108 protein-coding genes, 2 tRNA genes and 1 pseudogene (1 of these 111 running past the window's edge) are annotated in these 115,343 nt (G+C 33.5%); 56 read left to right on the forward strand and 55 right to left on the reverse strand.

The genetic code is table 11. The features are described 5' to 3' along the window. A pseudogene (locus AC4PRO_RS02680) lies at nt 1–600 on the forward strand (hypothetical protein); the annotation flags it as partial. 20 nt (nt 601–620) lie between these two features. Then, nucleotides 621–1,421 (forward strand): hypothetical protein, encoded by an 801-nt coding sequence (locus AC4PRO_RS02685; protein WP_492116207.1) that lies wholly within the window; start codon nt 621–623, stop codon nt 1,419–1,421. A 333-nt stretch (nt 1,422–1,754) separates the two neighbouring features. Here AC4PRO_RS02685 and dprA read toward each other — a convergent pair whose 3' ends face one another. After that, nucleotides 1,755–2,855 (reverse strand): DNA-processing protein DprA, encoded by a 1,101-nt coding sequence (gene dprA / locus AC4PRO_RS02690; RefSeq protein ID WP_492116208.1) that lies wholly within the window; start codon nt 2,853–2,855, stop codon nt 1,755–1,757. Nucleotides 2,856–2,958: 103 nt separating this feature from the next. Here dprA and AC4PRO_RS02695 point away from each other — a divergent pair, with 103 nt between their 5' ends. Next, nucleotides 2,959–3,894, forward strand: a complete 936-nt coding sequence (locus AC4PRO_RS02695; protein WP_492116209.1) for an HU domain-containing protein — start codon at nt 2,959–2,961, stop codon at nt 3,892–3,894. 536 nt (nt 3,895–4,430) lie between these two features. Here the strand turns inward: AC4PRO_RS02695 and AC4PRO_RS02700 are convergent. The 15 genes from AC4PRO_RS02700 to AC4PRO_RS02770 form a co-directional block, all read right to left on the reverse strand. Then, entirely contained in the window at nt 4,431–4,961 is a 531-nt protein-coding gene (locus AC4PRO_RS02700) for a DUF1572 family protein (RefSeq protein WP_492116210.1), read from the reverse strand. Nucleotides 4,962–5,176: 215 nt separating this feature from the next. After that, a complete protein-coding gene (locus AC4PRO_RS02705) occupies nt 5,177–5,485 on the reverse strand; it encodes an EthD family reductase (protein WP_492116211.1) in 309 nt (102 codons plus the stop codon). 185 nt (nt 5,486–5,670) lie between these two features. Further along, nucleotides 5,671–6,219, reverse strand: a complete 549-nt coding sequence (locus AC4PRO_RS02710; protein WP_492116212.1) for a carboxymuconolactone decarboxylase family protein — start codon at nt 6,217–6,219, stop codon at nt 5,671–5,673. A gap of 75 nt (nt 6,220–6,294) precedes the next feature. Then, the gene (locus AC4PRO_RS02715; protein ID WP_492116213.1) at nt 6,295–6,858 is read right to left on the reverse strand and encodes a TetR/AcrR family transcriptional regulator; all 564 of its coding nucleotides are present in this window, start codon (nt 6,856–6,858) and stop codon (nt 6,295–6,297) included. 194 nt (nt 6,859–7,052) lie between these two features. Continuing rightward, nucleotides 7,053–7,922, reverse strand: a complete 870-nt coding sequence (locus AC4PRO_RS02720) for a nuclear transport factor 2 family protein (RefSeq protein ID WP_492116214.1) — start codon at nt 7,920–7,922, stop codon at nt 7,053–7,055. Nucleotides 7,923–8,024: 102 nt separating this feature from the next. Further along, the gene (locus tag AC4PRO_RS02725) at nt 8,025–8,894 is read right to left on the reverse strand and encodes an AraC family transcriptional regulator (RefSeq protein WP_492116215.1); all 870 of its coding nucleotides are present in this window, start codon (nt 8,892–8,894) and stop codon (nt 8,025–8,027) included. 195 nt (nt 8,895–9,089) lie between these two features. Beyond that, on the reverse strand, nt 9,090–10,307 hold the full coding sequence (locus tag AC4PRO_RS02730) for a multidrug effflux MFS transporter (protein ID WP_492116216.1): 1,218 nt from the start codon (nt 10,305–10,307) through the stop codon (nt 9,090–9,092). Between the two features lie 126 nt (nt 10,308–10,433). Beyond that, the gene (locus AC4PRO_RS02735; protein WP_492116217.1) at nt 10,434–10,838 is read right to left on the reverse strand and encodes an OsmC family protein; all 405 of its coding nucleotides are present in this window, start codon (nt 10,836–10,838) and stop codon (nt 10,434–10,436) included. Between the two features lie 830 nt (nt 10,839–11,668). Beyond that, entirely contained in the window at nt 11,669–13,939 is a 2,271-nt protein-coding gene (locus AC4PRO_RS02740; RefSeq protein WP_492116218.1) for a helix-turn-helix domain-containing protein, read from the reverse strand. Nucleotides 13,940–14,092: 153 nt separating this feature from the next. Then, on the reverse strand, nt 14,093–14,668 hold the full coding sequence (locus AC4PRO_RS02745) for an OmpH/Skp family outer membrane protein (RefSeq protein ID WP_492116219.1): 576 nt from the start codon (nt 14,666–14,668) through the stop codon (nt 14,093–14,095). A gap of 243 nt (nt 14,669–14,911) precedes the next feature. Further along, nucleotides 14,912–15,760, reverse strand: coding sequence for a class I SAM-dependent methyltransferase (locus AC4PRO_RS02750; protein WP_492116220.1), 849 nt, complete (start codon nt 15,758–15,760; stop codon nt 14,912–14,914). Between the two features lie 90 nt (nt 15,761–15,850). Further along, the gene (locus AC4PRO_RS02755; RefSeq protein ID WP_492116221.1) at nt 15,851–16,315 is read right to left on the reverse strand and encodes a GNAT family N-acetyltransferase; all 465 of its coding nucleotides are present in this window, start codon (nt 16,313–16,315) and stop codon (nt 15,851–15,853) included. 248 nt (nt 16,316–16,563) lie between these two features. Further along, a complete protein-coding gene (gene mnmG, locus AC4PRO_RS02760) occupies nt 16,564–18,435 on the reverse strand; it encodes a tRNA uridine-5-carboxymethylaminomethyl(34) synthesis enzyme MnmG (RefSeq protein ID WP_492116222.1) in 1,872 nt (623 codons plus the stop codon). A gap of 232 nt (nt 18,436–18,667) precedes the next feature. After that, nucleotides 18,668–19,087, reverse strand: coding sequence for an rRNA maturation RNase YbeY (gene ybeY / locus AC4PRO_RS02765; RefSeq protein WP_074720319.1), 420 nt, complete (start codon nt 19,085–19,087; stop codon nt 18,668–18,670). Then, nucleotides 19,084–22,389, reverse strand: a complete 3,306-nt coding sequence (locus AC4PRO_RS02770) for a hypothetical protein (RefSeq protein WP_492116223.1) — start codon at nt 22,387–22,389, stop codon at nt 19,084–19,086. The genes ybeY and AC4PRO_RS02770 overlap by 4 nt, the downstream gene beginning before the upstream one ends. 132 nt (nt 22,390–22,521) lie before the next feature. Here AC4PRO_RS02770 and AC4PRO_RS02775 point away from each other — a divergent pair, with 132 nt between their 5' ends. From AC4PRO_RS02775 to AC4PRO_RS02785, 3 genes are all read left to right on the forward strand, one after another. Continuing rightward, nucleotides 22,522–23,550: an alkane 1-monooxygenase gene (locus AC4PRO_RS02775; protein ID WP_492116224.1), complete on the forward strand. Its 1,029-nt coding sequence runs from the start codon at nt 22,522–22,524 to the stop codon at nt 23,548–23,550. Between the two features lie 40 nt (nt 23,551–23,590). Continuing rightward, complete coding sequence (gene gltX, locus AC4PRO_RS02780; RefSeq protein WP_492116225.1) at nt 23,591–25,096, forward strand: glutamate--tRNA ligase; 1,506 nt, start codon at nt 23,591–23,593, stop codon at nt 25,094–25,096. 193 nt (nt 25,097–25,289) lie between these two features. After that, on the forward strand, nt 25,290–26,273 hold the full coding sequence (locus AC4PRO_RS02785; RefSeq protein ID WP_492116226.1) for an SPFH domain-containing protein: 984 nt from the start codon (nt 25,290–25,292) through the stop codon (nt 26,271–26,273). 30 nt (nt 26,274–26,303) lie between these two features. Here the strand turns inward: AC4PRO_RS02785 and AC4PRO_RS02790 are convergent, their stop codons facing one another. The 4 genes from AC4PRO_RS02790 to AC4PRO_RS02805 form a co-directional block, all read right to left on the reverse strand. Beyond that, entirely contained in the window at nt 26,304–26,555 is a 252-nt protein-coding gene (locus AC4PRO_RS02790) for a DUF6327 family protein (protein WP_492116227.1), read from the reverse strand. A gap of 8 nt (nt 26,556–26,563) precedes the next feature. After that, the gene (locus AC4PRO_RS02795) at nt 26,564–26,914 is read right to left on the reverse strand and encodes a competence protein (protein ID WP_492116228.1); all 351 of its coding nucleotides are present in this window, start codon (nt 26,912–26,914) and stop codon (nt 26,564–26,566) included. 37 nt (nt 26,915–26,951) lie between these two features. Then, a complete protein-coding gene (locus tag AC4PRO_RS02800; protein WP_492116229.1) occupies nt 26,952–27,281 on the reverse strand; it encodes a YtxH domain-containing protein in 330 nt (109 codons plus the stop codon). 308 nt (nt 27,282–27,589) lie between these two features. Further along, nucleotides 27,590–29,692, reverse strand: a complete 2,103-nt coding sequence (locus tag AC4PRO_RS02805) for a glutamine--tRNA ligase/YqeY domain fusion protein (RefSeq protein WP_492116230.1) — start codon at nt 29,690–29,692, stop codon at nt 27,590–27,592. A gap of 146 nt (nt 29,693–29,838) precedes the next feature. Here AC4PRO_RS02805 and folB point away from each other — a divergent pair, with 146 nt between their 5' ends. Together folB and AC4PRO_RS02815 are read left to right on the forward strand one after the other, a co-directional pair. Further along, nucleotides 29,839–30,198 carry a dihydroneopterin aldolase gene (folB, locus tag AC4PRO_RS02810; protein WP_074720337.1) on the forward strand — a complete coding sequence of 120 codons (360 nt, stop codon included), beginning with the start codon at nt 29,839–29,841 and terminating at the stop codon, nt 30,196–30,198. Between the two features lie 127 nt (nt 30,199–30,325). After that, a tRNA-Cys gene (locus AC4PRO_RS02815) sits at nt 30,326–30,396 on the forward strand. Nucleotides 30,397–30,810: 414 nt separating this feature from the next. Here AC4PRO_RS02815 and AC4PRO_RS02820 read toward each other — a convergent pair. From AC4PRO_RS02820 to rnr, 3 genes are read right to left on the reverse strand one after another with little or no spacing between them, the layout of a single operon-like run. After that, nucleotides 30,811–31,488: a LysE family translocator gene (locus tag AC4PRO_RS02820; protein ID WP_074720339.1), complete on the reverse strand. Its 678-nt coding sequence runs from the start codon at nt 31,486–31,488 to the stop codon at nt 30,811–30,813. A gap of 19 nt (nt 31,489–31,507) precedes the next feature. Further along, complete coding sequence (locus AC4PRO_RS02825; RefSeq protein ID WP_492116231.1) at nt 31,508–32,176, reverse strand: head GIN domain-containing protein; 669 nt, start codon at nt 32,174–32,176, stop codon at nt 31,508–31,510. A 5-nt stretch (nt 32,177–32,181) separates the two neighbouring features. Next, nucleotides 32,182–34,374, reverse strand: coding sequence for a ribonuclease R (gene rnr, locus AC4PRO_RS02830; protein ID WP_492116232.1), 2,193 nt, complete (start codon nt 34,372–34,374; stop codon nt 32,182–32,184). A gap of 103 nt (nt 34,375–34,477) precedes the next feature. Here rnr and AC4PRO_RS02835 point away from each other — a divergent pair, with 103 nt between their 5' ends. Together AC4PRO_RS02835 and rpiB are read left to right on the forward strand one after the other, a co-directional pair. Further along, complete coding sequence (locus AC4PRO_RS02835; RefSeq protein WP_245712011.1) at nt 34,478–34,732, forward strand: DUF2007 domain-containing protein; 255 nt, start codon at nt 34,478–34,480, stop codon at nt 34,730–34,732. Between the two features lie 694 nt (nt 34,733–35,426). Further along, the gene (gene rpiB, locus AC4PRO_RS02840; RefSeq protein WP_492116233.1) at nt 35,427–35,858 is read left to right on the forward strand and encodes a ribose 5-phosphate isomerase B; all 432 of its coding nucleotides are present in this window, start codon (nt 35,427–35,429) and stop codon (nt 35,856–35,858) included. A gap of 74 nt (nt 35,859–35,932) precedes the next feature. Here rpiB and AC4PRO_RS02845 read toward each other — a convergent pair whose 3' ends face one another. Continuing rightward, nucleotides 35,933–36,208 (reverse strand): DUF1294 domain-containing protein, encoded by a 276-nt coding sequence (locus tag AC4PRO_RS02845; RefSeq protein ID WP_492116234.1) that lies wholly within the window; start codon nt 36,206–36,208, stop codon nt 35,933–35,935. Between the two features lie 54 nt (nt 36,209–36,262). Between AC4PRO_RS02845 and AC4PRO_RS02850 the strand changes: the two genes are divergently transcribed. After that, the gene (locus tag AC4PRO_RS02850; protein WP_492116235.1) at nt 36,263–38,386 is read left to right on the forward strand and encodes a Tex family protein; all 2,124 of its coding nucleotides are present in this window, start codon (nt 36,263–36,265) and stop codon (nt 38,384–38,386) included. A 37-nt stretch (nt 38,387–38,423) separates the two neighbouring features. Here AC4PRO_RS02850 and tatA read toward each other — a convergent pair whose 3' ends face one another. Continuing rightward, entirely contained in the window at nt 38,424–38,606 is a 183-nt protein-coding gene (gene tatA, locus AC4PRO_RS02855) for a twin-arginine translocase TatA/TatE family subunit (RefSeq protein ID WP_074720351.1), read from the reverse strand. 212 nt (nt 38,607–38,818) lie between these two features. Between tatA and AC4PRO_RS02860 the strand changes: the two genes are divergently transcribed. From AC4PRO_RS02860 to AC4PRO_RS02895, 8 genes are all read left to right on the forward strand, one after another. Continuing rightward, nucleotides 38,819–39,331, forward strand: coding sequence for a peptidase (locus AC4PRO_RS02860; RefSeq protein ID WP_492116236.1), 513 nt, complete (start codon nt 38,819–38,821; stop codon nt 39,329–39,331). Nucleotides 39,332–39,378: 47 nt separating this feature from the next. Further along, entirely contained in the window at nt 39,379–40,866 is a 1,488-nt protein-coding gene (locus AC4PRO_RS02865; protein WP_492116237.1) for a GH3 family acyl-acid amido synthetase, read from the forward strand. Nucleotides 40,867–40,901: 35 nt separating this feature from the next. Further along, on the forward strand, nt 40,902–42,581 hold the full coding sequence (locus AC4PRO_RS02870) for a DUF6909 family protein (RefSeq protein WP_492116238.1): 1,680 nt from the start codon (nt 40,902–40,904) through the stop codon (nt 42,579–42,581). A 9-nt stretch (nt 42,582–42,590) separates the two neighbouring features. Then, complete coding sequence (locus AC4PRO_RS02875; RefSeq protein ID WP_492116239.1) at nt 42,591–43,568, forward strand: hypothetical protein; 978 nt, start codon at nt 42,591–42,593, stop codon at nt 43,566–43,568. Between the two features lie 78 nt (nt 43,569–43,646). Then, complete coding sequence (locus tag AC4PRO_RS02880; RefSeq protein WP_492116240.1) at nt 43,647–44,957, forward strand: MATE family efflux transporter; 1,311 nt, start codon at nt 43,647–43,649, stop codon at nt 44,955–44,957. 15 nt (nt 44,958–44,972) lie between these two features. Further along, complete coding sequence (locus AC4PRO_RS02885; protein ID WP_492116241.1) at nt 44,973–45,977, forward strand: glycosyltransferase family 2 protein; 1,005 nt, start codon at nt 44,973–44,975, stop codon at nt 45,975–45,977. Nucleotides 45,978–46,013: 36 nt separating this feature from the next. Then, entirely contained in the window at nt 46,014–47,078 is a 1,065-nt protein-coding gene (locus tag AC4PRO_RS02890; RefSeq protein WP_492116242.1) for a hypothetical protein, read from the forward strand. Beyond that, nucleotides 47,050–48,354, forward strand: coding sequence for an O-antigen ligase family protein (locus AC4PRO_RS02895; protein ID WP_492116243.1), 1,305 nt, complete (start codon nt 47,050–47,052; stop codon nt 48,352–48,354). Before AC4PRO_RS02890 ends, AC4PRO_RS02895 begins: the two co-directional genes overlap by 29 nt. Here the strand turns inward: AC4PRO_RS02895 and AC4PRO_RS02900 are convergent. After that, a complete protein-coding gene (locus tag AC4PRO_RS02900) occupies nt 48,323–49,399 on the reverse strand; it encodes a glycosyltransferase (RefSeq protein ID WP_492116244.1) in 1,077 nt (358 codons plus the stop codon). The genes AC4PRO_RS02895 and AC4PRO_RS02900 overlap by 32 nt on opposite strands. Nucleotides 49,400–49,555: 156 nt before the next feature. On the opposite strand from AC4PRO_RS02900, the gene AC4PRO_RS02905 reads away from it, so the two are divergent. The 3 genes from AC4PRO_RS02905 to AC4PRO_RS02915 are packed head-to-tail and all read left to right on the forward strand — an operon-like array spanning nt 49,556 to nt 52,676. After that, nucleotides 49,556–50,539, forward strand: coding sequence for a UDP-glucuronic acid decarboxylase family protein (locus AC4PRO_RS02905; RefSeq protein WP_492116245.1), 984 nt, complete (start codon nt 49,556–49,558; stop codon nt 50,537–50,539). After that, the gene (locus AC4PRO_RS02910; RefSeq protein ID WP_492116246.1) at nt 50,539–51,891 is read left to right on the forward strand and encodes an exopolysaccharide biosynthesis polyprenyl glycosylphosphotransferase; all 1,353 of its coding nucleotides are present in this window, start codon (nt 50,539–50,541) and stop codon (nt 51,889–51,891) included. Before AC4PRO_RS02905 ends, AC4PRO_RS02910 begins: the two co-directional genes overlap by 1 nt. A gap of 2 nt (nt 51,892–51,893) precedes the next feature. Continuing rightward, entirely contained in the window at nt 51,894–52,676 is a 783-nt protein-coding gene (locus AC4PRO_RS02915; RefSeq protein WP_492116247.1) for a glycosyltransferase family 2 protein, read from the forward strand. On the opposite strand, the gene AC4PRO_RS02920 is transcribed toward AC4PRO_RS02915, so the two are convergent. Next, nucleotides 52,660–53,970 (reverse strand): phenylacetate--CoA ligase family protein, encoded by a 1,311-nt coding sequence (locus AC4PRO_RS02920; protein WP_492116248.1) that lies wholly within the window; start codon nt 53,968–53,970, stop codon nt 52,660–52,662. The genes AC4PRO_RS02915 and AC4PRO_RS02920 overlap by 17 nt on opposite strands. 134 nt (nt 53,971–54,104) lie before the next feature. On the opposite strand from AC4PRO_RS02920, the gene purD reads away from it, so the two are divergent. Beyond that, entirely contained in the window at nt 54,105–55,379 is a 1,275-nt protein-coding gene (purD, locus tag AC4PRO_RS02925; RefSeq protein WP_492116249.1) for a phosphoribosylamine--glycine ligase, read from the forward strand. A gap of 49 nt (nt 55,380–55,428) precedes the next feature. On the opposite strand, the gene AC4PRO_RS02930 is transcribed toward purD, so the two are convergent. Beyond that, nucleotides 55,429–55,659, reverse strand: coding sequence for a DUF6341 family protein (locus tag AC4PRO_RS02930; RefSeq protein WP_074720379.1), 231 nt, complete (start codon nt 55,657–55,659; stop codon nt 55,429–55,431). 143 nt (nt 55,660–55,802) lie between these two features. On the opposite strand from AC4PRO_RS02930, the gene AC4PRO_RS02935 reads away from it, so the two are divergent. Next, the gene (locus AC4PRO_RS02935; RefSeq protein ID WP_492116250.1) at nt 55,803–56,732 is read left to right on the forward strand and encodes a DUF6427 family protein; all 930 of its coding nucleotides are present in this window, start codon (nt 55,803–55,805) and stop codon (nt 56,730–56,732) included. On the opposite strand, the gene upp is transcribed toward AC4PRO_RS02935, so the two are convergent. Continuing rightward, on the reverse strand, nt 56,727–57,380 hold the full coding sequence (upp, locus tag AC4PRO_RS02940; protein ID WP_074721118.1) for a uracil phosphoribosyltransferase: 654 nt from the start codon (nt 57,378–57,380) through the stop codon (nt 56,727–56,729). The genes AC4PRO_RS02935 and upp overlap by 6 nt on opposite strands. Before the next feature lie 133 nt (nt 57,381–57,513). Between upp and AC4PRO_RS02945 the strand changes: the two genes are divergently transcribed. Together AC4PRO_RS02945 and AC4PRO_RS02950 are read left to right on the forward strand one after the other, a co-directional pair. Then, entirely contained in the window at nt 57,514–58,119 is a 606-nt protein-coding gene (locus AC4PRO_RS02945) for a DUF4254 domain-containing protein (RefSeq protein WP_492116251.1), read from the forward strand. Between the two features lie 45 nt (nt 58,120–58,164). Then, nucleotides 58,165–59,178: a glycosyltransferase family 9 protein gene (locus AC4PRO_RS02950; protein WP_492116252.1), complete on the forward strand. Its 1,014-nt coding sequence runs from the start codon at nt 58,165–58,167 to the stop codon at nt 59,176–59,178. 77 nt (nt 59,179–59,255) lie between these two features. Here AC4PRO_RS02950 and AC4PRO_RS02955 read toward each other — a convergent pair whose 3' ends face one another. Next, nucleotides 59,256–60,305 carry a 2Fe-2S iron-sulfur cluster-binding protein gene (locus tag AC4PRO_RS02955; protein WP_492116253.1) on the reverse strand — a complete coding sequence of 350 codons (1,050 nt, stop codon included), beginning with the start codon at nt 60,303–60,305 and terminating at the stop codon, nt 59,256–59,258. Nucleotides 60,306–60,433: 128 nt separating this feature from the next. Here AC4PRO_RS02955 and AC4PRO_RS02960 point away from each other — a divergent pair, with 128 nt between their 5' ends. From AC4PRO_RS02960 to AC4PRO_RS03055, 20 genes are all read left to right on the forward strand, one after another. Further along, entirely contained in the window at nt 60,434–61,918 is a 1,485-nt protein-coding gene (locus tag AC4PRO_RS02960) for a DUF5687 family protein (RefSeq protein WP_492116254.1), read from the forward strand. Nucleotides 61,919–61,958: 40 nt separating this feature from the next. Then, entirely contained in the window at nt 61,959–62,654 is a 696-nt protein-coding gene (locus AC4PRO_RS02965) for an ABC transporter ATP-binding protein (RefSeq protein WP_074720402.1), read from the forward strand. An 87-nt stretch (nt 62,655–62,741) separates the two neighbouring features. Beyond that, entirely contained in the window at nt 62,742–65,375 is a 2,634-nt protein-coding gene (gene porW, locus AC4PRO_RS02970; protein WP_492116255.1) for a type IX secretion system periplasmic lipoprotein PorW/SprE, read from the forward strand. A gap of 2 nt (nt 65,376–65,377) precedes the next feature. Further along, a complete protein-coding gene (locus tag AC4PRO_RS02975; protein WP_074720406.1) occupies nt 65,378–65,785 on the forward strand; it encodes a bactofilin family protein in 408 nt (135 codons plus the stop codon). Beyond that, nucleotides 65,754–65,981 carry an AtpZ/AtpI family protein gene (locus AC4PRO_RS02980; protein ID WP_492116256.1) on the forward strand — a complete coding sequence of 76 codons (228 nt, stop codon included), beginning with the start codon at nt 65,754–65,756 and terminating at the stop codon, nt 65,979–65,981. Before AC4PRO_RS02975 ends, AC4PRO_RS02980 begins: the two co-directional genes overlap by 32 nt. A 66-nt stretch (nt 65,982–66,047) precedes the next feature. Further along, nucleotides 66,048–66,440 carry a DUF6168 family protein gene (locus tag AC4PRO_RS02985; RefSeq protein ID WP_492116257.1) on the forward strand — a complete coding sequence of 131 codons (393 nt, stop codon included), beginning with the start codon at nt 66,048–66,050 and terminating at the stop codon, nt 66,438–66,440. 119 nt (nt 66,441–66,559) lie between these two features. After that, nucleotides 66,560–67,714 (forward strand): F0F1 ATP synthase subunit A, encoded by a 1,155-nt coding sequence (atpB, locus tag AC4PRO_RS02990; RefSeq protein ID WP_492116391.1) that lies wholly within the window; start codon nt 66,560–66,562, stop codon nt 67,712–67,714. 34 nt (nt 67,715–67,748) lie between these two features. Continuing rightward, a complete protein-coding gene (gene atpE / locus AC4PRO_RS02995) occupies nt 67,749–67,940 on the forward strand; it encodes an ATP synthase F0 subunit C (RefSeq protein WP_074720412.1) in 192 nt (63 codons plus the stop codon). Nucleotides 67,941–68,025: 85 nt separating this feature from the next. After that, nucleotides 68,026–68,526: a F0F1 ATP synthase subunit B gene (locus AC4PRO_RS03000; protein ID WP_091085691.1), complete on the forward strand. Its 501-nt coding sequence runs from the start codon at nt 68,026–68,028 to the stop codon at nt 68,524–68,526. Nucleotides 68,527–68,530: 4 nt separating this feature from the next. Then, entirely contained in the window at nt 68,531–69,064 is a 534-nt protein-coding gene (gene atpH, locus AC4PRO_RS03005) for an ATP synthase F1 subunit delta (protein ID WP_074720416.1), read from the forward strand. A 36-nt stretch (nt 69,065–69,100) separates the two neighbouring features. After that, complete coding sequence (gene atpA / locus AC4PRO_RS03010) at nt 69,101–70,678, forward strand: F0F1 ATP synthase subunit alpha (RefSeq protein WP_074720418.1); 1,578 nt, start codon at nt 69,101–69,103, stop codon at nt 70,676–70,678. Nucleotides 70,679–70,763: 85 nt separating this feature from the next. Then, nucleotides 70,764–71,624, forward strand: coding sequence for an ATP synthase F1 subunit gamma (atpG, locus tag AC4PRO_RS03015; RefSeq protein WP_492116258.1), 861 nt, complete (start codon nt 70,764–70,766; stop codon nt 71,622–71,624). Between the two features lie 178 nt (nt 71,625–71,802). Continuing rightward, nucleotides 71,803–72,207, forward strand: a complete 405-nt coding sequence (locus tag AC4PRO_RS03020) for a GNAT family N-acetyltransferase (RefSeq protein ID WP_074721122.1) — start codon at nt 71,803–71,805, stop codon at nt 72,205–72,207. 11 nt (nt 72,208–72,218) lie between these two features. After that, nucleotides 72,219–72,716 carry a hypothetical protein gene (locus AC4PRO_RS03025; RefSeq protein ID WP_492116259.1) on the forward strand — a complete coding sequence of 166 codons (498 nt, stop codon included), beginning with the start codon at nt 72,219–72,221 and terminating at the stop codon, nt 72,714–72,716. Nucleotides 72,717–72,754: 38 nt separating this feature from the next. Continuing rightward, on the forward strand, nt 72,755–74,212 hold the full coding sequence (locus tag AC4PRO_RS03030) for a lipopolysaccharide biosynthesis protein (RefSeq protein WP_492116260.1): 1,458 nt from the start codon (nt 72,755–72,757) through the stop codon (nt 74,210–74,212). Nucleotides 74,213–74,355: 143 nt separating this feature from the next. Further along, entirely contained in the window at nt 74,356–74,790 is a 435-nt protein-coding gene (gene dut / locus AC4PRO_RS03035) for a dUTP diphosphatase (protein WP_492116261.1), read from the forward strand. Nucleotides 74,791–74,874: 84 nt separating this feature from the next. Then, nucleotides 74,875–75,891 (forward strand): sugar phosphate nucleotidyltransferase, encoded by a 1,017-nt coding sequence (locus AC4PRO_RS03040; protein ID WP_492116262.1) that lies wholly within the window; start codon nt 74,875–74,877, stop codon nt 75,889–75,891. Nucleotides 75,892–75,987: 96 nt separating this feature from the next. Then, entirely contained in the window at nt 75,988–77,331 is a 1,344-nt protein-coding gene (locus AC4PRO_RS03045) for a tetratricopeptide repeat protein (protein WP_492116263.1), read from the forward strand. A 6-nt stretch (nt 77,332–77,337) separates the two neighbouring features. Continuing rightward, complete coding sequence (gene lolB1, locus AC4PRO_RS03050; RefSeq protein ID WP_492116264.1) at nt 77,338–78,108, forward strand: lipoprotein insertase outer membrane protein LolB1; 771 nt, start codon at nt 77,338–77,340, stop codon at nt 78,106–78,108. 23 nt (nt 78,109–78,131) lie between these two features. Further along, on the forward strand, nt 78,132–79,421 hold the full coding sequence (locus AC4PRO_RS03055) for a murein hydrolase activator EnvC family protein (RefSeq protein WP_492116265.1): 1,290 nt from the start codon (nt 78,132–78,134) through the stop codon (nt 79,419–79,421). Between the two features lie 306 nt (nt 79,422–79,727). On the opposite strand, the gene AC4PRO_RS03060 is transcribed toward AC4PRO_RS03055, so the two are convergent. Continuing rightward, nucleotides 79,728–80,582 (reverse strand): polysaccharide deacetylase family protein, encoded by an 855-nt coding sequence (locus AC4PRO_RS03060; RefSeq protein ID WP_492116266.1) that lies wholly within the window; start codon nt 80,580–80,582, stop codon nt 79,728–79,730. 11 nt (nt 80,583–80,593) lie between these two features. Next, nucleotides 80,594–81,619: a hypothetical protein gene (locus AC4PRO_RS03065; protein ID WP_492116267.1), complete on the reverse strand. Its 1,026-nt coding sequence runs from the start codon at nt 81,617–81,619 to the stop codon at nt 80,594–80,596. Nucleotides 81,620–81,931: 312 nt separating this feature from the next. Here AC4PRO_RS03065 and AC4PRO_RS03070 point away from each other — a divergent pair, with 312 nt between their 5' ends. After that, nucleotides 81,932–84,013 (forward strand): TonB-dependent receptor family protein, encoded by a 2,082-nt coding sequence (locus tag AC4PRO_RS03070; protein WP_492116268.1) that lies wholly within the window; start codon nt 81,932–81,934, stop codon nt 84,011–84,013. 386 nt (nt 84,014–84,399) lie between these two features. Here the strand turns inward: AC4PRO_RS03070 and AC4PRO_RS03075 are convergent, their stop codons facing one another. The 5 genes from AC4PRO_RS03075 to AC4PRO_RS03095 form a co-directional block, all read right to left on the reverse strand. Beyond that, on the reverse strand, nt 84,400–84,855 hold the full coding sequence (locus AC4PRO_RS03075; RefSeq protein ID WP_492116269.1) for a c-type cytochrome: 456 nt from the start codon (nt 84,853–84,855) through the stop codon (nt 84,400–84,402). Nucleotides 84,856–84,997: 142 nt separating this feature from the next. Beyond that, nucleotides 84,998–86,113, reverse strand: coding sequence for a PQQ-dependent sugar dehydrogenase (locus AC4PRO_RS03080; RefSeq protein WP_492116270.1), 1,116 nt, complete (start codon nt 86,111–86,113; stop codon nt 84,998–85,000). A gap of 527 nt (nt 86,114–86,640) precedes the next feature. Beyond that, nucleotides 86,641–86,832: a hypothetical protein gene (locus tag AC4PRO_RS03085; protein WP_492116271.1), complete on the reverse strand. Its 192-nt coding sequence runs from the start codon at nt 86,830–86,832 to the stop codon at nt 86,641–86,643. Then, nucleotides 86,829–87,605, reverse strand: a complete 777-nt coding sequence (locus AC4PRO_RS03090; protein WP_492116272.1) for an HNH endonuclease — start codon at nt 87,603–87,605, stop codon at nt 86,829–86,831. The genes AC4PRO_RS03085 and AC4PRO_RS03090 overlap by 4 nt, the downstream gene beginning before the upstream one ends. Before the next feature lie 1,238 nt (nt 87,606–88,843). Further along, the gene (locus tag AC4PRO_RS03095) at nt 88,844–89,368 is read right to left on the reverse strand and encodes a hypothetical protein (RefSeq protein WP_492116273.1); all 525 of its coding nucleotides are present in this window, start codon (nt 89,366–89,368) and stop codon (nt 88,844–88,846) included. Between the two features lie 490 nt (nt 89,369–89,858). Between AC4PRO_RS03095 and AC4PRO_RS03100 the strand changes: the two genes are divergently transcribed. The 6 genes from AC4PRO_RS03100 to AC4PRO_RS03125 all read left to right on the forward strand — a co-directional run bounded on the left by AC4PRO_RS03100 (nt 89,859) and on the right by AC4PRO_RS03125 (nt 98,338). Further along, a complete protein-coding gene (locus tag AC4PRO_RS03100) occupies nt 89,859–90,257 on the forward strand; it encodes a DUF2452 domain-containing protein (protein ID WP_492116274.1) in 399 nt (132 codons plus the stop codon). 373 nt (nt 90,258–90,630) lie between these two features. Beyond that, entirely contained in the window at nt 90,631–91,662 is a 1,032-nt protein-coding gene (locus tag AC4PRO_RS03105; RefSeq protein WP_492116275.1) for an AAA family ATPase, read from the forward strand. 174 nt (nt 91,663–91,836) lie between these two features. After that, nucleotides 91,837–94,911 (forward strand): Eco57I restriction-modification methylase domain-containing protein, encoded by a 3,075-nt coding sequence (locus tag AC4PRO_RS03110; protein ID WP_492116276.1) that lies wholly within the window; start codon nt 91,837–91,839, stop codon nt 94,909–94,911. A gap of 11 nt (nt 94,912–94,922) precedes the next feature. After that, complete coding sequence (locus AC4PRO_RS03115; RefSeq protein WP_492116277.1) at nt 94,923–95,225, forward strand: hypothetical protein; 303 nt, start codon at nt 94,923–94,925, stop codon at nt 95,223–95,225. A 58-nt stretch (nt 95,226–95,283) separates the two neighbouring features. After that, nucleotides 95,284–96,567, forward strand: a complete 1,284-nt coding sequence (locus tag AC4PRO_RS03120; RefSeq protein ID WP_492116278.1) for an SIR2 family protein — start codon at nt 95,284–95,286, stop codon at nt 96,565–96,567. Further along, nucleotides 96,548–98,338: an ATP-binding protein gene (locus AC4PRO_RS03125; protein WP_492116279.1), complete on the forward strand. Its 1,791-nt coding sequence runs from the start codon at nt 96,548–96,550 to the stop codon at nt 98,336–98,338. The genes AC4PRO_RS03120 and AC4PRO_RS03125 overlap by 20 nt, the downstream gene beginning before the upstream one ends. Before the next feature lie 43 nt (nt 98,339–98,381). Here the strand turns inward: AC4PRO_RS03125 and AC4PRO_RS03130 are convergent, their stop codons facing one another. The 14 genes from AC4PRO_RS03130 to AC4PRO_RS03195 all read right to left on the reverse strand — a co-directional run bounded on the left by AC4PRO_RS03130 (nt 98,382) and on the right by AC4PRO_RS03195 (nt 109,538). Continuing rightward, nucleotides 98,382–99,038 carry an NUMOD1 domain-containing DNA-binding protein gene (locus AC4PRO_RS03130; protein WP_492116280.1) on the reverse strand — a complete coding sequence of 219 codons (657 nt, stop codon included), beginning with the start codon at nt 99,036–99,038 and terminating at the stop codon, nt 98,382–98,384. Further along, the gene (locus tag AC4PRO_RS03135) at nt 99,022–100,095 is read right to left on the reverse strand and encodes an AAA family ATPase (RefSeq protein WP_492116281.1); all 1,074 of its coding nucleotides are present in this window, start codon (nt 100,093–100,095) and stop codon (nt 99,022–99,024) included. Before AC4PRO_RS03135 ends, AC4PRO_RS03130 begins: the two co-directional genes overlap by 17 nt. Before the next feature lie 424 nt (nt 100,096–100,519). Next, nucleotides 100,520–100,768, reverse strand: coding sequence for a hypothetical protein (locus tag AC4PRO_RS03140; RefSeq protein WP_492116282.1), 249 nt, complete (start codon nt 100,766–100,768; stop codon nt 100,520–100,522). Nucleotides 100,769–100,840: 72 nt separating this feature from the next. Next, nucleotides 100,841–101,818, reverse strand: a complete 978-nt coding sequence (locus AC4PRO_RS03145; RefSeq protein WP_492116283.1) for a DUF3871 family protein — start codon at nt 101,816–101,818, stop codon at nt 100,841–100,843. Further along, nucleotides 101,799–102,692 (reverse strand): AAA family ATPase, encoded by an 894-nt coding sequence (locus AC4PRO_RS03150; protein ID WP_492116284.1) that lies wholly within the window; start codon nt 102,690–102,692, stop codon nt 101,799–101,801. The genes AC4PRO_RS03145 and AC4PRO_RS03150 overlap by 20 nt, the downstream gene beginning before the upstream one ends. A 95-nt stretch (nt 102,693–102,787) precedes the next feature. Further along, nucleotides 102,788–103,132: a hypothetical protein gene (locus tag AC4PRO_RS03155; protein WP_492116285.1), complete on the reverse strand. Its 345-nt coding sequence runs from the start codon at nt 103,130–103,132 to the stop codon at nt 102,788–102,790. Between the two features lie 783 nt (nt 103,133–103,915). Beyond that, nucleotides 103,916–105,913, reverse strand: a complete 1,998-nt coding sequence (locus AC4PRO_RS03160) for an ATP-dependent DNA helicase (protein ID WP_492116286.1) — start codon at nt 105,911–105,913, stop codon at nt 103,916–103,918. A 48-nt stretch (nt 105,914–105,961) separates the two neighbouring features. After that, nucleotides 105,962–106,279: a hypothetical protein gene (locus AC4PRO_RS03165; RefSeq protein WP_492116287.1), complete on the reverse strand. Its 318-nt coding sequence runs from the start codon at nt 106,277–106,279 to the stop codon at nt 105,962–105,964. A 153-nt stretch (nt 106,280–106,432) separates the two neighbouring features. After that, nucleotides 106,433–106,918, reverse strand: a complete 486-nt coding sequence (locus AC4PRO_RS03170) for a hypothetical protein (protein ID WP_492116288.1) — start codon at nt 106,916–106,918, stop codon at nt 106,433–106,435. Nucleotides 106,919–106,963: 45 nt separating this feature from the next. Beyond that, nucleotides 106,964–107,524: a J domain-containing protein gene (locus AC4PRO_RS03175; RefSeq protein ID WP_492116289.1), complete on the reverse strand. Its 561-nt coding sequence runs from the start codon at nt 107,522–107,524 to the stop codon at nt 106,964–106,966. Next, nucleotides 107,525–107,752, reverse strand: coding sequence for a hypothetical protein (locus tag AC4PRO_RS03180; protein WP_492116290.1), 228 nt, complete (start codon nt 107,750–107,752; stop codon nt 107,525–107,527). 72 nt (nt 107,753–107,824) lie between these two features. After that, nucleotides 107,825–108,217 carry a hypothetical protein gene (locus AC4PRO_RS03185; RefSeq protein ID WP_492116291.1) on the reverse strand — a complete coding sequence of 131 codons (393 nt, stop codon included), beginning with the start codon at nt 108,215–108,217 and terminating at the stop codon, nt 107,825–107,827. Between the two features lie 93 nt (nt 108,218–108,310). Continuing rightward, complete coding sequence (locus tag AC4PRO_RS03190) at nt 108,311–108,700, reverse strand: hypothetical protein (protein ID WP_492116292.1); 390 nt, start codon at nt 108,698–108,700, stop codon at nt 108,311–108,313. A gap of 124 nt (nt 108,701–108,824) precedes the next feature. Further along, on the reverse strand, nt 108,825–109,538 hold the full coding sequence (locus tag AC4PRO_RS03195) for a hypothetical protein (protein WP_492116293.1): 714 nt from the start codon (nt 109,536–109,538) through the stop codon (nt 108,825–108,827). A gap of 111 nt (nt 109,539–109,649) precedes the next feature. On the opposite strand from AC4PRO_RS03195, the gene AC4PRO_RS03200 reads away from it, so the two are divergent. Further along, on the forward strand, nt 109,650–109,895 hold the full coding sequence (locus AC4PRO_RS03200) for a helix-turn-helix domain-containing protein (RefSeq protein WP_492116294.1): 246 nt from the start codon (nt 109,650–109,652) through the stop codon (nt 109,893–109,895). Between the two features lie 340 nt (nt 109,896–110,235). Further along, nucleotides 110,236–110,850: a hypothetical protein gene (locus AC4PRO_RS03205; protein WP_492116295.1), complete on the forward strand. Its 615-nt coding sequence runs from the start codon at nt 110,236–110,238 to the stop codon at nt 110,848–110,850. Here AC4PRO_RS03205 and AC4PRO_RS03210 read toward each other — a convergent pair. From AC4PRO_RS03210 to rseP, 3 genes are all read right to left on the reverse strand, one after another. Further along, entirely contained in the window at nt 110,825–112,051 is a 1,227-nt protein-coding gene (locus tag AC4PRO_RS03210; protein ID WP_492116296.1) for a phage integrase SAM-like domain-containing protein, read from the reverse strand. The two genes, AC4PRO_RS03205 and AC4PRO_RS03210, sit on opposite strands and share 26 nt — an antisense overlap. 227 nt (nt 112,052–112,278) lie before the next feature. Next, nucleotides 112,279–112,352, reverse strand: a tRNA-Asn gene (locus AC4PRO_RS03215). 103 nt (nt 112,353–112,455) lie between these two features. Beyond that, on the reverse strand, nt 112,456–113,799 hold the full coding sequence (gene rseP, locus AC4PRO_RS03220) for an RIP metalloprotease RseP (RefSeq protein WP_074720452.1): 1,344 nt from the start codon (nt 113,797–113,799) through the stop codon (nt 112,456–112,458). Between the two features lie 202 nt (nt 113,800–114,001). Between rseP and AC4PRO_RS03225 the strand changes: the two genes are divergently transcribed. After that, complete coding sequence (locus AC4PRO_RS03225) at nt 114,002–115,072, forward strand: NADH:flavin oxidoreductase/NADH oxidase (protein ID WP_492116297.1); 1,071 nt, start codon at nt 114,002–114,004, stop codon at nt 115,070–115,072. Nucleotides 115,073–115,141: 69 nt separating this feature from the next. Here AC4PRO_RS03225 and AC4PRO_RS03230 read toward each other — a convergent pair whose 3' ends face one another. Then, a protein-coding gene (locus AC4PRO_RS03230) for a M1 family metallopeptidase (protein ID WP_492116298.1) crosses the window boundary here: on the reverse strand, nt 115,142–115,343 show its end. Its footprint extends 1,733 nt past the window's final position; 202 of the gene's 1,935 nt are visible here — the last part of the coding sequence; the start codon falls outside the window, past its right edge; the stop codon is at nt 115,142–115,144.

Below are 115,343 nucleotides of genomic sequence, written 5' to 3' on the forward strand. Positions count from 1 at the left end.
AATGGAGATTCTTTTGTCCAAAATTTATTGGCTAATTTCCAAGGTAGCTCTTCCTCTTTTGATATTAAAATTGTTTCTGTCGATAAAATAATGGTCAAAGATTCGAATGGTAATTTAATTGAATCAAATGGTGAAACTACATATAACAATCAAATCAATAAAACATTAATAAATATAGCAATTAGTACTTCTCGCTCAAATGAGCAATCAGTTCTTGATGCTGCGAGAACCATTTTACATGAATACATTCACGCAGATATAATTAGAAAACTATACAATGTTAATACAATACCAGGAACACTTGATTTTAAACAAGAATATAACAAATACGGAAACGACCACGGCACTATGGCTGGATTATATCTACAGAGTATGAAAGAAGCTCTTAAAGAATTTAATAAAACTGTACTTCCTAATGATTATAAAAATTATAAGGATTATTATGGAGAAGAACCGAGTGATGCTTTTTATGAGGCTTTGGCTTGGTCAGGCCTAAAGAACAACAATGTTAAAGCTTGGACAGATTTAACACCTCAACAGCAACAAGCAATAAACGATCTAGCTTCAAGAGTAACCAAAATGTCAAAAACTTGCCCATAATATTCTAAAACTATTTAATTATGAAAACACATATTTTTATTATTACGTTTTCTTTTTTTTTTATGAATCTTTTAAAAGCTCAGGAAAAAGATAAAGACACTCTCTTTTTTAACATAGACAAATATTACACCATATCGCCTACAATTTCTGCTAATAGTTTGCATCAAACTTATGAAAAGCAAGTAGAAGCTGAAAAGGAGCAAATGAGTCATACTAAAACCAATGGATATATATTTTTTGTTGGTAACGGATATTTAACTAAGGGTTTAAAACCTAAAAAAATTCTATCGATAAAGGATTACATTGAAAATAGAAAATTTTATTTTGACGGGATTCATAATAAAATAATAGACAAATGGAAATTGAAAGATTCATTAACTAATAAATACATAATATATTTTGTTTATGGTGATGAATTTATTCAACCTAGATATTTAGAATATAAATCATATTATCCATTACGTGACAAAAATTGGAATATAATTAATAACGAAGTAACAGATACTCTTTTTTTTAAATTTGATAGCAAATACATCAATACTTATGTTGAAATTCCAAATCATTTCTATCTGAATGATAGCAGCGGAAGTTCAAACGGGACTTTTTTCTTTCAAAAAGGTAAAAGCATAAGTGATTTAAAACCCAAAGAAGTATTATCCCTTAAAGGGTTTGTACGGTCTTCAAGATTTTATGAGGAAAACAAAAAACAAAAATTAAATGATTTAGAACTTTCGGAATTTCTCAACAATTACATAATCTTTTTAGTTAATGATAAGAAAAAGGAATATATACAAGTAAGTTGTGGTTATCAAATTGAATAAAGTATCTAATTCACATTGAAAAACTCATTTAACATCAAAAATCCTCAAGGATTTATAAACATTTGAGGATTTTTATTTAGCTGTAAGTATTTTACTTAAATTAATTATGAAAATACAAATTTTAATTATTATATTTCCAGCTCTGCGAAGTGTTCATAAAAACAAAATTAATAAAAATCTAAGGCTGCTGCGCAAATGTCTCCTGACTTTGCGCCCGCTGCTATACGCCAAACCATATTATCCTAAAACTAATTAACTATGGATTTATAGGTACTACTCATTCCACTCATCCCCTTCCCGATTTAAAACCCGGAAGGGGATCTTTATATAAAATCAAATCGCCTCAAACAATTTCCCCGGCAAGGGCCTAATCACGCCTTTCAATTCCATATTCAACAGCATACCTGAAATCCTGTAAATAGGAAAATCACATCGCAAAGCAATGATATCCATCACTTCTTTTCCTGTTTTTAATAGGTAATCATATACTTTTTGCTCGTCGTCGTCTAGCGAGACAAACAATTGTTTTTGTACGGGCTTCGATTCCTTCTGGATATCCCAGTTCAGGATATAGATAAGATCAGCGGCGCTGGTGAGTACGTTTGCTTTTTGAGTTTTGATAAGGTTGTTGCAGCCTTGGGAGTATTTATCCGTTACGCGACCGGGAACTGCAAAAACATCACGGTTATAATCGTTGGCCATGTTAGCCGTGATCAATGAACCGCCACGATCTGCTGATTCAATTACAATGGTTGCTTCGCTCATTCCCGCTACGATTCTATTTCTACGCACAAAGTTTTCCTTGTCAGGATTCGATGAACTCCAGAACTCCGTCATGAATCCGCCGTTCTGCTCGACCTTGGCGACATACTTTTTGTGGGTTTTGGGATAGATTTGGTTCAAGCCATGCGCCACCACGCCTATTGTCTGTAAATTGTGTTCTATCGCTAGCTGATGCGCCACGATATCTACACCATAGGCAAAACCACTCACAATCACAGGATCCAGCGGAGCCAAATCCTCTATCAGCTTCCTGCAGAATTCCGTGCCGTAAGACGTGATTTGCCGCGTTCCTACGATACTGATTATTTTGCGGTTCTTTAAATCAATAGCACCTGAGGTAAACAATAACAATGGGCCATCAATACAATGTTTTAACCGCTCCGGATAATTATCACCTTGAAAATGCGCCACATTAATCTCGTTCGTTCGTATGAATTCTAGTTCTGCATTGGCTTTGTCAAAAACAGCCTGGTTCTTTAGGTTTCTAAGTAACATAGACCCCACACCATCAATAGCGCCAAGTTGAGTGGTCTTGGTTTTAAAAACAGCCTCGGCACTGCCGCAATGAGTAAGCAGCTTTTTGGCCATAATATCGCCTACACCCTCCACTCTTTGCAAGGCCAATAGATAAAATAAATCTTGTTCTGTCATGCTAATTATTTGTAGCTGAAATGTATAAAAAAATTACGCAGATTGTTAATAAAAATTGTGAATAAAATTTTGATAACTATTTTCATTGTATAACTTTGTATGTATGAACATCGAACCTTACATCGCTCAGCTTTTATATCGTTATCAATGTGTTACCGTTCCTGGATTCGGTGCATTTTTGACTGAAATCCAATCGGCAAAGTGGGTTGAAAGCGCAAATTCATTTTTTCCTCCAAAAAAGATGATCTCTTTCAATGCCAATTTAAAAAATAACGATGGCCTTTTAGCCAACCATATTGCTCAAGCAGAGAAAACATCTTACGATTATGCCGTGAGTGCTATTCAATATGAAGTATTGAATTGGAAAAAAGCATTGGAGACAAACGGAAGTTTTTCGATAAAAAGCATTGGAGACATCAGCCTTAATGCAGATAAAAATATTGTTTTCAAACCTTTAGACCAAACTAATTATTTGACGAGTTCATTTGGTTTAAGCGCCTTTGTTTCGCCGGTTGTAAAAAGAGAAATTTTTGAACAAAAAATCGATGCACTAGAAGAAAATACCGTAATCACTTTAGATACAGAAGAAAAAAGCGGTCGTTCGTACTTACAATATGCCGCGATTTTTGTTTTAGGATTAGCATTAACCAGCACTGTTGGTTATTCTGTCTATCAAAACCAAATCAGTTCCCAAACGGTTTTAGTTGAAACAGCCGTTCAGAAACAAGTAAATAACAAAATTCAAGAAGCTACTTTCTTTATAAAAAGCCCTATACCTGCGGTAACCCTTTCCGTAAAAGAAAGTAAGATGTCGTATCATATTATGGCAGGCGCTTTTAGAGAAGAAGCAAATGCTGATAAAATATTCAAACGACTATCAAACAAAGGATACAAAGCAAAACGCATCGGTATTAATAAATATGGCCTATACCCTGTACTTTACGGTAGTTATGCCACTTTTGCCGAAGCAGACAAAGCGATGAAAGAAATTCAGAAAAACGACAATCCAGAAGCTTGGCTTTTGATCGAGTCCCTATAATCTAAAAACCCCTATGGTTTAGACTACCCCCAAAAAGCAGTTCGCTATGTGGGGGTGTTTTTTTAGGAGCAATCTCCAGCTATTCGCTATATCTCTTGTGGTCTCATAAAAATGAGACCACAAGAGGATGCCGCTTCTATCTGGGCTAAGCATTTGATTAACGATACGAATATCCTTCCAAATCTTAAATTTATAGACCAAAGTGGTTTATAACAAACACAGAATAGTACTTACAAATTATTATCACATCGTACGGACTAGACATGCAATAGTGGTTCTCGACTCCGCTAGATGTGCCAATTGGGCTGTTTTGTGGATAATAGGTATTAGTTCACAATCAACCGTATTATTTGTCAGCCTGCAAATGCTACAATATTTGAATGCTTAGAACGTCTTTTTACGCTTCGTTGCGCCTTCATAAAGGAAAACGCGTCAATTAACGCTGTTTTTACATGATTAGCCGCGCAAACTCTTATTTAAACACCTAATAGATAACAAAGGTTGAATTATTCTTTAAAAACCCCTTTTAGGCCCTGCTATTGTTTTGATTTAGTAAACATTTCTGCATTATGTGCCATAGAATGTCCCTTCGGGATTGTTAAAGCGCTCCAATTCTTGCTTGCCATTTTACCAATAAAAACAATTTGTCCAATGTGATACGGGTAATGTGCTAATTGTCTGTTAATTGCTTCTATAATAGAATGACCTTCATTTCTAATGTACACTGTTGTTGCATTTAAGTCTTCCTCTGTTATTGAATCTAATGCCGCAAAAAGACAGTCCCAACCTTGATTCCACTTAACTAACAATTCTACTTTTGTAGTAATAGCTATTTCAAATTCTTGGTCCCGATTTCTCCATTCTTTTTCTCCATCACTGGTAAGGAAATCAGTCCATCTAGACATCATATTACCCCAAATATGGTTTACAATTATGGCAACACTATTTGATTCTTCATTGAACTGCCAAAATAAATCTTCGTCTTTAAGTTGATCGAAAGTCTTTTCTCCAATTAATTTGTAATGTTTGAACTGTGCTTTAGCACTATCAAGATATGCTGTCGTCATATTTATCGTCTTTAAACTGGTTTTTATTTGCTGCTAAATTTCATAAAAGTACAACAAAAAAAGAGGCAACTGCTTAGAATACTACTACACATTACATCTCAAGAATCATATATTCGTAATACAAAAGCATAAAAAAAGCAACTCGTAAAAGAGTTGCTTTTTTTATAAAAACCGCGATGCGATTCCTTTATTGTAATGCTGTTTAATTTTGATCCTTACACAATCTCGCTAATTTGGAGCACGCCCATTGTATTGGTATAATTCGGTATATCAGCAGCAAAGGTAGCGGAATGCGGTATGAAATAAGCTTGAAAAGCCTCCACAGAATCAAATGTTAAATGTGCAATAGCCACATAAGGAGCTGGCTCGCCTGGAGCTCTACCGGCTAAACCAATATTTAATTCTAAACCTTTTAAGGCATCACCCAAGGCTTCCTTAATCATAGGAAGATGTTTGTTTTTGTAATATTCTACATCAAATGTGGTGTCTGGACCACTAGGATACATTACGCTTACTTTTATCATGATTCTCGTTTTTATATTTATAAGTTACTGCCCGTATTTTGTATTGGGAACATTATTTATGCACTTTCCCGCAGCCCGACGGGAGTGGAGCTCTTTTTTGTGCAGCGTAGCGGAACAAAAAAAGCGGGAACGGAGGGCGGAATTGCTGCCCAAAGATACAAAATACGGTAAGTTACTTAGATCGCTTATTTTGACCAAGCAAATTTTTGGAAAGGTGCATCTACCGGCGTATTTGCAATGTGGTTTGTGTAGTTACTAATCACTTTTTGAGATAATCCTAGGATAATATCTAGCACTTGTTGTTCCCCGTAACCTGCTGCGTAAAATGCAGCTAATTCTGCTTCAGAAACGTTTCCACGGTTGCGAACCATGCTTAAAGTAAAAGTACGCAAAGCTTCTAGTTTAGCATCAGCTAGTGGAGTTTCGTTACGTAACGACTCGATAATAGCGTTGTCTACTTTCATCATGTGAGCAATTCCAGTATGTGCTGGAACACAGTAATGACACTCGTGCTCTACGTTGATGGTTTGCCAAACTACAGTCAATTCTTCTTCGTTGAATGAAGAAGCCACGAACAATTCGTGCAAGGTTTGGTATGCATTTAACAAGCCTGCAGATCCTGCTAATACGCCGTGAAGCCCCGGAATCATTCCGTATGCTTTTTGAGAGTTTTCTAGTAAGGATTTACTTGCTTCTGGAGCAGACTCGATAGAGTGAATTTTTAAAGTTGTCATAATTTTGATTTTTAAATTGTTTTTATCTTTATTTAATATTTCTAAGCATTCGCTTAGTTTTAACGCAAAAAAAAGCTAGAGGTTTTTGAATGTTAATTCAATATAATCTGCTATTTCTTGTTTATCGTTGACTCTTGATGCGGCGGCGAGTCCGTGTTTTGCTAGTAGCAAATAATTGGCTTGCTTCAATACCGTTTGTTCGTCTTTACTTGTATCCGTTCGAATTTTTTCTATGAATAGCTGTTTGATGCCACCCATAAATTCAACCATTTGTGCATTAATAATTTGATCTTCTGCTTCGGCAAATTCGTTGTAGGTATTCGTCAAAAAACATCCTTTGTAGTTCCCTACCTCGATGGGAACTTGAACTGAATCATAGAAAAAATCTTTGATATCGTTGATTCCGTTTGCACTGTTTTTAAACTTTTCGAACATGCAGTTTACTTTGCTTTTGTAGCATTTTAAACTTTCTAAAAACAGCCCTTGCTTACTACCAAAACTAGCATAAATCGAAAATTGGTTGATACCCATTTCCTTTTCCAACATACGTACAGAGGTGTTTTCATACCCATTGCGCCAGAACAAAGCCATTGCTTTTTCTAGAACTTCCTGCTCGTTATATTGTTTGCTTCTTGCCATTACTATTTTAATACGGTACAAAACTAAGCAGATGCTTTGAAATAAAAAAATTATTTTGAAACTTTTAACGTTTGCTACTAAATACTTCCTATAAATCAGACCTTTAAATAACAAACACCCGATAGACTTTAGAAAGCTATCGGGTGCTGCTAACAAATAAATTGCTGTTGTTTATCTTTAAATGGTACTATTTATTAGAACTTACCGTTTGTGTTTTTCCAAGTATCTTGTGCTGCAATTTTCTCTACAACATCCCAGTGCTCAGCGATTTTGCCATTCTCCACTCTAAATAAATCATAAAATGAATTGTGGTCTGCGCCAAAGTACCCTTCGCTAACAACCAAAACAAAATTTCCTTGCCCCAATACTTTATGTATTGTATCATATTTCATAAAAATCCCTTGTTTTGCAAGTGCTCCCAATGCTCCACCTAAACCAGAAAGTTGGTCAGCAATATTTGGATTGTGCTGGATATAATCATCACCATTAAAGTAACTCGCTAACTTTTCCATTTTACCGTTTACTAAAATATCAGAAACGAAATTCTTTACTAATGCTTTGTTCACTGCTGTTTTATCAAGATCTTTAACTTCAGTAGCTCCGTCAATCATCGAGTGTCCGCTTGGGTTTGCACTTGCTGGAGTTTCTTGTAAGTTATCCCAATGTTCTACGATTTTTCCGTTTTCGAATCTAAAGATATCAAAACCAATTTTTGGCCCGAAGAAGTTATAATCTGTTTGTGTGAAAACAAAATCACCATCTTCAAAAGCACGAACTGTATTTACTTTCGCTGAATTAGGCGGCAATTGTTGCAAAAGTGCTCCAAAACCAGCTAATCCATCCGCTACTCCTAGATTGTGCTGAATGTATTTTTCAGGATTGATATAAGCAACTGGCTCGTGAGCTCCTGTTTCTATTGCTTTTATTAATCCGACTACTTTTTGTTTGTTTGACATTTCCATGGTGTTTTCTTTTTTACTTTTTGATTTTTTAGCTGTTTGACCGTAAGAAGTTGTTAGGCTTAGGCCAAGAATTAATGCTGCACTTGTTATTGATTTGATCATTTTTTTATTGTTATAAATTGATGATGCAAAGGTGCGACGGTAATCAAAAAGAAATGAGATACAAAAAGTCCTTTGGATGGTAAATTTGTGCCAAAATAGAAATTAACTCAAAAAGCCATCTCTAAATTCGAGTGGCGTGGAAAGATGGTTTTTTCGGAAATACTTAACAAAATTAGTAGGTTCCTCAAATCCCAAAGCAAAACTAATTTCCTTAACCGACTCGCTTGAATGTGCCAAAAGCCTTTTGGCTTCAAGCATAATGCGATCATCGATAATTTTTTTTGGCGTTAAGCCCAAGATTTTTGAAGTAGCGAGATTGAGTCTCTTTTTAGTAATATACATTTGAGTAGCATAACTATTGACTTGTTTATTATGGTGAAATTGATTCTCTAGCAATTCTTTAAAAACCATTACATAATCTAAATCGAGACCTTTTTTTACCTCTGTAAAATCTTGCGAGCGTCTTTCTCTTTCAAAAAGCAAAAGCAAGTTCCGCAGATAATTGCGCAATACATCTGCTTGAAATTGGTCTTTGGGTTTTGCTAATTCTACTTCGATTGCTGTAAAAAGTCCCACAAATAATGTTGTTACAGACGGAATTTCAATTTTTGGAATCGCAAATAAATCATGGAATAAGATACTGCTTTTTAAAAAAGCGATGTCTGACTCTTCCTTGCAGAAAAATTCTTTAGTAAATAACAGCACTTTACCATCGAAAGCGATTTTATTATCAAACTGTTGTACACTGTTTTTATTGATAAAAACCACCGTGTTCGGTGCAATTGAAATCGGATTAAAATCTACATGGTGAGTAGGATTCCCTTTTTGGAACCAAAGGATTTGATAGAATTCGGCGCGATGCGGTGCTGTTAGTTCTTGTTCAAATTCTTCATACAGTGCAACCATCTCTAGAATTTCAATTTCATGAGAGAGTCCTTCTTTAAAGTCGTATTTTAAAATATCTTGCGACATATATTTAGTTTCAGAGAGTAAAAATTGGCTAAATCAATTGAAAGATTACTAAAAACACATTGATACCACAAACGTATAAAAACCAAAGTAAAGTAAAAAAACGATTGCAAAGCATAGGTTAAAAGCATTCTAATTACTATTTGAACAAAAAAACATTCCAACTATTTACTTAAAAAGGATTTCAGGCAATACTAATTAACTTAAAGCTTTAATCGTTCGTTTCTGATCATTTTTCAGATAAAAAAGCAAACCGATTGCTAACGCGGCGCATAATGCAAACCCAATAAAAAGCGGCAAAGCAGTGTCAGCAATAAAGCGACCGATGAAGATGCTTATTGGCACCGCCATAATTGTAGAAATACAACCCGTAACCGCAGCGGCTGTCCCAGCAATATGTCCTACTGGTTCCATGGCCATGGCACGAATATTTCCGAAAAGGAAACCAATACTAAAAAATTGCAAGGCAAAAAATAATATCAAAATACGCACATCTGGATTCGGTGCGTTATAAAATAAAGCTACATAAATTGCCGAAACCACAAAGAAGGAAACTAATGCAACCGTAATTAATTTCTCCATTCCATACTTAATTACTAAAACACCATTTGAAAAAACAGCGGCACCAATTGCAATTGCCAATCCAGCGAAAATATATGGAAACTCTTCCTGAAGATGGTATTGATTCTGGAATATTTGCTGTGAACTACTTAAATAAACCATGAATGATCCCGTTACAAAACCTGAGATTACGGTATAGCCTATTGTTTTTTTAAATTTGAAAAGCTCTTTGAACTCGCTTATAAATCCTTGTAACGAAAATTCTTTTTTGTTGGCTATTGATAACGTTTCTGGTTGACGTTTCCAAAACCAGAAGGAAACTAGAAGGCTAATCACTACCTGAATATAAAAAATTCCATGCCAATTGTAGTAATCCAGCACAAATTTACCCAACGCTGGAGCAATTACAGGAACCAATATAAAAACAACCGTCACAAAAGACATAATACGCGCCATATAATCGCCACTGTACATATCGCGAATAATAGCAATACTAATCGTTCTAGGAGCAGATAAGCCTATTCCTTGCAATATTCTACCCACCACCATCATTTCTAAATTGGTGGCGTTTACACAAATAAAACTAGCGCCTATGAACAAGGCAAAACCCATGTAAACCACTGGTTTTCTTCCTAAACTATCAGATAGCGGACCAAAAACTAATGGGCCAAATCCAAGACCCAAAAAAATCATCGTGATGAGCAATTGATTATCCACAACTTCAGTAGTACCAATGGTTATTCCAATAATCTCCAGCGCTGGCAATAAAGCGTCAATCGCTAATGCTACCACCGACATTAGTGAGGCCATAAGTGCAACAAATTCAAATTGAGAAGTCTGGATATTTTTTTGCATCAGGCAAAAATACAGTATTGAATTGGTTTCGCCACTGTTTTATGGAATTCTAAGACTTTTAAGTTTTGCCTTTTTAGTAGCTAATAGTTAGTTAAAAACTGAATTTATAGTAGTTGGGTTCGATTTCTAATCGATTATTTTTTTAACGGTACCGCTGACTGAACAGCAGGCTTTAACCGTGTTGAAGATGGTTCCAAATTTTTCAATATTCTTTTGCAACAAATCAATATTTAAGCTTTCGTCTTGACTGTAGATGAGCAATTCATATTGTATTTCATCCATTCTTGGTGGCTTTTCTAGTCGGACCGCATTTACGGTTAATTCGGCGTTTGCATATTCAAAATTCATCATCACCGAAAAACGCGCTACATTTTTAAGAATACAAGCCGAAAAGGATCCTAGAAACAACTCTGCTGGATTGGGTAAACTCGCTTCTGTATCAGGAGAAATCCCAAAACTAATCTCGGATTCCTTGATATGTACAGCTGCATTTGTATTAGAGGAAATACTGGCTTTGACAGAATAGTTCATAGGGTGAATGGGTTTTAGTATTGAGCATGTGGATCAAACCACTTACTATCAAATATACAACAAATACGGTATTACTTTATGATTAATAACAACAGATCTCATTTATAAATCAACCACACGTTAGCACGAAATTGTATTACGTGACCGTAAAGAGAAGCCAAAAATTATAGTGGTTTAGCTAATGATGTAGAAGTAGTGTATTTTAGAGTTTTTCTTAAAAAAGGTAAGTGCATTGTAGATAAGGTTGACGGACTCTGATTATAGTCTTTAACGAACAGGATTGCGGAGCCGTTTGATGAGATTCCTCCTCTGTCGGAAAGACAAATTACTGGAGAATGGGTGGAAGAATAGCAACAACTAAACATAGTCAAAACAAGAATTCAAGCATTACTATCAGGTACTATTTGTCATCCCGACGAAGGATTTTTATTAGAGGAAATACTGGCTTTGACAGAATAGTTCATAGGGTGAATGGATTTAATATTGAAATTGTCACTTTCAAATATACGATTATTACATGATGAATGGTCACTAGAATATATGAACTAGATTGTTGAATATAATTGTGAGATTGCTTCGTTCCTCGCAATGACAAGCTATGTGTCATTGCGAGGAACTAAACAATCTCAGCGGCTACATCATAAAATTTAGATACAAAATCTTCTTTTGAAACAAGAACAAGTACAATTTTGAAAAGATACTATTCGTACATTCTAGCCCCGATAGCAGTGGAAATCCTTATCTTTTTTCCTTAAAAAAGAAAAGATTGCAACGAATAGCGGGAGGATTCGTTCTTAAAAACTGCTCTCCTACTGCTCCAAAAACTAAAACTAATTCAAGGTCGCTTTGTACATTCGGGCTTCATCCCAGGTAAATTTACCACTGTTTTTCTCCATTAATGCATTAAGCGATTCCTCCTTATAACCTTGGAAAGCTTGAGCTAAAGTCTGTATTTTATCCTCCGGTAAAACCTCCGTAATAGACACGGCTTTGGTTTGTATCAGTTGGACAAAATGCGAGTAAATAGTTTGTTTTGTAAGCACTCTGATAGTGGCAATAGCTGCAATTGAATTTTTTTCTACCCACAACTCATAGGTTTCCTGAACGGTCGATTTTTTGGGTGCTTTCTTGGTCGCTTTTTTAGAAGTATAGCGTTGCAAGTCGGCTTCATCCTCGATCAAGGTCACATTTTCTTTCTTGAATTGGTTCTGAATCGCTTCGGTCTTTCTAGTGATGTATCTCTTAATTTCGTCAGAGGTTAGTTTTTCCTTCGAAATGGGTTCTCCTGCAACGACAGTTTCAATTAAAAGCTTGGCTTTCATCAGCCGCAAAACGGCTTTGGTCTGTAATTCTTCGAGCACGATCAGTTCGTCATAATAGGCTTTGCTTTTCTTGACACGCTTCACTTCTTCCAACTTCCAGAGAATTTCAAAAACCAGTTCGTCCATGGGTTTTAAGAAATAACCAAAAGCGGCCTGAATCCGCTCGGAAACGTGGATTAAATCGACGGTCTCATTGTTGAAAATTTTGTTGAGCTGCCCCATGAATTTTTTGGATGGATCCAAAAGCGAATCGATGGTTTCCATTTGCTTTGTGGCCCAAAGTGCGTGTTTGGATTTAGACGAACTTTCTGATTTATCGCCATAACTATACTTGTGATTGCGCCATTCCTGAGCTAAATTAGCCCAGTCAAAACTGTGCATCAAATAATTATGAATAAAATTCTTGGTTTCAAAATGCAACGAATTTTTCAACAATTCTTCTGAAGCCTTGTTTAAAGAGTAATCCATCACATCCTGATCGTTAGAAATCCCATTCATGCGCAACGGAGATAGCAAAATAAGCCCTTCTAACGAGCGCAAACGTGATAATGCAACATATGCTTGACCCGGCATGAAAACTTGCGAAACATCGATTGCAGCTTTGTCAAAAGTCAAACCTTGGCTTTTATGCACCGTAATCGCCCATGCCAACTTGATCGGGTAATGTACAAAAGTCCCTAAAACCTCCTCCTCTATTTCTTTTGTCGCAGGATCAATTTTATAACGAATGTTTTGCCATTCGTATTTTTCGACTTCTATGGTTTTATCTTCTTCGGGAAAATGAACCAGAATTTCCTGGCTCGAAAGAGATTTTATAATTCCCATTTTCCCGTTGAAATAGTTTTTTTCGAAAGAAAGATCATTTTTCACGAACATCACTTGTGCACCTAGTTTTAACTGCAAGCGTTCTTCTATCGGGAAGATCTTCTCGGGAAAATCACCTACGATATCTGGTTTGTAGGTAATCAACTCCCCTTTTAAATCTTCCAAAGCTTGTGCATTCATAGCATCAGCCTTGTTGTTGTGGGTCGTAAGCGTGATATACCCTTTGTTATTTTTTAAATCAAAATCAGGTTTAACGTACTTGTTCAATGCCTCAACATCGGCAGCAGTGATTTGGTTGTTCCGTAAATTATTCAAAACCGAGATGAATTCGGTATCCGTTTGACGGTATATTTTTGATAACTCAATGTACAATGGCGGACTTTGCTGCACGGCATGCGAATGGAAAAAGAATTTCCCTTTGTAGTAGTTGCGCAGCGTACGCCATTCCTCATCCCGAATGACAGGCGGCAACTGTAGTAAATCTCCTATAAATAATACTTGAACCCCACCAAAAGGAGTCGCATTCTTGCGCACCGTTTGCATCATGTAATCCATCGCATCCAGCAAATCAGCACGGAGCATACTCACTTCATCAATCACCAGCAATTCCATATTACGAATCACCGATTTCTTCAATCCGCTCATTTTAAAATGCCGACGCAAGGTATCCTTAGATTCAAATTTTACGGTATCTGTAAACTGAGAATCGACGCCAAAAGCGGGAATAAATCCTCCAAAAGGCAACTGAAACATGGAATGAATCGTAACACCGCCTGCGTTCAAAGCGGCAATACCCGTAGGTGCTACTACCACAGTGTTCTTGTGCGTGGTTGCGATAATTTCCTTTAGAAGCGTAGTTTTTCCCGTACCTGCTTTTCCGGTTAGAAAAATAGAACGTTGCGTTTGGTTGATGAATTGTAAGGTGTAAGCGGCGGCTTCAGAAACGGTTTGCATCAGGCGTATAGATTAAAAAAAACAATTTGACAACACAAAAGTAAGCTATTTACAAGAGTATAATAACGACAATATGAATAAGTAAATAATCAAAAAAAAAACCTCCACTCTAATACAAGAATGGAGGCTATTGAATTTTATAAAAACAGAAGTTTATTTCTTTTCTTCTGTTTTATCTTCTACTTTTTCTTCTGTTTTAACAGCAGACTTGTATTTGTCGTTTAATGCTTTTACGATATCTTTTGTAATGTCGTATTTATCTTCAGCATATAAAACGGATGCTGCATCTCCTGTACCATAGATATAAGAATATCCTTTTTCTTTACCATATGCTTTAATGAATTTTTTCACTCCGCTTACTAAAGTATCCATTTCTGCACCACTTTCTTGTTGCAATTGTTGAGATAAAGCTTGTTGAGCATAACTCAATTGTTGCTCTCTTTTTTGTAATTCAGCACCTTTTTGTTGTGCCCATGCTTGACCGTTTGCTTGTGCTTGACTTTGAAAATTAGCAGCATCTTCTTTGAAACGTTTAATCTCTGCATCTAGCTGTCTTCCTTTTTCTTCAGACTGTGCTTTGTATTTTTCAGCAAGATCTTTCGCCTCTGTATATTCTTTCATTAATACCGAAGTGTCTACATAAGCTGTTTTTACTTCTTTAACGTCTGCGGTTTTGTTGCAAGCAACAACTGAAATAGAAATTGCGATAATTAATAATACTTTTTTCATTTTGGTTTATTTGTAATTTATGTATGTATAGCAAAAATATAAAAAAATAGAGACTATCCTAAAAAACTTTGAAAATTGGCAAAAATTTATAGTATCAGGTTTTGTTATTAAAAAACAGAAAATTATAATTTATATCTATAAAAAATGACTTTAACAGCGCTTAAATAAGCCTCAAAACCATAATAAGCAATCCCAACACTCATTTCTTTGTAAATCTAACTTTAAATTAGCCTTAAATTCGATTTAATTGTTTTTTAGAACGTAAATATGGGATGAATATTCCAAATTTTGCTTCGCTTTACTATTCGATTGCAATCCAACAAAAAAGGCTTTAACAAAATTCATTTTACCGTATTTGTATTTTTCAGACAACAGACTCACATAAAAAGAGTCAAATTTCATAGGAAGTACTTTTTCTAATTCCATACCTTCTTTTTCGAAAAGCATTTTTATCGCTTTTTTCGAAAAATGCCAAAAATGAATTGGCACATCATAAGCTGCCCAAAATGTTCCATAATGTTTTGCATCGAAAGATTTGAAATTTGGCACTGCAACAATTAAAGTTCCTGATGGTTTTAGCAATCGCTTTAATTCTTTGATTTGCTTATCTAAATTTGGAACATGTTCCAAAACATGCCACATCGTAATCACGTCAAAAGAATGACTTTCTAATCCCGAAGTGTCTTCAACAAAAGAAACTGCTTTTTTCAAAGCAATGGCTCGAGCTTTATCACTTGGCTCCACTCCTACTGTTTCCCAACCGTTTTCTTTGGCTACTGCTAAAAAATCTCCAGTTCCAGCCCCAATGTCTAAAATTCTACCTTTTTGAGGTTGTTGCAAATTTATTAGCTGCAATTTATTTTTCAAAGCAATACCTTTTATAAAATGATACGCTTTTTCAAATAACGAACGTTTTCCATCCGTATGTGAAATATAATCTTCACTTTCATAATACTTACCCAAGTTTTCTAAACTGGGTTGCGGATATGTAATTAACATGTCCAGTGTTTCATCGTGGTATAAGTCAAATGTTTCTTTGGAAACAGAATGGTCTTTTACAGTAAGAAAATGCTTTTTATTTAAAATGTCCATTTTATAATTATTAGTATTTTGGTTTGCTTTTATAGCAAACCCTAAAAATGAAATTATCACTTTTAGGGTTTGCTGCTTTTATATTTTTACTTAGTACTTCCAATTTATTTTGACCGCCGATATTTTCTGATTTTCCATTCTCACTTCTCGACAAATAACAAATCCGTTTTTGACATAAAACAACAAGGGAGATTTGTACTGCTCCTTATTTTGCTTTACATCATTTTCATGATCTACAACCCAGCCATTCAAACTATTTTTATTCTTTTTCAATTCTTCCATCAATAATGAACCTTTACCGCTGCCTTGACTATTCTTCTCTACAAGTATTGCAAACCAATCTTCCTCATCTCTACAAAAAGTAAATGCCCAACCTTTTATTTTGTTTGCTTCGTCAGTCAGTAAATAATGTTTTGTGTTTGATAAGCTAGTTAGATACAAATCGAAACCCTCTATTGTTTCATAACTTAATTTCTCTGGATATTCAGTATTCCAAAGTTGGCACAAAACTTCTTTCTCTTGCAATGACAAAACAACTTTCTGAACTATCCTCATATGTAAAAAAATAAAAAAAACAAATTTCTTAATAATATCAAGGCTTCGCGAAATAGTTTCACGTGGAACATTTTTTTAGTGTTCAGTATTCAGCTACCACTAATCAGGTAGTGGGTAACATAATCACAAAAATTATTATAGAAATTTGAATACGTGTTTATCAAAAAATTACACTTTCAGCAAAACTATAAACTATAACAAGCTACAAAACTAAACTGCTTACTAAAAACTGAACACTGCAAACTTTCTTATCTTCCCATATAAATCAACAGTACCGAAACATCACTAGGAGAAACTCCGCTGATTCTCGATGCCTGAGAAATAGTTACTGGTCGAATCTTACCCAGCTTCTGTCTAGCTTCAATAGACATTGATTTGATTTTATCGTAATCAAAGTCTTCTGGGATTTTCACATCTTCTAAACGAGTCAACTTATCCGCATTATTTCTTTCCTTGTCGATGTAACCAGAATACTTGACTTGAATTTCTGCTTGCTCTAAAATTTCCTGATCTAAATCATTCTCTTCGATATAGGTTATCACTTTATCAAATTTCATAATGTCGTCCATGTCAATTTGCGGACGAGAGAAAACCTTAAACAATTTATCGCCTTGAGTAATAAGCGCAGTATCCTTTGATTCTAATATTGGATTTGCTTCTGCAACACTAACACTAGTCTCTCTGAAAAATGATACCATTTTCTCCGACTCTTTCAATTTATGCTCCATACGACGCAAACGCTTTTCAGAAGCTAAACCTATTTCGTGTGCCATCGGAGTCAATCTAAAATCAGCATTATCTTGACGCAATAACGTTCTGTACTCCGCTCTCGATGTAAACATACGATAAGGTTCTTCTGTTCCTTTGGTAATCAAATCATCAATCAACACTCCAATATAGGCTTCGTCTCTTTTTAAGATTAAAGGCGCTTTTTCGTGGACTTTTAAATGCGCATTAATTCCAGCCATCAATCCTTGAGAAGCTGCTTCTTCATAACCCGTCGTTCCGTTAATCTGTCCGGCAAAATATAAACCTTCAACCAATTTCGTTTCTAAAGTATGTTTCAACTGCGTTGGCGGAAAATAATCGTATTCGATCGCATAACCCGCCCGTAGAAATTTCACTTTTTCAAAACCAGCCACAGATTGCATCGCCTTATATTGAATATCTGCTGGAAGTGAAGTAGAAAAACCATTCACATAAACCTCACAGGTTTTCCAACCTTCTGGCTCGATAAACAACTGGTGTCTTTCTTTATCAGCAAAACGATTAATTTTATCTTCAATCGACGGACAGTATCTTGGCCCTAGACTTTTTATTCTTCCGTTAAACATTGGAGAACGATCAAAACCTTCTCTTAAAATATCATGCACTTCTAACGAAGTATAAGTCATGTGACAAGATCTTTGATGAATTAAAGGCGAGGTCAAATCAGAATAAGAAAACTTATCTGGTTTAGCATCTCCTTTTTCTTCGTTCATTTTTGAATAATCCAAAGACCGTCCATCCACTCTTGGAGGTGTACCAGTTTTCATCCTTCCAGCTTCAAAGCCAGCATTAATTAAATCCTCAGTAATTCCATGAGAGGCACTTTCACCCGCTCTACCCCCACCAAAATTTTTATCGCCAATATGAATAATTCCATTCAGGAAAGTCCCATTGGTCAGCACTACAGACTTTGCTTTTATTTCGATTCCGAGTGCCGTGGTAATTCCTTTGATTTTTCCGTTTTCAATCCACAGCCCTTTCACCATCTCCTGATAGAAATCAAGATTCGGAGTTCCTTCTAACATCATTCTCCATTCCTCAGCAAATCGCATACGATCACTTTGAACTCGTGGCGACCACATCGCAGGTCCTTTTGATTTGTTCAACATCTTGAATTGGATTGCCGTTTTGTCTGAGACAATACCGGAATATCCGCCGAGCGCATCAATTTCCCGAACGATTTGCCCTTTCGCGATTCCTCCCATAGCGGGATTGCAAGACATCTGCGCAATGTTTTGCAGACTCATGGTCACCAATAAAGTTTTTGAACCCAAATTAGCAGCAGCAGCAGCAGCCTCAGAACCGGCATGTCCAGCACCCACAACAATCACATCATATTCTTCTTGAAACATCTTATTATATGAATTTGCCCCGATATTCGGGGGTGAGATTCCAATACAAAAAAAAATTATGTTTTTGAAACCTCAATTTATTTTATCACTTCCTGCACCACAACTCTTATCTGATTACCGAATCATTTAAAGTTGTTCCACGTGAAACATTTTCAAACCATCATGCCAATAGCTAATTTATTTTCCCTTTGTTCCACGTGAAACAAAAATCTAAATTAGTATAATCAGCAAACTATTGTTCCACGTGGAACAGCGCTAATTTTTCATTTTCTTTAGAGCGCATCAACAATTCATCATCTTCTCCTTTGTCCTTGTATCCACAATAATGCAGGATTCCGTGAACCATAACTCTTTTAAGTTCTTCTTCAAAACCTACTTTAAAATCAGCAGCGTTATCCTGAACACGTTCCACAGAAATAAATATGTCGCCGCTAATTTCATTCCCCATCGTGTAATCAAAACTGATAATATCCGTAAGCGTATCATGACTCAAATACTCAAGGTTAATTTTGTGTAAATATTCATCATCACAGAAGATGTAATTAATTTCTCCTTCTTTCTTGCCTTCAGACACAATCACTGCTGAAAGCCAGTTTGCAATAGCCTCTTCATTGTCTAGGTTGTATTCGTTTTCGTAATTAAAATCGATCATTTTTTATTAAAATATTCTTGAACCTTGCGGTTAAAATTCGAGCGCAAAGGTAACGATTGTCTATCTAATATCTCAATGCTATTTAAATAATCTAACAATACGTCTGGCAATGGTTTAGATTCATTATTAAACTCCCTTATATTACTCTCAGATTGACGCTTCTTTTCCTCTCCCTGCTGCTGAATAGCTGTGTTTAATTTTAACAATTCTTGCTTTACATTCCGTATCTTTTGCAATGTTTCGTTCTTAAATCCCTTATTCAACAACTGCTTTTCTATTTGTTTCATCTGCTCCAAAGCATTCTGACCGCTATCTCCCAAACCTTGTTTCTTTAGTTCGCTTTCTAATGCCTCTCGTAGTTGCTTTTGCTCTTTATATATTTCCAACAAAGCTTGCGCATCTCCTTCTCCCATTCCTCCATCTTGCGAACTGTCTTTCCCTGTCTTACTACCTTCTCCAAACTTCCCGTCTTTACCACTACCTGGCTTTTGCCCCTTCTCCATTCCATCTTTCATTTTGTCCGCCAGACCTTCCTGTTTTTTAATAATATCCGGAAGCTGCATTCCCTTCCCACCTCCTGGTTTTGGTTTCCCAGAACCCATGCCAGACAAAGACATTTGCATATTATTCAAAATATCACTCAAAAAATCACCCAATCTATTAGCAGACGATACTGCGTATTGTTGATGTGATAACCCTTTTGGCACCTGAGCATCTGATAAATCGACTAAAGATTTATCAATATTGTAATGAACATTCCCTATCTCTTTAGTAATACCTTCAGCTATTTTTGGGTTACGTAGCGACATTGCAAACAAGCTATCATCAACATGTTTAAACTGTAATTTTAAATCCTGCTGCAGTTTAATATTTTTATTATATGATGGAGAACCTCTTTTTAAATCTCTAAATTGCATCATAACATATTCCTGAGACAACGAAAAAGCTAAAAGATTATCCACTATTTGCCGAAGCATTTTCACATCTTCTTCAATCTGTTCCTTTTCACTACCCTCTAAACCTTTTGCCATTTTCATTGCCATGGACTTCATTTTACTAGCCGCCTTCTTCTGATTTGGCTTTGCCTTTGCTTTGTTTTCTTTTTGAAGCTCCTCACTTGCTTTCTTCAAATCATCAGTTATACTATTATCTACAGCATCATCATTAGGTAAGTCTATAGGAGATTTTAATTTTTGATTGTCTTTATCGAGGTCCTTTAATTCTTCTTGAATAGCATCAAACTCTGAGTTAATCTTCTTTTGCTTGTCGGCAGAATTTTCCTTTTCATCCTCTGCTAATTTATTCTGCTTATCGGCAAGTTTATCTAATTTATCAGCTAACTGTTCCGCCTTCTTTTCTACATAATACTTCTTAGTTAATTCTACTAACTGCTCCAAATTCTTCACTTGATTTTTACTATTCTGTTTGAATTGTTCTAATTTATTGAGTAACTCCTCGTTCTTAAGTTTATCGTTTAATTGCTTTAATTCCTCTAGCAATTTCTGATTCTTTTCTAAATCTTCATCTGCTTTGTCCAAACGCTTTTTTAACTCTTCTTTCAATTCATCTTTTGGAATCGTTTTCAATTGATCCAAATTGTCCTTCATTTTCTTTGCAAACTGCTTCATCATTTCATCCTGCTGCTGCTGCTGCTGAATAAAATCTTTTACATTTTGCTGGTCTTTAAATTCAAATTGGTCTTTCTCTTTACCCGACTTTTGTAACTTATCAATTTCAGATAATTGCTTATCTTGATTACTTAATGACTTTTGAAGACTATTAATATTGTCGTTTTGCTGTTGTATTAATTCACTTTTCTTTTCTTCATCAGTCACAATACGGTTACTGAACACAGAAGATTTTGAGCTTTTATAACCATGCAACACATCATTATCAAAAACCTCAAAATAATACTCATAAGAAACTCCCTGCTGAACTGCTAATCCACCAGGAAATGAAAACAAAAACTGTTCATATCCAGATGTCTTTATTGGTATGGTTCCACGTTTAGCAACCTCTGGTTTGTTCTTTGGATAATACACGATTTGCAATTTAGACAAACCATAATCATCACCTATTTGACCCAAAACAAAACTCCTATCTACCTTTAAACTATCCGGAGCATGGCTTGCATTGATAGATGGAAACTGATCTCTTATCACTGTAAGCTGATAATTCAATTTTTCGTGATCTTTTACATGCTTATTAGAAGTAACTATTTGGTAGTCTGAGTTTTGGGTTGCATTTTTAGACAATAAAAACGTATTATCATCCTTATGAAACAAAAAACGAGCTTTTCCATCCAACAAAGCAATATTTTCAGTCGCTAATGAATTAATTTTCCATGTTACTTTTGTCCCCTCCGGAATTACAGCATTCCCCGTTCCTTTAACTACTTCTGAATTTCTATTCAAATACGACGGGTAACTTAAATGCATATCAAAATTAGAAATCGTAGGAACAGAAATGACCTTCAAATGATACTCATCAGAAGAAATAGCATTGCCCTCTAAATGAAAGAATACATCCGTAACAGGTTTACTAATTTTAAATTGAAACTCTCCTGATTTGATATTCTCCATGAAATAACTTTCTCCATTAATGAAAATCATAGCATTCTCAGGAACCACATTACCAACTGTTTTAACCTTCAGCATAAAATCTTCGTTCTGCTCGCTTTGTAGATTACTATTCAGTAAAACAAATTTAAAAGGTGCTGGAGGTAAAAACGTCTCGTTAAAATGCACCACCCGATTCAGACTTTGAGAAATGACAGCATTGTTTCCGGAAAGATAAAAGACGAGAAACAACAAAATAGGAGCAACTGCCAAAGGAATATACCGCTTATTAGAACTATAATTTATAGCACTACCAAAAGGAATTGGTTGCAACGCATTTGCTTTTTGATCGATAGAAGCTAAAAGCAACTCAGAGGATTGCTCCTGTTTATCTGTATTCGATAATTGCAGAAAATTAGTCAGTGTATCATTGACATCAGTGAAGTGCTTACCTATAATCTTAGAAGATTGCTCGTAATCTATTCCTTTTTGGAATTTGAATAATTTAAATATCGGAAATAAAATAAAGCGACACAACAGCACTAACTCTACCGCAACGAAAGTCCAAAATAAAATCGATCTTCCCATTGGTTTGAGCCAAAGAAAATATTCAACACTAAGCGTAAATAAAAAATACAACAATCCTAAACCGATAAAGAGCACAATTCCCCTGATCAACTCATTGGTATAATACTTCCTAATAAATGCTTCTAACTTTTGATAAATATATTGCTCCGTTTCCAAAATTTGACATTTTTTTAATAACCAATAAATGTAGTAATTTATATTAAAGTATACTTGTTAAAAAAAATCTGTTGTAATTAATCCATATAATAAAAGGAACAATAATTTACTATATTTAATAAAAATTACACCATGAAATATTTATTCGCATTTAGTATTCCCATTGTAGCGATGATAGGAATTTATTTTGGTGGCTTCTGGTCCTATTCTGCTTTATTGTTTGCTTTTGTATTGATTCCAATATTAGAATCAATTTTGCCCATTGACACCAATAATTACGATAGTGACACCGTTGCAAACCGCCTAAATAATAAATTTTTTGATATATTACTAATACTAAACGTCCCTATAGTTTATGGAGGAATTCTATTTAGTTTGTATAGAATTACAAAATATGAACTGCCAATATATGAAATTATAGGAATGACGCTAAGCCTAGGAATTATTCTGGGAGCAAACGGGATAAATGTTGCGCACGAATTAGGACATAGAACAACAATCTTTGAAAAAGTAATGGGAAAAATACTTCTGATACCAAGTCATTATACCCACTTTTTCATAGAACACAATCATGGGCACCACTTACATGTTTCAACTCCGGCCGATCCGTCAACGGCAAGATACAATCAAAATTTATATTCGTTCTGGCTTCAAACTGTGACTGGAACATATTTGAAAGCATGGAAAATTCAAAAAAATTTAAATAAAATTGATAATCGATCATTCCTCTCCATAAAAAATGATATGTTTTGGTTTACCATTATTCAAGCGAGCTATTTAATAACAATCTATTACTTTTTTGGCTTCAAAGGATTACTATTAGCTATATTTTCGGGAATCGTTGGGTTTTTATTGCTGGAAACCATCAACTATATTGAGCATTATGGATTAAAACGAAAGCAGCTTGCATCTGGCAGATTTGAACGTGTAAACGAGAAACATTCCTGGAACTCCAATCATGTATTAGGAAGAATCATTTTGTATGAACTCACCAGACATAGTGATCACCATTATAAATCTCAAAAAAAATATCAATTTTTAGAATACCATGACCTGTCTCCACAGATGCCTTATGGGTATCCAACATCTATGGTCTTATCATTTTTTCCACCACTTTGGTTTGCTGTCATGAACAAACGAATACCTGTAAATATGAAGTAATGAATAGAAATAGAATTATATTTGCAAAAAATCAATTATAATGTCTAAACAAGTTCGGGTGCGTTTTGCACCAAGTCCAACTGGACCATTACATATTGGCGGAGTGCGTACCGCCCTATTCAATTATTTGTTTGCCAAGAAAAATAAGGGTATTTTCTTTTTACGTATTGAAGATACAGATCAAAACCGTTTTGTTCCAGGTGCTGAAGCGTATATTTTGGAAGCATTAGAATGGTTAGGAATTTCTCCTGATGAAACTATAGGAAAAAATGAAAAATTTGGTCCTTACCGTCAAAGCGAAAGAAAACCTTTGTACAGAGAATATGCTGATCAATTAATCGATACGGGTTGGGCATATTATGCTTTTGACTCCGCTGAAGCACTTGATGCAGCAAGAAAAGAACAAGAAGAAAAAGGGAACACCTTTATTTACAATCATACCAATAGAGAATTACTAGATACTTCTCTGGTAATTTCTGCAGAAGAAACGGCCAAAAGAATCGCGAACGGTGATGCTTATGTAATCCGTTTTAAAACTCCAGTGGGTGAAACATTGCATTTACAAGATATCATTCGTGGGGATGTGAAATTTGAAACCAGTTTACTAGACGACAAAGTATTGTTTAAAAGTGACGGAATGCCAACGTACCATCTAGCTAATATTGTCGATGATCATTTAATGGAAACATCGCATGTTATTCGTGGAGAAGAATGGTTGCCTTCTATGCCGCTACACGTTCTATTGTACAGAGCATTTGGTTGGGATGCACCAGAATTTGCACACCTACCCTTGATCTTGAAGCCAATTGGAAACGGAAAATTATCCAAACGAGATGGAGATAAACTAGGATTCCCTGTATTTCCTTTAGAATGGAAAACGGAAGAAGCAATTTCATCTGGCTATAGAGAAAAAGGATTTTTCCCGGAAGCAGTACTAAACTTCCTTGCTTTATTAGGGTGGAACGATGGAACAGACAAGGAGATATACACTTTGGAAGAACTAGTAGAAGCTTTTGATTTAAACCGTGTTCATAAAGCAGGCGCTAAATTTGATCCTGAAAAAAATAAATGGTTCAACCACCAATATCTAATCAAGCAAAAAGACGATGATTTGGCAAAAGCCTTCGCTCCTATTGTTGCTGAAAAAGATATTTCTACTTCTGAAAATCAATTGACAAAAATCGTTAGTCTAATAAAAGAAAGAGCTAATTTCATTTCAGAATTTTGGGATCTGAGTGATTTCTTTTTTGTTGCACCAATAGCATACGATGAAAAAGCAAGCAAAAACTGGAAAGCAGAAACGCCTGCATTAATGCAAGAACTGATTTCTGTGCTGGAAGAAATAACTGATTTCACTTCAACCAACATCGAAACTATAATAAAAGACTGGCTGGTGATAAACGAAATTGGAATGGGAAAAGTAATGCAACCTTTCCGCTTGAGTTTGGTTGGTGCTTTAAAAGGCCCGCACCTATTTGACATTGTGGAACTCATTGGGAAAAAAGAAACAATTACCAGAATTGAAAAAGCCATAATTACTTTATAAAAAAACAAGCCTCCGTCTAATACGGAGGCTTGTTTTATTTATCGGCAATCCTATTTCCTTTGCATTATGCGATGTATAATCAAAATTAAGTTTGATGTACAATAAAGCTTTTTAACATTATTTCATTAAACATTAATCAACCAAAGTTTTTTTGTAATTTAACGGTAATTTATTAACCTAAATAATAACACTTATGAATATTACCTTAATTATCCTTCTCGTTATTGGATTATTTATTTTCATGTCTTCTTTTTTTACTGTGAAGCAGCAAACCTCAGTTATCATCGAACGATTTGGTAAATTTCACAGCGTCAGACATTCAGGACTACAACTAAAAATTCCACTAATTGATAGAGTCGCAGGACGAGTAAATCTAAAGATCCAACAATTAGATGTAATTATAGAAACCAAAACTAAAGACAATGTTTTTGTTAAACTAAAAGTTTCTGTTCAATTTATGGTAGTCAAAGAAACGGTCTATGATGCCTTTTATAAACTGGAATATGCGCATGACCAAATTACTTCTTATGTATTTGATGTAGTACGCGCCGAAGTTCCAAAATTGAAATTAGATGATGTTTTTGAAAGAAAAGATGATATCGCCATTGCTGTAAAAAGAGAGTTGAACGAAGCGATGACCACTTACGGTTATACAATTATTAACACTTTGGTAACTGATATAGATCCAGATATTCAAGTCAAAAATGCCATGAATAGAATAAATGCTGCTGATCGAGAAAAAACCGTAGCAGAATTTGAAGCGGAAGCATCACGAATTAGAATTGTAGCTAAAGCGAAAGCAGAAGCAGAAAGCAAACGCTTACAAGGGCAAGGTATTGCAGATCAAAGAAGAGAGATTGCTAGAGGACTAGTAGAAAGTGTAGATGTACTGAATAGGGTTGGTATCAATTCTCAGGAAGCTTCAGCTTTAATTGTGGTTACACAACATTATGACACCTTACAAGCCATTGGTGCAGATACCAACTCTAACTTAATCTTATTACCTAATTCGCCACAAGCTGGTAGCGACATGTTAAATAATATGGTTGCCAGTTTTACCGCTAGTAACATGGTAGGAGAATCTATGAAAAAAGGAAGTCGAAAAGAGAAGACAAAAACTCAAAAAATTCTTCCCATAGAAGAAAAAGAGGAAGAAAGTCCTGAAACGGAAGAATAAAACTTATTATTATAACAAAAAAGAGGCTTTTCAGCCTCTTTTTTTATCGATTATCCATTTGATTATAAATGGAACTGCCACATTTAATATGGTTCCGTATGAACCGGTAAAGGCCGATTTAAAAGAGCCTAGGAAATTGTTTAACAAATGGTGCGGAGTTATACTTTCCTTCGTTTTATAGTAACCCAAAACGATTTTTTGATAACTAATTTCTTTTTCAATCTTTAAAATCTCCAGTTCCCTGTCAATTTGAGCGTACGATGAATATTTTTTAGTTCCCATAATCTAGTTTAGTCGTTAAAAAATATATCTGAAAATTTCTCTAATAAAGGTCCTTCCACTACCTTGTCTCTAACTAAAAATAAAAGTCCCGTAGCAAGAAGATAAAACACTCCAATAATTAGAAATCCAAAAGGATAACTATCAAAATAATTTCCAATAGCAAAAGCCAAAGCTAAAGAAAGGAATAACAAAACCATACTGAAACCTAAAAGTATCAAAGAAAACTTTAAAATCGTCGTCGTTGATTTCATCGCCATTTTGAAAGTTCGCAATTTATAATAGGCTAAATTATTTTCAATATACGCTTGCGCCTGTTCTTGAATATCTTCAACGTTCTCCTTTATTTCTTCAAATGCCATATACTATTTATTTATTTTAAAATTTAAATCTTCTTCATTATTTTTGAAGTTTTGCGTTTTTCTCTTTTAACTCTGCTAATTTAATTTCTAAGAAACTAATTACATCTTCGGTTTTATGACTCATACTTGAAAGTAAATCGTCATAACTTCCTTCAAAATCAAATTTTGTAGTAGAGAATTTTGTTTTTACTTCATCTGAAAGTTCTTCATACTTTTTTTGTAAATCCTTTTGAGCATCTTTGTAACCATCTTTAATTTTAACTCTTGTTCTTGAACCTTTATCTGGAGCAAATAAAATTCCAACACCAGCTCCAATAGCTGCTCCAGTTAAAATTGCTAAAATCGTATTTCCTGTATTCTTTGACATAACTAGTTATATTTAATTAATAATATCATAAAGGTACAAATTTTATTAACAAGGAGATGTTAATAAGCTATTAAAGTAGTTTAATTAAGCCTCAAAGTTTATATAAAGCTTACTACTTACTGAAAACAACACAGGTTATACTGCAGAATACTTAAAAAATAAAATTAGCTTAATCAAGCGCTATGCGAGCCATTTTTAATAAAAAAAAACAATTAAGATGTATTAATTAATAGATTTTAACAATAATAAAAAAAACACCTTAAGCAGGTGTTTTAGTATTGTTAAAATCTATTCTTTGAAGAATAAATTTATAGTTCCAAGTCATTTAATAAATATGAAATTTTTTCATTTTTCTCTGTATTTCTCAATTCTGTAAGTTGATCTTTAAATTCATCAAAATTAACAGCATCCGTACTTAAATTCTGAATTGCTACAATTCTAACGGCAGCCAATTGACTTTTTAAAGACATGGTATATAATTTTGTCAAAACCTCTTTTTCGATATCCTTTGGTTGCACTTTATCAGAGTGCAGTAAAATTAAATTAGCAAACAATAACGCGTTATTATCATTTTTTACATTTTTGACAACTGTTTGATTGATCAAACTAAAGTTATCAATACTTTTTATATTAGAAACGATATTTTCCAACATCAAATCAGCATTCTCAGCGTCTTTTTCTTTAACATATTTATTGATTTCCTTTTGTGTATTCATCAATAAATTACTTTCTTTCTTGCCTTTTTCTTCCCAAGCATCTTTAAGTCCAACTGTTTTATTGAAAACTAGTTTACCTTCTCTACTATCTTTATCTGTATTGAAATAACCCAAACGTTGGAATTGAAATTTATCTCCTGCGGTACTAGAAGCTAAACCTGGTTCTACAAAACCTTTTACTATTTCGAGAGAATTAGTATTCATAAATTCCAAAAAGTTCTTTTCTTTATGACTGTCTGGCGCTTCATCAATAAACAAACGATCGTACAAACGAACTTCTGCTTCAATGGCATGTTTTATGGAAACCCAATGCAAGGTTCCAGCTACTTTCCGTTGAGAAGCTTCACTCCCACTCCCGCTTCGGCTATCTTCATCATAAGTAACATGGATTTCAGTAATAGTACCTTCACTGTCTTTTACAACACTTTCACCTTTAATGATATATGCATTTTTAAGACGAACTTCATTCCCGATACTTAAACGGAAGAATTTAGCTGGAGCCACTTCAAGAAAATCTTCTCTTTCTATGTATAATTCACGCGAAAAAGGCAATTTTCTAAAACCTGCAGCATCATCTTCCTGGTTGTTTTCGGCATCTAATGACTCTTCTTTATCTTCAGGATAATTAGTAATTACTAATTTAACTGGGTCTAAAACTGCCATTACTCGAGGCGCTGTTTTATTTAAATCTTCACGAAGACAAAATTCTAAAAGCGATACATCAATTACATTTTCCCGTTTTGCAACACCTATGATATCACAAAATTTACGGATAGAAGCAGCAGTATACCCTCTTCTTCTTAAACCAGAAATCGTAGGCATTCTAGGATCATCCCATCCATTAACTATTTTTTCCTGAACCAATTGCAATAGCTTTCGCTTACTCATTACCGTGTAATTCAGGTTTAAACGAGCAAATTCATATTGATGTGGTCTTACCTTATTTTTATCATAAATTTGGTCTAAAAACCAATCGTATAACTCACGGTGCATCACAAATTCTAATGTACATATTGAATGCGAAATTTGCTCCACATAATCACTTTCGCCATGAGCGTAGTCATACATAGGATAAATTTTCCAATCATTTCCTGTTCTATGATGATGACGGTGTAAAACGCGGTACATTAAAGGGTCGCGCATCAACATATTTGTTGATGACATATCTATTTTGGCACGTAAAACATGGCTCCCTTCTGGGTAATCTCCATTTTTCATCGCTTCGAATAAAGCTAAATTATCAGCTACAGAACGGTTTCTATAAGGACCGTCTACTCCAGGTTGCGTAGGTGATCCTTTTTGAATAGCCATATCTTCAGAAGACTGACTGTCTACATAAGCTTTATTGTTTTTAATCATTTCAACCGCCCAATCATACAGCTGCTGAAAGTAATCAGAAGAATATCGTTCTTCAGTCCAATTATATCCTAACCATAGTAAATCTTCTTTTATGGCATCAACATATTCCTGCTCTTCTTTAGCGGGATTAGTATCATCAAAACGTAGATTAACTGGGGCATTGTACTTTAATCCCAAACCAAAATTTAGACAAATCGATTTAGCGTGACCGATATGCAAATAGCCGTTTGGCTCCGGCGGAAAACGAAAACGAAGTTGCTCCTTTGGAAAACCATTTGCTAAGCTTTCTTCTATAATCTGTTCTATAAAGTGAAGTGATTTTTCTTCTGTAGACATAATGTTGTATTAAAGTAGCAAAGTTATCAAAATTGTTGGTTAAAAAGCGAATCCATGATTTGGTTATTTGTTTTTAGGCTAATAAAATTCAAATATTTCGTACTTTTATAAAATAAAAAATAAGCTAATAAAAGACGATACTCAAAATGGGAACTATTAAATTAAAAAATATCCGCACCTACTCTTATCATGGTTGCCTGATCGAAGAAGGAAAAATTGGTTCCGATTATTCGATTGACCTAGAAATAAAAACCGATTTACGTAAATCTTGTCTGTCAGATGACCTGCATGATACTGTAGATTATGTCTTGTTGAATAGAATTGTAGTCGAAGAAATGGAAATTCGCTCTCACTTACTCGAACATGTGGCACAAAGGATAATTACACGCGTCTTTGGTGAAATTCCAGAAGTATCTAGAATACTATTAGGAGTGTCAAAATTAAATCCTCCTATTGGTGGTGATGTTGAAGCGGTTACTGTAGAATTAGAAGAATACAGAAGTTAAAACCTTTGCTTATACTTAAAATTAAAAAGCGTTTTATAGTCAAAAAAGAATATTTTTTTAAAACTTTTAAACTTTAAACTTTAAAACTCTAAACTTTTTAAGTACTTTTGCCATCCATTCAATAAATGGCGTCGTGGCCGAGTGGCTAGGCTGGGCTCTGCAAAAGCTCCTACTGCGGTTCGAATCCGCACGATGCCTCTAAAACCTTCAAGGAAACTTGGAGGTTTTTTTATGTTCCATTTTTTTAGAAAAATCTATTAAAGGTAGATTCGAATCCGCGCGCTGCCTCTATAACCTTCAAGAAAACTTGGAGGTTTTTTTATGTTTAATACTCTCAAACTTATCATTTCGACTTAGGAGAAAACTCCTTTGGTATTTTCCATAAAGTAGGTTTAAACCAATTATCAGTAGAAAATAACCCAATAACAAAACACACTATACTTCCATAAACTTCACCGCTTAGTTTGTTTCGCTGAAAGTGTCTCTAGATACATGGGCAGCTTCACTGAGATGCTTGCAGCGTGACAAATAATAGGAATGATTGTTTTACTATAAAGCGTAAAAAAACCTCTACTATGAGAGGTTAAATTATTAACTAAAACAACAACTAAATCATTTCTCTATTTTTTGAAATGCTTTTTTAACCATTTCTTTTTCTTCAGGAAACCAACCTTGTGTTATTAAAATCATTCCAAAAACCATTAGAACAATACTGATTCCTTTTTTAATTTTTAGGATATTAGAAGGTGTCATTTTTGTTTTTAACTGTTTAGCCAATAGTATTTTAATACAATCTACTAATAAATAACTGATAATTACCGCAGTAAAAAAAGTCACCATTCTCGAAGTTTGCATATCTAATTTTGGCCCCACCGAAATAATGATTGCCAACCAGAAACCAAGCACACCAATATTAATAATGTTTAAGAAAAATCCTTTGATAAAAAGACTGAGATAATCTTTTCTAATAATTTCTTTATCAATTGCTATAGTATCAATCTTCTTTTCTTTTCGTAGACTAATAAAAGAAATTGCGCCGTAAGCCAACATCAATATACCTCCAAAAATAAAGAGTGCAGGTTTATCCTTTAAAGATTGAATTAATCGATAACTACCCAGGTAAGCAATACCAATAAACACGATATCACCTAAAATAACACCTAAATCAAAAACAATTGCAGCTCTAAATCCTTTTAAAATACTCGTTTCAAGTAAAATAAAAAAAACAGGCCCAATCATAAAACTTAAGAAAATCCCCCAAGGAATTCCAGATAAAATATCGTTTACCATTAAAATTTATAACTACAGATTATTTTTTTTCTACGATAGTTCCACCAAATAACGTTTCCTTATTGATTTGTTTTGGACTTCCATAAATGTAAATCGAGCCTCCTGCTTTAACTTTTGCATCAACAAGAGTACTAGCATGTATTTCTGCATTTCCTCCCGCAGAAACGTTTATTGAGGTTTGTGAGGTATGTAATTCTTTAGATTGTAAAATTCCACCAGACATAATAACAACATCTTGATTTAAAGCTTTACCAGATAATTCAATAATTCCACCAGTGACAGCTTTTACATTTACTTTTTGAACGTCTATATCAACATTAATCTGTGCTCCTTCTTTTACACTTAAATCCATGATCGTTTGTTGAAAACTAGTATCGCAGGAAACAACCGAACCTTCAGTAGCAGTGATACTTTCAATGTTTTTGAAATATAATTTAATAGTAATATCATCACCAGACAATAATTTAGGGAATGGCATTCTTATTTTTAATTCTCCATTTTTATTAACAAATTCAACTTCACTTTCCCTATTACCAGAAATTTCTGCTTTATTTTCTGAAGATGAAATTAGTGTAACTTTAAGTTTATCAAATACTTTGATATCACTAAAATCACCTAAATTTTTAGTTACCTGACCAAAGCTCATTTGGGCAACAATAACAAATGTTACAATCAATAATCTTTTCATTTTTTTTATTTTATTGGTTCTTCAATACGTCTTAAAAAATTAAAATCAAGTTGTTTTTTAACTAGATCCGCATTTTTTACTTTAACGTAAATTTCGTCTCCTAATTGTAATAATTTATGCGAACTTGCGCCTACAAGTGCATATTGTTTCTCATCGAAAGAATAATAATCATCTTTTATATCTCGAATTCGAACCATGCCTTCACATTTATTTTCAATGATTTCAACAAAAATTCCCCATTCAGTAACACCAGAAATAACTCCCAAAAATTCTTCATCTTTATGATCCTGCATGTATTTCACCTGCATGTATTTGATAGAATCTCTTTCTGCTTGGGTAGCTAATCCTTCCATGGTAGAAGAATGTAGACATTTTGCTTCATAGGTTTCTTCATCTACTGACTTTCCGCCGTCTAGATAAAACTGTAGTAAACGGTGTACCATAACGTCAGGATAACGACGAATAGGCGATGTAAAATGAGAATAATAATCAAAAGCTAATCCGTAATGACCTATGTTATCAGTAGAATATTTTGCTTTACTCATCGTTCTGATGGTTAAAGTATCTACTAAATTCTGTTCTTTGGTTCCTACAACCTCACTTAATAAACTATTCAACGATTTTGAAATATCATCTTTACTTCTCAAATCAATTTTATAACCAAATTTTGCAATAACCGTTTGTAATGCAATTAATTTATCTGCATTAGGCTCATCATGAATTCTATAGAAAAAAGTTTTCTTTTGTTTTCCAATGAATTCTGCCACTTTTTTATTAGCCAAAAGCATAAATTCTTCAATCAAATGATTAGCATCTTTTGATACTTTAAAATAAACTCCTTCCGGTTCTCCCTCTTGATTTAAATTGAATTTTACTTCTACTTTATCAAAAGAAATTGCTCCGTCGTTCATTCTTTTTCTTCTAAAAATCTTAGCTAATTCATCCATTTTTAAAGTAGCAGCAACTATTTCATCCGAAACAACATAAGAACTTCCTGTAATGGAAATTTCCTCAGGTATCGTATTGTCTTTAGTTTCTATAATATATTGCGCTTCTTCGTAAGCAAAACGTTGATCAGAATAAATTACTGTTCTTCCAAACCATTGATCAACTACTTCACATTTATCTGTAATTTCAAAAATAGCCGAAAAAGTATACTTTTCCTCATTTGGACGCAAGGAACATGCAAAATTAGACAGTACTTCTGGCAACATAGGAACTACCCTATCCACTAAATAAACAGAAGTCGCTCTTTGATAGGCCTCGTCATCAAGAATACTTCCTTCTTCTAAATAATAAGAAACATCGGCAATATGAATACCTATTTCATAATTTCCATTTTCTAATTTTTTAAATGATAAAGCATCATCAAAATCTTTGGCATCTTTTGGATCAATAGTAAAAGTCAACGTATCGCGCATATCTCTACGATTAGCAATTTCACTTTCTTCTATCGAAGTATCAATTTTTTGAGCAAAGGTTTCTACTTCAATTGGAAATTCAGCAGGCAAACCGTATTCAGCCAAAATAGCGTGAATCTCGGTATCATGTTCTCCTGGTTTACCCAATACTTTTATAACTTTTCCAAAAGGACTATCTGCTCTTGACGGCCAGTCTTCGATATGAACTAATACCACATCTCCTTGCTCTGCCTCTCCTATTTTATCTTTTGGAATAAAAATATCCGTATACATTTTTGGATTGGCGGTAGAAACAAAAGAAAAATTCTTCTGAATATCAATCACTCCTACAAAGTCGGTTTTATGTCTTTCAATTACTTCAATAACCTCACCTTCAGGTCTTTTTCCTTTTCTTCGGTTATAAACATATACTTTTACAATATCTTTATCTAAGGCATGGTTTAAATTATTAGTCGGAATAAATACATCCTCCTCTAATTCAGCACAAACAAAATAGGCTGTTTTTCTACCTGTCATGTCAATCTTGCCTTCGTAATACTCTTTGCTTTCTGCTTTAATCAAATATTTTCCAGGCTCTGATTCTATAATTTTATTTTGGCTTGCAAGTATCTTTAAATCCTTTATAATTTGGTTTCTACTTTGTGTATCGTCAAGCTCTAGCTTTGCTCCTATTTGTTTATAATTGAATGCTTTATTAGCACTTTGCGATAATATTTTTATAATTTGTTCAGAGAAATCCTTCTCTTTCTTTACCGGCTTTCTTATTCTTTTACTCATAAATCTTTTCTTAAAAGTCGAAAATTACGAAATAGTATGCAGTTATAAGAAAATAGCAGGCAGTTTTAAAGAAAATATAACTTTACAGAATAGTTGTATCTTTATGAAAACAATAAAAATGGAAGCATTTATAACCATCGCTATTTTTGATTACATCCATGAAATAGAAATTCTAAAACATCGATTGGATCAGGAAGGTTTGCAGTATTATTTTCAGAATGAATTGATGTCGTCAATTGTTCCCATGTACTCAACTGCTCTTGGAGGAATCAAACTTAAAATTCATCCTAATGATTTTGCAAGTGTAAAAGCAATTTTACAAGAAATGAAGTACGATAACAATTTAAAAATTGTTTAATTTTTCTTTGAAGTTGTCAACACATATATAATACAACAAAAAAAAAAATTAATTTAAATTATTTATTAATGGGTATTATAGGGTGTTAATAGTGGCTATAAATATTTTAAAAAAAGTATTGAAACCAAGTTATAGTATTTTATTTGGAGTTATTAACAATACTATATTTACTTAAATATCTTATTTTAAAGCCTTTTTAGATTTTAATTAACAACGGTTGATAAACTAAAATCATTTGAATTTGTAAATAAGTATTTTTTAAAATTTTGTTAATAAAGTACTTTTTTATATTGATAACTATTCTAAAAATTCACCAAAGTAAATTTGGATTTCTAATCTGGGTTTTGGATTACATATTTTTTTAATACTACAGAAAAATAGTTCTAATATTCTATCTCAAGTTATCAACAATCAATGTTAATTTAAAGTTAACTGAATATCAAGTAATTACGTTTTGCTATTAACAATGTATATTTTTAACAAATTATATTCAAATTATTTATTGATTATCAATGTTTTATGCAATAATGAGAATTGTTGATAACTGCTAAACTTACTCGTAACCTGTATCTTAGAGTACAGTAAAATTAAGGGGTCGATGCTATTTTACTTTTTTAACAAATAATGAATTCTATACTTTAATTATACAAAATTGTTTTGGTAAATTTGCAGCACACAACTTAATAGAAATATAATGAAAATAGCAATTGGAAATGACCATGCCGGTCCAGAATATAAGAAGGCCATTGTCGAAATGCTTAAAGCAAAAGGATACGAAGTAACTAATTACGGCACAGATTCAATTGATAGTGTGGATTATCCTGATTTTGGACATCCTGTTGCAACAGATGTAGCTGAAGGAAGAGTTGATTTTGGAATTGTTATTTGCGGAAGCGGAAATGGAATTGCTATGACTGCTAATAAACACCAGAAAGTACGTGCTGCTTTATGTTGGATGAAAGAGATTGCGGCTTTGGCTCGTCAGCATAATGATGCTAATATTATTAGTATTCCCGCTCGTTACACATCGATTCCGCAAGCAGTAGAAATGGTGGAAACTTTTTTAGACACTGCATTTGAAGGAGGAAGACACCAAAATAGAGTTGATAAAATTGCGTGTTGCTAATTTTTGAAATCGAGGTGCTACGCATCAAATAATTACATCTAGCCTATTCATTTTTAAATGAATAGGCTTTTTTATTAAGAATAAAATCCAAAATAAAAATAGGCAAAAAGAAATACTACTTGCATAACTAAAAGAGCCCAAAACTTTAAAAGATAACTTCTTTTAGCTGTTTTATGTCTAAAAATAAGCATTGCTAATGCCGAACCAATAGTTCCACCAATTAATACAAAAGTTAAAAGTGTTTTTTCTGGTATTCTTCTTTTTTGGTTTTTGGCTAGGTATTTATCGTAGGCAATTAATACAAAAGCAATTACATTAACAATTAAAAAACAGTAGAATAAAATAATCATTTAACTCAATTTAAGGTTCAAAGATATTATTTTAGCTGTTCGAAAAAAACTAAAATGACTAACATACAATTCATATCTAAAACAGTTGCCACGGCAGCAATCAACATTCAAAAAACCGTTCAATTATTGCAGGAAGATTGTACGATTCCCTTTATTTCTAGGTATCGAAAAGATACTACAGGAAACCTAGACGAAGTTCAAATCGAAAATATAGCCAAACTTCAAAAAGAGTACGAAGTAGTAGTGAAACGAAAAGAAGCCATTTTAAAAGCAATTACGGAGCAAGGCGCCATGAACGAAGGTTTGTTTGCTAAAATTGACAAAAGTTTTGATCTTCAAGAACTTGAAGATTTCTACTTGCCATACAAAAAGAAGAAAAAAACCAAAGCCGATGTCGCTCGTGAAAACGGACTAGAACCTTTGGCAAAAATCATCATGGCGCAAAATAATGATGATGTCGATTTTATTTCGACCAAATATATCAACGACAATGTTAGCAATGAAGATGCAGCATTACAAGGCGCAAGAGATATTGTAGCCGAATGGATTAATGAAAATATTTATGTTCGAAAGCAATTGCGACGTTTATACGAACGCAAAGCGACGATTACAACCAAGGTAGTTAAAACCAAAAAAGACGGCGAAGCAGCACAGAAGTTCAATCAATATTTTGATTGGTCTGAGCCATTGACCAAAGCGCCTTCCCATCGATTAATGGCGATGTTACGAGCCGAGAACGAAGGTTTTATCAAGTTTAAAATCGAAGTAGACATAGATGAAGCCTATGATATTATTGACGCAGTAATTCTAAAGGGACAAAATAAAACGACACCGCACGTACAATTGGCCATTGAAGACAGTTACAAACGATTGTTGAATCCTGCTATTTCAAACGAAGCTTTGCAAGAAGCTAAAGCCAAAGCTGATGCTAATTCGATACAGGTTTTTGCTAATAATTTAGGACAATTATTGTTAGCGCCACCTTTGGGAGAAAAACGTATTTTGGCAATTGACCCAGGCTTTAGAAGTGGTTGTAAAGTGGTTTGTTTGGACGAAAAAGGAGATTTGCTGTACAACGAAAATATTTATCCGCATGCGCCACAGAACGAAACGGCCATGGCGATGAAAAAAATAAAATCGATGGTGAATGCCTATAAAATTGATGCCATCTCGATAGGAAACGGAACCGCTTCCCGCGAAACCGAATTCTTCATCAAGAAAATTGCGTTCGACAAACCGGTGCAAGTTTTTATTGTTTCGGAGGCTGGAGCTTCAGTTTATTCGGCTTCTAAAATTGCTAGAGAGGAATTTCCTGATTATGATGTGACTGTCCGTGGTTCGGTTTCTATCGGAAGACGACTTTCTGACCCGTTGGCCGAATTGGTAAAAATTGATCCAAAAGCCATTGGCGTAGGCCAATACCAACACGATGTGGATCAAACGAAGTTGAAAGAAGAATTGGATAGCACCGTAATTCGTTGTGTGAATTCAGTGGGAATTAATATCAACACCGCTAGTAAACATTTGTTGAGCTATGTTAGTGGAATAGGAGAGAAGTTGGCGGAAAATATTGTGAATTACCGTTCAGAAAATGGCCCTTTTGAAAATCGAAAACAACTGAAAAAAGTTCCTCGTTTAGGCGAAAAAGCATACCAACAAGGAGTTGCTTTTATCCGAATTTCGAATGCAAAAAATCCGTTGGACAACTCAGCTGTGCATCCAGAAGCCTACTCTATTGTGGAGAAAATGGCCAAAGATTTAAAATTGACAGTCCATGATTTGATAGCCAATAAAGAAAAAACCGCCTTAATCAAACCAGAGAATTACATCACTCCAGAAATTGGGTTATTGACCTTAAAAGACATCATCAAAGAACTTGAAAAACCGGGATTAGATCCAAGAAAGTCAGCCAAAGTATTTGAATTTGATCCCAATGTAAAAACAATAAAAGACGTAAAATCAGGAATGATTCTACCTGGAATCGTTAATAACATCACTAATTTTGGTTGTTTCGTAGATATTGGAGTAAAAGAAAGTGGTTTGGTTCACATCTCGCAGCTCAAAGCAGGTTTCGTAAGCGATGTTAACGAAGTGGTGAAATTACATCAGCACGTTACCGTAAAAGTCACAGAGGTGGATGAGGATAGGAAGAGAATTCAATTGACGATGGTGATTTAAAAGCATAAAAAAAGTCCCGATTAATTCGGGACTTTTTTTATTTTTTTTCGTTTTCAGTTTCGTCTTTCTTATCAGCTGAAGGCTCTTCTTTCGCGGCATTTTTAAATTCTTTAATTCCGCTTCCTAATCCTTTCATTAATTCTGGAATTTTCTTACCTCCAAAAAGTAATAAAACAACTGCTAAAATAACAAGGATTTCTGTAACACCAAATCTTCCCATGATTGAATAGTTTATGCCGAAGCAAATTTGTAATAAATCTAGCGACAAAGGTAAATAGAATAACTTAATAAGGATTCAATTTAACTATTATTTAATTCAGTTAGCGTTAAAAATGTATTAAAATAAAATCATTGGCAGGAATTCAGCCGAACTAAGGGTCCAAAGCACTTTCCTTGACATTAATTATTATATTTGTAACATAAAGAAAAACTATGCCAGGAAAAAGATTAAAAAGAAAAAAACTTCACCGTAAATTATTCACTAAAAACCGCCTGGTTATTTTGAATGAGGATACTTTTGAAGAAATTTTTTCTTTAAAATTAAACTTAATGAATGTTTTTGTTGTGGCAAGTATTGGTGCCATTTTTTTGATTTCAGTCACCACTTTCATCATTGCTTTTACTCCTTTAAGAGAATTTATTCCGGGGTATTCTTCTTCTAAATTAAAAAGAGATGCCACTGAATTAGCTTTAAAATCAGATTCATTAACTATAGCATTGAAGAAAAATGAGGCTTATATTCTATCCATTCAAAAAGTGCTTAATGGAGAATTAGAATATGCTAAATTCAACAAAGATTCGATACTTGCATCCAGCGAGGAAGTAGTTCCACAAGTAAAATTATCGGCATCAGAAGCCGAAATGGAACTAAGAAAAGAAGTAGCAAAAGAGGAGAAAATCTCGCAATCAGCCGCTACGAAGGGTGGGAGTAAAAAGTCGAAATAATAAAAATTTTGTGACTTCGTGCCTTCGAGGCAAAATCAAAAAAAACTATGTCAGTAAAATCAGCCGCAGCAAAACTATTTGCCAAGAAAATATATAAGAAAACACAAGCTTGGTCCAGCAATCCTATTGCGAGCCAAAAAAATGTTTTAAATTCATTAATTAAAGAAGCAAAGAAGACCCAATTTGGAATTGATCATCATTTTGACCAAATAAAAACGTTTGAAGATTTTGCAGTACAAGTTCCAATTCGTGATTATGAGGATTTAAAGCCTTATGTCGAAAAAGTGGTAAAAGGAGAAGAAAATATTCTTTGGAAAGGAAAACCACTTTATTTTGCCAAAACGTCAGGAACCACTTCTGGAGCAAAATACATTCCGCTTACTAAGGAATCGATGCCGTATCATATTGAAGCGGCCCGAAATGCTATTCTATTATACATCCATGAAACAGGAAATGCGGATTTTGTGGACGGAAAAATGATTTTTCTGCAAGGAAGTCCAATTCTAGAAGAAAAACACGGAATAAAATTTGGCCGACTTTCAGGAATTGTAGCACATTTTGTTCCAAAATATTTGCAAAAAAACCGAATGCCATCTTGGGAAACCAATTGCATTGAAGATTGGGAAACGAAAATAGATGCTATTGTCGAAGAAACATTCGAAGAAAACATGACCGTTATTTCAGGAATTCCTTCATGGGTACAAATGTACTTTGAGCGTTTGCAACAAAAAGGAGAGAAGACTGTGGGCGAAATCTTTAAAAATTTTAATCTGTTTATTTATGGCGGGGTTAATTACGAGCCATACAGAGCTAAATTCGAAAATTTAATCGGTAGGAAAGTAGATAGTATTGAGCTTTTTCCAGCTTCGGAAGGCTTTTTTGCCTATCAGGATTCGCAGAAAGAAAAAGGAATGTTGCTTTTGTTGAACGCTGGAATATTTTATGAGTTTGTAAAAAGCGACGATTTTTTCTCTGATAAACCAAGGAGGTACACTATTGGAGAAGTAGAATTAGGTGTCAATTATGTTTTGATAATTTCTACTAATGCCGGACTTTGGGGATACAATATTGGAGATACTGTGCAGTTTACTTCATTAAAACCCTACCGAATCATCGTTTCAGGAAGAATTAAACATTACATATCCGCTTTTGGGGAACACGTAATTGGAAAGGAAGTGGAATGTGCATTACAAGAAGCTATGAAAGGAACAAATGCAAGGGTAAATGAGTTTACCGTTGCTCCGCAAATAAGCCCTTTAAGTGGATTGCCTTATCATGAATGGTTTATTGAATTTGAAAATGAACCGGACGATCAGGCCATTTTTAAGGAAGCGTTAGACAATGCGATGAGAAAACAAAACATGTATTATGACGATTTGATTGTAGGGAATATTCTTCAAAAAGTGGTAATAACAAAGGTGGTCAAAAACGGTTTTCAAGATTATATGAAATCAATCGGAAAATTGGGAGGGCAAAATAAAATCCCGAGACTTTCTAATGATAGGAATATTGTTGAAGTATTGAACATAAAATAAAAGAATTATATTCGTTGGTTAGAAAAAATAAAATAATGAAAGAGACTAAAAATATATCCAGATCCCGAGCGCAAGAATCATCGGCAGCCATTGAAAAAATGTACATTACAATGCGTCATTTGTTCAACAGAGGGTTCTATAAACCAATGGGAATTTCTGGAGATACATTGCGTGAAGCATTGTTAGCTTTACGTCCGGAAATATACGGAAACATTGCGGAAGAAAAAGTAGAGTTAAACGGACTTTTATATGTCATTGAACGCCTTCCTATGGGAATTGAGGAATGTAGATTTATTAACCTTACCTCTGATGAAGGGTATTCTAAATCTCATTTTCAAGCGATTGTTCCTCCAAAAAGGAAAAGGAACTGTTACCGTATTGATGAGGAGCAAATGAACGTGGAAATCACAAGAGGCCGTTCAGATATCTATGATATTTTGACGCATTTGACCTTTATTTTTATAGAATCACATAAAATAAGAAACCGAGTTTTACTAGATGATGCTGGAGAGGTTTCCCGCGACTGGATGAAACTGGAAGCTGCCGTGGCTCAAAATAAAAAACTAACGCTTGTAGAAAAAGAGAAAGCGATTTCTCATGCTGCTAATATTCTTGGAAGAACTTTTGAGGAAGTTTTGGACATCTATGATGCTTTTGGATCTAATGCAGCACCCGATCGTTTTTTACATGTGATTTTCTGGTTAGGGAAGTTAGCAATTGAAGAGATCACTGATAATAATAAAAGAACCATCACTTTCAGCCCTATTTTAAGGGAACGTTTAGGGCATCACATACATGGTGAAATATGGGCAACCAATATCAAGGAAGTTTTAAAAGAGAAAGGTCTCTTAGATCGACCTATTCATGTCATTAGTGCCAATATGCACTCAGTGATGAACTCTATTTTTGCTACCACGGCTTTAAAAACGAACTTCAAGGACAAATCTGATTTCTTTATTTATGAGGAATTGAGTAAGTCAGGAGCAAACGAAGTTCGAAATATAGTGGAAGGAATCGCCTTGAAACAAGGGATGATTTCGTTGCCAGACACTTCAGGAACGAACATTGATGTTCAGATTTTTGACACTGCCAAAATTAATTGGGCCAACTCATCATTCCCAAAAGCCAAACTTGGCGATAAAGAACCGGTGTTGATTGTTATGGATTATGCATTTGGAGAGCAAGCCTACGAAACTATTGATGAGCTATTAAAACCATTCAAAAAAGACATTTTGCTGAACGTGGAATCAGTTTCTATTATGGGAAAAGCAGGAATTCTTGAAGGTGGAAAAGGAGATATTATGATTCCGAATGCTCATATCAATGAAGGAACTGCAGATAATTATTTTTTCCATAATGAATTAACGGCTGATATGTTTGTGGGTAACGGCATAGAAGTATTTGCCGGACCGATGGTTACCGTGCTTGGAACATCATTACAAAACAAGGATTTATTGAAGTTCTTCCACGAATCGACTTGGGGCGTAATCGGTTTAGAGATGGAAGGTTCTTACTATCAAAAGGCCATCCAATCGGCTTCTAAAATTAGAAAAAGTGTTCCCCATGATATTAAAGTGAGATATGCTTATTACGCTTCGGATAATCCATTAGAAACCGGAAGTACTTTGGCTTCTGGCGGACTAGGAACGACGGGGGTGAAGCCTACTTATTTGATTACCATTAAAATTTTGGAACAAATTTTCAACGCAAAATAAAAATAAAAAATGAGTACAAACGTACCCCAAAATCAAGACGATCAGGAAATTGATTTATTCTTAATTTTAAAAAAAATAAGCAATTTTCCGCAATGGATTAGTGCGATGCTATTTAAAAGCATCCAGTTTTTTATAAAAAACGGGATTATCATATTAATATTACTGATCGTAGGATTTGGTTTGGGGTATTATTTAGATAAAAATCAAAAGAAATACGATCATCAAATTATTGTTGCACCCAATTTTAAATCAACGGATTATCTGTATTCTAAAATTGATTTACTGGCTTCTAAAATTTCTGAAAAAGACGTGCTTTTTTTGAGATCTATCGGTATTAATAACCCTATGCAACTAAACAAAATTTCAATTGAACCTATCGTTGATGTTTATAAATTAATAAGCAATAACGAGCAAAATTTTGAACTTTTAGAATTAATGGCGCAAAACGGTGATTTAAAAACAATCGTTAAAGAAAGCACCACCAGTAAGAACTATAATTATCATACCATTATCCTTTCAACAAATGGAGTGACGCGTCAAGGTGATGTTGTTGATCCAATATTGAAGTATTTAAATAACAGCAGTTATTTTGAGAAAATACAAAAGATTTCAGTTGGTAACATTCAGCAAAAGATTAAAGAAAAAGAAGTTACAATTGTACAAATTGACACCATATTGAATGCGTTTTCACATAAAAACCGAAACGCACAAAGAAGTGATAAACTCATTTATTATAATGAAAATATGCAACTAAGTAGCATTATTAATACAAAAGACTCCTTAGTAAATATGTTAGGAGCATTAAAAATTGATTTATTCAATTCTGGCAAAGTCATCAATGACAATACCGTAATTATGAATATTAAAAATAATGAATCTATTAATGGTAAAATGAAAGTAATTCTGCCAGTACTATTTATTTCTCTGTTTATTATTATTGGATTTATCCTCTCATTTTATAAAAGTCAAATGTTGAAAGCAAAATAAATAGCCAAATGCAGAATAAGATAGCATATTAATTGTTTTCGAATTTAACTGAAATTAAATGGTTTATCAGATATAAATATGTTGAAAATAATTACGCGCTATATTCAAAAGATAAAACAAAATCCCTTTATTCTACAAAGTTTAATTACGCTGGTATTGCGGGTTATTGGCGTATTTATTTTGTTTGGATTTACTTTATTTCTCACAAAAAACTTTGATCCAAAGACGGTAGGTCAATACGATTTTGTTCGTTCATTTTTATTAGTAATAGGTAGTATCAGCCTGTTAGGATGCGACCAGTCTATTTTGTATTTTAGAGGAAGATTGAAAGGTTCTAATGCTTCAAGTGATCTACGAAGTATTTATATGAAAATGGTAGGCATCGTATTTTCAATGTCTATCTTTTTATTTGTAATAGTTTTAAGCTTAGATAAAGACTTTATAAATACTTTTTTTGCAGATGAAGGAGTCTATCTGATTCTTTTGAAAGCAACTGGAATTTTATTTTTTTTCGCTTTAACAACTCTAAACATCGAGGTTTTCAGAGCCTTAGATCATTTGTATGTAGCGGAATTATTTAGAAATACCATAAAATACATTCCGGTTATAATTGGCGCCGTTATACTTTATTATTTTTATGATGAAACTTATTTGGTTGATGTTTTTCTGTTTGGATTTATAATTCTTTCCCTGATAACAACAAGCTTAACTTTTTATTATTTCATTCAAAATCCAGGCAAAAGTGAAGAAGAACCTATTTCATACAAAGAGATAATTAGCAAATCGTACCCTATTGCTATTAGCGGGATGGCTTTATTTTTATTGATGAGTTTTGATATTATGTTTTTAAAGAAATATAGAGACGATGCTAGTGTTGCATTTTATGCTTTGGCAGTTAAATTTATGACTATTGTATCGATGGTAATTATTACTGTAAACATTACGATTTCGACAAAAATAGCCGAGTATTTTTCGACTAGAAATACGATTGAACTTAATAAAATACTAAGAAATAGTTCGAGGTTGATTTTTATACTGACTTTGCCCGCGACGATTATTATTTGTGTTTTTTCTGAATCCGTTTTGGGTTTTTTTGGAAAAGACTACATTGCCGCTAAGGATGCTTTGCTTATTTTGATGATTGGTCAAGGTATTTGTTCCGCTTTTGGAGCGGTGCCGGTTTATTTAAATATGACTGGAAGACAACATATATTCCAAATCATACTAATTCTCGCTGTTGGGATTAATTTTGTTTTAAATAGGTTTTTAATACCAGAATATGGAATGACAGGAGCGGCAATTGCTTTTGTTTTAAGTTCGTTTTTTTGGAATATTAGTGCAGCAGTAGTAATTTATAGAAAAGACAAGGTGAAGGTTTTTTTGAATTAATTAATATAGCGCATTGTGAATAATCGAAATAAGGATGTTTTTTTTAGTATTGTAGTTCCGGTTTATAATGTCGAGAATTATCTTGAGCAATGCATTGACAGTATATTGTGTCAATCCTATACTAATTTTGAAATTATTATGGTTAATGACGGATCTACTGATTCCTCTTCTACTATTTGTACCACCTACGAAGAAAAGGACGATAGAAACATTGTTATCCATAAAGAGAATGGTGGATTATCTGACGCAAGAAATGTTGGTTTGTTAAGCTCAAAAGGGGATTATGTTATTTTTGCTGACAGTGACGACTATTGGGCTGGACATCAAGTTTTAGAGGAACTAAACATTTTAATAAAGGAGTCAAATCCGGATCTGATTATTCATGAGGAAAGTCGGTTTTTTTCAAAAAAAAATGTGAAATGCAAGTACAATCAACGACACATTAACAATAAAAGAGGAGATTTTAAAAAAGAGGCAATGCTATTGGTCTACTATGATTTATTTAAGGCTTGCGCTTGGGACAAAATAGTAAGAAGAACGATTTTAATCGAAAATGAATTATTCTTTCCTTTGGGTAGAAAATCTGAAGATATGGAATGGTGTGGTAGGTTAATAAGCCATATCGATACGTATACTATTTATCCTAAATCTTTTTATATCTATAGAAAGGTAAGAGAGGGTTCGATTACTAATAACACGAGTGAAAAACATATTATGGATGTGTACTTTATGTTGAAGCAAGGGCTAATTAACGAAGAAGGTAAAAGCGAGGCATTGAAAAATTATTGGGCTGCCATTTATGTAGCGTTGTTAAAGGACTTTTACATATTATCGTCAAACAATAGAAAAGTGATTTGGGGTGATCTCGTTTCTTGGAAAAATTTATTAAAAGAAGGACGTAATATTAAACTAGATCAAGTTATGAAATTTTACAAATTCTTGCCTTTTGTTTTGCTGCCTGCCGTTCTTTATATTTATAGAATAATTACTGTTTTGCACAAAAAATATAAGACTTTATGATGAGTAACTTAAATCTAATTTTGACAATTTCTAACAATGCAAACTAAGATAAAGAAAAGTACGGCTGTTTTTGTGGGATTATTTGTAATCAATCTAATGGTCGCCATAATGGCATTTTATATTTTGCCTAAGCGTTTTTTTTATGATTCAGCTATTTTGGCTTTTGATAAAGGCAAGGAAATTGGTTTTTTAGGCAGTTATCCGCTAACCATTTTATTTTACAAAGCGACAGGTTTACGTTATTTACCATTTCCTTTGATAGCTTCTATACAATATCCTTTTCTTACCTATATTTTGTATAAAATAGGAATACCAAGTAATTTTGACAAAATAAATGTAAAAAATTTATTGGTTTACTTAGTTTTTTTTATGATGGCCATCTTTATGTCCATGCCTTCAAAAGAGTTTATTACGTATTTGTATGTGTCGCTTATTGTATTCGTGTATAAAAACTCAAGAATTTCTTATTGGAAATCTATTTATATTTCCATGTTTCTTTTAGGAGTTTTCGGAATTTTTTACCGTCCCTACTTTCTTATAATTCCTATTCTTGCTTTTGTTATGTATTCAGTAAGTTTTATTAATTTTAAAAATAAGACTTTGGCTACAATTTTTTACGGACTACTAATGGTTGTTATTTTGTCAATAAGTTACGGCCTGTTGAAAGGTCAGTATTTTTCTGAAAGTAGTCGGGAAGTAGTTAACAATACTAGAATATCTTCAAAAGATGCCAATTCCATGATTGTTTCTCCGCTTAAACCAGACACTTGGTATGGTGAAACTGTGGATATTTTCTATGGTTTTTTCACGGTTAATATCCCTATAAATGGCTTGAAACATCTTTTGTCTCCTCAGATCATCGGTTTCGTTATTTGGCAACTTTTATTGTTTTATATTCTTTTGGTACGCTTTTCACGTTGTTTGAAAAACAGAAAAGAACAGGAATACGAACTGTGGATATTACTTATTTTATTTTCATATTTTATTGTTCAAGGGGTTTTTGAGGCTGATTTAGGGACTACCATTCGTCATAAAATAGGAGTGTTTCCTTTAATTTATTATGCATTATACTATGACCATTTCAGAAAAGAACTTCAATAAAATTTTCAATATTTTCCTGCTTGTAATTGTTAGTACCATGATTTTTAGAAAACCATGTACTTGGATTATTATTGGATTTGTCTTGTTTAATTTATGTTTTATAAAAAAAACAAAACTCACTCCATTAGCAATACTATTGTGTTTAGTTATCGCTTCACCGTTACTATTAGAGATTTTGCTTTTTTGGAATAATGATTCTTTTGGAGAAGGATTGAAATCATTGGAAAAAAGTATTTCCCTACTACTCTTTCCGCTGTTTATTCTGGGTAACTACCAGCGGGTGCAGTTTATTAAGTTACTGCGATTTTATCGCTATGCAACTACTGCGATTGTATTGTTTTTCTTCATTCGGTTTATTGTGGTTTATCCAGATTTGATAGCTAAATATGTAAATGGTAATGATTTGTGGGAAATGGGATACAGTTTTTCTAATTCTATCGGAATTCATGCACCGGCGCTCAATATGCACCTTGCTTTTGTAGCAATTATTAGTATGTATTTTGTTTTTTATTCTTTTCGAAAAAATGAAAACGTAGCGTATAAATTACTTAGCCTATTGGTTTTTGCGCTTTCTTTTTTCTTTGTACTTTTTGTGAATACCAGAATGGCTCTTTTTAATGTTATTGCGGGTACAATCATCATTTTTTTCTATGAAGTCATTCGAAATTATAGTTTTAAGAAAGTGGCCGTAATCATGGCCTTGGGTAGTATCTTGTTAGGAGGAATCCTTTTTTTATTCGTTAAAAACAATCCCTATATGAAAGAGAAATATACCTCTGTAACATTTGCGTATATGGATAAAGTGGGCAAACTAGATGAGATTGAAAACCCGGAAGCAAAAGTCTTTAATTCATTTGTTACGCGCGCGTCCATTTGGAAATCAGCTTGGAAACTGTCCTTGGACCACCTACCTTTTGGAGTTGGTGCTTCAGATGGGAAACCGGAATTATTTAAGTATTACAAACAAACCAACCAGCATTTTCTGGCGAAATATGAATTTCCAACACACAATCAGTTTCTTGATTTTCTATTAAAATTTGGAGTACTAGGGCCATTAGTCGTCCTTTTGTACATTTTTACCATTGGTTATTTAGGATATGATTTGAAAAATGCAATTGTTCTCTCCTTCTTTATTCTCTTTTTGACTTCCAATCTTACGGATGATTTTCTATTGCGCTTTGACGGAATAGCGTTCAGCGGATTTTGGTTTTCTGTGTTCGGAAGTTTTTGGCTACAAGAGAAAGCTACTGCTCGTAAAGAGCCATTAATTGGGTAAAATTTTTTGCGCTGTCAAATAAGTGTTGACATCTTTCTAACCCCTTTTTTCCAAAACGGTTTCTCACTTCTTCGTCTTTTAGAATTGCTATATAGGTATCTAATTCAGTAATGTCATCAAAAAGGAAACCAGTTTCATTATGTATCACTACATCTTTATTTCCGATAATATTTGTTGCCAAAACAGGCTTCTGCATAGCCATTGCCTCCAAAACAGCAATAGGCAATCCTTCCCAAAGCGAAGTTTGAATATAGATATCAATAGCATTAAGTGCTGTAAGCGCTTCTTCTCTGTTTAAGAACCAACCAGTGATTCTTATGTTTGCCGCAGTTAGTAGAGGTTGTAATTCTCCATCTCCAATCCAGACAAAATTAATACTGGGATTTCTTAAGGCTATGTCGTTAAATAGGGCTGGATTTCTAGCATAAGTTATTCTTCCAACAATGCCTATCGTTAAGATGTCATTTTTGTTTTTGGAACTGTATTTTCTTACCTCTTTTAGATCAATTCCGTTTCTTACTAGATGAGATTTTCCGATGGTTTTGGCGATTGCATATTCCGTGTCACCACAAGCAACGGTCGCTCCACCAAATACGTTTTGGAAACTACTTTCAATTAATCGATACAATTTTTTATTAAAAGCGGAGATGTCCGTTCGAAGGAACGAATAACCGTGAGGAGTATAAAATATTTTCTTTTTTTTGAATAAGAAGAAATGAGCAATTCTGCCTAACACTCCTGCTTTTGAAGAATGAAGATGAATTATGTCAGGATTAATTTTTTTAAGTTCTTTCCATAATTTAAAAGTTGATTTTAAATCCTGTATCGGTGAAAATTCCCGAACCATATTTATTTCAATCAGCTCAACACCGTTTGAAAGGTCTTTTTTTATATTTTCAGGATTAATTTCCTTTCGATTTCCACTATAAATGATTGTTGTCTGAATACTTTTATTGTGTTGCTCATCTCCAAAAAATGTTGATAAATCTTTAAAATAAGTATAGACTCCGCCACCTAAAGCTTCAATAACGTGGACAACTTTCAAAATAAAATAGTTTTATAGAAACAAAAATAAAGAAAGTAGATGAATAACGGACCTTTTTAAGTGTATTCTCAATAATATAATTTCATTACATTTGTAAACCACATGTTTTTTTCATTTTTGCAAAAAAATAGAAATTTATTATTAGAGATACGACCAATGAAAAGAATACTTATTACAGGAGCTGCAGGATTTTTAGGGTCACATTTATGCGATCGATTTATTAAAGAAGGTTATTTTGTCATTGGAATGGACAATCTCATTACAGGAGATTTAAAAAATATAGAGCACCTATTCAAATTAGAACAATTTGAATTTTATCATCATGATATCACCAAGTTTGTTCATGTTCCAGGTAAATTAGATTACATCCTTCATTTTGCGTCTCCAGCAAGTCCAATTGATTATTTAAAAATACCAATTCAAACACTTAAGGTAGGCTCTTTAGGTACGCATAACCTATTAGGTTTAGCTAGAGTTAAAAAATCAAGAATTCTTATTGCATCGACTTCTGAGGTGTATGGGGATCCATTGGTTCATCCTCAAACGGAGGAATACTATGGTAATGTTAATACAATTGGTCCAAGAGGAGTTTATGATGAAGCCAAGCGTTTCCAAGAATCGATAACAATGGCATATCATACTTTTCACGGAGTGGAGACCAGAATAGTTAGAATATTTAATACTTACGGACCTAGGATGCGTCTTAATGACGGTCGAGTTATTCCAGCATTTATAGGTCAAGCGTTGCGTGGAGAAGACTTAACTATTTTTGGAGACGGAATGCAAACTCGTTCTTTCTGTTATGTTGACGATCAAGTAGAAGGAGTTTTTAGACTATTACATTCAGACTATGTTTATCCAGTAAATATTGGTAATCCAGACGAAATCACGATTAAAGATTTTGCCGAAGAAATTATAAAACTTACAGGTACCAATCAAAAAATAGTCTACCGTCCTTTACCAGAAAATGATCCATTACAGCGCCAACCTAATATAGACAAAGCAAAAGAGCTATTGGGTTGGGATGTTAAAGTGAATCGTGCGGAGGGTATGAAAATCACTTATGATTATTTCAAATCACTTTCAAAAGAAGAACTTTCAAAAGAAGAACATAAAGACTTTTCTAATTATATTAAATAGTGAAAACTAAAACAGGAAGGTATTCGAGTTATATTCGTCCATTCACTAGTATTCTAGACTTGATAATATTAAATGTGTCTTTTATTACTTTGATGGGCTTCTCATTAAATACAATATGGCAGCTTATTTTAATGAGTTGTACTTGGTTGATTATTGCTTCCTACCTAGGTTTTTATGAAGTTTATAGATACACAAAAGTCATTTCGATTTTTAATTGTACTTTTAAACAGGGTCTTATATTTACCTTATTTTGTTTTTTTTACGCCTATTTTTTTTATAAAAAAATAAAGTTTGAAGAAATTGTTTTGTTTGTATCAGGGGTTGTTGTGTTAATATTATTTTTTAAATTAAGTATATTTTTTTTTTTAAAGAAGTACCGAATATTATTTGGAGGAAATTTTAGAAGAGTGGTGCTTTTAGGAAGCAGTAAAAGTATCAATCCATTAAAACATTTTTTCACTGAAAATCCGGATTATGGTTACCAACTAATACAAACATTTGAATTTAATGTAGCAGCGAATAATAATATTAATCAAAGCTTATTATTTGTTTTAGAGAATAAAATAGATGAGTTATATTGTTCAATGGATGATTTGACTTTAAATCAGATTAAAGAAATTGTCTATTTTGCGGATAATAATTTTAAGACACTTAAATTCATTCCTGATGAAAAACAGCTTCTTTCTCCCAATGCTGTTTTTGAATATTATGACTATATTCCCATTGTTTCTTTTAGAAATATATTATTGGACGACAGGTTAAACAAGCAAATTAAACGAGGTTTTGATATCATATTTTCAACATTAATAATAGTTGGTATTTTGTCTTGGCTTACGCCAATTTTAGCGATACTAATCAAATTGGATTCTAAGGGATCGTTGTTTTTTATTCAAAAAAGAAACGGACTGAATTATATCGAATTCAACTGTTATAAATATCGATCGATGGAAATCAATGAACAAGCAGATTCAATACAAGCGGCAAAAAATGATAATCGAATTACAAAAATTGGCAAGTTTATGCGAAAAACAAGTATCGATGAATTGCCACAATTTTTTAATGTTTTAAATGGAGATATGTCAGTCGTAGGACCAAGGCCACATATGGTGAGTCATACTGAAATGTACGCATTAAAAATCGATAAGTTTATGATTAGACATTTCATAAAACCAGGTATAACAGGATTAGCCCAAACCAAGGGTTTTCGTGGAGAAATTGAATCAGAAAGTGACATCATTAATAGAGTTAAATATGATATTTTTTATATGAAAAACTGGTCAATATTATTAGATATGAAAATAATAATTGTTACTATTTTAAATGTCATAAAAGGAGAAGAAAAAGCATATTGAAAATGGAAACACCTTTAGTATCTATTATAATTCCAACCTTTAATTCTGAAAAATTCGTAGTTGAAACGATTCAATCGGTTCAACACCAAACCTACCCTAATTGGGAAATTATTTTGGTTGATGATTGTTCGTCAGACAGAACCGTATCTCTAATTTTAGAAATGGCTAAAACGGATAATAGAATTCATTTTTTCCAACTTAACAAAAATTCAGGTACTGGCGTTGCTAGAAATCTGGGGGTTTCTAATGCTAACGGCAGTTATATTTCATTTTTGGACGCTGATGATCTTTGGAAAGCAGAGAAACTTCAAAAACAAATTAATTTCCTGAAAACGAATAAGATACCATTCACATTTTCTTTTTATGATTGTATCGATGAAGAGGGGAAATCGTTGAATAAAAGAGTAGAATCGCCATTAAACCTCTCCTACAGGCAGTTGTTTTTTTGTAATTACGTGGGGAATTTAACCGGAATCTACGATGTCGATTATTTTGGAAAAATTACGATTTCATCTATTCGAAAACGACAAGACTGGATGCTTTGGCTCACAATTCTAAAGAAAATAAAAGTGGCTAAACCTGTTCCTGAAAGCCTTGCGTATTACCGAGTTAGAAACGACTCTCTTTCGACTTCAAAGTTAGATTTGATTCAATATAATTTTGCTGTTTACAGAAAGTTCCATGGACTTAATTTTGCTGTTGCGGTAGTGTGCATGACGCTGTTTTTAGTTGTACAGTTATTCATTAAACCAGGATACATTAAGAAAATTAAACCATTGCAGTAAACTGCTTCAATTTGCCGCGATTACTTCTTTCCAAAGTATTTTTTCGAATAAAACTAAAGTTTAAATTTGGTTCTAAGTATAACGCAATTGCGTTTTCGATTTTTGTAATTTCCTCCATGTTTAATTCGGTTTCACTTACATATTCAATTTCAAAACAATCCATTTTTGTTTGTTTAATTGTAAATTCTTTTACGTTTCCATCATCTTCAATAATGCTTTTTGTGATGTAATAAAAGGTTAAACCAGGCGCTTTTTTTCCGCTTGGTAAAATTGCAACATCATTAGTCCTGCCAATTAACTTTTTTAAAATAGGTTTTCGTACCGTGCTTTTTTCATCTAAAATCCCGATATCACCAATATCATAACGAATAAACGGATGTGCTTTGTTGAACAATGAAGTGATTACAATTCGGCCTTCTTGTCCGTAAGGAAGAACATTATTATTATCATCGAGAATTTCCACAAACAACGTTTCAGCATTGACTTGCCAGTCTCCTTCAGGATTTTGAAATGCAATTAAATCCAATTCTGACGCGCCATATTCATTGATAATTGGAATGCCTAGTTGTTTTTCTAAAAGTTTTTTGTCCTCTTCAAAAAGCATTTCTGAAGTAACCATACACGCTTGTAGTGACGGGCAAACGTCTTTTAAAACGATGTTTTTTTGCTGTAAAAATTTGGCAAATAAAACGATGGAACTAGTGTAGCCATTGATGTAGTTGAATTTTTTTGTCTCAAAATGGTGCAAGAAACCTTCAAGGACGGAATCAGACAAGTCAAATATTGGAAATCGAAACCGGTTGCTCAAAAAATCCTTAATCCGTTCTTTTTGATACCCCATAAAATCCATTGGAATTCCATAAAAACGGGCTTGATAGGAAGTGTTTAAATTAATGCCGTACCAACCAAAACGATAAGCAGTAGAAGCCCAAAATAGTGCATGACTGAATTTATCCCTGGCAAAAACAAACGGATTTCCACTCGATCCCGATGTTTTATTAACGTAGACGTTTTTAAGGGAATAACCGTTAGAAAGTCTTTCAGTCAATGGACGCTGTAAGTTTTGTTTATTTAAAATAGGAAGATCGTTCCAATTGTTAAACGATTTTGCGCCAACTATTTCCTGATAGAAAGGATTGTTATTTAAATGGAACGTAACAATCTCTTTTTTTTTATTCTCAATGAAATGCTCTTTTTGGCTTGCCGTAAATGCGATAATTTTTTGCAGTTCAGCTTTAGCCTCCTGAATTGGATAACCATTAAATTGAAGTGATAAGTCAAAAAGAGGCAGCATTTTTTGTTTTTTTGTTTTTTCAAAAATAATGTATCGGCACAACTAATTAGGATGAACCAACAACTTTTTAGAAATTAATTATTTTTTACGTTCAAAAGCAATTATTTTTGCAGCACAACTAAACAACACAAGACATGACAATTTTACTTTTAGGTTCAGGCGGAAGAGAACATGCATTTGCATGGAAGATGATTCAAAGTCCACTTTGCGACAAACTTTTTGTTGCACCTGGGAATGCCGGAACCGCTGCGATAGCAACGAATGTTGATGTCAGTATCACTGATTTTGATGCCATAAAAACGTTTGTTCTTGCTGAAAAGGTAGAAATGGTTGTTGTAGGTCCAGAAGACCCGTTAGTAAAAGGAATCTATGACTTTTTTCTAAATGATGAACAACTGAGTCATATTCCGGTTATTGGGCCTTCTAAAATTGGAGCGCAACTGGAAGGAAGTAAAGAATTTGCGAAAGAATTTTTAGTTAAACACAATATACCAACTGCTGCTTACGATAGTTTTACGGCTGAAACGGTAGAAGAAGGATGTGAGTTCCTTACCACATTAAAACCTCCTTATGTACTAAAAGCTGACGGATTAGCTGCAGGAAAAGGAGTTTTGATTATTCATGATTTGGCGGAAGCCAAAGAAGAATTAAGAAACATGCTAGTGCGCCAAAAATTTGGTGCCGCTAGTTCAAAAGTAGTTATTGAAGAGTTCCTTGATGGTATAGAATTGAGTTGTTTTGTTCTAACTGATGGAAAAAGCTATAAGATACTTCCAACGGCCAAAGATTATAAACGCATTGGCGAAGGCGACACGGGGTTAAATACAGGCGGAATGGGAGCTGTTTCCCCAGTTCCTTATGTTGACGCTGTATTAATGGAAAAAATAGAAACACGCATCGTTAAACCTACAATTGAAGGTTTCCAGAAAGACGGAATCCCATACAAAGGGTTTGTATTTATCGGATTGATTAATGTGAATAATGAACCTATTGTCATTGAATACAATGTAAGGATGGGTGACCCAGAAACAGAAGTGGTGGTTCCAAGATTAAAAACAGATTTAGTGGAATTGTTTTTGGCTGTAGCCAATGAAAAACTGGACGAAATCACGCTTGAAATAGACGAGAGAAGCGCTACGACAGTTATGGTTGTATCTGGTGGTTATCCTGAAGATTATGAAAAAGGGAAAATTATCTCTGGACTTGAAAAAATTACAGATTCCATTGTTTTTCATGCTGGAACGAAACTGGAGAACAATACTGTGGTCACTAACGGAGGAAGGGTTTTAGCCATAACGTCTTATGGAAATGACTTTCAAGAGGCCATAAAAAAATCTTATCAAAATATAGACAAGCTACATTTTGATAAGATGAATTTTAGAAAAGATATCGGTAACGATCTTTTGTAAATTAGTATGCTGCTTAACCCTAAATTTTATTTGGGGTTAGTGCTGCGATTTATTTAAAAAAAGAATGTGCTGTAGTATCTTGGTTTTCTTCACCGTTCTCATCGTGTAATTTCAATTGCATAACCCAGTATACCATTGCGACTGCACAAATAATCATAAAAAGCCAATTGATAGTATTTGCAGCAAACCATGATTGAAGTTCTAATGAACGTAAAAAGTCTAAGGGAGCAAATAATATATTTACAAATAGGTATTGAATTCCTTCAAAAAATGCTTTCATATCGTTAAAATTATGTTGTTGTTCTTTTAATTTCCCAGTAGTGAAAAATGCTTTTGTTAAGAATCTTTTTCAACTTGAGGGTTTCCTTTTTAAACAAGTATTATATTTACAGTTTTAAAGTTACAAAAGTATAAAATATCCTTATGATTACAAGTCTTTTTAAAAAATCTACACCATTAAATTTTTCTCTGGTCGTAATTTTAATAATTAGTTTTTTTTTGATCTATCAAATTCAGGATTTGGTCTGGACAGATTCCGCAATATTGAGTATTCAAAAAGCAGGAATTTTACTTACTTTATTAGGCTCTGTTTTTATAGCAAATTTCATTTCAAAAAAGAATGGACTCAGTAAAGACAGTAGCTATACCATCTTTTTTTATTTTTTATTTATCATTTTTTTTCCTTCGGTTTTAGACAACATTAATCTAATCGTTGCCAATTTTTTTATCTTGTTAGCACTTCATAGATTGCTGTCTCTTCAGTCCCTAAAAGCTTCTAAAGAAAAAATATTTGATGCCTCTCTATGGATTTTTGTAGCTTCTTTATTTCATTTTTGGTCTATTCTTTATTTAGTATTGGTATTTATTTCGATAATTTTCCACGTTTCCAGCGATTATAGAAATTGGATACTGCCCATTATTGCTTTTTTTGCAGTAGGGATTCTTTTTGCGCTTAGTTCGATACTTTTTGACATCAGTGCATTAGAATATATCAATAGCAGTGTAAAAACCAGTTTTCAAATTAATTATTTCACTAATAATTATCAAAACGGCGCATTGTCTATCTATGCTACCGTGGCTTTGTTTTTTGTTATCTCTATGTTTGCGACGCTTTCTAGTAGACTTTCGGTAACGCATGCAGCTTTCAAAAAAATCATCGCTTCCTTTTTTATTGGCGTATTGATTTTCTTGGTTTCTTCAAATAAAAGCAATGATTTATTGATATTTACAATTGCTCCATTGGCCATAATGGCAACAAATCATATCGAAATGCCGCAGGTAAAACTGAAGCAAGAAATGGTTTTGGTTGTTCTTATAGCCTGTAGCTTATTCGCTTTTTTCTCGCAATTATAATTTGGTTCCGTACGATAAGTCTCCCGCATCTCCCAGTCCTGGTACGATGTAGCTATGCTCGTTTAGGTTGTCGTCTAAAGAGGCTATCCAGAGATGGCAAGTGTCTGGCAAGTGTTTTTCCAGATAGGCTATTCCTTCTGGTGCAGCAATTACAACGGCAATATGAATTTCTTTTGCTTCTCCTCTTTCTAATAATCTGTTAAAGACCGCCACAATAGATTGTCCGGTAGCAAGCATTGGATCTACCAATAATAAATATTTACCATTAAAATCTGCTATAGCCTGGTATTCTACAAGAATGTCAAAGTAATCATCGTTGTTTGGGTGGTGTCTTGATGCAGAAATAAAACCATTTTCAGCCGAATCAAAATAATTTAAAAAACCCGTATGCATGGGGAATCCGGCACGTAAAATAGAACAGATTACTAATTGATCAGCAATCTCAGTGGTCTTTTTGATGCCTAGTGGGGTTTGAATTTCGACTGCTTTATAATGCAAATCTTTACTTAATTCATACGCCATAATTTCTCCTATTCGCTCAATATTTCTTCTAAATCGCATGCTGTCATTATGTATATTTACATTTCTGATTTGTCCCAAAAAATGATTAAGAACGCTATTGTTTTCCGATAGATTGTGAATTTGCATGATTTGTTGAATTAACATTTTTAGTTCCCTAATCAGATTTGATGCTGAATTTTGGGTTCTAGATTAGATTTGTGATTTGTAATTTTTTTATAAAAGTATAAAAAGTATCTTTGTAACTATAAAATATAAAAATATGTTTTCAAAATTAGCGTACTCCGTATTCGAACAAAGCATCAAAGATTATCATCAATATGATAATGTAGATCAGCCTATAAATAACCCTTTTCCTAAAGAGCAATTTGAACATTTATTGTATCTGAAAAATTGGATTGACACTGTTCAATGGCATTTTGAAGATATTATTCGTGATCCAAATATTGATCCTGTTGCTGCTTTGACTTTGAAAAGAAGAATTGACGCTTCTAACCAGGAACGTACTGATATGGTAGAATATATTGACGGTTATTTTTTGCAAAAATATAGCGATGTAAAAGTAAAAGATAATGCAAAAATCAACTCAGAAAGTCCAGCTTGGGCTTTTGACAGATTGTCAATTTTAGCATTGAAAATTTATCATATGAATGAAGAAGCGACTCGTGCAGAAGCATCTCAAGACCATAGAGATAAATGTCAGACGAAATTAAATATTCTATTAGAACAAAGAACGGATTTGTCTACCGCAATTGACGATTTATTAATAGACATTTCTAGTGGAGATAAGTTCATGAAGGTGTACAAGCAAATGAAAATGTACAATGATGACGAGTTAAATCCTGTTTTGTACCAAGGAAAAAAATAGTTGACCAGTAGTAATTTGTCAAATAAAATAAAGCATATAGCCGTCATGAGACTTTCCGCAATGGGAGATGTCGCCATGACGGTTCCTGTTTTACGGGCATTTGTAGATCAATATCCTGATGTTGGGCTAACCATTATATCCCGCCCTTTTTTCAAACCCTTTTTTGAAGGAATACCTAACATTGCTTTTTTTGCTTTCGATGAAAATGAACGGCATAAAGGAACCGTAGGCTTGCTGCGGTTATTTAAAGATGTGAGAAAATTCGATATCGATGCTTTTGCCGATTTGCATAACGTTTTACGTTCTAAAGTTGTTAGGACATTATTTGCCTTGAGCGGAAAAAAAACGGCGTATACGGACAAAGGACGTGAAGGTAAAAAAGCATTAACACGTGCCGATAATAAAATTTTCCAACCTTTATCTACGGTGTTTGAACGACATACAAAAGTGTTTGAAGAACTCGGTTTTCCGATAGATTTGTCAACCTCGGTATTTCCCAAAAAAGCCAATTTAGATAAAGAAACAGTAAATCTTATTGGAACAGATAATAAAAAATTAATTGGAATCGCGCCCTTTGCACAATACGATTCTAAGGTGTATCCCTTGGATTTAATGCAAGAAGTTATCCGTCAATTGGCTGATAATCAAAATTATAAAGTTCTGCTTTTTGGAGGAGGAAAGAAAGAAATGGAAATCTTAGATTCTCTTTCAGACTCAAAAGACAATGTTATTAACATGGCAGGCAAAATCAAGTTTCAGCAGGAGTTACAACTTATAAGTACTCTGGATGTAATGCTTTCTATGGATTCTGGAAATGCCCATATTGCAGCAATGCTGGGAGTAAAAGTCATTACACTTTGGGGTGCTACGCATCCGTATGCTGGATTTGGTCCTTTTAATCAACCATTATCGAATTCTTTAGTTTCTGATAGAGAAAGATACCCAATGTTGCCAACATCTGTTTATGGCAATAAAAAGGTGGAAGGTTATGAAGATGCTATGAGAACCATTACTCCAGAGAAGGTAGTGTTGAGTGTTCAGTCGCAATTAGCTTATTAAATATCCCAAGATAAAAAATTCCAAATCCCAATTTTTAAAGTTGGAGTTTGGAATTTTAAATATTGGATATTTATTTCCTAAACATCATCGTAATCTACATAGATTGTTTCTGATGTAGGATGTGCTTGACAACTAAGGATTAGTCCGTCTGCAATTTCTTTATCAGTCAGGATTGAATTCTTAGTCATTTCAGCAGTCCCTGAAGTTACTCTACAAAGACAGCTGCTGCAAATGCCGCCTTGGCAGGAGTAAGGAGCATCAATTCCTTGTTTTAGTGCTGCTTCAAGTATGGTTTGTTTTTGAGACATTTCAAAGGTGGTCTCTTCGTCGTCTACCATAATGGTAATTTTAGAATGTCCTCCTAAATCTTTTATTACGTTTTCATGAGAAGAGGAGGTAAAAAGCTCAAATTTTATAGCTGATTCTTTTACATTTTTCTCTTTTAAAACTCCCGAAACTAATTCGATCATTTCCTCTGGCCCACACAAATAGAATTTATCAAATTCCAGCTCCTTGTGTTTGTTGTTCAGAACATAATTTACCGCTGATTTTTCGATTCGACCAAATAAAGCATCTTCTGCTTTGGCTTGACTAAAAACAAAGTGAATAAATAAGCGACCTACATATTGTAATTGTAAATCGTGTAATTCTTTACTAAAGATCGTTTCTTCGGGCGTTTTGTTACCATAAACCAGTACAAAAGAGCTTTTTGGTTCGCTTTTTAAGACGCTTTTCAAGATCGAAATTACCGGTGTTATCCCACTTCCTGATACAAAAGCCACGTAGTTTTTTTGTCGGTCCGTTTGAGGTTCGAATATAAATTTTCCCTCTGGCTTCCCTACCTCAAGTGCATCTCCCGCTTTAAGCTTGGTATTGGCAAATTGAGAAAAAGCACCGTTTTTTACTGCTTTTATCGCGATACGCAATTCACCACTTTCTGGAGAAGAACAGATTGAATAAGCACGACGAATTTCTTGACCGTCCAGCGTTAATCGGATATTAACATATTGTCCGGCAATAAAAGTATAATTGGGTTGTAATTCTTCAGGAACATTAAAGAGTATGGAAACCGCATCCTTGGTTTCGCGGCGTACTTCTTTTATGATTAGTTTTAAAAATGAAGGCATGGGATATATTTTTTTACAAAAATAGCAAACAGCAAATAAATGGAAGAGATTAAATGCGTAATATTTTATCATAAGAGTAACTTTTTATTATTTTTAGACACTTATAGTAAAACTAAACCTCAAAATTCATGTTTAAAGATTTTATAAATTTAGAATTAAAAGCTTTTTTCCGTTCGGCTAGTGTGGGAAAAAGCATTGGCTTAAAAATTCTGATGGGCTTTCTGGTCGTTTATTTTTTGCTTGTTTTTTTAGTTTTGGGAATTGCTTTATATCCTATATTGCTAAAAGCATTCCCCAATCAAAAACCATTGACGATAGTCAATAGTTTTGTTATTTTTTGGTTAGCCATAGAACTCATTTTTCGTTTTTTTATGCAAAGCTTACCAGTGATGAATATTAAGCCATTATTAGTATTGCCTATAAAAAAAGAATCGGTAATCCACTTTGTTTTGCTGAAGAGTTTAATTTCGATCTACAATATTTTTCCCTTATTGGTTATTATCCCTTTTGGGGTTTTTAATATTATCAAAGGAAATTATGGTACGTTGAACATGATTGTTTGGATGTTTGGTATGTATATTTTAGCTTTAATAGTCAATTATGCTAATTTTTTAATAAAAAAGAAATTTGCCGAAAACATCAAAGACTTTCTTCCCTTTGTAGTTTTAGGAATGGTGTTTTTTGGTCTGGATTATTTTGGTGTTTTTAAAATCACCGCGCTTTCAGGCGTTGTTCTTGATACTTTAGTGTTACAACCAATATTCGTTTTAGTACCAATCCTGATTTTAGTGGGATTCTATCTTTTAAATTTCAAGTACCTAAAAAGCAATTTCTATCTGGACAGCTCATTACAATCGAAAGTGGAAGAAGCAAAAACGTCTGATTTAAGTTGGACCAAACGTTTTGGTGAGATTGCTCCTTTTCTACAGTTGGATTTAAAAATGATATGGAGAAACAAAAGACCCAAAACAGTAATTTGGATTTCCTTAATTTTCTTGGCTTATGGTTTAATGATTTATACGAATCCACATTACAAAGATACGCCAGCTTTCTTTGTGGTTGTTGGAATCTTAATGACAGGCGTATTTATGTTAAATTACGGGCAATTTGTTCCCTCTTGGGATAGTAATTATTACGGAATGATGATGTCACAAAACATTCCCATGAAGCAATATCTAGCTTCAAAAGCTGGATTAATGTCTGTTTCTGTAGTTGTTTTGGCGATTTTAAGTACACCTTATCTTTATTTTGGATGGAAAATAGTAGCAATTAATATTGCCTGCGCGACTTATAATTTAGGTGTAAACATTCCCCTTTTGTTATTTGCGGGTTCGTATAATAAAAAAAGAATTGATTTAGAGAAAAGCCCATTCATGAATTATCAGGGAACTGGAGCAACGCAATGGATAGTTGGATTGCCTTTGATGCTAATCCCAACCTTGATTTTTTATGGTATTTATAAATTAATAAATGCAGAGGTAGCTATAATTGCAATTGCGACAATTGGCGTGATTGGGTTGGTATTGAGAAATTATCTTTTGAATACAATTGCCGCCGGTTATACTAAAAGAAAATACGCGACTATCAACGGTTTCAAACAACAAGAAAATTAGTAATGATAACTCTTGAGTTATTACAACACATAAAAATATAATGATACAGGTAAATCAGCTTTCAAAAAAATATAACGGAACTACGGTTTTAAATATCGAAAACCTTGAAATTCCAAAAGGTCAAAGTTTAGGTCTCGTGGGAAATAACGGTGCCGGAAAAACGACTTTTTTCAGTTTACTATTGGATTTAATCCAACCTTCAACGGGGAGCATCATAAACAACGGAATTCTGGTAAGCGCCAGCGAAGACTGGAAACCTTTTACGGCTGCATTTATTGACGAAAGTTTCTTGATAGGCTATCTTACTCCTGAAGAATATTTTTACTTTATTGGCGATTTACGCGGTCAAAACAAGGCCGATATTGACGCTTTGTTAGAAAAATACGAAGAGTTTTTTAATGGAGAAATTCTAAAAAATAAAAAATACCTGCGGGACTTATCCAAAGGAAACCAAAAGAAAGTAGGGATAATTGCAACTTTGATAGGCAATCCTGAAGTGATCATTCTCGATGAGCCTTTTGCTAATTTAGATCCTACAACGGTTAATCGATTGAAAAAAGTAATTAAAGAACTCGCTGAAAATAAGGACATCACGATTTTAGTTTCAAGCCATGATTTGCAGCATACTGTAGAGGTTTGTGATCGAATAGTAGCTTTAAATAAAGGGGAAATAGTAAAAGATATTCAGACGTCTGAGGAAACGCTTCAGGAGCTAGAAATGTTTTTCGCGGTTTAAACTTCCATATTTCAAAAAGAAACGTATTTTTACCAGTCATTATACTAAAAAGCTTTTTTAAAAGTTTAATGATAAAAACGGTATCATTTGAAAATCAATATATTTAAATATTCAATTCCAGTAGGGTTTCTCTGTTTTTTGGTGGCCTGCTCAACTAAGAACAATAGTTTTTTGTCCAGAAATTCACATGCGCTCAGTACAAAGTATAATATTTTATACAATGGCGAAATTGGCTTAGATAAGGGAATTGTAGGGATAGAAGCCAATAGCAAAGACAATTTCTGGAAACGTTTGCCTATAGAAAGGATGCAAATTTCGGATGAAGTTAAGGCAGAAGGAAAAACTAAAAATGCTGATTTTGAATTAGCCGAAACGAAGGCAACTAAAGCCATTCAGAAACATTCTATGAATATTGAAGGAAGAGAAAAAAACTTCCAAATAGACGAGGCTTATTTACTTTTGGGCAAAGCCAGATATTACGATCAAAGATTTATTCCCGCATTAGACGCTTTCAATTACATTCTATATAAATACCCCAATAGTAGTAGGATTTATGAAGCTAAGATTTGGCGTGGTAAAACCAATATGCGATTGGGTAATGATGCTTTGGTAGTCAACAACATGACCTTTCTTTTAAGGGACCATAAGCTTAAAAATCAGGTTGTTGCGGATGTTAATGCCCTTTTATCCGAGGCGTTTTTGAACTTGGAAGAAAAAGACTCTGCTTTAATTAAATTAAAAGTTGCCGAATACTTCACCAAACACAATAAAGAAAAAGCAAGATATCGCTTTATACTCGGACAACTTTATGAAGAGTTAGGCAAGAAAGACAGCGCGATTTACAGCTATGAGTCGGTAATCAGAATGAACAGAAAATCAGAAAGAAAATATGTTATACAAGCACAAGCTAGAAAAGCGCAGTTGTTTGACTATCAAAAAGGAGATACCGCTACTTTTCTAAAAACCTATAGAAAATTGATTGCTGATAGAGAAAACAGACCATTCCTAGATGTTTTAAACTACCAAATGGGTGTTTTTTATGACAAACAAGACAATCAGAAAAAAGCATTAGATTTTTACAATATATCTCTTAAAAAAGCAACTATCGACCAATATTTGAAAGCTTCAAATTACAGGAATATAGGAAATATGTATTTTAGAAAAGCAGCCTACCCAGTTGCTGCTAAATATTACGATAGTACTTTAGTGAATCTTGACTTGAAAACTAGAGAATTCATTCACATTCAAAAAATCAGAAAAGATTTAGATGAAGTCATTCTGTATGAAGCAATCGCTACGAGAAACGACAGTATTTTAAACGTTGTTTCTATGCCAGAAGGCGGTAGAATTTCTTATTTCGAAAATTATATAGACACCTTAAAAAAGAAGGATGAAGCCAAAAGAATTTTAGAAGAAAAATTAAAAGAAAAGCAAGAAAACAGAGAAAGAAACAGTACCACAGCATCTATTGACCCAGCTGTTTCGGCGCAAAATGCAGGTCAACCAGGGCGTAAGTCGTCACTTGCTCCACCTTCCATGGGCGTTTCAAATACAACAACAAGTCTTTTCTATTTTTATAATCCTACGACTGTTTCTTTTGGGAAATTAGAATTTAAAAAAATATGGGGAAATCGAAGTTCAGCAGGCAATTGGAGGCTTTCATCAACGGCTAAGAATAATGTGGCTTCAGATGATACTTTGAATGCCAATGAATTGTTACCAGAAGACAAATTAAAAGAGGAAGAGAATAGTATAGTAGAAGAGTATACTACCAGTTTTTATTTGAAACAACTCCCAACATCGCAAGCTGCAATTGACAGTATAGTGAAGGAACGCAATAAAGCCTATTATCAACTTGGTGTAATTTATAAGGAAAAGTTCAAAGAATATGAGCTCGCAGCCAACAAGCTGGAGCAATTATTACAAAATAATCCGGAAGAAAAATTGATTCTTCCTACAATGTATAATTTGTACAAGATTTACCAAATCACAAACAGCAGTAAAGCGGCAGCAATGAAAGACAGGATTAATTCCCAATTTCCAGATTCTCGCTATGCTCAAATAATAAACAACACAAACCCAGAAGGAATAAGTTTGAAGGATACCCCAGAAGGAGTTTATGACGCATTATATAAACAATATGAAGAGGAACAGTTTGTAGCAGTTTTAGAGCAATCTGAGATGTTGATAAGTCAGTTTTCTGGAGATGAAATTGTTTCGAAATTCGAATTTTTGAAAGCGAATGCCATTGGAAAACTCAGAGGAGTAACAGCCTACAAAAATGCATTGCAGTTTGTGGCAGATAATTATCCAAATAGTGAAGAGGGTAAAAAAGCGCAGGAAATTGTGAAGGACCAAATTCCTTTCTTAGAAAAATTAGAATTTACTACCACAGATACTAAAAACTGGAAAGTACTCTACAAAGTAGCGGTATCAGATGAAACAGGCACAAAAGAAATGGAAGAAAAGATTAAAAAATTCATGAGCGGTGTTACTTTTCAGGATTTAAATTATTCTTTGGATGGGTATAGTGACACAGAAAACTTCATAGCGATTCATGGTATAAACTCAGAAGCGTATGCCAGAAATATTAGTGCTATTTTAAGAGAAAATAAGGATTTTAAAATAATAGTTCCAGTCATTATTCTTACAAACGAAAATTATAAAGTAGTTCAAATTAAAAAAAATCTAAATGTCTATTTAGGATTAAAAAAAGAATAAAAATGTTTAATAGAAAAGCAAAGCCCTATACAGAGCTATTAGGAAAAACGAATAGAATCGTAGAAGGAACAATTATAAAAGGAGATATCATTTCCCAGGCCGATTTTAGGTTGGATGGCGAATTGATAGGAAATTTTCAGTCTACTGGAAAATTAGTAGTAGGTCCAGCCGGAATAATAACAGGGGATATTAACTGTAAAAATGCAGATATTGAAGGGAAATTTGAAGGTACGATTTATGTTGCTGAAATCCTGAATGTAAAGGCAAATGCCAGTATCAAAGGTGAAGTTACAGTAGGTAAATTATCTGTGGAACCAGGTGCTGATTTTACTGCGTCCTGCACAATGAAAATTAATGAATCAAATCTATTGTTAGCCGATGGAAAAGAAACCCAACAAAAATCAAGTTAGCAAATGGATCGCTTTAATTAATATACCCATTCAAATGGGGGTTATCATCTTTTTGTTTGCTTATGGGGGAAACTGGTTGGATGACAATTACCCCAATCCAAAAGTATATTACAATAAAATTTTGGTCATGGTTGGGGTCGTTATTGCTTTATACAATGTTATAAGACAAGTGAACGAAATCAATAAATCCCAATAAATTAATATTAATAGGAATTGAAAATTGTTCCGAGTTTTATTGACCTTACGGTAAAATAAACACAGCATGAATTTAAAAAATCAAAAACCACTTCTAAGTTTAATTCTTCTGGCCGTGATAGCATATTTGTTACATAAATTTATTTTCTACGTTTTGAAAATCGATGTCGCAGTATTCCAGTATTCAATTGAAGTGCTTTATTTATTGTTTTTCGGTATGTCTACTTTGATATTCATTGTATTACTAAAAGTGAAAGAAAAAAGTTTTGATAATGTAGGAATGTCTTTTCTTTTAGGAACAAGTATCAAAATGGTTTTTTGTTATTTGATTTTAAAACCTATCTTGCACATTACAACATATGATAATACAATTGAGAAAGTTAATTTTTTTGGGATGTTTATCCTTTTTTTAGTAATGGAGACCGTTTTAACGATACGAATATTAAAAGAAAAGCAATAGATCTGCAAATAGATGAAGGATTTTAAAAAAATATGTTTTTATATCCTTTTGGATATTAATAAAAAATGTACATTTGCACCAAATTTCAGAAACGTAAAAAATTAAGATATTTAACAGTTATGGTGATTTCAAACAGACCACTTAGATTTATAATAGCGACTTTAGTAGCGTGTCTTCCTTTAATGACTTTTGCAAATCCCGAAGTGGATTCGGTAAAAGTTCATACTGAAGTTGCACACGAAACAACAGAACAAAGCCAGGAAGGAGCTCATGCTGAACCTACAGATGTAAAATCTAAAATAAAGGCATTCATTGGTCATCACGTTTTAGACTCTCATGACTTTACTTTTTTCTCTGATGAAGTAGAAGGAAAACATTATGGTTTTTCATTACCAGTAATCCTTTGGGATAATGGTTTACAACTTTTTTCATCTTCTGAATTCGAACATGGAGAAGCAGTTGCCGAATCTAATGGTAATTTCTATGCGATAAATCATCACGATGGAAAAATATACAAAACGGATGCTTCAGGAAAAATAATAGAAGACGAAAAAACAGGTTTCCCTGAAAATGAACGTCCCTTAGATTTCTCAATCACAAAAACAGTATTGTCTATATTCATTGCTGCTATTTTAATGGTATTTATTTTTGCTGGTTTGGCGAAGACCTATTCTAAAAATGGCGGAATTGCTTCTGGAGCTGGAAGAATATTTGAACCAGTGGTTCTTTTTATTCGTGACGAAATTGCTATTCCTAACATTGGAGAAAAACACTACAAGAGATATATGAGTTATTTATTGACTATATTTTTCTTTGTACTGTTCTTAAATATTTTTGGATTGATGCCTTTTGGTATAAATGTTACTGGTAATTTAACCATTACATTTGCATTAGCAATCATGACATTTTTAATTACAAACCTTACGGCAAATAAAAACTATTGGGGTCACATTTTCTGGATGCCAGGTGTACCAAAAGTAATGCGTATCGTATTAGCACCAATTGAATTGCTAGGAGTTATAATCAAACCTTTTTCATTAATGATCCGTTTGTATGCAAATATCTTTGCAGGACATATTGTATTGATGAGTATTATTGGTTTGATGTTTATTTTCAAAAGCTGGTTGGGAAGTAGTTTATCATTTGCATTGTCGTTTGCACTTTCTATCTTAGAGATATTGGTCGCATTTTTACAAGCTTATATTTTTACATTGCTATCAGCGCTGTACTTTGGTTCAGCAGTAGAAGAGCACCACCATGAGGAGGCGCACTAATAAATTGAATGTTTAATTTTTAATTATATATATTATGGAAGGTTTAAATTATGTAGGAGCTGGATTAATTGTAATCGGAGCAGGTTTAGGTATTGGTAGAATTGGTGGTTCAGCAATGGACGCTATTGCTCGTCAACCAGAAGCTTCAGGAAAAATCCAAACAGCTATGCTTATCGCAGCTGCATTAATTGAAGGTATTGGTTTCGCTGCATTATTCGCTGCTTAATTAAAACTCAAAAAGCAATAGTTGCAACGGTTGGTTGTAACTATTGTTTTTATTATTAAATTAAATATTATTATAGATACATAACATGGAAAAGTTAATACATCAGTTTGAGTTAGGTTTGTTCTTTTGGCAAGTATTAATATTTGTTGGATTAATATTCTTATTGAAAAAATTTGCTTGGAAACCAATTCTTGACGCAGTAAATGATAGAGAAGAAGGAATCAAGAATGCTTTGCTTTCTGCTGAAAACGCTAGAAAAGAAATGCAAAACCTTCAAGCTGACAACCAACGTATTTTACAAGAAGCAAGAATGGAGCGTGATAACATGCTTAAGGATGCACGTGAAATTAAAGAAAAAATGATTGCTGATTCCAAAGAAGAAGCGCAAGCTCAAGGTCTGAAAATGATCGAACAAGCAAAAGCAGCAATTGAAAGCGAAAAAAATGCAGCTATGGCTGAATTGAAACTACAAGTTTCTACTTTGTCATTGAGTATCGCAGAAAAATTATTGAAAGACGAATTATCTAATAAAGAAGCTCAAACTAAATTAGTTGAGAAGATGTTAGGTGACGTAAAGCTAAACTAATATTATGGCAAGTACAAGAGCAGCAATTCGTTATGCAAAAGCAATTCTAGAGATAGCACAATCTAAGGGAGTGGCTGAAGCAGTTAGTGATGATATGAATTCTATAGCTTCAACTATAAGTGCAAATGTAGAATTGAGCACTTTTATCCAAAACCCTACTTTGAGAGTAGAAGTTAAGGAAAAGGCCTTATTGGAAGTTTTTGCAAATACCAATAGCGTAACTAAAAGTTTGTTTCATTTGTTATTTGAAAACAAAAGATTTGAAATTTTGGAAGCTGTTGCAGTAGAATACAGCAAATTATTTGATATCATGAATGGTGTAGAAGTAGCTCAAGTTACTACGGCCATTGCAATGGATGCAGCATTAGAAGCTAAAGTTTTAGCTAAAATTGCTACCTTATCAGATAAAAAAATCACAATAGAAAATCACGTAGATGCTTCGATTATTGGAGGATTTATTTTGAGAATAGGCGACAAGCAGTACAATGCTTCAGTAGCCAACAGACTACAAGTATTAAAAAGAGAATTAAGTAACTAGTTATTGCACATTTAAGTGTCTAAATTATAAATTAAGATGGCGGAAATCAAACCTGCTGAAATTTCAGCAATATTAAGAAAGCAAGTAGAAGGTTTTGAATCTGGCGCTACGCTAGAGGAAGTAGGAACAGTACTTCAAGTTGGAGATGGTATTGCTCGTGTTTACGGGCTTTCTAATGTTCAATACGGTGAGTTAGTAGAATTTGACAATGGTTTAGAGGCTATTGTATTGAATCTTGAAGAAGACAATGTTGGTGTAGTACTTTTAGGACCATCAACAGGAATCAAAGAAGGTTCTACTGCAAAAAGAACACAACGTATCGCTTCTCTTAAAGTTGGAGAGCAAATGGTAGGACGTGTAGTTAACACTCTTGGTTTTCCAATTGATGGAAAAGGACCAATCGGTGGAGACTTATACGAAATGCCTTTGGAAAGAAAAGCTCCTGGAGTTATCTTCCGTCAACCAGTTACTGAACCATTACAAACAGGAATAAAAGCAGTAGATGCTATGATACCAGTTGGTCGTGGACAACGTGAATTGGTTATTGGTGACCGTCAAACAGGTAAATCAACTGTTTGTATTGACACTATCTTAAATCAAAAAGAATTTTACGATGCAGGAAAACCTGTATTTTGTATATATGTTGCAATTGGACAAAAAGCGTCTACTGTAGCAGGAATCGCAAAAATGTTAGAAGAAAAAGGCGCAATGGCTTACACCATTATTGTTGCTGCTAATGCTTCTGATCCAGCTCCGATGCAAGTTTACGCGCCAATGGCCGGAGCTGCAATTGGAGAATATTTTAGAGATTCTGGTCGTCCAGCTTTAATTGTTTATGATGATTTATCTAAACAAGCTGTTGCTTACCGTGAGGTTTCTCTTTTATTAAGAAGACCACCGGGACGTGAAGCATATCCTGGAGATGTATTTTACCTACACAGTCGTTTATTAGAGCGTGCTTGTAAAGTAATTGCTGATGATGGAATTGCTAAAAACATGAACGACTTACCAGATTCATTGAAACCAATCGTAAAAGGTGGTGGTTCATTAACTGCACTTCCTATTATCGAAACTCAAGCTGGTGACGTTTCTGCCTATATCCCAACAAACGTAATTTCGATTACAGATGGTCAAATTTTCCTTGATGGTGATTTGTTTAACTCTGGAGTTCGTCCAGCAATTAACGTTGGTATCTCGGTATCTCGTGTTGGAGGAAATGCACAAATTAAATCAATGAAAAAAGTAGCAGGTACTTTGAAGCTAGATCAAGCACAATTCCGTGAATTGGAAGCGTTTGCTAAATTTGGTTCTGACTTAGATGCAGTTACTTTAAACGTAATTGAAAAAGGTAGAAGAAACGTTGAGATCTTGAAACAAGGTTTGAACGATCCTTATACAGTAGAAGATCAAGTTGCAATTATCTACGCTGGTTCAAAAAATCTTTTGAGAAATGTTCCTGTGAATAAAGTAAAAGAATTTGAGAAAGATTTCTTAGAATTCCTTAACAACAAACACAGAGCAACTCTAGATGCTTTGAAAGCAGGGAAACTTACAGATGAAATTACAGATGTAATCCAAACTGTAGCAAAAGAAATTTCAGCAAAATATAACTAAAAAAGTATTAAGTATTAGGTAGTAAGTATTAAGGTGTGGCCTTTACTTATTACCTAATACTTACTATTTAATACTTAAAAATACAATGGCAAATTTAAAGGAAATCCGTAATAGAATTACTTCCGTTTCATCTACGATGCAAATTACATCAGCGATGAAAATGGTTTCTGCAGCAAAGCTAAAAAAAGCACAAGATGCAATTACAGCCATGCGCCCTTATGCCGAAAAATTAACGGAATTATTACAGAATCTTTCTGCTACACTGGAAGGTGATGCTGGAGGAGAGTTTACAACACAACGTGAAGTAAAAAAAGTATTGGTTGTTGCTATCACTTCAAACAGAGGTTTATGTGGTGCATTTAATTCAAATGTAATTAAGGCATCAAAAAGCCGTTCTGTATTTTATGCAGGGAAACAAGTTGATATTTTTGCAATAGGTAAAAAAGGAAATGATGTTTTGGTTAAAACCAATGCTGTAATTGACAATCAAAGTGCTGTTTACGATGATTTAACTTTTGATAATGTAGCTGTAATTGCAGATACGTTAACAGAGAAATTCCTTTCTGGAGAATATGATAAAATTGAATTGATCTACAATCAATTTAAAAATGCTGCAACTCAAATTGTTCAAACAGAGCAGTTTTTACCGTTGGCACCAATAAAATCAGATTTAACAGCTTCAGTTGGTGATTATATTTTTGAACCATCTAAAGAAGAGATTGTTTTGACTTTGATTCCAAAATCATTGAAAACGCAATTGTACAAAGGTATTCGTGATTCATTTGCTTCAGAACATGGTGCTCGTATGACTGCTATGCACAAAGCAACTGATAATGCAACTGAATTGAGAAATCAATTGAAATTGACTTACAATAAAGCACGTCAAGCTTCGATTACTAACGAGATCTTAGAGATTGTTGGTGGAGCAGAAGCGTTGAACGGATAAGGAAAAATGTTTATTTTTTCAAATCTTTATATTTCGAAGCTAGAAAGAAATAAAAAAATCCTATTTCTAAATATATATTTAAGAGCCACGTATATCGTGGCTCTTTTTTTGTTTAATTTTATACTTTATTACAAAACCATTCCAATTGAAAACACGAGAACTCACAACCGTAGCCGAAATGCTTCTAAATATTGAAATGCTTCAGTTTCTGTATCCAAAATTTACCCTGGAAAAATATGAATGCTACCTTAAGGAAATGGTGCCACATAATTACAAACAACTGGCAGTATATGAAAATGATAGTTGCGTTGCCGTAACTGGATTTTGGACAGGAACAAAATTATGGTCGGGTAGATACATAGAGATTGATAATTTTATTGTTCATCCAGAACATCGTTCTAAGGGACTTGGTAAAATGATGACAGATTACATTGATATAAAGGCAAAAGAAGAAGGCTGTAGCATGATTGTTCTAGATGCTTTTACTGGAAACTTTACGGCCCATCGGTTTTATTATAACCAAGGTTACGGCCCTAAGGGTTTTCATTTCGTTAAAATCATCAATGAAGAGGGATTATCTTAAATCATTTTACAATGGGTTATATTAAAAAAATATTGGTCTTAATTTTGTTGGCAGGTAGTCTATCTTTTTGTGCGTCTAAACAGGAAAATAAAATGGATTTTCCACAAGAAATAGCAGCGGCGTATTTCCAAAAAATAAATACCGGAGACGGTCAAGCTGGAGCCGGTAACGATTTTTATATTGAGTTCGACAAACCGCTTAAGAAAGGAATAGCGTTGGATAAAGTCTATTTTCGAAATCAGGTAGCTATACTTGAAAAAGAAAATGATAGTGTTTTCGTGGCTCATTTTTATGAAGCTCCAACAAATCAAGATATTATTTTAGACAGCGATCCCTTAAAAGAGTACGGCAATAAGGCACCGGTAATTATCAAACCTAAATTTGATCTAAAACGGAACCAGGCGGTATTGGAATATAGAAAACAGAACGAAACTTTTTTTTATACCATCGAGGCAATAAAAGAAAAACCAATCATTGCTTATCCATCAGAGAATAAACCAAAGAATTAGTTATTTTTGTCCTCTAAATATTAATAAGAAGCACCATTTTGGGATTATATAAAAAACTATTTAAACAGACTGCCATTTACGGACTCGCGACAGTTTTGCCGAGAATGTTCGCATTCATACTAGTTCCGCTGTATACTGATTTGCTTCCAAAAGCAGAGTATGGAAAAGTGTCTGTCATTTTTGCCTACATGATATTTTTTAATGTTGTTCTGGCGTACGGAATGGAGACGTCGTTCTTTAGGTTTTATAACAAGGAATCCAATAAAGAGGCTGTTCTAGAGACATCGATGGTTTCTATCTTTTGGAGCACCATTTCATTTTTGGTCATAGCACTTTTGTTTCGTAATAATTTAGCCGATTGGTCGGGAATCGATTCGCAATATATAAGTTATACGATTTGGATTCTGGCTTTAGATGCCTTAGTTATCATTCCATTTTCAAAATTAAGGGTGAATCAGAAACCGATGGTGTATGCGGCAATAAAGGTTGGAAATGTCTTAATTAACCTGATCCTGAGCGTTGTTTTTTTACTGTATATCCCAATGTTGATTGAAGCAAATCCCCATGGTTTTTTACGTTCAGTTTATGTCGATAACTTTCAAATAGGCTATATATTCTTAGCTAATATTATTGCGAGTTTACTAACTTTTGTGGTGCTGTCCCCAGATTATGTCTACTTGAAGTGGAAGATAGATGCTGATTTGTGGAAACGAATGATGCGGTACGGAATGCCTATTATGGTGGCAGGAATCGCTTTTGCCATTAATGAGCAATTCGATAAAATTCTTTTATCAAAATTGTTACCGGCTAATATTGCTGAATCTGAGGTAGGAGTTTATTCTGCCTGTTATAAACTGGGATTGTTCATGGTTTTGTACAGGACCGCTTATACCTTAGGAATTGAACCTTTCTTTTTCAGTCATGCTGCTGATAAAAATGCACCGCAAACCTATGCCATGGTGACCAAGTATTTTGTCATCTTTGGCTCATTTATATTATTGTCTGTAATCGTTTTTGCCGATCTGTTCAAACTGCTAATGATTCGAGACAGCTCCTATTGGGAAGCGATGAAAGTAGTGCCGTTGATTATTCTGGCTAATTTCTTCTTGGGGATTTATACTAATCTTTCGGTTTGGTACAAACTCATTGACAAGACGTACATCGGAGCTTATATTTCCATAGTAGGGGCGATCATTACCTTAGTGCTTAACTTTTTACTGATTCCCACGATGAGTTATTACGGTTCTGCCATTGCGACAATCGCTGCTTACGGAAGTATGATGACTATTTCTTATTACCTGGGGAACAAATATTATCCGATTCCGTATGATTTAAAAAAAATAGGCGGTTATCTCTCGCTATCGATAGTTTTTTCAGCCGTATCCTTTTATGGCTTCAGAGAGAATTATTATGTTGGAGTCGGTTTGTTAATCGTGTTCCTTTATTTCATCTATTACAATGAAAAAGAAACATTGATGAGAATTATAAGAAAATAATAATAATTAGGAGCTATTTCCTGCTATCCGCTATATCTTTTCTTTCCTAAAAAGTCAAGAAAAGGATGCCGCTACTATCAGGGCTAAAAATAAAAACAGCAGTAGAACAAGTCAAGACTTGTCATTACACAAAAATTATAAAAATGAAAATAAACATTATCAATAAATCACAACATGCCTTGCCTAACTATGAGACCATAGCTTCAGCAGGAATGGATTTAAGAGCAAATCTTACAGAAGCTGTAACCTTGGAGCCTTTAGGGCGAACAGTGATTAAAACCGGACTTTTTATCGAATTACCGATAGGTTACGAAGCACAAGTACGACCAAGAAGCGGACTGGCTTTCAAAAACGGAGTTACAGTATTAAACAGCCCTGGAACAGTTGATGCTGATTATCGTGGCGAAATTGGTGTGATTTTAGTAAATTTATCCAATGAAGCTTTTGTGATCCAAAATGGAGAACGTATTGCCCAACTGATTATCGCTAAACACGAACGCGCGGACTGGATTGAAGTTCAAGAGTTATCTGAAACCTCACGCGGAGAAGGCGGATTCGGAAGTACTGGAGTGAAGTAAACTTAATAAACTAGATTGAAATATTTAAAAATTCGAAGAGAATCATTTAATTTTTCAATCATTTAATCTTTCAACATAATATACATGAAAATAATAGTGCCAATGGCTGGACGTGGTTCACGTCTTCGCCCTCATACTTTAACTATTCCAAAACCATTGATTCCTATTGCAGGAAAACCTATCGTACACCGTTTAGTGGAAGATATTACCAAAATTTTGGATGAACCTATTGACGAAGTTGCTTTCATTTTAGGAGATCCCGCTTTTTTTGGAGATGATTTGGTGAAAAGCTTAGAAGAATTAGCAGAAAGCTTAGGTGCCAAAGCATCTATTTACCGCCAGTTGGAGCCTTTAGGAACAGGTCATGCTATTATGTGTGCCAAAGAATCACTTTCTGGGCCAGCCGTAATTGCTTATGCAGACACGCTAATCAGAGCTGATTTTGATCTTGACCCTGAAGCAGACGCTGTTATTTGGGTAAAACAAGTAGATCAGCCAGAAGCCTATGGTGTGGTGAAATTAAATGATGCAAATGAAATCGTGGAACTAGTTGAAAAACCACAAGACTTTGTTAGCGATTTAGCCGTTATTGGGATCTATTACTTCAAGGAGGTAGGGGTTTTAAAGGAAGAGTTGCAAAATGTTTTAGACAACAACATTCAAAATGGTGGAGAATACCAAATTAATGATGGAATTAAAGCAATGATGGCCAATGGGAAAATCTTTAAAACAGGAAATGTTGACGAGTGGATGGACTGTGGAAATAAAAATGTGACTGTAGAAACGAATTCCAGAATGCTGGGTTTTTTGCAGAAAGAAGATACAACTTTAGTGGCTGTAAATGTTAGAATAGACAATTCAACAATTATTCCACCTTGTTATATTGGAGAAGATGTGTTTTTAATTAACTCAACTGTAGGTCCAAATGTTTCTTTAGGAAAAGGAAGCCACGTTACAGGAAGTGTGATTAAAAACAGTTTGATTCAAACGCATGCACACATTAGCAATGCTAATTTAGACAATGCGATGATTGGAAATCACGTCCGTTTTGACGGTGATTTTACCAGCATAAGTATTGGAGATTATTCGGTATTAGAATAACAATTTTTTTCGTACTGTCCAGTATTTTACAGGAACGCATAAAAACCTATTATGCAACAGCTTAATTTGAGCTGTTGCGTTTTTAAAAAAGAGTCAATGAAAAAATCGACTTTATGGATTCTATTTCTTGTTTTGCTAAGCAATTCAGCATTGCTATTGGCACAAACGGAGCCGGAAGAGAAAAAGTCAAATAGTGACAAGTTTCAGGATTATTTTTATGAGTCTTTAAAGCAAAAAGGAATCGAAAACTACGATAAAGCGATTGTGGCTTTGGAGCAGTGTTTAAAAATCGAACCAGAGAACGCCACTATTTATTTTGAACTAGGAAAAAATTACTTGGCTTTAAAGGATTATAAGAATGCTTATAGTTCCTTTGAACGTGCTGCGCAAATTGACCCCGCAAACAAATGGTTTTGGGTAGGAATGTATGATGTCGATTATGAAACTAAAGACTATGTCAACGCCATAAAAACGATTGGCAAACTCATCCCTTTTGACGCTAAATTCAAAGAAGATCTGACTTCGCTTTACATGAGCACCAGTCAATTTGACAAAGCATTGGATCTCATCAATGAGCTCAATGAATCGTCTGGAAAGTCAGAAAGAAGGGATTCCTACAAAATGCAGATTTTATCCCAAGGGAAATATCAAAATGCAGAAATCACCAATTTAATAGACCAAATCAAAAAGTATCCCAAAGAGGAATCCAACTACATTTCGCTGATTTATCTATATTCTAAAAACAATGAAACCGATAAAGTGTTGGAAACGGCACGAAAATTGGAAACAGCAATACCCACATCAGAGTGGGCGCAAGTCAGTTTGTTCAAATACCATCTGGAAAATAATGACGGAGAAAAAGCGATTAATGCCATGAATATTGCTTTGGCCAGTGCCAAAATAGATTCGAAAATAAAGCACCGAATTCTCAATGAATTCCTGATTTATGTAAATGCAAATCCGCAGTTTGCCCCTGATTTAGAAAAAGCCATCGGGTATTTTGATGATGATCCAGAAGTGAATGTGTCCAAGGAAATAGGGAAGTTTTATCATAATAAGAAACAATGGGATAAAGCCATTGGGTATTATGAAAAAGCAAATGCTAAAAGCACGGAGACTGATATGGAGACGAATTTACTTTTGCTTCAAGCGTATACAGAGTCAAAAGAGTTTGGAAAAGCAGCAAAAACAGCCATGGATATGGTGGATGTATTTCCCGCACAGCCGCAGTTTTATTATTATTCTGGCTTAGCATACAATCAATTGAGCCAATTTAAAAAAGCAAAAGAAATGTTGGAAATGGGACTGGATTACCTGATAGACGACAAGGCATTAGAAATAAACTTCAACATACAACTTGGTGAAGCGTACAATGGTTTAGGAGATGTAAAGAAAAAAGATTTTTATTTTTCCAAAGCCAATCAACTATTAAAACAATAAATTCAAATGAATAAATTTTTAGCATTACTGGCAGTTGTCTTATTATTTTCTTGCAAGTCGAAAGCGATTGTGACAGAAGCTACTGTCCCAGTTACCTATTTAAAATCAAGTAAAATAATAGCGAATCACTACAACAATAAAACGGAGTTTTCTACATTATATATAAAGGCTAATGCTAAATATTCGGATGACCGATCGTCACAGAATGTTACTGCCGAAATTAAAATTAAGAAAGACGAACAAATTCTAGTAAGCATTCGTTTTCTTGGAATTACAATGGCGAAAGCAAGCATAACACCAACATCAGTGAGCTATTATGAAAAAATAAAAGGCACTTATTTTGAAGGGGATTTTAGTGCTTTGAGCCAATGGTTAGGAACAGATTTGGATTATCAAAAGATTCAAAACATGTTGATAGGGGAAGCCTTAGATGATTTGTCAAAAGGCAAATACAAAGAATCATTAGTCGAGCAGTTGTATCGATTGGATGATTTGGCAAATGGCAATACTAAAAAAACATTCTATATCAACGCGGCAGATTTTAGTGTTCAAAAACAAGAAATTGCGCAAACAGCTGAAGGAAGAATGATTCAGGTTGCCTATTCAAACATCAGGCAATACAAAGAAACGATGTTGCCAGGTAATGTAGTAATCAATACGTTTCAGCCCAAAGGGAAATCAGAAATTGAATTAGATTACAATACGGTAACATTCAATGAAGAACTTTCTTTTCCATATAGTGTCCCAAATGGTTACAATAGAATTATAATTAAGTAAATTTGCAAAAATATATTTTTAAGATGCCAAAATTTTTCCTTAGCCTATTGTTTATATGCATGACTTCTATGATGTGGAGTCAGTCTTCGCAACAAGAAAAGTTAGAACAAAGAAAAGCCGAAATCCAACGGGAGATTAGAGAAAATGAGAAGATGTTGCAAAACGTTAAATCAAAGGAAAAGTCGGCGATGAATGTGTTTTTAATCCAAAAAAATAAAATCAGACTAAAAGAGACGTTGATTAATACAACCGAAAAGCAAACTAAGCTTTTGGCTAATGACATGTACATTAATCAAATGAAAATCAATAAGCTGAACAAGGAGCTTGCAGTTCTTAAAGTAGACTATGCTAGGATGATTGTGAAGTCCTACAAAAGCCGTTCAGAGCAAAGTCGGGCGATGTTTATACTTTCAGCAGAGAATTTTTTACAGGCTTACAAAAGAGCGCAATATTTAAAACAGTATACTAGTTTTAGAAAAAATCAAGGAGAAGAGATAAAATCAAAGTCAACCCAACTGGTGACTTATAATGATAAATTAAACGTTCAAAAAGTAGCCAAACAAAAGCTTTTAGTCGAAAACAGGAAAGAAAAAGAAGGACTTGTAAAAGAAAAAAAAGAGCAGGAGAAATTAGTCAATCTGATCAAGAAAGATAAGAACAGAATTGTTTCAGATATTCGAAAAAAACAACGGGAGTCTAAAACAATCGACAAACAAATTGACCGTTTAATCCGTGCGGCGATTGCTGAGGCGAATAGAAAAGCGGCGTTGGAGAAAGCTAAAGCGAGAGCGTTGGCAAGCAATTCTGGTGCGAGTAAAAAAGAGGTTGCTGCTGAAGCAGCCAAAGAATCAGTCTCTTCTTCCAGAATAGAGTTGACACCAGAAGACAAATTGATTGCAGACAACTTTAAAGCAAACAGAGGAAGCCTTCCCTGGCCTGTCGAGAAAGGATTTATATCATTAGGCTACGGCGATCAGGCACACCCTATTTACAATACCTTAGTAATTCATAATAGCGGTGTCGAAATCACTACTAATGAAGGCGCTAATGCAAGAGCGGTTTTTGGTGGAGAAGTAGCTAGTATTATGGTGTTGTCACCGGTAAATAAAGCGGTAATGATACAACATGGGGATTACTTCACGATCTATCAAAATTTAAGTTCAGTGTCTGTGAGCAAAGGAGATAAGATTAGTATTAAACAAAATCTGGGTAAAGTGAGAACAAATGGAGATACAGGAAAAACGGTAATCAAATTTTTACTGTTACAAAATACTACCTACACGAATCCGCAAGGATGGTTGTCCACTAAATAAGAACGGCTTTTTAGTTCAAAAAAAAACAGCCTTGTGTTATCGTGTAAGATAAAACAAGGCTGTTTTTTTATGCGATGTGCTTTTCGTTCCTGTTTTTTTATTTCGAATAAAATAAGGATACTTATTAGGAACTGATTATGATGAACGACGGCCAATGCATCCGCTCGAATTATACCCATTCTATTCAATGTATCCCAATAATCCCGAGCCATCGAGAAGTCTATTTTTTATAGTATGCCAAAAAATCGGCACAAGTTATTGGCATTGTATTATAAATTTGGGACTACGAAATAACGATAATTGGGGCTATTTGTTGAAAGTGGATTCGGTAGACTTCATCATGCCTTCGGTATTCCATGTGCCAGAAACAATCATGCGTCTAATGGTGTATAAAGGATCGATTGAATCTCTTTTGGTCGAAAGAATAAACGCCATTTGGTACCCACTCTTTTTTATTTCGGGAATCGCTTCCTTATTCCATAAACCAAAAGGATAGGCAAAATCGCTTACGGGTTTTCCTATGATTTCTTCTAGTTTCGCCTTCGGTTTTACCAATTGGGTATTCCAGTCGTCGCCAGTATATTTCGTTACCATATGATGATCCCAGGTATGTGCTGCGATGACATTACCGGTATCTGATAATTCTTTGATTTGTTCTTTAGATAAATAGTTGGGACGGTTAATGGAAACGGTCATAACAAAGAACACGCCTTTAAAACCGTATTTTTCCATTTCGGCTGCACCAATGGTGTATTGTTCTCCGCGTGTATCATCAAAGGTAATCATGATTGGTTTTGAAGGTAGCGGGCCGTCATGCACTAAATACTCGTACAATTGTGCAGGTAATATCGTATGATAACCGGCTACTGACAACGCTTTCATTTGCGCTGCAAAGTCTGCTGGTTTTACGGAATAGACTTTGGTCATGGGGCCAGCACTGGCATCAAAATTCTTAATGTTATGGTAGCACAAAATAGGCACTTCTTTTTTTGAAAGAATGGTAGCCGCATCATTGGTCACTTTTTGTACTTCTGTCTTAGTTACAATGGCATTTAGCTCCGTTGTTTTCTGTGGCACTTCTTTGTTTGCTTCTTCTGCTTTTGATTGGCAGCCTTCCAGAATTACAAGTCCTAAAATCAGACAGGCGAAATAATTTTTCATTGTAGTTAGCATTATTGAAATTGAATGTAGCTTGGTTTTGGAGTGAATTTTAGCAATTCTTCCGGAGTGTACATTTTCCAATCGTTCCAATTATCGTTTTTGTAAAACAATTTAAATCCGGTAAATTGTACTGGCTCTCTATAAATATAAGTCAGGTAGGTCGATCTTTTCAAGACTTTACTACCAAAGCCGTCCATATCCATCACTACTTGCACCTCAGGAAGTGTTTTTATCTTTTTATAGTCGGTTACCATTCCTTGGGTGAAACGGTGTACAATAAGCACTTTTGGCGTTAGTTTGTTTTCACGAACGACCTTAGCTAGAATATCGATGGCGTCGTTGATATCATCAGCAGTAAAACTACCTATTTTAGTTCCAGGAACGTGTCCGTTTTTTAATGAAAATTCAGGATCAATTCCTAGATGAACATTCGGTAAGGAAAGGTATTTTACCAGTTCGCTTACTTCTGCTTTCACCGTACTGTGTCCCACTTGAATATCTAAAAACACCAAAGCATCAATGGGTTTTGCCCAACTAATTACCGTGTCTATTTGCTTAAACGGCATGCGCATGCGGTGCATGTTGTCTTTTCCGGGTGCTCCTTGTGCTGTTACTGCAATATAATGCAAGGCGGGAATTGCTATTGTGGTCGTATCTGCGGCCTGCCATTTAGCGACTTCGCCTTGTAGTTTTTTAATCATTTCGGCTCTAGGATATTCTCCTAAAACGCCCATTCTTGTCGAATATAAATTTCCGTAAAAGGCGATGATTCTATGGTAGGGCAATAAGGCGCCCGGCAATGGATAAGGCGTTTTTACAGGCCATCTTCCCGTGGTGTCGTTATTGCTTAAAGCGATCATTCTTTTGTTATAGTCTGCCGTATCGATTGTAGGGATTGCTTTTTTCTTGACAGAATCAGTGGCTATTGCCGCAGTTTTTTCCACCTCGTTTTTTTCATCTGCAGCCTTGCTTTTATTGCAGCTGGACACAAAAAAGAAAAGCGAAGGTATAAGAAGCGCAAGTGTGTAATTTTTCATAAAATAAATCTTGAGTTTGATGCAAAGGTATTGTTTTTAATGAACGGCAGATGTATTAAAATAGTATTCTGAGGCACAATTTTTATATAATTCACGGATAGTGTTACTGAGATTGACGCTAGTTATTTTTTACAAAAAATATAGTCCAAATAGTATCCGTGAGTACTGCAGGAAACAGGCTGTTAATTGTATAGGGAAGGATTGGTTTTTTGATGGAATCATAATAAATTCCATTCCAAACCCGTTTTTGATTGCAAAGCAGAATAACCTAACTTTATCAACCTTTTCTACTATTAATTTAAAATTAAGACGGTGTACAACAAGCTCCAGTTTTTTTTTCTATTTATGCTATTGCAGCAGGGTGTAATTTTTAGTCAAATCACTAAGGATACCACGGCACTTGCTGCAGTAACCATATTAGCTTCTCCTACAAAAGCTACACTTCAAAACACGGCTGCGTCTCTAGCAGTTATTAGCAGGAAGGAGCTCGATAAAAGTAATGGGATTATCCTGACTTCGGTACTCAATAAAATTCCGGGCTTGTATATGCAACAAGGCGCTTTGAACACCATTAAAATTAGTATTCGCGGTATTGGTTCGCGTTCGCAGTATGGAACTCAAAAAATAAAGGCTTATTTCGAAGGTATTCCGTTAACCACTGCCGAAGGAGAATCGACGATTGAAGATTTAGATTTAGAGACTATCGGGCGTATCGAAATCATCAAAGGACCTAATAGTACCAGTTTTGGTTCGGGATTGGGAGGTGTAATCAATTTGTTTGCGCGCGAAATTCCTACGGATGAATTTCAAGCGAAATCAAGCTCAACTTATGGAAGTTTCGGACTCTTAAAACAAAATTTTTCAGCGAATTATGGCAAATCCGCCACAATGGGTGCTGTTAATTACAGTCATTTACAAAGTGATGGCTTTCGCCAAAATTCCTCTTATGATCGAAAATCACTGACGCTACAAGCCCAACAAAAGATAAACTCCAAAGGCGAATTATCCTTTATCGGAGTGTATACCCAACTCAAAGCCTACATTCCCAGTTCTATTAACGAGGACGATTTTAATATACATCCCGAAAAAGCGGCAAGCAATTGGGCTCAGGCACAAGGCTATGAATTCTATGATAAAGTGTTGATGGGCGTGGGTTACCGTCAGCAATTGTCTTCAAAATGGTCTTTGAAAATCAGTGTTTTTTCGAATCTTAAAAAAGCCTACGAGCCACGACCTTTTAATATCTTGGATGATAAAAGCAGCAGTATTGGTTTGCGTTATAGTTTGAATTATAAAAACACGCTATGGTCAGTACCATTTGAAACGAGTTTGGGAACAGAGATGGCTTTTGATGAGTATACTTTTTCTCTTTTCGAAAATCGATATGCTTCGCAACCCAATCCAGGAAGTGTTGCCGGAGATGAATTTAGCAAAAAGCAGCAAAAAAGCAGCTACCAAAATTATTTTTTACAGGCAGATTTTTCGTTGTCCCCAAAACTTCATTTAGAAACGGGTCTGGCTTTTAATACCACACGCTATTCGTTACGGGATCTTTTTGCAGAAGCGGAGACAATGCCAGACCTAGCCTATACCTTTGGGGAAATATGGTCCCCAAGAGCGGGACTTTCTTATAGTTTTACTAAAACAAAAACAATATATGCATCGATAAGTAAAGGGTTTTCAACGCCATCTGTTGCGGAGACGCTGACTCCCGAAGGACAAATTAATACCAAACTAAAACCCGAAATAGGGTGGAACTATGAACTGGGATTGAAGGCGCAAGGACTAAACAATAAATTACACACGGAGCTGACTTTTTTTAGTACTCAAATTACAAATTTACTAGTAGCAAGACGCACCGCCGAAGATCAATACATAGGCATCAACGCTGGGGCCAGTTCGCATATTGGGATGGAATTTCTTCTCGACTATACGCTTTTACAAACGAGCCAATACCAGCTTTCAACTTATTTTTCGGCGGCAGTGAATCGTTTTAAATTCAAGGATTTTGTGGATGGTACAAATGATTATTCTGGAAACCAACTTACGGCGGTGCCAGATGCGCAATGGAATGCAGGCGTGGATTTGAGTACGACTAGCGGATTTAAACTGCACGCTGCTTTTAGTAAAGTGAGTGCTATGCCGTTAAATGATCAAAACTCAAAATACACCCAAGCCTATTCTCTTTTAGATTTTAAAACAAGCTATACTTTTATGGTTTTAAAAAATCTGAAAACGGAGCTCAGTACGGGAATCAACAATGCAACAAATGAGCAGTATGCAGCTAGTATTTTGCCCAATGCGGTGGGATTTGGTCAGGCCAAACCAAGGTATTATTATCCCGGAAATCCGCGGAATTATTATGGCGGAATTAGCTTGAGCTATCTTTTTTAGAGTTCAATATGGGGCGTTTAATTCCATAGCTGTTTGCGGTTTTTATTCTAATATAAATTATGGAACGCGGATGAAACGGATTTGAGCGGATTACCGCTGATTGTATGTGAGGAAGTTATAAAATACATTTTTAACCGTCAAATCTGATGTCATCAGTGGATTGTTTTTTGTGATGTCTTGAGAAGTTATACCAAAAACCAGTACCATATAGTCCAACCTAAATATTTGTCAAATCGAGCGGAGTCGAGATGCAATAGTGGTTCTCGACTCCGCTCGAACTGACAATTGGACTGTCTTATAAATAGTATTGGTATTATTAAACAAAAACACTTCCCGAAACAAGTTAGGGATTAACGTAACTGACGGCGCAGATAATTTCAACCTAGTTACTGTTTTACCAGTGCTACTTCTTCTAGGCTAACACTCTTTTTTTGTTTGTTGCTCCAGGAATTCATAATGTAATTCATCACATCAGTGACTTCCTGATTGCTGAGTCCCATCGCTGGCATGGCGCTGTTGAATTTTTTGCCGTTAACCACAATAGGACCGCTGAGTCCAAATTTTAGCGCGTGAATACTCTGGGATCTTTTTTCAGTGAGCCATGTGGATCCATCCAATGTGGGGAAATTAACACCATCTCCTTTTCCGTTTGCCAGGTGGCACTGCATACAAAAATCAGCATAGACTTCTTTTCCGTTTGCGATGCTTTTTTGTAAAGGCGTTTGTTGTTTAATTTCTAAAATAGGAAGGTAGTTCGTTTTTGAACTAACACTTGGATTCGAATAATATAAATAAGCGGACGCAAACAATGCAATTCCGAGATGTAGTTTAGCTATCATCATTTTAATTTCTTTAGGTTTAATTGCGTAAAGTGCTGCTTCGATTTTTTTGCCACAGATTCACTGATTAAAAAAGGATTTTTACTATCTGTTAATCTGCAGCTATTATTTCACTAATACCATTTGGATTTTTTCTCGAGGTAATTTAATTGGGTATAATTTTTACAATTCCTTTTCCTTCTACACCAATGTAAATATAACCGTCTGGACCTTGAGCAACATTTCGTACACGACCAATATCGGTAGCGATTTTTTGTCGGCCTGTGATTTTATCTCCTTCTAATTTTACTAATTCGAGGTATTGAAATTTCAACGAACCCACGAGTAAGTCTCCTTTCCATTCTGGGTAACGGTCGCCGGTCACAAATGTCATTCCCGAAGGAGCAATAGAGGGAACCCAATAGTATATCGAATCTTCCATACCTGGTTTCTGCTGAATAGTACTGATGTTTGTGCCATCATAATCGATACCATAGGTTACGACGGGCCAACCGTAGTTAGCGCCTTTTTTGATAATGTTGATTTCGTCTCCGCCTTTTGGGCCGTGTTCGTGATCCCAAATAGCGCCCGTAACCGGATTCTTTACTAATCCCTGCGGATTGCGATGGCCGTAAGAATAAATAGCTTCCTTAGCGCCTGCTTTCCCCACAAAAGGATTGTCTGCGGGAATGCTGCCATCATCGTTCAGACGATAAATTTTTCCGTTGTCTCGAGTGATATCTTGTGGATTGACAAAATGTGCTCCGCGTTCTCCTGCCGAGAAATACAAATAGCCTTCGTTGTCAAAAACGATTCGGGAACCAAAATGCTGTCCCTTAGTGGTATTGGGTCCGCATTTGTATAGCGATTGTATTTGCGTGAGACTTTCATTTTCGAGTTGGGCTCTAATGAGTTTGGTGTTTCCGCCTTCTCCCTCGCCTTCTGTCGAAGCGTAGGTGATGTAAATCCAACCATTTTTGGCATAATCAGGATGTAAGACAATATCGAGCAAACCGCCTTGACCGCGATTGTAGACTGGGGGAACATTTTTCACTTCGGTTTTTGTGCCGTTTTTAATGTGGTACAAAATCCCGCTTTTCTCGGTAACTAGCATCGAGCCGTCCGGTAGCCAAGCCATTCCCCAAGGAATGGGAATGCCATCAACAACGGTTTCCAAAGTATAGTTTTTTACTTCGTCTTGAAGCGCGACATCTTTTGGATTGGGCTGTGCTTGACAACTGTATATAAAAAAAGGTACAAGTAGTAGAATAAATTTGTTCATGATATTCAATTTAAAAAACGAGTTTTAAAGATAATAAAAGAATATCAGTCGATTAGCTATTTTTTAAAATTTTAGTGAGACTATATAGAAGCTAATTAATTTTTAGTTTGTTGAAGGTGAGATCTGATTTTATCTATGAGGATGTATTTATATTAAAATAATTTTTAAGTGCTTTGGAAAATATATTTTTATTAAGTTCTAGTAGTTCTGCTTTTAGATTCCAATTTATAATCATTTCTTCATCTTCGTCGCATACTGGTTCTCCGGTTAATTTTCTGGTTAGAATATCACTTAATAAAATATCACTACATGAATAATATTTTGGATAATACTTTTCAATAAATGTCCAATAACTATAATTGTTAGTTTCTTGAGTTGCCGTATAGAATTTTTTTGTTTCAAAGTTATGAAAAAATCAAGGTTTAAGTAATTTTCTGAGGCGGAAAATCGATTGTACTTATTTGTGTTTTATTTTAAATTTATTTAATCATTTCTACGTAGGAGAAATGATTAAATAAATACTTGTATTAGTAATGGTGCTTTCCTTTTATTGCTTCCCGTGCAGTGTATTTAGCAACAAAAACGGAATCATTGATTATATCTCCAAAAAGAGCAGCGATTAGATATTTTTTAATAGCATCAATTTCATCTTGCCCTTTTTCGTTTCCAAGATGTTTACCCTGTTTATAAATTGCATATATTTTTTTTGTCTCAATCATAATTTATCAAAAATAGTATCCATGTGGTATTCCAAAAATTCAACCTTAGGTAAGTATTTGATTGGAGTGGTAATTTTTAAATTATCAATGGAAGCAAAGTGGTTATGATAAAACTCAGTATTCTGTTTCTTTTTTAATGAAGTGGAAAGAACGATGTGATAGTTTTGATTGATGCCAATTATTCCTTTATCGAAAGCTTTGTCGTATAAAGCCGAAAGACAAATGCCGTTTTCTGGATTTAAACGATGTTCTTCGTTTTTTGACCAAGGAACAATATGACTTGCTAACAAAAGCTCGGGGATGTCAATTCCTGTAATAGCACATTTAGTCGCATAGTTTGCTAAAACCATTTGCCTAAATACTGATTGATTCACTCTAGTTTTTACTTCTCTAATAACAGTTTCTCCTTTTAAATCTTTTAAGTCAAAAAGTAAGTCTTGATATTTATTTTCTATGGTAGAGTTTTCTTTTTGAGCTAAAATTTGTTCACTTAGGAAAATTAACTCTTCTTGATTGTGAAAGAATTCGTTCCAAATTGGTTGGACTTGATTTGTCCCGTTTTTAAGGCCGCCAATTCCTCTTTTTTGGTGGAAAGGGTCAACGCTGGCAAAATTACCTAACCTCATGCCAATAGAACTGGGCGTTCTTCCTAATAGATTTGCTAATTCAATTACTTGTGGATTACCTTTATGGGTCTTGCCAAACTCAATTTTTAAGTAGAGATTGAAAGCTAGTATTAGTTCTTCGCGTGTCCAGAGTCTTATTTTAGGCATTATTGTTTTTATATTTAAATTTCGTTTAATAAATGTTTCCAATTTCGACACTTATGGACAAGTTATGGATTACTCCTTTTTAAAAAGAAAGATCATTTAAATTGAAAACTTTCTTTTTTTTAAATAAATGAAACGGAATGGACGTTGTTAAACCTTGTGTAAAGTAAAGATAATTTTTTATTTAAATTTATGAAATTGAATTCTAATATAAAAAGAGGATTTGAATCATAAAAAAACACTCCGTGTTCACTCAAATTCCCTAGCCCTGACCGCAGTGGAACTCCTTATGCAGGGGCCTTGTGTGTTTTTCTTTGGGCAAAAGAGCGACCGGAGGAAGCTCCTTTTTGGCCGTAGAAAAAAACAAGGGCATCAATAAGAGTGGAGCGTAGGGCAGGATAAAGCTCCTGGATATAAAATAGGCTTTGGATTAAAAATGAAAAGACCATCGTTACCGACGGTCTCTTTCTTCAGGATAGCTGTTTAACCAAAACCAATTTGAACAGCAGCTACCCTAAAGGGGGCAAAAGCGTTTGAGATAAACTTTGGGGGGAAATTTCGCTGGCTTCATAAACAGCTGTTGCAGTCAAGAACAGCGTTGCCCAGGAATTCAGTATTGAAACTTCCCTTAACGAACACACTTTTTCGAGGTGCTGTTTCCAAAGTTTTATTTTTATGGCTGTAATTTAAGTGCTAAGCAAACCTATCACTCTTTATTTGTTTTTGCTTACGGGTTTCCGTACTGGGAAGTTATTTTTTGGCAATTGGGTTTCAAAAAGGAACGAAACGACGGTAACAAAAAAGGCTATCGTTACCGATAGCCCTTTTTTCGCTTTACATATAAATCCAAAAAACCTACAAGAATAATGAACGCTGTAAAGCAATACCCTTTGTTATTCATGACAAACATACGAGACGTTATTGAGCTTTCCTTACGGTTTCCCGTAAAAGGGTGTTTTTTTTTAAAAAAAATTATAAAAAAGGGGAATAAATGCTTTTGTGGGGAAAAATGGGGCCAATTTTTTTTGAATATAAAGAAACAGAAGTATTGTAGCAAGTAAGAAAAATGAGTCTGGTAACCAGTTATTTAATGGTGCTGCAATGTATGTGCTGCAGGTTTTGGGTTTACTAGGAAGCGGTAGTCTCAAGCGAGTCAATTTATGATTTTTATATAGTACCTTGAAATCAGCTAACGCCCATAAAGTAGTGGCAGGTTCTAACGGATATTAACTCAAGTTGCGTTAATAGGTGACGAACCATTTGTAATTGATCATCGCCCAACCTTCATAATTTTCCTCCTTATTTACGACTGGATATTCATGTTTCCAGCCGTCAACGAGTAAGCTTCCATCTTTTTCGATTGTATAGGACTGAATAGGTTTCTCTACGGTATCATTTTGAAGAAATTGAATATTTTCTTTTGTCAAATTACATCGTGAACAATCAATAATGCTTCCATCATTAAAATAGGCACGCAAACCTCCATTTGAGTAGTACAAATAGCGTAGTTTTCTGTTTTTAGATTTGTCGGAGTTTTTTGTGACTGCTGCTGGGATTGGAGTAGCGTTATCGGTGGCTTGTTGACCTAAACCAACTGTAGTGGTATCGGCTTTCTCTGTAGCGAGTCTCTTTTCTCTTAACTCTATCTCTTTTTCTTTCAGTTGTAATTCCTTAGTCTTAAGTATTAATTCTTGTTGTTTTTCTTTATTATTATTGCAGCCAAGAAGGGTTACAGCCAGCACGAAAGTTAGTATTGATTTTGTCATTATTTTGATCTAAAAGTTCTTAATATTATTTCAATTGTTTTACAGCGACCATAAAGCGGCTCTGATCGATCCAAGAGTTAGTGTTGTGCGGGAATGAACGAGGTAGTTTTATATCTAGCAAGGTATTGATTATTTAATCAACAATAGTAGCTGCTTTGGGAGCAGGGTATTTGCTGTTAAAAAATTATAGTACCTGTTTTTTTTATCGGTAATTTTTTTGGCCACGAATTTCACGCGAATACATTATCAGTTTGAACAAAATTAGGGATCACTTTTTTTCAATTTTTTCTGGAAAGTTAAAAGTGAATGCGATGCTTTAGCTGTTTTTTCAGCATTTCATGTACTACAGCATTTCTTTTTTTTAAATAAATTAATTTGCTAAAAGGGAATCAATTGTTTTTGTTTAACTTTGCACAGTAATTGTTAAACAATAAATTTCTTGTAAATAAATTAGTGGATTCATTTGAAAATAAATTTAAAAAGTAAAAGCATGAAAAGTAAAAGACCCGATAATGTTGTGTATTCAGATGATGAAGGGTTTAATGCAAATATATTGCCTTATGCTACAAATTTAGGTGCGCCAGTAATTAGAATGGACGATGTTGTTTCTTGGAAAAGTAGAGGCATTAGTAATGTAAACAAAGAGTTTGAAAATAAGTTTAACGAACTAAGAACGCAATATCAAAATCTAATGGAAGAATACGAATGGAACGAATTAGTATATAATTCTAAATTTTCATTTGAGCCCGTTATTGGCGAAATCTATCATTTATATCGGGACGCAGCTGGGATGAACTTTCTTTCGCTGATAGGGCCGCAAGAATGGAATAAAGAACACATTGGCACGTTTAAACTAAACAGTGATAAAAAGTGGATATTACTTAATTAGAAAGGCATCGTTAAACGGGGTATTTTTAATTGTCTAGAGGTTTTCGACTTGATCCGGTTTTCGTTATGATCTGAGCTAGGATCGATCTCCATTCACTTTAATACAAAAAAAAAGCCTTTACATTGCTGTAAAGGCTTTCTGCTTTTCGCTCCCTCTCTTGGGCTCGAACCAAGGAGTGTGACTAGCAGTTAAATCAATACTTTACGTTATTTTATTTTTTTATGTTACCGAATTGTATGCCTATTAGTATTATATATAGTGTAAAATTAATCAAAATATTTTAATATTGTCCTGTCCTTGTAGTATTATACTATTAGGACATTATGTACCTTAAACTATTTGTTCTCTAATTAAATATTATAAAGTTATTTTGATGGAATTAAATTCTTTACCTGGTGAAATCGCTAACGAATTTAAAAGCTTGTTTGAAGGCTCAGAGAATTCTACTGCATCAGAAACTGTTGATGAGTACAAAAGTTCATTTGATGCACTGGAATTGTACAATCTCGAAATTGACACTGTACCAAAATTATTAGATCCCTTTTTTCAAAAAGTAGGTTTAGCCGCTTTAGTTGGAACCTCCGACAGTGGTAAATCTACTTTTCTAAGACAGCTTAGTTTAAATATAGTTTTACAAAAAGAAACTTTTATTGGTTGTAAACTTAATTGTGAAAGTAATAAGGTTATTTATGTTAGTACTGAGGATGACTCCAATTCTGTTAGTGCTGCTATTAGAAAGCAAGTTAATTACATGATTGTGCAAGAGGAGAATTTAGACTTTTCTTTATTGAAAAATTTACAATTCATTTTTGACGCTGAAAATCTTTTAGATAAACTTAAAAAACGTTTAGAAAAAGAACCTTGTGACCTAATCGTTATCGATGCGTTTTCTGATGTATTTGCCAAAGAGATTAATGCTAATACTCAGGTTCGTCAGTTCTTAAATGACTATGATAAAATTGCCAAAAAATATAACTGTCTAATTATCTTTCTACACCACATCGGTAAAAACACTCAAAAGAATACCCCAAGTAAAGACAGCATAATTGGATCACAAGCATTTGAAGCTAAAATGAGAGTTGTGATTGAACTTCGACCAAGTAGTTACATAGAGAATTACAAAGATTTGTGGGTATTGAAAGCAAATTTTCTCGATAGTTCTTTTAAAACTAAGAGTTATGTACTTGAAATGAATTCTGATTTAATTTTTAAAGAGACTGGCGACAGGAATAGTAAGAATCAAAGTGCTAAGAAGGATAATAGCGCAATTGTTGATAAAGTAAAAGAACTTGCAAGTAAAGGTATGTCTGTTAGAAAGATTGAAGAGGAATTAAAAGATACCGAACTTAAAGTTAGTAAGTCTGTTATTGGAGAAATTCTTAAAAAGAATAGGCAAAAGAATTAAAACTTATTGCTTTTAAAATATCACTAATTATGGGTATTGCTAATTGCCATTATTAATACTTTATTTGGGGAAAGTCAACTAGTACTAAATTACAAGTATTAGATAAGTAGGAAAGTAATTCCTACGAAATCTACTTTAATTTGTTACTTTTATAAAAACTATTAATTCCACAAGATGTCCCTTTTTCAAAAGACGGTAATTACTAAATATTTAAACACCCAAAATAAGGAACGTATTTCTCTTAAATGGGAATCTTATAAAACCCATTTCTTGAATCCTAAAGTTCAGGAAGAGATTAAAAGTTTAAAAGAAGAACAGTATCAAGGTGAATTCCTTGAGGATTTATTTGTAAAAATATTAGGGTACACCAAACCTGCTTCTTCCTCAGAGACGCCATACAATCTTACTACTGAATATAAGAATGTTAAAGACAGTAAAAAAGCTGATGGAGCTGTTATTATAGATACCAAAGTTAAGGCTGTAATTGAGCTAAAAGGAACCAATACTACCGATTTAGGTAAGATTGAAGTACAAGCTTTTGGTTATAAAAACAATCAGCCGGAATGTGTGTATGTTATTACTTCTAATTTTGAAAAACTACGATTCTATATTGATAATGCCATAGAACACATAGAATTCAATTTGTTCACACTTACGCAAGAAGACTTCTCGTTACTCTATTTATGTCTTGGTTATGAAAACATAGCTAATGAAGTTGCCAAAAAAATCAAAGAGGAATCGCTTAGTGAAGAGGATGTAATCACCAAAAAACTATATAAGGACTATTCTATTTTTAAAAGAGAATTGTACCAAAGTTTAGTGGCTTTGAATCCAGCTTATGAACCACTGGAACTTTTTAAAAAATCTCAAAAGCTATTAGATCGATTTTTGTTTTTGCTATTTGGTGAGGATAGAAACCTACTACCTCCTAACTCTGTTAAGCTGATATTATGTCAATGGAATCAATTACGAGAATTAGACGAATACACACCGTTGTATGATAGATTCAAGAAGTATTTTGGTTATTTGAATACAGGTTATAAAGGCAAGCAGTATGATGTGTTTGCTTATAATGGTGGCTTATTTAAACCAGATGGAATTTTAGATAGTATTATTATTGATGATGACTTATTGTATACCCATACTTTAAAACTGTCTGAGTATGATTTTGCTAGTGAAGTAGACGTCAATATTTTAGGGCATATTTTTGAAAATTCCTTGAATGAATTGGATGAAATTAAAGCCCAATTAGAAGGTACTGCAATTGACAAATCTAAAACCAAACGTAAAAAAGACGGTGTTTTTTATACTCCAAAGTACATTACTAAATATATAGTAGAAAACACCGTGGGTAAATTGTGTGAGGAAAAGAAAACTGAAATTGAAATTATAGAGGAGGAATATATAGCCAGCATTAAACCAGTCAAAGCAACCAAGGCTGCTATAACTGCTGATAAAGCAATCAAAAAGCCTTTATTAGATAAGCTAACGCAGTATAGAGAATGGCTGTTGCAGTTGACTATTTGTGATCCCGCTTGTGGCTCTGGAGCATTCCTAAACCAAGCATTAGATTTCTTAATAGATGAACACAGGTACATTGATGAATTGCAAGCCAAGCTCTTTGGAGATGCTATGGTATTGAGTGATGTGGAGAAAAGCATCCTGGAGAATAACTTATTTGGAGTTGATTTGAATGAAGAAAGTGTAGAGATTGCTAAACTTTCTTTATGGCTTAGAACTGCCCAACCCAACAGAAAATTAAATGATTTAAACAACAATATTAAATGTGGAAACTCTTTAATTGATGATGCTGAAATTGCAGGAGAAAAAGCCTTTAATTGGCATAATGAATTTCCTCAAATATTTGAAAATGGTGGTTTTGATGTGGTTATTGGAAATCCGCCCTATGGAGCATATATTTCAAAAGATGTTCAAAAATTTTATATATCAAATTATTTAACCGCATCATATAAACTTGATACTTATGCTATATTTATTGAAAAAGGTGTTCGTATAACAAAGGAAAGAGGACTTTTAGGATATATTATTCCATATACTTTTTTAACAATACAGCAGCACAAGAAATTAAGAGAATTTATTTTAAGTTATGATATTGAAAGAATTATTGATTTACCTACAAAAATTTTTGAATCAGCAGATTTAGATACTGTAATATTAATGCTTAAAAAAGAAGAGTTAAAAAGCAAAATCAAAATAGGCAAAGTAGAAAATCAAACTATTTATTTATCAAATGAATTAGATACTCGAGATATTTTAAGTACAGATGATTTACAAATTAACTTGAACAACTCATCATTTGATATTCAGCTTATCAATAAAATAAAGAAAATTTCTAACCCCTTAAATGATTATTGTGAAGTTTCGCAAGGCTATATTCCATATAGAAGAAGTGACCTGATTAAAAATTATGGTGAAATTGAAGGTAACAAAATTGTGGATAAAAGGCTTTGGCATTCATTAGAGAAACAAAATGATGAGTGGAAACAAGAAATTCAAGGACAAGATATTAGAAGATATGCTTATAATGAATCATTTCAGTATGTTAAATACGGAACGCACGTTGCTTCTTATGTAAATCCAAAATTTTTTAATAGTCATAGAATTATTATTATGGAAATTACAAGAGGGAATAGATACAAGTTATCATCGGTTTATTTAGAAAAAGAGTTTTATAATACTCCATCAATAATTAACATCATTAGTAGAGAAAAGATTGATATTTTGAAAGCAATATTGACTGTTATTAACTCAAAACTTTTAACTTGGTATCATTTGAAAGTAAATCCAAAAGCTAATGCAGAAACCTCTATCCCAAAAATATTAATAAATGATGTTAGAAATTTACCAATATCCAAAAATATTGAAGCACAATTAAACTTATTTCTTGAAAAAGCAGACGAAATGCTTTCAATAAATAAAGAACTTCAAGATCAATCTCAAAAATTCCAAAGAACTATTCAAAGGAAATTTGAGTTAGAAGATTTGCCAAAAAAATTACAAGATTGGTACAAATTGACTTATCCAGAATTCATCAAAGAGTTAGCTAAAAAGAAAGTAAAATTCTCTTTGTCTCAAGAAGCAGAATGGGAGGATTATTTTATGCAGGAAAGCAAAATAGCATTGGAATTAAAATCTCAAATTGATGCTACTGATAAAGCTATTGATAAGATGGTTTATGAGTTGTATGGATTGAGTGAAGAGGAAATAGGAATTGTGGAAAATAGTTAGAAAATAGAAAAATGGAATTAAAAGAATTTATCAAACAGACGATTGTTCAGCTAACTGATGGAGTTAGAGAAGGGCACGAATACATTGTCTCGAATGACTTTGGGTCAGGTATCAGTGATACACGTTATAATGAAGTAAATTTTGATATTGCAATTACAACAAACGAAGAGGAAAAAACAGGACTTGGAGGAAAATTAAATGTGGTTAGTTTTTTTAGCGCAGGTATAAATACAGAAGACGTTTCAAAATTAACCAATTACAATAGAATTCAATTTAAACTCAACATTGCTATCAAGACTCAGGGTAATAGATAAAATTGTATTGAAAAATCATAAATAAGTAAATAATTACTATTAAAATATACATAAACATATGGAAGAAGAATGGAAATATTTACTAATTAATGGTAAGCACAAAACAGTTGAAGTACAAAATCCTGATTTCGATAAAGGAATGCTAAATTATATAAAAAATTTAAGACCTTTTAATAAGAAAATAGAGGGTGAAAAACCTATTATTCCAACCGTTAAAGATGCACAAGAATTAAAAAGGGAAATATATACGTCATTCTTTAGAAAACCTTTTAAAAACTTTCTCATACTTACAGGAGCTGGTGCATCAATGGATGTAGGTGGCCCTTCAATGCAAACTCTTTGGAATATAGCTAATGAAAAATATGAAGTAAGAGATTTAATTAACAACAGTACAATTGAAGAAAACGGTTTTGAAATAATTTGCGAGAAAGTTAAACATGATTATACGGATACAAATTTAGAAATCTTATTGTCTAAAATTGAAGGAACTATTTATTTTAATGATGACATAAAAATTGAATTAGATAGTAAGGAAGTTAAATTATCCGATATAAAAGATGACTTATTTGAAATTATAAAAACACATTGTTCTATTCTATGTCCCGAAGACACCTCAATTTTTCCTCATAAAATTCTTTTAGAAAAATTATTACAGAGAAAAGTAACAAGTCCAAGAATTAAGGTCTTTACACTTAACTATGATTTGCTTTTCGAGTATGCTTCCCAAAAAATTAACGCAATAATGATTGATGGATTTTCGTTTACTCTTCCCCGAACTTTCAGTGGTCGTCATTTTGATTATGATATTGTTCAAAGAGAAGGAAGTAAAGTACAAGAAGAAGACAACTTCATCCAAAGAGTTTTCCACTTACACAAATTACATGGCTCTGTAAACTGGGAAACAAAGGGAGATAAAACGATTATTAGTGAAAAACCCGTCTACCCTTTAATGGTCTACCCTAGGCAAGCAAAATATGAAGACTCATACGACCAACCATTTTTTGAAATGATGGCTCGTTTTCAACGAAATTTACGAATCAATAATGATACACTCTTGTTATGTATCGGCTACAGCTTTAATGACAAACATATAAATTCTTCTATTGAAGAAGCTTTAAATCAAAATCCAAGTTTCCGTTTAGCGATTATTGATCCTGGATTTGATAATAAAAATACTGCATCATCACTTAAAGAAATAAAAAAATTAGCACTACAAACAGAGCGAATAATATTAGTATCTGAGACATTTTCTGATTTTGCAGATAACTTTCCTGAAATTGGAACTTATGAAAATAATGATTTACCAACTATAAACCTGAGAAATGAGCGAACTAAAGATTAATCCATTTAGACACGAGTATTTTCTAGGCTACATCAATCAAGTATTTCCTCAATATGTAAAAGTTCATTTTCCTTCCTCAATATTGCTAAATGGTTTTACACATTTTGGAGAAGAATTTAACGGTGGTTTAGTTGGTAGTTTTGTCATAATAGAAGGAGATAAAAATGGTTTTTTAGGTAGAATAACAGAATTATCTCTTCCTGAATCTGAAAGACTTTCTCTAAACGAAAAAGCATTTCAAACTAGCGATTTTCACCCAACTGGAAAAATCGAAATCCTCTTGTCGTTTGACCTTTACGAACCTTTAAAAGTAAAGAAAGGATTAACTTCTTACCCAAACATAGGAGCTAAAGTATTTGTTAGTTCTGGTCAACTTGTACAAGAATATATGTCAAGATTTGGTGCAAAAGATGGGGGGATATCAGTACCTATTAAATTAGGCAATCTAGTTTCAAGTCCTTCAACTGAAGTAAAAGTCAACTTGCAATCTGTTTTTGGGCGACATTGTGCTGTTGTAGGAACAACTGGAGGAGGAAAAAGTTACACGGTAAGCAAATTAATAGAATCATTGATAGAAACTGATAACAAAGCAATCTTAATTGATGCTACTGGCGAATATTCAAGTTTTGATTCTTTAGAAATATGTCAGGAGTGTAACTTAGGTATTGAATATTACTATCATTATTCAAATTTGTCAATTTCTGATTTGTTTTTAATGTTTAGACCATCTGGTCAAGTACAACAACCAATTTTACTAGAAGCAATAAACTCATTAAAGCTAGCAAAAATACTAGAATCTAACAAAGCATCCTACACCATAACTGAAGACGATACAAAAATAACTTATTCTTTTAAAGGTCAAAAAAGTGAGATTCTTTCAATTGAAGTAAATAATGGATGTATAGTTAAACAAGGAAAACCAACAAAACCATTTAATAGATTATGCGCTAAATATTCAGATGAACTAAATGACTTTAATCAGTTAAATTTTGAGATAAAAAATCTAACCAAACAGATAAATAATGAATGTTTTCAGATTTTTGGAGATAATTGGAGTAATAGTATTGACAATAGAAATCAAGGTAATGCTTCAAGTTTAATTTTAAGAATTCATCAAGCATTAAGTGATGTTGATTTTAAAAAAATATTTGGATTTGATAATAATATTAAGGAGGATATTATTAATGAGATTAAAAATTTTAACAAGCCAGAAAGCAAAAAGAGGCTTTTAAGAATTTCATTTGACAATGTACCTTTTGCATTTCAAATAAAAGAAGTTTTAGCAAACGCACTAGGAATGTATCTATTAAAAACAGCTAGAAATGGTAATTTTGACTTTAAAAAATCAGTTAAAAACAAACCCCTTGTTCTGTTTATAGATGAAGCTCATCAGTTCGTGAATAAATCAATAAGGGATGAATATTTTGATAATACAAAATTAGATGCTTTTGAGTTAATAGCTAAAGAATGTAGAAAACACGGTTTGTTTCTTTGCATCGCTACTCAAATGCCGAGAGATATTCCTCAAGGAACATTAAGTCAAATGGGAACTTTCATTGTTCATAGACTAATAAATCATAATGACAAGGAAGCAATTAATAATGCTTGTAGTTCTGCTAATAAAAATACATTAGAGTTTTTACCTATTCTAGGAGAAGGAGAAGCAATATTGACTGGTGTAGATTTTCCAATGCCAATCATTATGAAGTTTGACAAGCCTATAAATGAGCCTAATTCTCAAACTCCAAGTTTAAATAAAAGGGTCTTTTAAATAATTTTAACAAAAAAGACAGCCTTTTGAGCTGTCTTCATTTTTATAAATAATTCCAAATAAATCCTCCTGAAGATTTACGTTCACCCCGGCAACATTTGGTAATACAAGATTTAGAAATTCCAGTTTTTCTAGAAGCCTCGGCTGCTGATTTAAAATTTCCAATAAATTCAAAATTTAAAGAATATTGATTGACAGGTTTAACCCTTAAATCTGTTTTTGGAGTAATCTTTTCTAATTGTCTATAAGACCAGAAACTGCCATTAAACATGGTAGAATTTAAACAGGCATTTGAAATTCGCTGTTTGTCTATTCCTAAAGTTTCTTTAATTTCAGTTAAACTATTATAAGTTTCTATTAGAGTTCCATTTTCATCGTAATGATACACTAGCTTTTGAAAACCTCCACCAGAATCGCTATTATAGCCTTCCTCTTGCGCTTTAAAATCATAAATGTACTTAGTCTCCTTTTCTGCTAATTCGTTTGAACTGGAAGCTGTGTCGAGTTGTTCCCAAGTGAAATTATCTGCTCCAGTTGTAGTAATTGCATAATGAAATTTATGGCCATTACCTGTGCTGGCTTTTTGCAAGTGATCTTGTTTTCTCTCTTCAATAGATTTGGTAGTTGCACCGATATAACATTCTCCGGTAATCGTGTTTTGTGCTTTGTATATGATAAATTGATTATTTTTTATTTTCATGAATCGTATATTCCCCCTTTCCTAAATTAACGATTTTATTATCTTCAACTAATTTGTTTATACTTTTGTGAAATGTATCTTTTGACATAGTTTTATTCTCACCTAAAGTAAAATTCTCATAAAGAGTGTTTGTTTTTATGGTCTGACTATGCTGACTACAATGACTGTTTATATAATCGAATATTACATCCTTATTAGTAGTGTTGTTTCTGTAATCAATCTTACTTTCTTTATATAAATCAAATTTGTTACAAGAGCCAATATTGCTTACCCAATTAATTTCATCAATTTTATAAGTGAAGGCAGTTCTGTCATCTTTTTCAATATGCTTGTTATATAGCATACATAAATAATTCCCACCATCTCGATTTGGTACATTTCCTAATCCTATAGCGTATTCAAACTCTTGAGCAATTACTCTACTGCCCGCAATACTGTCCTGATCAATAGGCTTCTCATTACCTTTAGTATTGTGATGTACAATTATTAATGTTTTGTTTAGTGAACCTAAATAATGTCTAAATTTTTTTATGAATTTAATTCCAGTTTCGCTGTTCTCGATTTGTCCTTCTACCATATGAGAAAGACTATCAATAAAGACATATTTTGGATCTACTTCCTCAATATATTGCTGTAGGTACAACCAATCCGATTCTGTATTCAGAAATTCAGGAAAATCCTCTGGAGTAGGATAATAATTTTCAAAAAAGATATCTTTTTCCTCTTCAGTCAATGTAGAAATTTGTTTTAAATTTCTTCTACTTCGTAATCTGTAGTTCTCTTCTAGGTTAATAAATAATACCTTTTCTGGTTTATTTGGTAAAGGAAAGTTGAAAAAATCTTTTCTACCTACCGCAAGCGATATTGCTAAATTCTCTGCTAATGTAGTTTTTCCTGTTTTACTTACTCCAACAATTAATCCTTTAGAACCCTCGGTTATACCATTCCAAACAATTATTGGTTCTGGTTGGTTTTGAACTTTTGTAAATAGATCTTTTGCCCTTGTAATGCTGAATGGTCTTGTTGCCAGTTCATTTTGTTGTGTTGATTTTGTCATAATTAAATGATTTAAATTAATTAAATATTTAATTACAATTTTAAACTACTTGTTTTATAGAGTCTTGTGAAGTAAGACGAGTCTGTCTAGTCAGACTAAGCTACAAGAGTTAATATTAAGCGATAATTGTTTTGTAGATTTTTTGGAAATTTGTAGAATATTTTGACACACTTAAAAGTCAAAATTGTAATGTTACTGCAAAAGTAATGAATAATTATGACAATTCCTAATATATTGACAACTATTTTTATTAAAACAGTTAAATAAATCAATTATTAGCAATAAATTTATAAAAAACGGATGAATGTACATATTTTGTACAATCATCCGCTAGCTTTGCTAACTTTTTCAGGGTTTTTTTGATAAGGCAGAGAACGACTCAAAAGCTTGGGTATCCAAAATACAACATAACTGCCGTCTTGATTCATATTACGATCTGAAAATGATAATAGTAATACGCTTTAGTGTCAATAATAAACACTGTTTTTAATTCTATGGTAACTTTGATTTCCTCCACAAATACATATTGTCCTGTTTTGAGCGTACCAATGTCTTGCAAAACCTTGACTTCAAATGGACAATACAGTTTTGTTAAGGTGTTTTTCCAAGTAATAACATAGATTTCTAGAGGAGAACTGTATTTTAACAGCTCTGCCAACTCTTTTTTTGTCATTTTTTATCTAAATTTTTATTTTTTGAAAAGGACAAACTGTTAATAAATCATAGTGTAAAAGCTATGATAATACTAATGAAGGAACCAGTTGCTCTGATCATTTTTAATGAAATTTGCGAGGTAATTCATAAACTCGTATGCATTGACATTCTTTTCAAAATTGGTATCAATGTAAGCGCTCTTAGCAGCTTCTGTAAACAAGTTGTATAGTCTCCAGAAGTCAATAGCTCCATTTTCAAATCTTGCAAAGTTGGGGTCACTATGATAATCCTTTACAATCGTGTTAATTTGATTGTCGTTAATGTTTAGATGAAAGAGGTTTCGTTTGGTCTCTTTATCTAAGAAGGAGTATATTTTCATTTTTCCAATCAAGTGAGCAAATTGAGTTTCATTAATAGAAAAGCGACTCATCTCGTTCATCTCATGCAAATGTTTTTTTTTATCATAGCTATTTATCAGTTCATAGATTTTAGATTTTAATTCTGAAACTGACGATACACGAAGGTCATGTTTAAGTCCATCTGTTGAAATACAAAGGTTAGTACACACCTTATTTTGAAACCCTATAAAGACCTTAAATTTCTCTATGGATTTTTTGCTGAAAAGATTTTCCTGATTGTAGGATCGTACACCACCTATGGATAAACACAGTTTGTTGCCATTAATCATTTCGCTAATTTCAGGTATTTCAATAACAAATGCCATACGTTCGTAATACAATGTTTTTTCGTGCTCTAGGAGTTCTTTTGCGGGCTTCCCAACAGCTGATGGAATTCTGCCTTTAATTTGATGACTTACTCTTATTTGAGTATCTAAAACACCTTTATAATCTAAAATTTCTTCTACAACCTCTTTGGCACTTTGAATAAATTCATAATGACTAATTGTTGATTCGTTATCTTTTGCAAAGACTGGAATGATACAATCTGATTTAAGATGATCTATATCTACTGCTATTGTATTAGCCTCAATAAAATTGGAGCGTACAGCAGTAATTACCTCTGTTTCGTCAATAACTTGATTTTCTGTATTATTTAAAACTAGATTCATTTTCTTGGTTTTTTAATGGTTGTACGATTTCATTTTCTGGAATAAGTTGAGAAGCATCTCCATCAATAATGGCTTTTCTATCTATAATAAGTGGATGTATTTGACTTTTCAGAGTTGGATATTTAGCATAAATTTCTTTTAACTCTTCAGGTGTATTACTTGATACAATTTCATTTTTAACCGCTTCAATAGAGATACCTTGGTTGCACCATTCAATTAGTTTTTTACCTGTTGATGAATTAATAATGAATTCAGGTTTGCCAGAGAAAAGTTCTGTTCGATCCTTTGATGCTTGTACTAAATGTTTGTCATTAAGAAACTCAAAATTCACCGTTAATTCATATTCAAACCCTTCTCTCGTAATGGATTTAGTTCCAAGTTTCATCACTTTAGTTTTTCCATTGCTGTCTTTGTCAAGGCTATAATCTACTTTACTTCTTGAAGTGGTAATTAAATGGCATTTCGAGAGAATGATTGCATCTATGAAAGAGTTGTGTCTTGGTGTGACTTTAGCCCAATCTTGAAAACGTCCTCCTAACTGTTCGTGAATCTCCAAACAACCGCCTTTTCCTTGCCACTCATGACTGATAGAATCAATAATAATTAATTCTATGTTGGAATCTTCACAGAGCTTAATAGCTTCTAAATATCGTTCGGGAGAGAATGGTTCGTCTAATGATAAAACATTAAAATCACCTAGGTGTGAATATAAACTTGCACTCTTATTTTCTGTATCAATCAAGGCAATTTTATTCCAATCATTTGTTATTCCATAAGCCATTAATAAGGCTGAATAAGTTTTGCCAAATCCACTAGGACCAGATAATCCAATTCTTAATTTTACTTGATGTCTTGCTGCTTTTTGTAATTGCATAATTTTAATTTTTAAAATTTTAATTAAGTTATTAGACAAAAAAAAGGAACCTCATTGCTGAAGTTCCTTATGTATATTGTCTATTTTGAGTTGTTTTAGTACACCTCTTCTTGTTTGATGACGTTATCAGTAATGATAGCATCTTCATCGGATAAGTACTTATATCGATGAGTTAATTCAATAATTTCTCCTGTGTTACGATCAGTATAATCGTAAGGTTCAACTTCTACTTTTCTGATTTGTCCAGGAAGTTGTGTGCCAATTAAGGACTTACACGTAATTTCGTTGAATGTACAGGCAAGATTTGTTGTTCTAGCAGTAAGATAGGTTCTGCCGGTTTCCTTGCTTTTAATAGCTTCAACTCCACCTTGAACAACGAGTGAATAAAATTCTTCTCCATTTTCTTTTTGGAACGCTTTGTAATCTGTAATTGTAACCATAGTTTTAATAATTTAAAAGATTAAACAAATGAATTAAATCAGAAATAATATGATTGGTTTTTTTTAAGAACCATATCACCTCTGCCCGGGTATCTCCCAAAATTTGAAAAGAGTCCGGGGATGACTTGGTTTAGTTCACGTATTCGACCAAAAAAAAATTAAAAATATTTTTTTGAAAGCAGTTACGGATAGGGTTAAAATGGAAATTCTGAATTGCAATCAGATTGAGTAGGAATGGATTGAATATAGTTTGTTGCTACTTCTTCAAAAATTTTAAAAATGCCACAATGGTATATATCTATAACCTCCAATTCATTTTCTTTAAATATAATATTTACGACGTCTTTTGATTTATTGCCCACAAAAGCAATATCACTGCAACCCTCTTCTTTACAACAGCTACAATTACCTTGGTATGGTTTAAAATAGGTGTCTCCATTTGCTCTAAATGCTGAAAAAGTAGCTACTTCAAGGGTTTTAATAAAATTCTCTTTGTCCCATTCACTATATAAGTATTTATCACTTAATAGCTATTCTAGTTCTTCCATGTCCATATTTGATATGGCTTCTGCTATTTTTTGCTTGGTTGAACTACTCATTGAGGTTATTTTATAGTATTGTTTTTTATGATTAAAGGATTAGTTTTATATCGTTTTGCTACTTTGCATCCGTTGTGAGTTTCAGAACTACGCATTTTCTGCTATGATAGGATTTCTTGCGAAAGAAAAACGTCTGGCTTGCACAAATTTTGCAATAGCGCAAAACGCCTGTGTGTGGCTAGGATTATTTCTGACCAATTAGTTTATGAAACCATTTCAGTTTTTTCAACCTTTCATTTTCAGTTTTCAAATCTTCTATTACTTTAACTTGAAGACTACTTAAATTCTTTAGTTTAGATATATCCTGCTCCAATTTTTTCAAAGTAAAATCTTTTTTCTCTATTGTTTTTATGGATTCGGTATTGCTGCGTTTTAGTTTTTCGAAAGCACTTTCAGTACTTTGTAAATTTTTTTTAGAAAATTGTAAATCTTTGCTTAGTGAATCGTTTTTATTTGTGAGATTTTCAGTTTCTGCAACCAATAGTTTAAGAGCTTTATTTTGTTCTTCTGTTTTGCTTTGAAGTTTATAGTTTTGTACTTCAAGTTCCGATAATGAAGATTTTAAATCATAATTTTCTATATCTTTTTTCTCAAGTTCTTTTTTCGTTTCGTTTTGTTTTTGCTTGAATGAAGCAAATTTAGTTGCGACAAAAACAAAATACTTTTTGAAAGTTTCTGTTTCAATGTCATTTCTAAATTTAATTGCCTTTACAAAGTTTTGATATGCTTCCGTAAAGTTATTTTCCATCACGTTTACACGAACTTTTTTATAGTAGAAATCAGCTTTTCCTGAGTTTAATTCTTGTACAATTAATGTATTAGGCGTTTCATTCTTTGCAAATTCCAAAACTTTTGGGTCAGTTTTTATGGCATTATTACCAATTTGGGTTTTTAAAACTAACCCATTAAATGTTGTGCAACGACTCAATGCAACATATACTTGCCCTGATGCAAATGCAGCACCTAGATCAGCAATGACTTTTTCGAAAGTTAATCCTTGACTTTTGTGTACAGTAATAGCCCAAGCAAGTTTTAAAGGAAATTGAGAAAACGTTCCAATCGTTTCTTCTTCTATTTTCTTTTCCTTTACATTCCAAGTATATTTTATATTGTTCCATTCTTGTCTTTCAACTGTCAAGATTTTAATTTCGCCTCTATTTTCATATTCAACGATAATTTGATCTTTGTCAATTTTCTTGATTTTAGCTATTTTTCCGTTATAATAACCTTTTGATATGTTGTTTTTAATGAACATTATTTGCGCACCTTCTTTTAGTTGAAGAACTCTATTAGTTGGCATCATGTTGTCTGGAAAAACTCCTGTTATTGTTGCTTCAAATTGGTTTAATGCGGTTGGTAATTCTAAAAGTTTTGAATTATTTGTTGTGTTTACAATATTGTTATGAGTAGCAAGCGTTATATAGTTTGAGTTTTCATCTGGTTTGAATGTAGGATTGAATTTTGAGTTTAATAAATTTATTTCATTTGTAGAAACTTGATTGATTCTAACTCTATTTAGTAAGTCAATAAATTCTTGTTCATTCTGTCTGTAGATTTTTTTTAACTCAATATAAACAAGTTTATATTGTTTGATAACTATTGAACTAAAGAAAAAAGGACTGTCATAAAAAGGACTTAAAATTTCCCATTGTTCAAAATCAGCGATTGGTGGTAATTGAAAAGTGTCGCCAATTAAAACAACTTGAACACCTCCAAATGGCTCGTTTAAATTTTTTCTAAAAATTCTTAAAAGCCTATCTATGACGTCTAGTAAATCACATCTAACCATTGAAATTTCATCAATTATTAGTAACTCTAAACCTCTAATTATATCAACTTTTTCTTTTGGATATGAGAAAAAATCATAAATAGTACTTCTGTCAATATCGCCTAAATTTGGTCTAGTTCTTAATCGGTTATCATTGGGAACAAAAGGACCAAATGGGATTTTAAAAAATGAATTGATAGTTTGACCGCCAGCATTTACAGAAGCAACACCTGTGTAAGCAAGGACAACTGAATTTTTTGTTATCGTTTCTCGCAAGTATTTTAAAAAAGTTGTTTTTCCAGTTCCAGCTTTTCCAGTTAGGTAAATAAGTGGATGACCATATTTCACAAGTTCAGAAGCCAAAAAGAATTCTTTGTTTGTTTCATCTAATTGAATATCGTCTATTGTCGTCATTTATCTATTTACAGGATTCTTGCCACTAAAGTAGTTCTATTTTTATGTCTAACAGAACATATAACTTCTAAAGTCTAAGTTGAAGTTCTTACATTTAGGACAGAAGTTATTTACTTGATTTAATCTTAAGTCAAAGTTTTCAAAGATGTATTTTCCTTCATTGTCTCCTTTAAGTTGTTCATCTGTATAAAAAATGTAATCTGGATTATCTTTTTCTAACTTGTGATTTACACTTTTTAATTCCTTAGTGTTTTTGTCATAAGCTGGTACGGGATTAAAGGTTTGAAAATTGAATTTCCCTCCTCCATATCTAAAACTTGTCTCGTAATTGCAAATTTTACAGTTTGCTTTTAAAACTTCTCCCATAGTATTGATTGTTTTCTGATTGTACCTCTATTAAAATGAAATTTGACTTGAATGGACTGGAAATTACTTAACTGGCTCTTATTAAGGTATTTTAGGAAAGGAATTTGTTGATTTAGCCTTGTATACTTGTTTAATTTTTAATTTTTTTGGAAATTATTTCTTTAAACAGTTGAACTCTTTGATAAGTAAGTCTTTATTTTGAGTGACTGTCATTCCTATTAATTCATTATTTATTTTAAATGAAATAGTTTTAAGAGTATAATTTTTTAATTCTTGTAAATCTTTATTAGTCAAGTAATAGATGGTTGTTGAAACTTTATTTCCATTCATTTCAATCACTTCACTTACGCTTGGTTTTAGCGAGATTCCGTTGTTATTTGTTGTCTGGATTATCAGATTTCCAGTTGTCTTTGCTACCCGAGATGTCTTGTGAAGCACAAAAACCCCAACTGTGTATTGTTTTGTATTTATATTATAATACAGTGACAAGCCCGACTCATGCTTTTTCCCAATCGCTATAGGTTTTGGAGTAAAATATTTTATGGTTACACCGTCAGGACGATTTGTTGTTTTAATATCACATTGACTTTGTGCTCGTGATGCGATTAGTAATACAAATAGAATAATGATTTTTTTCATTTTGTGTAATTTTTGTGATTAGTTGTTAAATCTTTATTTTAATATTTAATTGCAATCTCTACCTGTTAAATCTTTTTGTGCGATATAAATTAAAACGGCACCAAAACCGATGCTAAACATCATACCAAAAAATCCAATTGCTGGCTCATCATTGATTTTTGTAAATGTTACTATTCCAAGAAGTATCATAAATATTCCAAAAATTAGCATTAAAATTAATGCTAAAGTTGAAGTTGCTTTCTTTAATATAAAAATTGAAGAATTTAAAAAATCTTCAAAAGTCATTCGTGAAAAATATTGAGCCCGCTTCTCTGCGTTTTCTTTTACCTTGTCATAAACTTCACTGGTTGGGTATTTTGTTTTGTTAGAATTTGGTAAAGAACTGTATTTATAATTACGTCTTTGTTTATCAAAAATTGCTTTTGTATTATGATCTTTTAAAATTTCATACGCTTCAAAGACCTCTCTGAATTTAGTACTAGCATTAATATCTTTATTTTTATCAGGGTGATATTTCTTTGCTAACTTTCTAAACGCTTTTTTAACTTCTTCTAAAGTGGCATTTTCAGCAATATTTAATACTTCATAATAGTCTATGAATTCCATTTATCTCTTGTTATTGATTTCATCATTTTCTTTTTTCTCTAGAGAAGTTTGTTTATCAACAGTCGTTTTAGTTGCGCTATAAAATAGATATGCAGGGATTAGTAGGGAGATTAATATAATGACTATGTACATAACTGAATTTCTCGGATCTTCGTTACTAAGATCAATTCCGCTTTTGATGAAAGCGTAGGTAAGTATTAATGCAATTATTATTTTTAGTGTTTTCATTGGTGGGCTTTGTTTAAATGATACGAACTTACTAACCATTTTTTGGATTTGTAATTTTTTGTAGCATAAGGATTAACTACGAGATTTAGATATATCTTTTAATTTATAATACATATCACCTTTTTCTAAAACATTATTAACAATGTCTAATGTTTCTGTATCAATAGTTAATGCTAAAGTTCTGATTTTAGCGGATATTGTGGTGTACGCTTTAAAAAGTGAAATGTTTGAAGAACTTATTGACGCTACCTTAATTGGACCTTCAAAAGCCCAATTATATTCATCCATTCTATTGTAAATTTCATGCCTTATGACTATTGAAAGTCCTATAACGTCTTCAGTAAATTTACTTTTATTGTAGCTGTATTCAACTTTATAATTTAGTAGATCTAATTCAGTGTTTAATTTGTCCATCGCATGGCCGAGCATTACATACTCTTTTATTTTTTTAATTGACTTAAACATATTTTTTTTAAGATTTTATAAGCTAAATACTAGCATTGTTATTTTTATATTCAAAGTACATTAAGTCAAAAAAAATTTTATTTATAGTTTTTTTTACCACAATTTTCCTTTTATGTAGTGTAAATAATCTGACGCAATTTTCTCTTGCATTTCATTACTAATATGGCGTAAATTTGGATAGTCTTTAGGATATGTAATTTCTCCACCCATTTGTTTTTTTCTATATTTTATTTCAAGGTTACCAGTACTATAAAAAAATTGAACTATTTGATTGTCATCTTCACGATAGAGGTTAAATGACCTTTTATCTAAAATTGTAATTTTAGCTTGACCATCAAAAATGTTACTGTTCAAAATGTTATGAATTATTTCAAATTTCTCAGAAATAGTACGAGTATTTAGTTCCTCCATATCGCTATTTAGCGAGAGTAGAAATTTTCCTAAAATGATTACAACTAGTGTAATGATAATTGTCCAAATCATAATTTATTTTTAGAAATGTTATTATATTTTAATCTCCACTGCCAATTCATATGTAGTTAGAGTAACTATTCTTTCTGAATCAGTATGAGTTTCCATTTTTGGTTTGTCAAATATTAGATAATATTTAATAAAAATATTGAGAGAACTCGGTTGAAGAATATTTTTTATCAGTTGGATAACCATTTTCATTGTACTTATATGTATAGTAAAATGTTGGAATTCCGGCGCCATCTTCCGTCATATTGTTTTTAGAGAATGTATCATGATCAGGATCCAATATTAAATTAAATCCTAAAATATTATTAAACGGGTTTTTCATTGTGTCATAAGCAAATTTATATGTAATACTAGTTGAGTTTATGCTACTAGAATAAACTTGATTTTTAACTATATTACCATTTTCAATTGTGTACATCCCTGTTTCGCTTGCACTTCCATTTCTAGTGCTTATGTATGAAACGCTGCCGTTTGAATTATGTGTATATGTAAAAGAGCGGGTACCTGAATGATTAGTTTTTTCAATTTTGTTACTAATTTTTCCATCGGTATAAGTATATTCTATTGAACGTTGAAATTTATCATTTACTCTCTCTTCAATTTTTGAAATCACATTTCCTATATAGGTATAAGTTGAAACAAAACCTTGATTGTCGCTTTCCCTTACTATTTTATTTCCGTCATATTTATAATTAAGAGTGACAACATCATTTGGACTGTAGGTATGTATTATTTTTTTTACCAGAATCGATGATGCTGATTTTGAAGAGGTATTTTCATCTTTAGAGCAAGACGATAGTATTAATAAAATAACACTAAACAAATAAAGATTTTTTTTCATTTTTAAAGGGTTTTAAATATTAGTAAGATTTTTACAAATCTAATTTATTTTTCGACTTATAAGTCGAGCGTTAAAAAGTTTTTTGGTTTTTCACTTTGTTTCCTTTGCTCTATGCAGAAGCATTTAGAACAAATAGAAGCTGAATTAGTAAATAGGATTTATAGAGAATTCCTTGTGAAATTTGACGGGAATAAATCTAAATTTTCTAAAGCTGCATTGTGTTCAGAGGCTACTGTAAGAAGGGTTTTTAGAAATGAACAAAGGATGACGGTTGATTTATTACTACGTTTTTGTGTTGCTTTAGGAATTGATGTAAATCATATTTTTAGAAATATAAGTGTTTTTGTTACCGAGTAAAGTGATTTTAATATAAAAATCCTTCGAGATTTCTGCCTTTGGGGTGATTCATTTACTCCTTTTTGAGTTTTAAATGTTTCCATTTCTGAATTATTTGTTTTTGATGAAGGCTAACCTTTTTAATACAAGTCAAACTTAATTCATTGAATTCAATTTACGTTACGGTTTTCCGTAAACAGTAGGTTTTTTTTGTCTCTCCTATAAAAACCAGTTTTTTGTCAGTATTTTTTTTTGAATTGATTCATTTGTTTTTAGATGGATTTTTTTAGCATTAATTTTATATGTTTGTATTTCTTCTGCAATAATAAAACTAACAATTGCAGTCTATCTGCAATATATCATGCCAATTAATTTAAATGCTTTAATTAGATATAAGACTATTGATGAATGTCTATCCAATCCAAATTTGGATTGTACAATTGATATTCTGATAGCAAAATGTCATAACAAACTAGTTGAAAGTCAAGGTGTAGAAAAAGGAGTTTCTGAAAGAACCATCAGAAATGACATAAGAGTACTAAGAAGTGATATTCTGGGTTTTGGAGCTCCTATTGTTGTAGAAAATGGTATTTACACCTATAGCAATCCAGATTACACCATTTTTGGAAGACCTATTGTAGAAATGGATTTATTAAAGGATATCCAAGACCTATTAGTTGAAAATTTTGATAGCATTGATAGTCCAAAATTGAGAATTGCATTAATGGGTTTAGCAAAAATTACAAGCCAGAAGTTGCCTAATAACTTTGCTCCAGAAGATTATGGCATATTCTCCACCAAATTAAAAATGGATGAAAATGATATTTTTGGAAAAAATTTAGACTCATTTATTTATAAGTCTAATCAACCATCCAAAACAAGAAAATATTATTTTTTTAAAGTTAAAGAAGTCCCGCAAGAACTCCTTATTTGGAAGTTTATTTTTGAGGTTATAAATCCTGTAAATCTTTCTTAAATAATTTAATATTTAGCCTTATCATTTCTTCACTAACTTTCTTCTGCACTACCTTCCCATAACTTTCCTGTGTAATAACCATGTTAGAATGACCCAATAGTTCTGATACGATTTCCATTGGAACATCATTGTACAGTAATACAGTAGAGGCAAATGTTTTCCTAGCGATGTGGTGAGTCAATCTTTTCTCAATTCCAATTATAGCTGAAATTTCCTTGAGATAAGAGTTAAATTTTTGATTGCTTATTGATGGGAATATACGATTTTTATCAGTTGAGTATTTCTCAATGATTTCTTGTGCTTTTGGCAGAATTGGAATTGAGATTTGACGCTGTGTTTTCTCTCTCTTCATCTGAATCCAGTTCATGTCATCAAACCCTATCTGAATATTCTGCTTCTCAAGATTTGCCATTTCATTATAGGCTAGTCCTGTGTAACAACAGAAAATAAATAAGTCTTGAATGGTGCTTAATCTCTTTTGATGTAATACTGTTTCTTCAAGGGTTTTGAGTTCTTCTGTAGTAAGGAAGATAACGGTTTTACGGACTGTTTTAGACTTGTGGAGTACAAATGGGTCTCGATCTAAATATCCTTCTGAGATGGCTTGCTTTATGGGCGTTCTTAGTCTTTGAGTGGTTTTGTTGATGGTAATTTGTGCCTGCTTTTTTTCTGTTCTTAAATAGTATTCAAAATCATCTAAAAATTGCAAATTCAATTCTTCTAATGGATAATCTGTTTTTTTAAATTTGAATTTCAAAAATGCTTCAAGATGATTTCCAACATATACAAATTTGTTATAGGTACTCTCTTTAAGTTCTAGTCCTACTAGTTTTTTTATTTTAGATAAATACTGTTTGTAATAGGATAGGATGTTTTCTTTCTTTTTTAATTCTTTACCAATATATTTATTGTAGATGTCATCTAAAGAATAGTCTTCAGATTGAAGTTGGAGAACTAATGCAATTTTGTTTATTTTATTTTGGATTTGCTCTATTTGAGCATTCATTAATTTTGAATTATTATCCAGTTCACTAACTTTTTGAAGTTTGTTTTTCCAATAGAGTGGATTTACAAAAAGTCCTGTAGAAAATTGCTTGCGTTCTTTGTTGAAAGTGATTCTGCAATTTAATGGGCATAATCCTTTTTGATTGATTTTTGTCGGACTGATTACAAAGAGAATTGTGATTTTTTCTTGGTGCATGTTTCAATTATTTAGGGTTAAACAATTGGCATGACAATTTGGTTTATAAAATGGGAACCTCCAGATTTTTCTTGGGAACCTCTATGGGAACCTTTTTTCTTCAAAAAAGCTGTCGAAGTTGACGAACCGTCAGAATGCATTTTTTTAGTAAAAACAGCATTAAGTTTAGATTTTGCTAGATTTAGTCCACAAAAAAACCCGATACTTTCGTATCAGGTTTTGTTTTGCTCCCTCTCTTGGGCTCGAACCAAGGACCCTCTGATTAACAGTCAGATGCTCTAACCAACTGAGCTAAGAAGGAAACTGAGCGATAAAATGTAACGTGTGTTACAGTTGTAAAGCGGTGCAAAGATAGGCTATCATTTGATTTGTGCAAACAAAAATTAAACTTTTTTTAATTTTTTTTACTTCCCTACAATTGCTTTGTAAATATCGTTTCCGTTAGCAAATAACAACAGCGTTATAAGTAATACAAAACCAACCATTTGTGCGTTTTCAAGGAACTTGTCACTTGGTTTTTTACCGCTAACAATTTCATATAATAAAAACATTACATGACCTCCATCGAGTGCCGGAATAGGCAATAAGTTCATTACACCTAGCATAATTGATAACAAAGCAGTAATAGTCCAGAACGTTTCCCAGCTCCAAGTGCTTGGAAAAATATCAAAAATAGCTTTAAAACCACCCACTTGTTTGTAGGCTCCTGTGCTTGGACTGAAAATCATTTTTAATTGTTTTCCATATCCTACCACTTGGTTTTTTCCCTTTATGATTCCTACAGGAATCGATTCTAAGAAACCGAATTCTTGTTTACTTACTTTGTAGTAGCCTAATTTTTCCATGGAAGCAATACTTAATCCGGCAAGGTTAACTCCTAACATTCCGTCGTTGTTTACCGTAACTTGTATTTGTTCTTCTTTTTGATCGCGCAATACCGTTGCAGGAATTGTTTTTCCTTTGTTGTTTTCTAATATGGTTTTTGCCTGATCCATGTATTTTGCAGCTTGACCATTAAGGGTAACTACAACATCTTTGGCTTGTAATTCTTTATTGGTAGATTCGTCATTAATCGAACCAATGACAAACGGCCTTCTGATGTCCAGTAAGGTTCCTTTTTCAAATTTTGACAATTGATCAATAAAATCAATAGGCATTTTTATGGTTTGTTGGATTCCGTTTCTTTCGATAAGAATTTCTTTTCCTAAAACAACTTTCATGTTGATATCATTGTCGAACTTCATGATTTTTGTACCGTCAACCGAAATGATTTTATCACCCGTTTTGAAACCGGCGTTGATCATGGCTTGATTTTCAATCAACAGACCGTCTTTCATATCTGCATTGGCAATATAAGTATCGCCATAAGCAAAGGCCATCCCAATATAGATGATGAAGGCCAAAATGAAGTTAACAGTTACTCCACCTAGCATGATAATCAAACGTTGGTAAGCTGGCTTAGAACGAAATTCCCAAGGTTGTGGTGGCAATGCCATTTGTTCCTTGTCCATACTCTCGTCAATCATCCCCGAGATTTTCACATATCCACCTAGCGGTAACCAACCAATACCGTATTCAGTTTCTCCAATTTTCTTTTTTATAAGGGAGTATTTAACGTCAAAAAACAAATAGAATTTTTCGACTCTGGTTTTAAACAATTTAGCAGGAATGAAATGTCCTAATTCGTGTAGTATTATTAATAATGACAAACTCATTAAAAATTGCGAAAGCTTGATAAATATATCCATTTTTTATTTTAGGTTCTTAATTGAATTGTACAAAAGTAGGGTTTTCTATTTTATTTTGAAAGCCTTATAATTAGGCTAGAATACAATTGCTCAGTCAACAATTATGCCATATGATTTTTTACTTTGGCGGATGTCATGTAACTTTACAATATCATAAATTAAGTGATTAAATTATTAACTTTCATTTTATAAAATCAACCTTATGTCACCACTATTATATACTCCTTTAGAAATAAAAAGCCTTACGCTTAAAAATAGAATTGCTATTTCGCCGATGTGTCAATATTCTGCCGTTGATGGCTTTGCCAATGATTGGCATTTGGTGCATTTGGGTAGTCGTGCTTCTGGCGGTGCAGGTTTAATCATTCAGGAAGCTACCGCTGTTTCTCCAGAAGGAAGAATTTCTCCCGAAGATATGGGGATTTGGAAAGACGAACACATCGAGAAATTAGCAGCGATCAATCGTTTTATTATCAACCAGAATGCAGTTCCGGGAGTTCAACTGGCGCATGCCGGAAGGAAAGCAAGTAGTTCTTCTCCTTGGAATGGTCATAAAAAACTCGATGCTGCACAAGGCGGATGGGAGACCGTGGCGCCAAGTGCAATTCGGTATTCAGATACAGACACGCTGCCTGTCGCTTTAGACAACGCGGGTATCCAAAAGGTACTTGCAGATTTTAAGGCAGCCACGGTAAGATCTGTGAAAGCCGGTTTTCAAGTCATGGAAATTCATGCTGCTCATGGCTACTTATTGCATTCGTTTCTTTCGCCTTTATCGAATGAGCGAACGGATGAATATGGTGGAAGCTTCGACAACCGCATCCGATTGACTCTCGAAGTTGTGGATGCCGTACAATCAGAATGGCCAAAAGACCTGCCGTTATTCGTAAGGATTTCAGCAAGTGACTGGGCTGAGGGTGGATGGGATATCGCAGAATCTGTTTTGCTTTCGAAAGTGCTAAAAGAAAAAGGAGTCGACTTGATCGACGTCTCTTCGGGAGCCTTAGTACCGTATCAAAAAATTCCGGTAGAACAAGGCTACCAAGTCCCTTTTGCCGAAAGGATAAAAGAAGAAAGCGGTATCATGACTGGAGCAGTGGGATTAATTACTGATGCCACTCAAGCGGAAGAAATTTTAGTGATGGGAAAAGCCGACTTAATTTTGTTTGGTCGCGAATCATTGAGAAACCCGAACTTGGGATTGACTTTTGCCTCAGAATTAGGTGTGGAGGTGCAATGGCCAAAACAGTACGAACGGGCGAAGCTAAAATAATCCTCTTTTGGAGTGCGTTTTACTCCAAAAGGCATTATTTTAGAAAAGCAATAAACGCATTACCTGCGACTATTTTTTGATGAATTTCTTATAGTAAGTTCCCTCAGAGGTTTCAATTTGGGCAAAGTGAACGCCGCTTGATAGGCTGGAAACGGTAAAATCAAGGGCTTTGCTTCCCAGTACTTTCTGTCCTAAATCATTTAAAATTGTAATTTTTAGAACGGTTATATCGGAAGGCATTTGGATGTGCAGTTCGTTTGAAACAGGATTT

The organism is Flavobacterium sp. DW-iso2 (assembly GCF_058725285.1).

Coding starts and splice junctions, on each gene's coding strand:
- AC4PRO_RS03155 (WP_492116285.1), bottom strand. CDS start 103,132: ATGGTTACAATTACAGATTACAAAGCGTTCCAAAAAGAAAATGGAGAA.
- AC4PRO_RS03120 (WP_492116278.1), top strand. CDS start 95,284: ATGGAAGAAGAATGGAAATATTTACTAATTAATGGTAAGCACAAAACA.
- purD (WP_492116249.1), top strand. CDS start 54,105: ATGACAATTTTACTTTTAGGTTCAGGCGGAAGAGAACATGCATTTGCA.
- AC4PRO_RS02915 (WP_492116247.1), top strand. CDS start 51,894: ATGGAAACACCTTTAGTATCTATTATAATTCCAACCTTTAATTCTGAA.
- AC4PRO_RS03160 (WP_492116286.1), bottom strand. CDS start 105,913: ATGACGACAATAGACGATATTCAATTAGATGAAACAAACAAAGAATTC.
- AC4PRO_RS02720 (WP_492116214.1), bottom strand. CDS start 7,922: ATGATCAAATCAATAACAAGTGCAGCATTAATTCTTGGCCTAAGCCTA.
- AC4PRO_RS03045 (WP_492116263.1), top strand. CDS start 75,988: ATGAAAAAATCGACTTTATGGATTCTATTTCTTGTTTTGCTAAGCAAT.
- AC4PRO_RS02985 (WP_492116257.1), top strand. CDS start 66,048: ATGAATTTAAAAAATCAAAAACCACTTCTAAGTTTAATTCTTCTGGCC.
- AC4PRO_RS02890 (WP_492116242.1), top strand. CDS start 46,014: ATGCAAACTAAGATAAAGAAAAGTACGGCTGTTTTTGTGGGATTATTT.
- AC4PRO_RS02685 (WP_492116207.1), top strand. CDS start 621: ATGAAAACACATATTTTTATTATTACGTTTTCTTTTTTTTTTATGAAT.
- AC4PRO_RS03125 (WP_492116279.1), top strand. CDS start 96,548: ATGAGCGAACTAAAGATTAATCCATTTAGACACGAGTATTTTCTAGGC.
- AC4PRO_RS03200 (WP_492116294.1), top strand. CDS start 109,650: ATGCAGAAGCATTTAGAACAAATAGAAGCTGAATTAGTAAATAGGATT.
- AC4PRO_RS02700 (WP_492116210.1), bottom strand. CDS start 4,961: ATGACGACAGCATATCTTGATAGTGCTAAAGCACAGTTCAAACATTAC.
- AC4PRO_RS02935 (WP_492116250.1), top strand. CDS start 55,803: ATGATTACAAGTCTTTTTAAAAAATCTACACCATTAAATTTTTCTCTG.
- tatA (WP_074720351.1), bottom strand. CDS start 38,606: ATGGGAAGATTTGGTGTTACAGAAATCCTTGTTATTTTAGCAGTTGTT.
- dut (WP_492116261.1), top strand. CDS start 74,356: ATGAAAATAAACATTATCAATAAATCACAACATGCCTTGCCTAACTAT.
- AC4PRO_RS03175 (WP_492116289.1), bottom strand. CDS start 107,524: ATGGAATTCATAGACTATTATGAAGTATTAAATATTGCTGAAAATGCC.
- atpH (WP_074720416.1), top strand. CDS start 68,531: ATGGCAAGTACAAGAGCAGCAATTCGTTATGCAAAAGCAATTCTAGAG.
- AC4PRO_RS02775 (WP_492116224.1), top strand. CDS start 22,522: ATGAAATATTTATTCGCATTTAGTATTCCCATTGTAGCGATGATAGGA.
- AC4PRO_RS03000 (WP_091085691.1), top strand. CDS start 68,026: ATGGAAAAGTTAATACATCAGTTTGAGTTAGGTTTGTTCTTTTGGCAA.
- mnmG (WP_492116222.1), bottom strand. CDS start 18,435: ATGTTTCAAGAAGAATATGATGTGATTGTTGTGGGTGCTGGACATGCC.
- AC4PRO_RS02710 (WP_492116212.1), bottom strand. CDS start 6,219: ATGACAACTTTAAAAATTCACTCTATCGAGTCTGCTCCAGAAGCAAGT.
- AC4PRO_RS02805 (WP_492116230.1), bottom strand. CDS start 29,692: ATGTCTACAGAAGAAAAATCACTTCACTTTATAGAACAGATTATAGAA.
- AC4PRO_RS03090 (WP_492116272.1), bottom strand. CDS start 87,605: ATGCCTAAAATAAGACTCTGGACACGCGAAGAACTAATACTAGCTTTC.
- AC4PRO_RS03190 (WP_492116292.1), bottom strand. CDS start 108,700: ATGATTTGGACAATTATCATTACACTAGTTGTAATCATTTTAGGAAAA.
- AC4PRO_RS02825 (WP_492116231.1), bottom strand. CDS start 32,176: ATGAAAAGATTATTGATTGTAACATTTGTTATTGTTGCCCAAATGAGC.
- rseP (WP_074720452.1), bottom strand. CDS start 113,799: ATGGATATATTTATCAAGCTTTCGCAATTTTTAATGAGTTTGTCATTA.
- AC4PRO_RS02715 (WP_492116213.1), bottom strand. CDS start 6,858: ATGGCAAGAAGCAAACAATATAACGAGCAGGAAGTTCTAGAAAAAGCA.
- AC4PRO_RS02905 (WP_492116245.1), top strand. CDS start 49,556: ATGAAAAGAATACTTATTACAGGAGCTGCAGGATTTTTAGGGTCACAT.
- AC4PRO_RS02695 (WP_492116209.1), top strand. CDS start 2,959: ATGAACATCGAACCTTACATCGCTCAGCTTTTATATCGTTATCAATGT.
- AC4PRO_RS03075 (WP_492116269.1), bottom strand. CDS start 84,855: ATGATGATAGCTAAACTACATCTCGGAATTGCATTGTTTGCGTCCGCT.
- AC4PRO_RS02865 (WP_492116237.1), top strand. CDS start 39,379: ATGTCAGTAAAATCAGCCGCAGCAAAACTATTTGCCAAGAAAATATAT.
- AC4PRO_RS02960 (WP_492116254.1), top strand. CDS start 60,434: ATGTTTAAAGATTTTATAAATTTAGAATTAAAAGCTTTTTTCCGTTCG.
- AC4PRO_RS02875 (WP_492116239.1), top strand. CDS start 42,591: ATGAGTACAAACGTACCCCAAAATCAAGACGATCAGGAAATTGATTTA.
- AC4PRO_RS03145 (WP_492116283.1), bottom strand. CDS start 101,818: ATGAATCTAGTTTTAAATAATACAGAAAATCAAGTTATTGACGAAACA.
- AC4PRO_RS02860 (WP_492116236.1), top strand. CDS start 38,819: ATGCCAGGAAAAAGATTAAAAAGAAAAAAACTTCACCGTAAATTATTC.
- atpA (WP_074720418.1), top strand. CDS start 69,101: ATGGCGGAAATCAAACCTGCTGAAATTTCAGCAATATTAAGAAAGCAA.
- AC4PRO_RS03110 (WP_492116276.1), top strand. CDS start 91,837: ATGTCCCTTTTTCAAAAGACGGTAATTACTAAATATTTAAACACCCAA.
- AC4PRO_RS02930 (WP_074720379.1), bottom strand. CDS start 55,659: ATGAAAGCATTTTTTGAAGGAATTCAATACCTATTTGTAAATATATTA.
- upp (WP_074721118.1), bottom strand. CDS start 57,380: ATGCAAATTCACAATCTATCGGAAAACAATAGCGTTCTTAATCATTTT.
- atpG (WP_492116258.1), top strand. CDS start 70,764: ATGGCAAATTTAAAGGAAATCCGTAATAGAATTACTTCCGTTTCATCT.
- AC4PRO_RS03165 (WP_492116287.1), bottom strand. CDS start 106,279: ATGGGAGAAGTTTTAAAAGCAAACTGTAAAATTTGCAATTACGAGACA.
- AC4PRO_RS03205 (WP_492116295.1), top strand. CDS start 110,236: ATGCCAATTAATTTAAATGCTTTAATTAGATATAAGACTATTGATGAA.
- AC4PRO_RS03195 (WP_492116293.1), bottom strand. CDS start 109,538: ATGAAAAAAAATCTTTATTTGTTTAGTGTTATTTTATTAATACTATCG.
- dprA (WP_492116208.1), bottom strand. CDS start 2,855: ATGACAGAACAAGATTTATTTTATCTATTGGCCTTGCAAAGAGTGGAG.
- AC4PRO_RS02740 (WP_492116218.1), bottom strand. CDS start 13,939: ATGCAAACCGTTTCTGAAGCCGCCGCTTACACCTTACAATTCATCAAC.
- AC4PRO_RS03210 (WP_492116296.1), bottom strand. CDS start 112,051: ATGCACCAAGAAAAAATCACAATTCTCTTTGTAATCAGTCCGACAAAA.
- AC4PRO_RS03065 (WP_492116267.1), bottom strand. CDS start 81,619: ATGAAAAATTACACACTTGCGCTTCTTATACCTTCGCTTTTCTTTTTT.
- AC4PRO_RS03135 (WP_492116281.1), bottom strand. CDS start 100,095: ATGACAAAATCAACACAACAAAATGAACTGGCAACAAGACCATTCAGC.
- AC4PRO_RS03085 (WP_492116271.1), bottom strand. CDS start 86,832: ATGATTGAGACAAAAAAAATATATGCAATTTATAAACAGGGTAAACAT.
- AC4PRO_RS02795 (WP_492116228.1), bottom strand. CDS start 26,914: ATGGCATTTGAAGAAATAAAGGAGAACGTTGAAGATATTCAAGAACAG.
- AC4PRO_RS03055 (WP_492116265.1), top strand. CDS start 78,132: ATGCCAAAATTTTTCCTTAGCCTATTGTTTATATGCATGACTTCTATG.
- AC4PRO_RS03060 (WP_492116266.1), bottom strand. CDS start 80,582: ATGAAAAATTATTTCGCCTGTCTGATTTTAGGACTTGTAATTCTGGAA.
- atpB (WP_492116391.1), top strand. CDS start 66,560: ATGGTGATTTCAAACAGACCACTTAGATTTATAATAGCGACTTTAGTA.
- AC4PRO_RS03180 (WP_492116290.1), bottom strand. CDS start 107,752: ATGAAAACACTAAAAATAATAATTGCATTAATACTTACCTACGCTTTC.
- AC4PRO_RS03020 (WP_074721122.1), top strand. CDS start 71,803: ATGCTTCTAAATATTGAAATGCTTCAGTTTCTGTATCCAAAATTTACC.
- folB (WP_074720337.1), top strand. CDS start 29,839: ATGGGAACTATTAAATTAAAAAATATCCGCACCTACTCTTATCATGGT.
- AC4PRO_RS02745 (WP_492116219.1), bottom strand. CDS start 14,668: ATGAAAAAAGTATTATTAATTATCGCAATTTCTATTTCAGTTGTTGCT.
- rnr (WP_492116232.1), bottom strand. CDS start 34,374: ATGAGTAAAAGAATAAGAAAGCCGGTAAAGAAAGAGAAGGATTTCTCT.
- AC4PRO_RS02950 (WP_492116252.1), top strand. CDS start 58,165: ATGAGACTTTCCGCAATGGGAGATGTCGCCATGACGGTTCCTGTTTTA.
- AC4PRO_RS02735 (WP_492116217.1), bottom strand. CDS start 10,838: ATGAACTATTCTGTCAAAGCCAGTATTTCCTCTAATACAAATGCAGCT.
- AC4PRO_RS03040 (WP_492116262.1), top strand. CDS start 74,875: ATGAAAATAATAGTGCCAATGGCTGGACGTGGTTCACGTCTTCGCCCT.
- AC4PRO_RS02785 (WP_492116226.1), top strand. CDS start 25,290: ATGAATATTACCTTAATTATCCTTCTCGTTATTGGATTATTTATTTTC.
- AC4PRO_RS02790 (WP_492116227.1), bottom strand. CDS start 26,555: ATGGGAACTAAAAAATATTCATCGTACGCTCAAATTGACAGGGAACTG.
- AC4PRO_RS02980 (WP_492116256.1), top strand. CDS start 65,754: ATGGAAAAGAAACCCAACAAAAATCAAGTTAGCAAATGGATCGCTTTA.
- AC4PRO_RS02870 (WP_492116238.1), top strand. CDS start 40,902: ATGAAAGAGACTAAAAATATATCCAGATCCCGAGCGCAAGAATCATCG.
- AC4PRO_RS03225 (WP_492116297.1), top strand. CDS start 114,002: ATGTCACCACTATTATATACTCCTTTAGAAATAAAAAGCCTTACGCTT.
- AC4PRO_RS03170 (WP_492116288.1), bottom strand. CDS start 106,918: ATGAAAAAAATCATTATTCTATTTGTATTACTAATCGCATCACGAGCA.
- AC4PRO_RS02755 (WP_492116221.1), bottom strand. CDS start 16,315: ATGAGGATAGTTCAGAAAGTTGTTTTGTCATTGCAAGAGAAAGAAGTT.
- AC4PRO_RS03140 (WP_492116282.1), bottom strand. CDS start 100,768: ATGACAAAAAAAGAGTTGGCAGAGCTGTTAAAATACAGTTCTCCTCTA.
- rpiB (WP_492116233.1), top strand. CDS start 35,427: ATGAAAATAGCAATTGGAAATGACCATGCCGGTCCAGAATATAAGAAG.
- AC4PRO_RS02895 (WP_492116243.1), top strand. CDS start 47,050: ATGACCATTTCAGAAAAGAACTTCAATAAAATTTTCAATATTTTCCTG.
- AC4PRO_RS02845 (WP_492116234.1), bottom strand. CDS start 36,208: ATGATTATTTTATTCTACTGTTTTTTAATTGTTAATGTAATTGCTTTT.
- AC4PRO_RS02850 (WP_492116235.1), top strand. CDS start 36,263: ATGACTAACATACAATTCATATCTAAAACAGTTGCCACGGCAGCAATC.
- AC4PRO_RS02920 (WP_492116248.1), bottom strand. CDS start 53,970: ATGCTGCCTCTTTTTGACTTATCACTTCAATTTAATGGTTATCCAATT.
- AC4PRO_RS03080 (WP_492116270.1), bottom strand. CDS start 86,113: ATGAACAAATTTATTCTACTACTTGTACCTTTTTTTATATACAGTTGT.
- AC4PRO_RS03105 (WP_492116275.1), top strand. CDS start 90,631: ATGGAATTAAATTCTTTACCTGGTGAAATCGCTAACGAATTTAAAAGC.
- AC4PRO_RS03100 (WP_492116274.1), top strand. CDS start 89,859: ATGAAAAGTAAAAGACCCGATAATGTTGTGTATTCAGATGATGAAGGG.
- AC4PRO_RS02705 (WP_492116211.1), bottom strand. CDS start 5,485: ATGATAAAAGTAAGCGTAATGTATCCTAGTGGTCCAGACACCACATTT.
- atpE (WP_074720412.1), top strand. CDS start 67,749: ATGGAAGGTTTAAATTATGTAGGAGCTGGATTAATTGTAATCGGAGCA.
- AC4PRO_RS02800 (WP_492116229.1), bottom strand. CDS start 27,281: ATGTCAAAGAATACAGGAAATACGATTTTAGCAATTTTAACTGGAGCA.
- AC4PRO_RS02965 (WP_074720402.1), top strand. CDS start 61,959: ATGATACAGGTAAATCAGCTTTCAAAAAAATATAACGGAACTACGGTT.
- AC4PRO_RS02820 (WP_074720339.1), bottom strand. CDS start 31,488: ATGGTAAACGATATTTTATCTGGAATTCCTTGGGGGATTTTCTTAAGT.
- AC4PRO_RS02975 (WP_074720406.1), top strand. CDS start 65,378: ATGTTTAATAGAAAAGCAAAGCCCTATACAGAGCTATTAGGAAAAACG.
- ybeY (WP_074720319.1), bottom strand. CDS start 19,087: ATGATCGATTTTAATTACGAAAACGAATACAACCTAGACAATGAAGAG.
- AC4PRO_RS02880 (WP_492116240.1), top strand. CDS start 43,647: ATGTTGAAAATAATTACGCGCTATATTCAAAAGATAAAACAAAATCCC.
- AC4PRO_RS03185 (WP_492116291.1), bottom strand. CDS start 108,217: ATGTTTAAGTCAATTAAAAAAATAAAAGAGTATGTAATGCTCGGCCAT.
- AC4PRO_RS02945 (WP_492116251.1), top strand. CDS start 57,514: ATGTTTTCAAAATTAGCGTACTCCGTATTCGAACAAAGCATCAAAGAT.
- AC4PRO_RS02750 (WP_492116220.1), bottom strand. CDS start 15,760: ATGGACATTTTAAATAAAAAGCATTTTCTTACTGTAAAAGACCATTCT.
- AC4PRO_RS03115 (WP_492116277.1), top strand. CDS start 94,923: ATGGAATTAAAAGAATTTATCAAACAGACGATTGTTCAGCTAACTGAT.
- AC4PRO_RS03025 (WP_492116259.1), top strand. CDS start 72,219: ATGGGTTATATTAAAAAAATATTGGTCTTAATTTTGTTGGCAGGTAGT.
- lolB1 (WP_492116264.1), top strand. CDS start 77,338: ATGAATAAATTTTTAGCATTACTGGCAGTTGTCTTATTATTTTCTTGC.
- AC4PRO_RS03130 (WP_492116280.1), bottom strand. CDS start 99,038: ATGAAAATAAAAAATAATCAATTTATCATATACAAAGCACAAAACACG.
- AC4PRO_RS02730 (WP_492116216.1), bottom strand. CDS start 10,307: ATGCAAAAAAATATCCAGACTTCTCAATTTGAATTTGTTGCACTTATG.
- AC4PRO_RS02725 (WP_492116215.1), bottom strand. CDS start 8,894: ATGTCGCAAGATATTTTAAAATACGACTTTAAAGAAGGACTCTCTCAT.
- AC4PRO_RS03095 (WP_492116273.1), bottom strand. CDS start 89,368: ATGACAAAATCAATACTAACTTTCGTGCTGGCTGTAACCCTTCTTGGC.
- AC4PRO_RS03150 (WP_492116284.1), bottom strand. CDS start 102,692: ATGCAATTACAAAAAGCAGCAAGACATCAAGTAAAATTAAGAATTGGA.
- AC4PRO_RS02955 (WP_492116253.1), bottom strand. CDS start 60,305: ATGCCTTCATTTTTAAAACTAATCATAAAAGAAGTACGCCGCGAAACC.
- AC4PRO_RS02835 (WP_245712011.1), top strand. CDS start 34,478: ATGAAAACAATAAAAATGGAAGCATTTATAACCATCGCTATTTTTGAT.
- gltX (WP_492116225.1), top strand. CDS start 23,591: ATGTCTAAACAAGTTCGGGTGCGTTTTGCACCAAGTCCAACTGGACCA.